At 57.2% G+C, this 108341-nt stretch carries 125 protein-coding genes, 3 tRNA genes and 1 pseudogene (1 of these 129 running past the window's edge); 86 read left to right on the forward strand and 43 right to left on the reverse strand.

Annotated elements, in window-relative coordinates:
• Positions 1-60 precede the first annotated feature (60 nt).
• Positions 61-159: a zinc ribbon domain-containing protein gene (locus QMC91_RS09935; RefSeq protein ID WP_366944345.1), complete on the forward strand. Its 99-nt coding sequence runs from the start codon at positions 61-63 to the stop codon at positions 157-159.
• 270 nt (positions 160-429) lie between these two features.
• On the opposite strand, the gene QMC91_RS00005 is transcribed toward QMC91_RS09935, so the two are convergent.
• Positions 430-639 carry a histone family protein gene (locus QMC91_RS00005; RefSeq protein ID WP_300233583.1) on the reverse strand — a complete coding sequence of 70 codons (210 nt, stop codon included), beginning with the start codon at positions 637-639 and terminating at the stop codon, positions 430-432.
• A gap of 143 nt (positions 640-782) precedes the next feature.
• Entirely contained in the window at positions 783-1664 is an 882-nt protein-coding gene (locus QMC91_RS00010) for a CBS domain-containing protein (protein WP_300233587.1), read from the reverse strand.
• Between the two features lie 48 nt (positions 1665-1712).
• Here QMC91_RS00010 and QMC91_RS00015 point away from each other — a divergent pair, with 48 nt between their 5' ends.
• Positions 1713-2693, forward strand: coding sequence for a GTPase (locus QMC91_RS00015; RefSeq protein ID WP_300233589.1), 981 nt, complete (start codon positions 1713-1715; stop codon positions 2691-2693).
• On the opposite strand, the gene QMC91_RS00020 is transcribed toward QMC91_RS00015, so the two are convergent.
• Positions 2638-3537, reverse strand: a complete 900-nt coding sequence (locus QMC91_RS00020; RefSeq protein WP_300233593.1) for a presenilin family intramembrane aspartyl protease PSH — start codon at positions 3535-3537, stop codon at positions 2638-2640. The genes QMC91_RS00015 and QMC91_RS00020 overlap by 56 nt on opposite strands.
• 57 nt (positions 3538-3594) lie before the next feature.
• On the opposite strand from QMC91_RS00020, the gene QMC91_RS00025 reads away from it, so the two are divergent.
• The 7 genes from QMC91_RS00025 (at position 3595) to QMC91_RS00055 (ending at position 10392) form a co-directional block, all read left to right on the forward strand.
• Positions 3595-3909, forward strand: a complete 315-nt coding sequence (locus QMC91_RS00025) for a hypothetical protein (protein ID WP_300233595.1) — start codon at positions 3595-3597, stop codon at positions 3907-3909.
• Between the two features lie 48 nt (positions 3910-3957).
• Positions 3958-4959 carry a flap endonuclease-1 gene (gene fen / locus QMC91_RS00030; protein WP_300233598.1) on the forward strand — a complete coding sequence of 334 codons (1002 nt, stop codon included), beginning with the start codon at positions 3958-3960 and terminating at the stop codon, positions 4957-4959.
• A 159-nt stretch (positions 4960-5118) separates the two neighbouring features.
• On the forward strand, positions 5119-5523 hold the full coding sequence (locus QMC91_RS00035) for an aquaporin (RefSeq protein WP_366944339.1): 405 nt from the start codon (positions 5119-5121) through the stop codon (positions 5521-5523).
• Between the two features lie 163 nt (positions 5524-5686).
• Complete coding sequence (gene nfi / locus QMC91_RS00040; RefSeq protein ID WP_300233601.1) at positions 5687-6391, forward strand: deoxyribonuclease V; 705 nt, start codon at positions 5687-5689, stop codon at positions 6389-6391.
• A 163-nt stretch (positions 6392-6554) separates the two neighbouring features.
• Entirely contained in the window at positions 6555-7745 is a 1191-nt protein-coding gene (locus QMC91_RS00045; RefSeq protein ID WP_300233604.1) for an FprA family A-type flavoprotein, read from the forward strand.
• 82 nt (positions 7746-7827) lie between these two features.
• Complete coding sequence (locus tag QMC91_RS00050) at positions 7828-8853, forward strand: phosphoribulokinase (protein ID WP_300233607.1); 1026 nt, start codon at positions 7828-7830, stop codon at positions 8851-8853.
• A gap of 81 nt (positions 8854-8934) precedes the next feature.
• Positions 8935-10392 (forward strand): TrkH family potassium uptake protein, encoded by a 1458-nt coding sequence (locus QMC91_RS00055; RefSeq protein ID WP_300233610.1) that lies wholly within the window; start codon positions 8935-8937, stop codon positions 10390-10392.
• A gap of 644 nt (positions 10393-11036) precedes the next feature.
• Here the strand turns inward: QMC91_RS00055 and QMC91_RS00060 are convergent.
• Complete coding sequence (locus QMC91_RS00060; protein WP_300233613.1) at positions 11037-11879, reverse strand: F420-dependent methylenetetrahydromethanopterin dehydrogenase; 843 nt, start codon at positions 11877-11879, stop codon at positions 11037-11039.
• A gap of 139 nt (positions 11880-12018) precedes the next feature.
• On the opposite strand from QMC91_RS00060, the gene QMC91_RS00065 reads away from it, so the two are divergent.
• The 28 genes from QMC91_RS00065 (at position 12019) to cmk (ending at position 27862) form a co-directional block, all read left to right on the forward strand.
• Positions 12019-12423, forward strand: a complete 405-nt coding sequence (locus tag QMC91_RS00065; protein WP_300233616.1) for a Tfx family DNA-binding protein — start codon at positions 12019-12021, stop codon at positions 12421-12423.
• 803 nt (positions 12424-13226) lie between these two features.
• On the forward strand, positions 13227-14240 hold the full coding sequence (gene rpl3p, locus QMC91_RS00070; RefSeq protein WP_300233619.1) for a 50S ribosomal protein L3: 1014 nt from the start codon (positions 13227-13229) through the stop codon (positions 14238-14240).
• A 6-nt stretch (positions 14241-14246) separates the two neighbouring features.
• Complete coding sequence (rpl4p, locus tag QMC91_RS00075) at positions 14247-15002, forward strand: 50S ribosomal protein L4 (protein ID WP_300233622.1); 756 nt, start codon at positions 14247-14249, stop codon at positions 15000-15002.
• Positions 14993-15241 carry a 50S ribosomal protein L23 gene (locus QMC91_RS00080; RefSeq protein WP_300233625.1) on the forward strand — a complete coding sequence of 83 codons (249 nt, stop codon included), beginning with the start codon at positions 14993-14995 and terminating at the stop codon, positions 15239-15241. Before rpl4p ends, QMC91_RS00080 begins: the two co-directional genes overlap by 10 nt.
• A gap of 11 nt (positions 15242-15252) precedes the next feature.
• Entirely contained in the window at positions 15253-15972 is a 720-nt protein-coding gene (locus QMC91_RS00085) for a 50S ribosomal protein L2 (protein WP_300233628.1), read from the forward strand.
• Between the two features lie 10 nt (positions 15973-15982).
• Positions 15983-16396 (forward strand): 30S ribosomal protein S19, encoded by a 414-nt coding sequence (locus tag QMC91_RS00090; RefSeq protein ID WP_300233631.1) that lies wholly within the window; start codon positions 15983-15985, stop codon positions 16394-16396.
• A 5-nt stretch (positions 16397-16401) separates the two neighbouring features.
• Positions 16402-16863 carry a 50S ribosomal protein L22 gene (locus tag QMC91_RS00095; RefSeq protein WP_300233634.1) on the forward strand — a complete coding sequence of 154 codons (462 nt, stop codon included), beginning with the start codon at positions 16402-16404 and terminating at the stop codon, positions 16861-16863.
• Complete coding sequence (locus tag QMC91_RS00100; RefSeq protein ID WP_300233637.1) at positions 16863-17555, forward strand: 30S ribosomal protein S3; 693 nt, start codon at positions 16863-16865, stop codon at positions 17553-17555. The genes QMC91_RS00095 and QMC91_RS00100 overlap by 1 nt, the downstream gene beginning before the upstream one ends.
• Entirely contained in the window at positions 17556-17762 is a 207-nt protein-coding gene (rpmC, locus tag QMC91_RS00105; RefSeq protein ID WP_300233639.1) for a 50S ribosomal protein L29, read from the forward strand.
• Entirely contained in the window at positions 17759-18031 is a 273-nt protein-coding gene (locus QMC91_RS00110; RefSeq protein WP_300233641.1) for a ribonuclease P protein component 1, read from the forward strand. Before rpmC ends, QMC91_RS00110 begins: the two co-directional genes overlap by 4 nt.
• Positions 18032-18044: 13 nt before the next feature.
• Positions 18045-18371: a 30S ribosomal protein S17 gene (locus tag QMC91_RS00115; protein WP_300233644.1), complete on the forward strand. Its 327-nt coding sequence runs from the start codon at positions 18045-18047 to the stop codon at positions 18369-18371.
• Positions 18368-18766 (forward strand): 50S ribosomal protein L14, encoded by a 399-nt coding sequence (gene rpl14p, locus QMC91_RS00120; protein WP_214022239.1) that lies wholly within the window; start codon positions 18368-18370, stop codon positions 18764-18766. The genes QMC91_RS00115 and rpl14p overlap by 4 nt, the downstream gene beginning before the upstream one ends.
• Before the next feature lie 12 nt (positions 18767-18778).
• Entirely contained in the window at positions 18779-19144 is a 366-nt protein-coding gene (gene rplX, locus QMC91_RS00125) for a 50S ribosomal protein L24 (RefSeq protein ID WP_300233649.1), read from the forward strand.
• Positions 19144-19875, forward strand: a complete 732-nt coding sequence (locus tag QMC91_RS00130; protein ID WP_300233651.1) for a 30S ribosomal protein S4e — start codon at positions 19144-19146, stop codon at positions 19873-19875. Before rplX ends, QMC91_RS00130 begins: the two co-directional genes overlap by 1 nt.
• A complete protein-coding gene (locus QMC91_RS00135; RefSeq protein ID WP_300233654.1) occupies positions 19872-20378 on the forward strand; it encodes a 50S ribosomal protein L5 in 507 nt (168 codons plus the stop codon). The genes QMC91_RS00130 and QMC91_RS00135 overlap by 4 nt, the downstream gene beginning before the upstream one ends.
• A 3-nt stretch (positions 20379-20381) precedes the next feature.
• On the forward strand, positions 20382-20561 hold the full coding sequence (locus tag QMC91_RS00140; protein ID WP_300233657.1) for a 30S ribosomal protein S14: 180 nt from the start codon (positions 20382-20384) through the stop codon (positions 20559-20561).
• 11 nt (positions 20562-20572) lie between these two features.
• Positions 20573-20965 (forward strand): 30S ribosomal protein S8, encoded by a 393-nt coding sequence (locus tag QMC91_RS00145; RefSeq protein WP_300233660.1) that lies wholly within the window; start codon positions 20573-20575, stop codon positions 20963-20965.
• A 14-nt stretch (positions 20966-20979) separates the two neighbouring features.
• Positions 20980-21504: a 50S ribosomal protein L6 gene (locus QMC91_RS00150; RefSeq protein ID WP_300233663.1), complete on the forward strand. Its 525-nt coding sequence runs from the start codon at positions 20980-20982 to the stop codon at positions 21502-21504.
• 5 nt (positions 21505-21509) lie between these two features.
• Positions 21510-21941 carry a 50S ribosomal protein L32e gene (locus QMC91_RS00155; protein ID WP_300233665.1) on the forward strand — a complete coding sequence of 144 codons (432 nt, stop codon included), beginning with the start codon at positions 21510-21512 and terminating at the stop codon, positions 21939-21941.
• Positions 21934-22386 carry a 50S ribosomal protein L19e gene (locus QMC91_RS00160; protein WP_300233668.1) on the forward strand — a complete coding sequence of 151 codons (453 nt, stop codon included), beginning with the start codon at positions 21934-21936 and terminating at the stop codon, positions 22384-22386. Before QMC91_RS00155 ends, QMC91_RS00160 begins: the two co-directional genes overlap by 8 nt.
• On the forward strand, positions 22386-22913 hold the full coding sequence (locus tag QMC91_RS00165) for a 50S ribosomal protein L18 (protein WP_300233671.1): 528 nt from the start codon (positions 22386-22388) through the stop codon (positions 22911-22913). Before QMC91_RS00160 ends, QMC91_RS00165 begins: the two co-directional genes overlap by 1 nt.
• A gap of 2 nt (positions 22914-22915) precedes the next feature.
• Positions 22916-23533, forward strand: a complete 618-nt coding sequence (locus QMC91_RS00170) for a 30S ribosomal protein S5 (RefSeq protein ID WP_300233674.1) — start codon at positions 22916-22918, stop codon at positions 23531-23533.
• Complete coding sequence (locus tag QMC91_RS00175) at positions 23533-23994, forward strand: 50S ribosomal protein L30 (RefSeq protein ID WP_300233676.1); 462 nt, start codon at positions 23533-23535, stop codon at positions 23992-23994. The genes QMC91_RS00170 and QMC91_RS00175 overlap by 1 nt, the downstream gene beginning before the upstream one ends.
• 5 nt (positions 23995-23999) lie before the next feature.
• Positions 24000-24425 (forward strand): uL15m family ribosomal protein, encoded by a 426-nt coding sequence (locus QMC91_RS00180; protein ID WP_300233678.1) that lies wholly within the window; start codon positions 24000-24002, stop codon positions 24423-24425.
• A 20-nt stretch (positions 24426-24445) separates the two neighbouring features.
• Positions 24446-25879, forward strand: a complete 1434-nt coding sequence (secY, locus tag QMC91_RS00185; protein ID WP_300233681.1) for a preprotein translocase subunit SecY — start codon at positions 24446-24448, stop codon at positions 25877-25879.
• A 211-nt stretch (positions 25880-26090) separates the two neighbouring features.
• Positions 26091-26681 carry an adenylate kinase gene (locus tag QMC91_RS00190; RefSeq protein ID WP_300233683.1) on the forward strand — a complete coding sequence of 197 codons (591 nt, stop codon included), beginning with the start codon at positions 26091-26093 and terminating at the stop codon, positions 26679-26681.
• A gap of 6 nt (positions 26682-26687) precedes the next feature.
• A complete protein-coding gene (locus QMC91_RS00195) occupies positions 26688-27314 on the forward strand; it encodes a DUF106 domain-containing protein (RefSeq protein ID WP_300233685.1) in 627 nt (208 codons plus the stop codon).
• Positions 27314-27862: a (d)CMP kinase gene (gene cmk, locus QMC91_RS00200; protein ID WP_300233687.1), complete on the forward strand. Its 549-nt coding sequence runs from the start codon at positions 27314-27316 to the stop codon at positions 27860-27862. The genes QMC91_RS00195 and cmk overlap by 1 nt, the downstream gene beginning before the upstream one ends.
• 86 nt (positions 27863-27948) lie before the next feature.
• Here cmk and QMC91_RS00205 read toward each other — a convergent pair.
• The 4 genes and pseudogenes from QMC91_RS00205 to QMC91_RS00220 form a co-directional block, all read right to left on the reverse strand.
• Positions 27949-28491, reverse strand: a pseudogene (locus tag QMC91_RS00205) (DUF6448 family protein).
• A 643-nt stretch (positions 28492-29134) separates the two neighbouring features.
• Complete coding sequence (locus QMC91_RS00210; protein ID WP_300233689.1) at positions 29135-29479, reverse strand: molybdenum cofactor biosynthesis protein MoaE; 345 nt, start codon at positions 29477-29479, stop codon at positions 29135-29137.
• Positions 29480-29933: 454 nt separating this feature from the next.
• Positions 29934-30005: transfer RNA gene (locus tag QMC91_RS00215), tRNA-Cys, on the reverse strand.
• A gap of 116 nt (positions 30006-30121) precedes the next feature.
• Complete coding sequence (locus tag QMC91_RS00220; protein WP_300233691.1) at positions 30122-30691, reverse strand: hypothetical protein; 570 nt, start codon at positions 30689-30691, stop codon at positions 30122-30124.
• Between the two features lie 107 nt (positions 30692-30798).
• Here QMC91_RS00220 and QMC91_RS00225 point away from each other — a divergent pair, with 107 nt between their 5' ends.
• Positions 30799-31095, forward strand: a complete 297-nt coding sequence (locus QMC91_RS00225) for a hypothetical protein (protein ID WP_300233693.1) — start codon at positions 30799-30801, stop codon at positions 31093-31095.
• Here the strand turns inward: QMC91_RS00225 and QMC91_RS00230 are convergent.
• The 3 genes from QMC91_RS00230 to QMC91_RS00240 form a co-directional block, all read right to left on the reverse strand.
• The gene (locus QMC91_RS00230) at positions 31049-31882 is read right to left on the reverse strand and encodes an alpha/beta fold hydrolase (RefSeq protein ID WP_300233695.1); all 834 of its coding nucleotides are present in this window, start codon (positions 31880-31882) and stop codon (positions 31049-31051) included. The genes QMC91_RS00225 and QMC91_RS00230 overlap by 47 nt on opposite strands.
• A gap of 335 nt (positions 31883-32217) precedes the next feature.
• Positions 32218-32559 (reverse strand): hypothetical protein, encoded by a 342-nt coding sequence (locus QMC91_RS00235; protein ID WP_300233696.1) that lies wholly within the window; start codon positions 32557-32559, stop codon positions 32218-32220.
• 458 nt (positions 32560-33017) lie between these two features.
• Positions 33018-34223: an HD domain-containing protein gene (locus QMC91_RS00240; protein ID WP_300233698.1), complete on the reverse strand. Its 1206-nt coding sequence runs from the start codon at positions 34221-34223 to the stop codon at positions 33018-33020.
• 297 nt (positions 34224-34520) lie between these two features.
• Between QMC91_RS00240 and QMC91_RS00245 the strand changes: the two genes are divergently transcribed.
• Positions 34521-35888, forward strand: coding sequence for a radical SAM protein (locus QMC91_RS00245; protein ID WP_300233700.1), 1368 nt, complete (start codon positions 34521-34523; stop codon positions 35886-35888).
• Positions 35889-35975: 87 nt separating this feature from the next.
• Here the strand turns inward: QMC91_RS00245 and QMC91_RS00250 are convergent.
• Both QMC91_RS00250 and QMC91_RS00255 read right to left on the reverse strand, forming a co-directional pair.
• Positions 35976-36047, reverse strand: a tRNA-Thr gene (locus tag QMC91_RS00250).
• A gap of 74 nt (positions 36048-36121) precedes the next feature.
• Positions 36122-36418, reverse strand: coding sequence for a DUF3467 domain-containing protein (locus QMC91_RS00255; RefSeq protein WP_300234111.1), 297 nt, complete (start codon positions 36416-36418; stop codon positions 36122-36124).
• 749 nt (positions 36419-37167) lie between these two features.
• Here QMC91_RS00255 and QMC91_RS00260 point away from each other — a divergent pair.
• Positions 37168-37830, forward strand: a complete 663-nt coding sequence (locus QMC91_RS00260; protein WP_300233702.1) for a Dna2/Cas4 domain-containing protein — start codon at positions 37168-37170, stop codon at positions 37828-37830.
• 76 nt (positions 37831-37906) lie between these two features.
• Here QMC91_RS00260 and QMC91_RS00265 read toward each other — a convergent pair whose 3' ends face one another.
• Genes QMC91_RS00265 through QMC91_RS00275 form a run of 3 tightly spaced genes read right to left on the reverse strand, consistent with a single transcriptional unit; the run spans position 37907 to position 40098 of the window.
• Entirely contained in the window at positions 37907-38839 is a 933-nt protein-coding gene (locus QMC91_RS00265) for a DNA polymerase subunit beta (protein WP_300233704.1), read from the reverse strand.
• A 3-nt stretch (positions 38840-38842) separates the two neighbouring features.
• Positions 38843-39418, reverse strand: a complete 576-nt coding sequence (locus QMC91_RS00270; protein ID WP_300233706.1) for an L-threonylcarbamoyladenylate synthase — start codon at positions 39416-39418, stop codon at positions 38843-38845.
• A complete protein-coding gene (locus QMC91_RS00275; RefSeq protein ID WP_300233708.1) occupies positions 39418-40098 on the reverse strand; it encodes a DUF5612 domain-containing protein in 681 nt (226 codons plus the stop codon). Before QMC91_RS00275 ends, QMC91_RS00270 begins: the two co-directional genes overlap by 1 nt.
• 182 nt (positions 40099-40280) lie before the next feature.
• On the opposite strand from QMC91_RS00275, the gene QMC91_RS00280 reads away from it, so the two are divergent.
• Complete coding sequence (locus QMC91_RS00280) at positions 40281-41486, forward strand: MFS transporter (protein ID WP_300233711.1); 1206 nt, start codon at positions 40281-40283, stop codon at positions 41484-41486.
• A gap of 212 nt (positions 41487-41698) precedes the next feature.
• On the opposite strand, the gene QMC91_RS00285 is transcribed toward QMC91_RS00280, so the two are convergent.
• Positions 41699-42916 (reverse strand): FprA family A-type flavoprotein, encoded by a 1218-nt coding sequence (locus QMC91_RS00285; RefSeq protein ID WP_300233713.1) that lies wholly within the window; start codon positions 42914-42916, stop codon positions 41699-41701.
• Between the two features lie 88 nt (positions 42917-43004).
• Between QMC91_RS00285 and QMC91_RS00290 the strand changes: the two genes are divergently transcribed.
• The 4 genes from QMC91_RS00290 to QMC91_RS00305 all read left to right on the forward strand — a co-directional run bounded on the left by QMC91_RS00290 (position 43005) and on the right by QMC91_RS00305 (position 46968).
• On the forward strand, positions 43005-43796 hold the full coding sequence (locus QMC91_RS00290; RefSeq protein ID WP_300233715.1) for a V4R domain-containing protein: 792 nt from the start codon (positions 43005-43007) through the stop codon (positions 43794-43796).
• A gap of 823 nt (positions 43797-44619) precedes the next feature.
• On the forward strand, positions 44620-45447 hold the full coding sequence (modA, locus tag QMC91_RS00295) for a molybdate ABC transporter substrate-binding protein (protein ID WP_300233717.1): 828 nt from the start codon (positions 44620-44622) through the stop codon (positions 45445-45447).
• 22 nt (positions 45448-45469) lie between these two features.
• Positions 45470-46258: an ABC transporter permease gene (locus QMC91_RS00300; RefSeq protein WP_300233720.1), complete on the forward strand. Its 789-nt coding sequence runs from the start codon at positions 45470-45472 to the stop codon at positions 46256-46258.
• Positions 46258-46968, forward strand: coding sequence for an ABC transporter ATP-binding protein (locus QMC91_RS00305; RefSeq protein ID WP_300233725.1), 711 nt, complete (start codon positions 46258-46260; stop codon positions 46966-46968). The genes QMC91_RS00300 and QMC91_RS00305 overlap by 1 nt, the downstream gene beginning before the upstream one ends.
• On the opposite strand, the gene QMC91_RS00310 is transcribed toward QMC91_RS00305, so the two are convergent.
• The 3 genes from QMC91_RS00310 to QMC91_RS00320 all read right to left on the reverse strand — a co-directional run bounded on the left by QMC91_RS00310 (position 46946) and on the right by QMC91_RS00320 (position 50845).
• Positions 46946-47848, reverse strand: a complete 903-nt coding sequence (locus tag QMC91_RS00310) for a DNA glycosylase (protein ID WP_300233727.1) — start codon at positions 47846-47848, stop codon at positions 46946-46948. The genes QMC91_RS00305 and QMC91_RS00310 overlap by 23 nt on opposite strands.
• Before the next feature lie 23 nt (positions 47849-47871).
• Entirely contained in the window at positions 47872-48783 is a 912-nt protein-coding gene (gene nifB / locus QMC91_RS00315; protein WP_300233730.1) for a nitrogenase cofactor biosynthesis protein NifB, read from the reverse strand.
• Positions 48784-48844: 61 nt separating this feature from the next.
• Positions 48845-50845 carry a methyltransferase domain-containing protein gene (locus QMC91_RS00320; protein WP_300233733.1) on the reverse strand — a complete coding sequence of 667 codons (2001 nt, stop codon included), beginning with the start codon at positions 50843-50845 and terminating at the stop codon, positions 48845-48847.
• 304 nt (positions 50846-51149) lie between these two features.
• On the opposite strand from QMC91_RS00320, the gene QMC91_RS00325 reads away from it, so the two are divergent.
• The gene (locus QMC91_RS00325; RefSeq protein WP_300233736.1) at positions 51150-51326 is read left to right on the forward strand and encodes a CxxC-x17-CxxC domain-containing protein; all 177 of its coding nucleotides are present in this window, start codon (positions 51150-51152) and stop codon (positions 51324-51326) included.
• Positions 51327-51346: 20 nt separating this feature from the next.
• On the opposite strand, the gene QMC91_RS00330 is transcribed toward QMC91_RS00325, so the two are convergent.
• Together QMC91_RS00330 and QMC91_RS00335 are read right to left on the reverse strand one after the other, a co-directional pair.
• Positions 51347-52114 carry an ABC transporter permease gene (locus QMC91_RS00330; RefSeq protein ID WP_300233739.1) on the reverse strand — a complete coding sequence of 256 codons (768 nt, stop codon included), beginning with the start codon at positions 52112-52114 and terminating at the stop codon, positions 51347-51349.
• Positions 52115-52122: 8 nt separating this feature from the next.
• The gene (locus QMC91_RS00335; RefSeq protein WP_300234113.1) at positions 52123-53037 is read right to left on the reverse strand and encodes an ABC transporter ATP-binding protein; all 915 of its coding nucleotides are present in this window, start codon (positions 53035-53037) and stop codon (positions 52123-52125) included.
• A gap of 143 nt (positions 53038-53180) precedes the next feature.
• Here QMC91_RS00335 and QMC91_RS00340 point away from each other — a divergent pair, with 143 nt between their 5' ends.
• Complete coding sequence (locus QMC91_RS00340; RefSeq protein ID WP_300233742.1) at positions 53181-53660, forward strand: SET domain-containing protein; 480 nt, start codon at positions 53181-53183, stop codon at positions 53658-53660.
• 150 nt (positions 53661-53810) lie between these two features.
• On the opposite strand, the gene QMC91_RS00345 is transcribed toward QMC91_RS00340, so the two are convergent.
• A complete protein-coding gene (locus QMC91_RS00345; protein ID WP_300233745.1) occupies positions 53811-54149 on the reverse strand; it encodes a P-II family nitrogen regulator in 339 nt (112 codons plus the stop codon).
• A gap of 13 nt (positions 54150-54162) precedes the next feature.
• Entirely contained in the window at positions 54163-55356 is a 1194-nt protein-coding gene (locus tag QMC91_RS00350) for an ammonium transporter (protein WP_300233748.1), read from the reverse strand.
• Positions 55357-55506: 150 nt separating this feature from the next.
• On the opposite strand from QMC91_RS00350, the gene QMC91_RS00355 reads away from it, so the two are divergent.
• The gene (locus QMC91_RS00355) at positions 55507-56064 is read left to right on the forward strand and encodes a DUF2115 domain-containing protein (protein WP_300233753.1); all 558 of its coding nucleotides are present in this window, start codon (positions 55507-55509) and stop codon (positions 56062-56064) included.
• Positions 56065-56255: 191 nt separating this feature from the next.
• Here the strand turns inward: QMC91_RS00355 and QMC91_RS00360 are convergent, their stop codons facing one another.
• From QMC91_RS00360 to cobT, 5 genes are all read right to left on the reverse strand, one after another.
• Positions 56256-56783, reverse strand: a complete 528-nt coding sequence (locus tag QMC91_RS00360) for a nitroreductase family protein (protein WP_300233756.1) — start codon at positions 56781-56783, stop codon at positions 56256-56258.
• Between the two features lie 76 nt (positions 56784-56859).
• Positions 56860-58059, reverse strand: coding sequence for a TraB/GumN family protein (locus tag QMC91_RS00365; protein WP_300233758.1), 1200 nt, complete (start codon positions 58057-58059; stop codon positions 56860-56862).
• The gene (locus QMC91_RS00370) at positions 58052-58591 is read right to left on the reverse strand and encodes a YkgJ family cysteine cluster protein (RefSeq protein WP_300233759.1); all 540 of its coding nucleotides are present in this window, start codon (positions 58589-58591) and stop codon (positions 58052-58054) included. The genes QMC91_RS00365 and QMC91_RS00370 overlap by 8 nt, the downstream gene beginning before the upstream one ends.
• Positions 58579-59133, reverse strand: a complete 555-nt coding sequence (locus QMC91_RS00375; protein WP_300233762.1) for a GMP synthase subunit A — start codon at positions 59131-59133, stop codon at positions 58579-58581. Before QMC91_RS00375 ends, QMC91_RS00370 begins: the two co-directional genes overlap by 13 nt.
• A 38-nt stretch (positions 59134-59171) precedes the next feature.
• Positions 59172-60188: a nicotinate mononucleotide-dependent phosphoribosyltransferase CobT gene (cobT, locus tag QMC91_RS00380; protein ID WP_300233764.1), complete on the reverse strand. Its 1017-nt coding sequence runs from the start codon at positions 60186-60188 to the stop codon at positions 59172-59174.
• 141 nt (positions 60189-60329) lie between these two features.
• Between cobT and QMC91_RS00385 the strand changes: the two genes are divergently transcribed.
• Genes QMC91_RS00385 through QMC91_RS00395 form a run of 3 tightly spaced genes read left to right on the forward strand, consistent with a single transcriptional unit; the run spans position 60330 to position 62400 of the window.
• Entirely contained in the window at positions 60330-60773 is a 444-nt protein-coding gene (locus QMC91_RS00385; RefSeq protein WP_300233766.1) for a phosphatidylglycerophosphatase A, read from the forward strand.
• Entirely contained in the window at positions 60770-61480 is a 711-nt protein-coding gene (gene cobS, locus QMC91_RS00390) for an adenosylcobinamide-GDP ribazoletransferase (RefSeq protein WP_300233769.1), read from the forward strand. Before QMC91_RS00385 ends, cobS begins: the two co-directional genes overlap by 4 nt.
• A gap of 41 nt (positions 61481-61521) precedes the next feature.
• Positions 61522-62400, forward strand: a complete 879-nt coding sequence (locus tag QMC91_RS00395; protein WP_300234115.1) for a 4Fe-4S binding protein — start codon at positions 61522-61524, stop codon at positions 62398-62400.
• A gap of 59 nt (positions 62401-62459) precedes the next feature.
• Here the strand turns inward: QMC91_RS00395 and QMC91_RS00400 are convergent, their stop codons facing one another.
• Complete coding sequence (locus tag QMC91_RS00400; protein WP_300233770.1) at positions 62460-62762, reverse strand: hypothetical protein; 303 nt, start codon at positions 62760-62762, stop codon at positions 62460-62462.
• A 177-nt stretch (positions 62763-62939) separates the two neighbouring features.
• Between QMC91_RS00400 and tuf the strand changes: the two genes are divergently transcribed.
• The 3 genes from tuf to QMC91_RS00415 are packed head-to-tail and all read left to right on the forward strand — an operon-like array spanning position 62940 to position 66253.
• Positions 62940-64217 (forward strand): translation elongation factor EF-1 subunit alpha, encoded by a 1278-nt coding sequence (gene tuf, locus QMC91_RS00405; protein ID WP_300233772.1) that lies wholly within the window; start codon positions 62940-62942, stop codon positions 64215-64217.
• Between the two features lie 30 nt (positions 64218-64247).
• Positions 64248-64556, forward strand: a complete 309-nt coding sequence (rpsJ, locus tag QMC91_RS00410) for a 30S ribosomal protein S10 (protein WP_300233773.1) — start codon at positions 64248-64250, stop codon at positions 64554-64556.
• Positions 64553-66253 (forward strand): flippase activity-associated protein Agl23, encoded by a 1701-nt coding sequence (locus QMC91_RS00415; RefSeq protein ID WP_366944340.1) that lies wholly within the window; start codon positions 64553-64555, stop codon positions 66251-66253. Before rpsJ ends, QMC91_RS00415 begins: the two co-directional genes overlap by 4 nt.
• Before the next feature lie 64 nt (positions 66254-66317).
• Here QMC91_RS00415 and QMC91_RS00420 read toward each other — a convergent pair whose 3' ends face one another.
• Positions 66318-67409 carry a hypothetical protein gene (locus QMC91_RS00420; RefSeq protein WP_300233775.1) on the reverse strand — a complete coding sequence of 364 codons (1092 nt, stop codon included), beginning with the start codon at positions 67407-67409 and terminating at the stop codon, positions 66318-66320.
• 14 nt (positions 67410-67423) lie between these two features.
• A complete protein-coding gene (locus tag QMC91_RS00425; protein ID WP_300233777.1) occupies positions 67424-68596 on the reverse strand; it encodes a tubulin/FtsZ family protein in 1173 nt (390 codons plus the stop codon).
• Between the two features lie 125 nt (positions 68597-68721).
• On the opposite strand from QMC91_RS00425, the gene QMC91_RS00430 reads away from it, so the two are divergent.
• From QMC91_RS00430 to QMC91_RS00500, 15 genes are all read left to right on the forward strand, one after another.
• On the forward strand, positions 68722-69954 hold the full coding sequence (locus QMC91_RS00430; protein ID WP_300233778.1) for an NAD(P)/FAD-dependent oxidoreductase: 1233 nt from the start codon (positions 68722-68724) through the stop codon (positions 69952-69954).
• Positions 69947-70666, forward strand: a complete 720-nt coding sequence (locus tag QMC91_RS00435; RefSeq protein ID WP_300233780.1) for a dolichyl-phosphate beta-glucosyltransferase — start codon at positions 69947-69949, stop codon at positions 70664-70666. Before QMC91_RS00430 ends, QMC91_RS00435 begins: the two co-directional genes overlap by 8 nt.
• A complete protein-coding gene (locus QMC91_RS00440) occupies positions 70650-71633 on the forward strand; it encodes a lysylphosphatidylglycerol synthase transmembrane domain-containing protein (RefSeq protein ID WP_300233781.1) in 984 nt (327 codons plus the stop codon). The genes QMC91_RS00435 and QMC91_RS00440 overlap by 17 nt, the downstream gene beginning before the upstream one ends.
• The gene (locus QMC91_RS00445; RefSeq protein WP_300233783.1) at positions 71623-73623 is read left to right on the forward strand and encodes a DUF2298 domain-containing protein; all 2001 of its coding nucleotides are present in this window, start codon (positions 71623-71625) and stop codon (positions 73621-73623) included. The genes QMC91_RS00440 and QMC91_RS00445 overlap by 11 nt, the downstream gene beginning before the upstream one ends.
• Positions 73624-74005: 382 nt before the next feature.
• Positions 74006-74374: a 50S ribosomal protein L7Ae gene (rpl7ae, locus tag QMC91_RS00450; RefSeq protein ID WP_300233785.1), complete on the forward strand. Its 369-nt coding sequence runs from the start codon at positions 74006-74008 to the stop codon at positions 74372-74374.
• A gap of 11 nt (positions 74375-74385) precedes the next feature.
• Positions 74386-74595 (forward strand): 30S ribosomal protein S28e, encoded by a 210-nt coding sequence (locus tag QMC91_RS00455; RefSeq protein WP_300233788.1) that lies wholly within the window; start codon positions 74386-74388, stop codon positions 74593-74595.
• 2 nt (positions 74596-74597) lie between these two features.
• Positions 74598-74789: a 50S ribosomal protein L24e gene (locus QMC91_RS00460; protein WP_300233791.1), complete on the forward strand. Its 192-nt coding sequence runs from the start codon at positions 74598-74600 to the stop codon at positions 74787-74789.
• Positions 74790-74794: 5 nt separating this feature from the next.
• The gene (gene ndk / locus QMC91_RS00465) at positions 74795-75244 is read left to right on the forward strand and encodes a nucleoside-diphosphate kinase (protein WP_300233793.1); all 450 of its coding nucleotides are present in this window, start codon (positions 74795-74797) and stop codon (positions 75242-75244) included.
• Positions 75245-75511: 267 nt separating this feature from the next.
• Positions 75512-76165 (forward strand): MarC family protein, encoded by a 654-nt coding sequence (locus QMC91_RS00470; protein WP_300233796.1) that lies wholly within the window; start codon positions 75512-75514, stop codon positions 76163-76165.
• Positions 76162-76365, forward strand: coding sequence for a hypothetical protein (locus tag QMC91_RS00475; RefSeq protein WP_300233798.1), 204 nt, complete (start codon positions 76162-76164; stop codon positions 76363-76365). Before QMC91_RS00470 ends, QMC91_RS00475 begins: the two co-directional genes overlap by 4 nt.
• The gene (locus tag QMC91_RS00480; protein WP_300233801.1) at positions 76362-77165 is read left to right on the forward strand and encodes a nitrilase-related carbon-nitrogen hydrolase; all 804 of its coding nucleotides are present in this window, start codon (positions 76362-76364) and stop codon (positions 77163-77165) included. Before QMC91_RS00475 ends, QMC91_RS00480 begins: the two co-directional genes overlap by 4 nt.
• Positions 77166-77174: 9 nt before the next feature.
• Positions 77175-77921, forward strand: a complete 747-nt coding sequence (locus QMC91_RS00485; protein ID WP_300233804.1) for a metal-dependent hydrolase — start codon at positions 77175-77177, stop codon at positions 77919-77921.
• A 44-nt stretch (positions 77922-77965) separates the two neighbouring features.
• Positions 77966-79171, forward strand: a complete 1206-nt coding sequence (gene thrC, locus QMC91_RS00490) for a threonine synthase (protein ID WP_300233807.1) — start codon at positions 77966-77968, stop codon at positions 79169-79171.
• A complete protein-coding gene (locus tag QMC91_RS00495; RefSeq protein ID WP_300233811.1) occupies positions 79111-79725 on the forward strand; it encodes a DUF5803 family protein in 615 nt (204 codons plus the stop codon). The genes thrC and QMC91_RS00495 overlap by 61 nt, the downstream gene beginning before the upstream one ends.
• Positions 79722-80297 (forward strand): LysE family transporter, encoded by a 576-nt coding sequence (locus QMC91_RS00500; RefSeq protein ID WP_300233814.1) that lies wholly within the window; start codon positions 79722-79724, stop codon positions 80295-80297. Before QMC91_RS00495 ends, QMC91_RS00500 begins: the two co-directional genes overlap by 4 nt.
• Here the strand turns inward: QMC91_RS00500 and QMC91_RS00505 are convergent.
• From QMC91_RS00505 to QMC91_RS00520, 4 genes are read right to left on the reverse strand one after another with little or no spacing between them, the layout of a single operon-like run.
• Complete coding sequence (locus tag QMC91_RS00505) at positions 80272-81180, reverse strand: thiamine pyrophosphate-dependent enzyme (RefSeq protein ID WP_300233818.1); 909 nt, start codon at positions 81178-81180, stop codon at positions 80272-80274. The genes QMC91_RS00500 and QMC91_RS00505 overlap by 26 nt on opposite strands.
• Positions 81181-82335, reverse strand: a complete 1155-nt coding sequence (gene porA / locus QMC91_RS00510) for a pyruvate ferredoxin oxidoreductase (RefSeq protein WP_300233822.1) — start codon at positions 82333-82335, stop codon at positions 81181-81183. It lies immediately after the preceding gene.
• Positions 82335-82595, reverse strand: coding sequence for a 4Fe-4S binding protein (locus QMC91_RS00515; RefSeq protein WP_300233824.1), 261 nt, complete (start codon positions 82593-82595; stop codon positions 82335-82337). Before QMC91_RS00515 ends, porA begins: the two co-directional genes overlap by 1 nt.
• Entirely contained in the window at positions 82595-83140 is a 546-nt protein-coding gene (locus tag QMC91_RS00520; protein ID WP_300233827.1) for a pyruvate ferredoxin oxidoreductase subunit gamma, read from the reverse strand. The genes QMC91_RS00515 and QMC91_RS00520 overlap by 1 nt, the downstream gene beginning before the upstream one ends.
• Positions 83141-83411: 271 nt before the next feature.
• On the opposite strand from QMC91_RS00520, the gene QMC91_RS00525 reads away from it, so the two are divergent.
• Entirely contained in the window at positions 83412-83957 is a 546-nt protein-coding gene (locus QMC91_RS00525) for a transposase (protein WP_300233830.1), read from the forward strand.
• 405 nt (positions 83958-84362) lie between these two features.
• Here QMC91_RS00525 and hxlB read toward each other — a convergent pair whose 3' ends face one another.
• The 3 genes from hxlB to QMC91_RS00540 form a co-directional block, all read right to left on the reverse strand.
• A complete protein-coding gene (gene hxlB, locus QMC91_RS00530) occupies positions 84363-84980 on the reverse strand; it encodes a 6-phospho-3-hexuloisomerase (RefSeq protein WP_300233832.1) in 618 nt (205 codons plus the stop codon).
• 154 nt (positions 84981-85134) lie between these two features.
• On the reverse strand, positions 85135-86007 hold the full coding sequence (locus QMC91_RS00535; RefSeq protein WP_300233834.1) for a methanogenesis marker 12 protein: 873 nt from the start codon (positions 86005-86007) through the stop codon (positions 85135-85137).
• A 68-nt stretch (positions 86008-86075) separates the two neighbouring features.
• Positions 86076-86948, reverse strand: a complete 873-nt coding sequence (locus QMC91_RS00540; protein ID WP_300233836.1) for a DUF368 domain-containing protein — start codon at positions 86946-86948, stop codon at positions 86076-86078.
• Between the two features lie 305 nt (positions 86949-87253).
• On the opposite strand from QMC91_RS00540, the gene QMC91_RS00545 reads away from it, so the two are divergent.
• The 8 genes from QMC91_RS00545 (at position 87254) to QMC91_RS00580 (ending at position 95883) form a co-directional block, all read left to right on the forward strand.
• Complete coding sequence (locus QMC91_RS00545; RefSeq protein WP_300233838.1) at positions 87254-88183, forward strand: NAD-dependent epimerase/dehydratase family protein; 930 nt, start codon at positions 87254-87256, stop codon at positions 88181-88183.
• Between the two features lie 24 nt (positions 88184-88207).
• Positions 88208-89362 carry a cofactor-independent phosphoglycerate mutase gene (locus QMC91_RS00550; protein ID WP_300233840.1) on the forward strand — a complete coding sequence of 385 codons (1155 nt, stop codon included), beginning with the start codon at positions 88208-88210 and terminating at the stop codon, positions 89360-89362.
• Positions 89363-90157: 795 nt separating this feature from the next.
• Positions 90158-91705 (forward strand): beta-ribofuranosylaminobenzene 5'-phosphate synthase, encoded by a 1548-nt coding sequence (locus QMC91_RS00555; protein WP_300233842.1) that lies wholly within the window; start codon positions 90158-90160, stop codon positions 91703-91705.
• Positions 91706-92116: 411 nt separating this feature from the next.
• Positions 92117-92743 (forward strand): hypothetical protein, encoded by a 627-nt coding sequence (locus QMC91_RS00560; RefSeq protein ID WP_300233844.1) that lies wholly within the window; start codon positions 92117-92119, stop codon positions 92741-92743.
• Positions 92744-92816: 73 nt separating this feature from the next.
• On the forward strand, positions 92817-93962 hold the full coding sequence (locus QMC91_RS00565; protein WP_300233846.1) for an ORC1-type DNA replication protein: 1146 nt from the start codon (positions 92817-92819) through the stop codon (positions 93960-93962).
• A 49-nt stretch (positions 93963-94011) separates the two neighbouring features.
• Positions 94012-94959 (forward strand): methenyltetrahydromethanopterin cyclohydrolase, encoded by a 948-nt coding sequence (gene mch, locus QMC91_RS00570; RefSeq protein ID WP_300233848.1) that lies wholly within the window; start codon positions 94012-94014, stop codon positions 94957-94959.
• Positions 94960-95511: 552 nt separating this feature from the next.
• Positions 95512-95585, forward strand: a tRNA-Val gene (locus QMC91_RS00575).
• Between the two features lie 160 nt (positions 95586-95745).
• Complete coding sequence (locus QMC91_RS00580; RefSeq protein WP_300233851.1) at positions 95746-95883, forward strand: TOBE domain-containing protein; 138 nt, start codon at positions 95746-95748, stop codon at positions 95881-95883.
• A 151-nt stretch (positions 95884-96034) separates the two neighbouring features.
• On the opposite strand, the gene purH is transcribed toward QMC91_RS00580, so the two are convergent.
• Positions 96035-97519 (reverse strand): bifunctional phosphoribosylaminoimidazolecarboxamide formyltransferase/IMP cyclohydrolase, encoded by a 1485-nt coding sequence (gene purH / locus QMC91_RS00585; RefSeq protein ID WP_300233853.1) that lies wholly within the window; start codon positions 97517-97519, stop codon positions 96035-96037.
• A gap of 242 nt (positions 97520-97761) precedes the next feature.
• Between purH and QMC91_RS00590 the strand changes: the two genes are divergently transcribed.
• The 5 genes from QMC91_RS00590 to QMC91_RS00610 all read left to right on the forward strand — a co-directional run bounded on the left by QMC91_RS00590 (position 97762) and on the right by QMC91_RS00610 (position 104283).
• Complete coding sequence (locus QMC91_RS00590) at positions 97762-98292, forward strand: nucleotide exchange factor GrpE (RefSeq protein WP_300233855.1); 531 nt, start codon at positions 97762-97764, stop codon at positions 98290-98292.
• Positions 98293-98296: 4 nt separating this feature from the next.
• Complete coding sequence (gene dnaK / locus QMC91_RS00595) at positions 98297-100120, forward strand: molecular chaperone DnaK (RefSeq protein ID WP_300233858.1); 1824 nt, start codon at positions 98297-98299, stop codon at positions 100118-100120.
• A 5-nt stretch (positions 100121-100125) separates the two neighbouring features.
• Positions 100126-101289, forward strand: coding sequence for a molecular chaperone DnaJ (gene dnaJ / locus QMC91_RS00600; protein WP_300233860.1), 1164 nt, complete (start codon positions 100126-100128; stop codon positions 101287-101289).
• 1625 nt (positions 101290-102914) lie between these two features.
• The gene (locus QMC91_RS00605) at positions 102915-103868 is read left to right on the forward strand and encodes a methyltransferase domain-containing protein (protein ID WP_300233862.1); all 954 of its coding nucleotides are present in this window, start codon (positions 102915-102917) and stop codon (positions 103866-103868) included.
• Between the two features lie 46 nt (positions 103869-103914).
• Positions 103915-104283 (forward strand): hypothetical protein, encoded by a 369-nt coding sequence (locus tag QMC91_RS00610; protein WP_300233864.1) that lies wholly within the window; start codon positions 103915-103917, stop codon positions 104281-104283.
• A gap of 147 nt (positions 104284-104430) precedes the next feature.
• Here QMC91_RS00610 and pyrH read toward each other — a convergent pair whose 3' ends face one another.
• Positions 104431-105189 carry a UMP kinase gene (gene pyrH, locus QMC91_RS00615; protein ID WP_300233866.1) on the reverse strand — a complete coding sequence of 253 codons (759 nt, stop codon included), beginning with the start codon at positions 105187-105189 and terminating at the stop codon, positions 104431-104433.
• Positions 105190-105236: 47 nt separating this feature from the next.
• Between pyrH and QMC91_RS00620 the strand changes: the two genes are divergently transcribed.
• Genes QMC91_RS00620 through QMC91_RS00630 form a run of 3 tightly spaced genes read left to right on the forward strand, consistent with a single transcriptional unit; the run spans position 105237 to position 106915 of the window.
• Positions 105237-105386: a hypothetical protein gene (locus QMC91_RS00620; protein WP_300233868.1), complete on the forward strand. Its 150-nt coding sequence runs from the start codon at positions 105237-105239 to the stop codon at positions 105384-105386.
• A gap of 43 nt (positions 105387-105429) precedes the next feature.
• Positions 105430-106443, forward strand: a complete 1014-nt coding sequence (amrS, locus tag QMC91_RS00625; protein WP_300233870.1) for an AmmeMemoRadiSam system radical SAM enzyme — start codon at positions 105430-105432, stop codon at positions 106441-106443.
• Positions 106424-106915: a Mut7-C RNAse domain-containing protein gene (locus QMC91_RS00630; RefSeq protein ID WP_300233872.1), complete on the forward strand. Its 492-nt coding sequence runs from the start codon at positions 106424-106426 to the stop codon at positions 106913-106915. The genes amrS and QMC91_RS00630 overlap by 20 nt, the downstream gene beginning before the upstream one ends.
• Positions 106916-107102: 187 nt before the next feature.
• Here QMC91_RS00630 and hisH read toward each other — a convergent pair whose 3' ends face one another.
• Both hisH and QMC91_RS00640 read right to left on the reverse strand, forming a co-directional pair.
• Positions 107103-107711 (reverse strand): imidazole glycerol phosphate synthase subunit HisH, encoded by a 609-nt coding sequence (gene hisH, locus QMC91_RS00635; RefSeq protein ID WP_300233874.1) that lies wholly within the window; start codon positions 107709-107711, stop codon positions 107103-107105.
• A protein-coding gene (locus tag QMC91_RS00640; protein WP_300233876.1) for a phosphoadenosine phosphosulfate reductase family protein crosses the window boundary here: on the reverse strand, positions 107686-108341 show its final stretch. Its footprint extends 754 nt past the window's final position; only the last 656 of its 1410 coding nucleotides appear in the window; the start codon falls outside the window, past its right edge — the gene reads right to left on this strand; it ends in the stop codon at positions 107686-107688. Before QMC91_RS00640 ends, hisH begins: the two co-directional genes overlap by 26 nt.

A 108341-nucleotide genomic window follows, 5' to 3' on the forward strand; every position in this document is an offset into this window, starting at 1 on the left:
CCCCGGAATACGACACAACTGTGCTCAAATTGCGGGAGTATCGTGACGAAGGATCTCTTCGTGAGAGTTCACAATTGCCCCTACTGCGGGTTTGTTGCCGATCGAGATTACAATGCCGCAGTGAATATTCACTGCGTGGGGATGGAACAAGCCCTTTGAGCCTGTGGAGACGATGCCTTCTACATCACATCTCTGTGATGCAAGTGTTGTCCATGAAGCAGGAAGCCCCGCCCGAGAGGCGCGGGGTAGTTCACAACCACATAAAAACCTGCTTTACGGAGAAAAACCTTCAGACCGATCCCTAACTTCAGGAAGGTCATTCGCTGGTTATTTTGACAGATGCCCCGCTAAACTTGCTCCTCTCCGGCCTGAAGACAGTTTTCGTTTTTCTCTGGCCTGGAAAAGACCGTCAGTCAAAAATTGGATGGTTCACTTCAGAGTTTCGGTAGCCATCCGGATATCGATCGCCTTGACAGTCTTCCTTCCTGCATGACCCGCCAGTTTGATCGCCTCTTTTGCGATCCGCGCAGCGTAATCTTCCATCAGTCTTGCGAGTTCCTCACTGGCATCAGAACTCACCCGTTCCGCACCGGCTTTCTTTATGAGCCTTCCAACAGGTGCAAGAGGTATTTCAGTCATCTTCTTTTCTCTCCCTTCTTTAGTAAGTTCTGGGGTGTGCACCCCTGTTCAGGAATCTCTTAACAGAAAGACCATTGACAGCCGCCTATAAATACTTGTCCCTCACTGGAGGGGCTGGTGCAGTTGCTTTCGCAAAATAGGGATCAAAACGAGGGAAAGACGTTAATTAAGTCGCTTTGAGTAACGATCCCGATTGGTTTGCCGTCTTCGACCACAACCAGCCTCCCGATCTCCCGTTCCTTGAACCTACCCACGAGTTCATAGAGCCGGATTGATGGCGGCGCGATCACCACATCGGTTGTCATGACCTGGGCGATAGGGGCATCCAGCGTCGCTCCCGTGTCCAGTCCCCTGGCGATATCGCTCAATGTTACAATGCCCGCAAGGTTTCCCGCTTCATCAAGTACAGGTGCACCATGGATGCGGTGTTTATTGAAGAGGTGAATAGCATCGCGGAAGGTTGCGGTGATCGGCAGAGTTTGAACCGGCGTGCTCATGTAATGTGATATTGGACGTTTAGGCAGGGATATCATCTCTGAGACGCTGATCAGGAGCGCCTCCTGGTTCTCGTCCATCCCGAATACTTCGCCCCTGACCAGGAGCTTATTCACCGGGGTCGGGCCTATAGTGACCATATCCCCCATCTTGAAGAGTCTCACGCTTCCGATTATCTTGACCACTGCCTGGCAGAGGTCGGGGTGGCAGAGGGTAGTGAACCCGAGTTCAGTGACGCGGACGCCCTTAACCTTCTCACCGTCGCGCACGATCGGTACCTCAAACTGGTGCTCGAGATCCCCCAGATTCAGTTCCGTATACGCTCTGGCGGTTGGACTGTAACCCCCTTTTGGCCCCGGCACCCCGTCGACCAGTCCGAGTGCCTTCAAAGCCTGCATCTGGTTGCGGACGGTGCCGGGATTACGCCTCAGTACCTCCGCGATCTCCTCACCTTTTATAGAGTGGGAAGACTGATGATAAAGGGTAATTAAGGTTATCAGAATGTCCTTCTGAATCGGGGAGAGCTCCATAGTTATCAGTCATTATATGTTGTTTAAATACATTAGGGTGTGTGTAGCGTGGAATTTGAAACCATCCCGACCGTTCCGACGGCTGACGAAGTTCTCGACCGAAGTCTTCGGAGGGCGGCGGCCAGAAAGAAACTGAAGACCAACGTCGACACCGCAAACGAAGAGTTTGTGCGGGCGGTCGGGAGCGCCATACACGACAAATTAAAGAGCGTGGTCGGATCGTTCCCGAGTTTTGAACGTCTCCCCCCCTTCTATCAGGAGATGGCCGATATTCTGGTCTCACTCGATCGGTTGAAACACTCGCTTGGTGCCGTAACGTGGGCGGCCGACCAGGTTCGGGCTATCAGCTCCGGCTACGCCCGGAGTATGCGAAAGTGCGATGACACCGATCAGAAACGCCGGCAGGCTGTTGCCCGCATGGCCTCGGTAGTTCACCAGGTTGGAGACGACCTCCTCTTCCTCAACGAGGCAAGGAACATCTTGCGTAAACTCCCACACGTGAACGAGGATGAGTTTACCGTGGTTGTGGCCGGATTCCCGAATGTGGGTAAATCTTCGTTTATAAGGCTGGTCTCGACGGCGGAACCGGAGATCGCCGCCTACCCCTTCACAACAAAAGGGATCATCGTTGGCCATCGTGATATTGGAGGCCGCGAACGGGTTCAGTTCATCGATACACCCGGCGTCCTCGAACGCCCTGCAGAGGAGAGGAACCCTATCGAGCGGCAGGCGGTGAGTGCCATAATCAACACTGCCGACGCTGTCCTCTTCATACTTGACGCAAGTGAACACTGCGGCTACTCGCTCGAGGACCAGACCCTCCTCCTTGAGGAGGTGCGAAGGGCTGTCGATGTGCCTGTCGTGCCGGTCGTAAACAAGGCGGACATAAGGGGGATTGAGGGCTACCCGGTGATGTCCACCCTCACCGGAGAGGGGGTGAATGAGGTGCTCGATCTCGTGCTCGCACTCAGAACTAAAGCCAGCCAAACGAGCCTGCGAGGGTCGCTCCAATCAGAAACCCGGCAATAGCCCCGCCGTTTAAGGGTGGAAGGCCGGCCTGCGGGTTGCCCCGGTTAACAAAGTAGAGGAGTGCCGCGAGTCCGGCGAGCGATCCGATTATCGCTCCGAGCGTCGGTGCGGATAAGACCCAGAGTACCGGGCGCGCGTCGACGAAGACGTGTGAGGAGACTACAAGGATGGATGGCATGATGAGATCACCCATCCCCATGACGAACGCGCCGCGCTCCTTGCCGTCGGCGACCTGCAGCCCCTCTTTTCGGAAAGAGTAGTCCGTTCTCTTCGGCACCACGACCATGATAGGGGCTTTCGTCTCGAGGACGCCTTCTGCGAGTGTGATCATGTGTTTTGTCCGGTAGACCGAGATGGCATCGTATACCGCGAGCAGCACGAGCAGCACAATAACCGGCAGTATAGCCAGGGATATCCCGAAGATTGACGCGATTCCGGCTGAGATCAGCACCCCGAGTGTATCGATCACGTACCACTCAGGGTAGATATAGAGGAGCGCTGTAGCCGCTCCGGCACCGATTAGCGTCGCGACAACTGCCGCAGCGGTTGCCCCGAGGGTGAGTGTAAAGAGCGCTCCGAAGATGTACATAAACGTCATAAACAGGGCAAACCCGATGAAAGCAGCGATCACCCGCCGCCCGCCCAGGCGGATCAGGATAAGCAGGATTAGCGTGAATGCGAGCAGCAACCCGATAAAGATCAGCGGGTTTGCCACCGATTCCGGGTCTTCAAACGCCACAAGTCCCACCGCCTGCATGGGCATTACAAGGATGATAGCGATGATCTGGACAAAAAGGAGCATCAGGGGCATTCCAAGAAAGGGTAGCCAGTTGCGTATCTGCATCACAAAACTCCATTCATTATAGGTAGATTAATTAATCCATCCCCATCACCATAAATCATGGAGATTCGCGAACTCATCGTCGATATCGTACTCACCCTGGTGATGGTGGTCTCCACCGTTGTTCTGGTGATGCGGTTCTGGCAGGACCTGGTCATAGCGGTTGCTGCGACGTTCATGATGCTCTCTCTGGGGGGGCTTCTCATCTCCCTTGGTCTCAAGATTGTGAACCTGGAGCAGAGCATCGTGCAGCGCGAGCGCACAATGCGCGTGAATATGGAGGAACTTGGCAGGACTATGACTGCCAGATATGACAATACCATAAGCCACATCGAGGAGATCGTGAGCGACCTCTCCCGGCGGATGTACCGCTGACCGGATCGCCACTTTAATGGCATCTCCCTCTCCCATGATCTGGTAAGTATGGGCGTTGCTATCCGTGATATCCTGGTGGATTGTAAGGAACCGGTCTCTTGGGACGACCTCTCCGGAATAGCTGCAGTGGATGCTCATAACGCGCTCTATCAGTTCCTCTCTATAATCCGCCAGCCTGATGGGACGCCTTTGATGAACGATAAAGGTCGGATCACGTCCCACCTCTCCGGGATCTTATTCAGATCAGCCAACTTCCTGGAGAAGGGCATCAGACCGGTCTTTGTCTTCGACGGGACGCCGCCGGAGTTCAAACAGGAGACGATCAACGAACGGCGGAAGCATCGGGCGATGGCCGATGAAGCCTGGAAAGCGGCGCTCCAGGAGGGAGAACTGGAGGAGGCATACCGTCAGGCAAGTGCCTCCGCCCGTATTGATACCCACATACTCGAGTCTTCCCGCGAACTACTCGGCCTGCTCGGCATCCCCTGGCTGGAGGCGCCAAGCGAGGGCGAGGCGCAGGCGGCCTACATGGTGCAGAAGGGGAGCGTCGCATACGTGGTATCCCAGGATTACGACTCGCTCCTCTTTGGCGCCCCGGTGCTGGTGCGTAACCTCACGGTCAGCGGCAGGCGGAAGGCAAGGGGGCGGACGATCACGGTTAACCCCGAGCGGATAATCCTCTCCTCCCTTCTCAACCACCTCGGTCTCACCAGGGAGCAACTTGTCGAGATCGGTATCCTGGCAGGAACAGACTTTAACCCGGGTATCCGGGGCATCGGTGCCAAAAAAGCCCTTAGAATCGTTCAGAAAGGCGAGTTCAAGTCTGTGATAGCCGAGAAGCAACCAGATTTTGACCCCACTCCAATCATGGACTTCTTCCTTAACCCGCCGGTCACAGACGACTACACCCTTGAGTGGAGGGCCCCTGATATCGAGGGCGTTGTTGAGATGCTCTGCGGTCTTTATGACTTCTCCGAGGAGAGGGTCCGAGGTGCGCTCGAAAGGTTCGCTGTTAAGACAACCCAGAAAACACTTGATTCGTGGTTTTAACGCTTATGGGGGACGTTCTGCCCCACTCTCCGTCAGCCCATCCGTCGACTGGTGATTCCCCTCGATACGATCCCCGGGTTGGGGAGCCTCTCAGCAAGTTCCCGGATGTGAACTACCCTGGAAATCTTATCTGCCACATTCTTCACAGACATCTGCGCGGTGTGTCTGGATGATGGCCGGGGTCTCACACCATTCAATCGTCCGGCCTTCATGCCCTTTCTGACCACCAGGACGTTTCCCGGGATAGGCTATCTGCAGGCCATAGTCCTCGAGGCTATCGGGACATTTCTTCTGATGCTTGTCATTATGGGTGCCGCCGTCGACGAACGGGCCACGCCTGGATTTGCCGGTCTCACGGTGGGTCTCGCGGTTGCGGGCATAATCACGACGATCGGGAACCTTACGGGTGCGTCCTTAAACCCTGCCCGTACGTTCGGCCCGTACCTCGGGGGACTGGCTGCTCTGGGGAGAGAGCCTCGGGGTTTCCTCCCGATCTACATCATTGGGCTAATCGTGGGTGCGGTGATTGCGGCGCTACCATATGACTATCTAACAGTCGAGTGAGACAGACTCCAACCTCTCTTTTTCGAAGGAGATGGTTGCCCCAATCCAGCCTTCCGCTTACCCTATTACGAGATCGTTCACGGCAGGCCCCAAACACTCGATTGGCATAAATAGACACCCCTCCTAACAGCGTAGCATCAGGTCCTGGAGTCTCGTGATCTTTATGGAAGTAAAAGAGATCCACCCGTTTGACCTGGAGCCAGCTCGTGCGATACAGATCCAGGAGACCCTCAGGGATCATCTGATCGTCTCAAGCGGCCAGGGAGAAGTCTCGCTCGTTGCCGGTGCTGACGTCTCATACGCAAAGGGCTCGGATGAAATCCACGCTGTTGTTGTCGTCCTCCGATGCCCGGACCTTGGCATCGTCGAGCGGGTCGCCGTGAGCGCCGTGGCATCGTTTCCTTACATCCCCGGTCTCCTGGCCTTCCGAGAGGGCCCGGCTCTGATCGAGGCGTTCAGACGGCTTCGTTCCGAGCCAGATGTTATCTTCTTTGACGGTCATGGGATCGCGCATCCCCGCGGCATCGGCATCGCAAGCCACATGGGGTTACTACTCGATCGCCCCTCGATAGGGGTGGCAAAGAGTCTGCTTGCAGGTTCTGCGGCTGAACCTGGAGTCGAGAGGGGTTCGATGACCCCAATACTCCGTGACGGTGAGACGATCGGGATGGCGGTGCGAACGAAAGATAGGACAAAACCGGTCTATGTATCGGTGGGTCATCGGATCTCGCTTGAAGCGGCGGTTGACCTGGTTCTCGCAACCGCCCGTGGTCACAGGCTTCCTGAACCGACCAGACAGGCCCATCTCCTCTCAAACGCTGTCCGGAAGGATTCGAGAGGAGCCACCCCCTCGCCATATGTGGGGTAGAGCGAAACCGTTATCAGTGTTCGCGCCGGAGAAAGGTTTGCCGACCGGTGGGGCGCGACGTCTTGCCGGCCCGGTCAGTAACCTATGGAGTTGATAAAAGCATGTCGGATAACCTGACACACCGTATACCTGATGGGTTAGAGGATACGGAGGTGATGTGGTAATGGCCGCGCGTGAGATACTGCCGGACGTCTTTGCCGTAGGCGCCATCGACTGGGACCGCCGACTCTTTGACGAACTGATCCCGCTCCCTGACGGCACCACCTACAACAGTTACCTGGTGCGGGGCAGAGAAAAGACGGCGCTGATCGATACAGTCGACCCCACAAAGACCGACGACCTCATCACGAACCTGAAGAGTCTGGGGGTCGATAAGATCGATTACCTCATCGCCAGCCATGCCGAACAGGACCACTCGGGATCTATACCGGCAGTGCTTGAGAGGTTTGGCGACGCAAAGGTTGTGACAAACCAGAAGTGTCGCGACCTCCTGATAGCTCTTCTACATCTCCCGGAGGAGAGGTTCATCGTAATCGACGACGGCGACACCCTCGACCTGGGTGGTAAGACTCTGGAGTTCATCATCGCCCCCTGGGTCCACTGGCCGGAGACGATGCTGACATACCTCGCGGAGGATCGCATCCTCTTTCCCTGTGACCTCTTCGGTTCACACTACGCGACGAGTTCGCTATACGTCCCAGACGAGTTTGCGGTCTACGAGGCCGCAAAACGTTATTACGCAGAGATCATGATGCCGTTCCGCGCGAGCATCAGGGGACACCTTGAGAAAATTGCAACGCGCGAGATCGAGATCATAGCACCGAGCCACGGCCCGGTTCACAGGAGGCCGGCGTTCATAATCGACGCTTACCGTGACTGGACTGGCGATGCCGTGAAGAACATCGTGGTTCTCCCCTACGTCTCCATGCATGGGAGTACCCAGGCCATGGTCGACCATCTTGTCGACGCCCTGATAAACCGGGGTATCCCGGTTCAGCCGTTCAACCTCACAAAGACCGATATAGGCGATCTCGCAAAAGCGCTTGTTGACGCCGCAACGGTCGTGATAGGGGCGCCAACGGTCATATTCGGCCCACACCCCCAGGTGGTCTATGCGACATACCTTGCAAACCTGCTCCGCCCGAAGACTCGCTACGCAACGGTGATCGGATCTTACGGTTGGGGTGGAAAGACGGTCGATACCATAAAAGGTATGCTTGACCGGCTCAAGGTCGAGATCCTGGATCCGGTCTATGTCAGGGGTTATCCAAATGAGAACGATTTTGCCGCGCTAGACCGACTCGCCGATGAGATCGAGAGTAAACACAGGGAAGCGGGGATAATCTCCTCCTGAACCACACCCTTTTTGTGCTGGATGATCCTCGCATCGAAATATTAACAGTCCAGTATACCGATCAATCTCTTTGAGTTGTGTTATGCCCCCATCAGATTTCAAGAGAGTCATCGCAGAGTCTCCATACGTCTTCATCATCGGTGTTGCTGGGGACAGTGGAAGCGGGAAGACGACGTTCACGCAGGCCATCCGGGAGATCTTTGGTGAAGATCTGGTTTCCACAATCACCACCGATGATTACCACAAATATGACCGTCAGCAGCGTAGGGAACTCGGGATCACGCCGCTTGCGCCGGAGGCGAACCGGCTTGACCTGCTGGAGGAGCACCTTGCCGAATTGAAGGCGGGGAGTACGATCCTGAAACCGGTATACAACCACAACACCGGCAAGTTCGATTCACCCGTGCCTTTCAGCCCGACAAAGATCCTGATAGTGGAGGGGCTGCACCCCTTCTTCACTCCGCGACTCCGGGCGCTTATCGATTTCAAACTCTATGTCGACCCTGACCCTGCTGTCAAGCGCGCCTGGAAGATCAAGCGCGACGTGGAGCGGCGAGGTTATTCCGTCGAAGAGGTCGAGAGAGAGATGGAGGAGCGTAAACCGGACTTTGAGCGCTACGTTGCGCCCCAGTGCCAGTATGCGGACGCGGTTATAAGGATCGCCTTCTCGAAGTACGGCCGTGAAGCAAGCGAGAAGCATAACATCTACTGTGTCACCATCACTCAGAGCAAGTTAGAGAGAAGCATCGGGGACGTTGACCTTTCCATAGATCTCTTCCCCCTTCTCTCCCTCTCGGAACGGAACTTCATGGTCGAGTTTACGCTCGAGGAGATTGGGGGGAGAATGATGGGAGCACTAACGTTCGACGGAGAGTTAAACGACGCTGTGGTGCGGAAACTGGAGAGGAATATCGAGATCCAGACACAGGTGGAGCCAATCGACCTGGTCGAGGCCGGCGGTTACCTGACGGCCGGGGAGGTGGCCCAGCTCATCCTTGCCTGGCGGATCATCAACCGGCGCATCTTCATCGAAAGTGGTCTTAAAGCGGTAGAAACTGAGGATGAGGCCGCAAGCGGGAACGGTGCCTGCAGGCCTGCCCGGGACTGAATTTGAAAATTTTTCTCCGTCAAGATGACAAAACTGTCGTCCTGGAGAAAGTAGATATGAACGCCCGGAGAATCTGTATCGATGGACAGGATCGAGTGGTTCTCGATCATAGCGTGGGACATCGGCAACATCTTCAGGTTCGTGAGCGTTGCGACAGCGGCGCCGCTTATTGTGGCAGTGATCTATCGGGAGTGGGATATGATCCTGCCCATGGCCACCGTGCCGGTAGTCCTCTTTCTCCTGGGTACACTTCTGGTCAGGGTCCCCCGCGCGGATCGGGAAGCGCCACTCTCTGCCGCTCTGATGGCGGTCGCCCTGATATGGCTCATCATGGCGATGGTGAGCGGCCTTCCATTTTACCTCGGGATCGGTGTCCCCTACCTCGACGGCGTCTTTGAGGCTATGTCCGGATGGACGGACACAGGCCTGACGGTGATGCGGTCGATCGATGAGATGCCCCGAACGCTCCTTTTCTGGCGCTCGTTGATGCAGTGGCTCGGTGGACTCGGAATTGTTGCGTTCACAGTTGCTATGGCCTCAAGAAGCGGGATGACCCAGTTCCGCCTCTACCGCTCTGAAGGACGTTCGGAGGCACTGATGCCAAGCGTTGTCGCGACAGGGATGGAGATGTGGAAGATATACCTGGTCCTGACCGCCGCATCGGTCGGGCTCATCCTTATCTCCGGGGTATCCGTCTGGGACGCCGTTAACATAGCCCTTGTTGCGATCGCCACAGGCGGGTTCTCCGTCCATGCAGAGGGTATCCCGTTCTATAACAACCAGTTGCTTGAGCTCCTTCTCGTCCCGGTGATGATCGCCGGTGCACTCCCTTTCAAGATATACTACCTCCTCTACCGGAGGAGGGGTGCACGGTTCATCGATGACCAGCAGGCGCGCCTTCTTTTCGTCTTAATCGCCGCCGGAATAGTTGTAATCACCTGGGATCTTGTCACCCTCAGTGCACTCGATCTCCCCACAGCAATACATCAGGCGCTCTTCATGACCACCGCAGCAGCAACCAGTACCGGGTTTCAGATAGTCTCCCCGAACGAGTGGGCAAGCGTGACGGTCCTTTTCCTGACGATGCTGGTGGCGATCGGCGGGTCGTCGGGGAGCACCGCCGGAGGTATCAAACTCTCCAGGGTGGTTCTGGGGTTCCAGAGCCTGGTCTGGTGGTTCCGGCGGATGTTCGTTTCGGGGAAGGTGCTTGTACCGTTCAAGTACGAGGGGCGGGTGATCCCGAAGAACGTCGCGGATCTGGAGATCTCAAGGAATATGCTGATCATCATGCTCTATTTCCTGCTCATCTTTGTATCAACCATACTCGTGATGCACCTCCAGCCAACGCTGTTTGACTCCAGCAACGTGATCTTCGATGTTACCTCTGCGATCTGCAACAACGGTATCTCTACCGGTTTTGTCTCGCCGGATATGGACCCTGCGGCAAAGATCCTCTTCATCTTCGTCATGTGGATCGGACGCCTGGAAGTTATACCGGTGATTATGCTCTTTATGGGTCTCTTCAAGCGGTTCGATTGAGCGGTCTGGGTATCCCCATCTCCTTACTCCGGATGCCGTCAGGACTGGCATAATGGCCGGGATTTCGTTCAGTTTTGGTCAGGATAGATCTCTCAGAGGCCGTTAGACCAGCCCGCTCAGATTGTGTTCAGGTTTGATGAACCCTGCCAGGAACGGAGCCGCCGGGGGATTCTGTATCGCCGCCGACCGCCTCAAACACCATCCGGATCTCGCGGTGACCGGTGTTTCTTCTGAGGCGCTATTCCGGGGAGAGGCTAAATCGTTCTTCGTCGGCTCCATGGCAGTGGAAGCACAGAGATCAGATCTGCACCTTGGAAACGGTTCTCCCTGGCAATCATCACGCAATGCCCACTCTCATGGGCAGGGGGGGTTGGTCGAGGAGAGACGTTCAACGCGAATAACTCGATTGCATCGTAGAACCGGTTTGATCGTCCATCTGGATACCGCCTGGAAAAGGTGGAAAGTTTATAGCCCAGATCGTGGATTTGATGGTTTCCCTCTCTGGGGCGGTTAGAGATCTGGATATCATCGTGGCTCAGATATCCACGGAGCACTTTTCAGGCGGGAATGAGGAAAACGGTCAATACCTTCCTGACGATTGGCCGATGCCAGAACCGATCATAAAAAAATGAGTGGTGTCAGGATTACTCGGGCTTGCTGATGAGAGCGGTCTTTGAGACGATCTCGCCGGTCTTCTTGTGCGGTTTGCGGATGACGCCGTCCACAGCCTTCTCCAGGTTGCGCGCCTCCTCGCAGAGGATCATGGCCTGGCGCATCATCTCGTGGGCGCTTGCGACGATCGGGACGTACTTCTCCCACTCCTTGGTCATGAAGCAGCCCTTGACGTTTACGCCCGCAACCTGCTGGGCGATCTCGTAGGCGGCACGCGCCTTCGCTAGCGCGTAGGGGTTGGAGAACTCGCCCTCGACCGCCTTGTCGGAGGTCATGATAACCTTTGGTAGCACCAGGTCTGCGCCCTTCTTGCCAGCCTTCACCTGGTCTATGACCTTATCAAGCTCCATCTGCATCTTGCGGAACGCACCGGTGATGGCGAGCACCTTGACCAGGTTTCCGTTGTAGTCCGCCATCTCGATCGGGTCCAGGAACTCACGACGGGCGCCGATCATGGCATCGGCCTTCATGATGATGTAGCCGAAGTTGCTTGCCTTGAGTTCTTCGAACTGCTCCTTCTTGGTGGTGACATCGTCGGTGATGACGACACAGGGGATTCCGGCGGCGGCCAGATCCTGACGAGCCTTGGTGGGTCCCGGCAGTACACCGTTTGGTGATACAACAATACAGAAGTCGGGGCCCCATGCCTTCATATTGGTGACTACACGGTCGATATCCTCAGGCTGCAGTTTTGTACCGGAGGTTGCCATGAAGGTAATGATGTCCTCACGGTCGGCACGCTCATCGAGCAGAAGTTCAGCCATCACACCACTGGCGATATTTCCCAGTTTTGCAATTCCAACTTTTACAACCATTTTAACGCCTCTCTATATTTGTGAACACGATAATATTGCCAAGTTCTCATATAAACGTTTTGAAATGCGCTGTTCACCGGAGTGTGGGGGTGGTGTGTTAAGGAAAAGTGTTTAAATTGTGATCCCCTATATTTATTTGATGAAGCAAGGGCTGCTCACCGATCGTCAGAAAGAAGTGCTGCGTTACCGTAAGCAGGGGCTGACGCAGCAGCAGATAGCCGAGATCATCCATACCTCCAAGGCAAACGTTTGTACTATCGAGAAGGCCGCTCTCGAGAACATTGCACGTGCACGTGAGACGCTTGAGTTCCTCTACACTCTTGATGCCAGACATCTCTGTACCCTCAAGAAAGGACTTGATCTGCTCAAAGCGCCTGAGATCATCTATGCCGAGGCCGAGAAGCAGGGTGTGAAGGTTAAATATGATACGATCACGCTCATAAACAAACTAAGGGATGCAAACCCTGAGCGGTTCAAGGCACGGCAGGTCAGGGAGGACGTTGAGGTATATATCAATCAGGACGGCGATCTTTACTTCGGTTGATGTGGATTTTCATCGGAGTTGCGGAGAAGGGTGGTGTCCTGCCCTGAGCGAGAGCATTGTATGGCACCTGCAGGTCTGATCAAACGCGCTGGCTCACGGTAAGGTTGTTTCCCCCTCAAAACGATCACAATCTGACGATCAGGTGCAGATCCTGCGGAAAAGCAGTCATCCAGAAGGGGTTGCAATATACCCCATAACAAGATTTATATCTAATTTTAAAGAAAGATTAAGAAACCGCTCTGCACAACACCACATAGATCCGGGCGCAGCAGGTGAAGTATCTGTCTCCGATTCCCGGAACGCCTCAAAACATTGTATTGTACATGTTCTGGGCGCGCGGTGTGGTGCGGGAGGTATCAGGCACAGTGAATGGTTGAACCCTCCTCACGGAGGGCCGGTGTCGATATGGAGTTGTGCTTTGCACAACGGGATGACAGGAGCTGGATCTGATCGAGACGCTGGGCCAACGCCAGTGCAGCGCGCCCGGTTTCCGGGAGGACTTTCCCGGGAGCGTCAGAGAGTCAGGATCTATTAGCGACGACTGGAATGGACCCGGTGCACACCGGGACTATAACAGGGAGCGGTGGGATATTCAGAGGTCGATCTCATTGGATTCCTCATGCTCCGTTACCTTCCGTCAACTGTTTCCCTTCCACCCCGCAGTTTCTGCGGGGTTTTCGGCCCTGTCCGGGTTCGCCGGAAGGGTTGCCGTGCCGGCAATGTCTGGCAGGGAAGCCCGGCGCAGGCATCACTCTGCAACAGAGTGGTGCATCACGCTATAACCACGAAGGGTTGATTGAAACATGCCCAAGATTAACAGACCACGCAGAGGATCCCTCGCGTATAGCCCGAGAAAGCGGGCAAAAAGTCCGGTTCCCCGATACGGTTCATGGCCCGATTACACGGGAACCCCGGCCGTGCAGGGATTTGCAGGTTACAAAGTGGGAATGACCCATCTCATCATGGTCGATGACCACAAGAGCAGCCCCACCGAAGGCAAGGATGTGATGGTGCCGGTTACCGTGGTTGAGGTCCCGCCCATGCGGGTGGCAGGCGTGCGCGCATACACCGAGGATTCCTATGGTAAGCGTGCGCTGACCGAGGCGTGGGCGACAGACCTCGATGAGAACCTCTCCCGCAGGATCAATGTCCCGAAGAACCACGATACCGCTGCCGCACTTGACGCCATCAAAACCGCTATCAGCGAAGGCAGGGTTGTTGAGCTCTACGCTCTGACCTACACCCGGCCAGCGGAGATCACAGGCGTTCCAAAGAAAGTCCCGGATATTATGGAGATGCGTATCGCCGGCGGGAGTCTTGAAGATCAGATCGCCTATGCAGCTGATATCCTTGGTGGTGAGATCGCGATCTCTGACCATTTCGAGGCCGGTGAGTATGTCGATGTCACTGCCGTCACCACCGGCAAGGGTACGGAAGGCCCCGTCCGACGCTGGGGTGTTCAGGTCAGGAAGCGGAAACACTCTCGCGGTGGCAAGAAGCGTCACATCGGTAACCTTGGCCCATGGAATCCGCATCACGTCAGGTGGCAGGTGCCCCAGATGGGTCAGATGGGCTACCAGCAGCGTACCGAGTTTAACAAGCGGATCTTGAAGATCGGTACAGACAGTAACGAGATCACACCAGCAGGCGGGTTCCTGCAGTATGGTGTCGTGCGCGGCCCATATGTTCTGATCAAGGGATCGGTTCCGGGACCGAGCAAGCGACTCGTCAGGATACGCTCCGCGATACGACAGGGTGAACACGTCGTTCGCACGCCGACGATCGGTCACATCAGCGTGCAGAGCCAGCAGGGGTGATCAGCGATGAAAGCACAGGTTCGAACATTGACAGGTGAGATCGCCCATGAGATGGATCTCCCGGAGGTATTCGGCGAAGAATACAGGCCAGACCTGATAAAGCGGGCGGTTATTGCACTCCAGAGCACCAGGTACCAGCCGCACGGGACGGATCCATACGCCGGTATACGCACATCCGCAGAGTCCTGGGGGAGCGGCCGTGGTGTTGCTCAGATCCCGCGCATAAAGAATGGTAGCAGGGCCGCCAGGGTTCCGCAGGCGACCGGTGGTCGCGAGGCGCACCCGCCGAAGGTCGAGAAGGTTCTTGTCAGGCAGATCAACCGGAAAGAGAAGCGCAAGGCTCTCAGGTCCGCCATCGCCGCCAGTACCAGCCCTGATCTTGTCCGGGCGCGCGGGCACATCTTTGAGGGCGACCTTCCGCTGGTTCTGGAAGACCGGTTTGAGGAGATCACCCGGACCAGTGATGTCATCAGCGCGCTCTCGGCGATTGGTGTCTACGCCGACGTTGAGAGGGCGAAGGGCAGCCGGAAGGTCCGTGCTGGCCGGGGGACGATGCGTGGCCGTCGCTACAAGCAGCGCAAGAGCATTCTCATCGTCACCGGTACTGAACCTCTCCGTGCGGCCAGGAACCTTGCGGGTGTCGACGCCGTGGCCGTAAACCAGCTCAACACCGAGTTGCTGGCGCCGGGCACGCAGGCCGGACGTCTGACGGTCTGGACAGAATCTGCGATCAGGAGACTGGAGGAGTTCCCATGGTATTGAAACGCCCGTTTGTCACAGAAAAAGCGATGCTGATGGTCGAAGGTGGGAAAGAGCTTCAGTTTATCGTGGAGAGGGGTGCCAGCAAGCAGGAGATCAGACGCGCGCTGGAGTCAGCCTTTGGACAGGATGTGAGCAGTGTCCGCACAATGATGACCACAAAAGGCCAGAAGAAGGCCATTGTATCGTTTGCAGACGCGAAAGCGGCTGAAGAGATCCTCAGCCGGCTCGGAATCATTTAAGTTGGTGGACGATGGCACACAGGATTATAACGCAGAACCGTGGAAGAGGCGGTCCAACATATCGTGCACCCTCGCACCGGTATAAGGCGCCTCTGCGACACGCAGGAAAGAATGATTCCTTCATCACGGGACATATCGTCGATATAGAACACGATCCCGCCCGTCACGCCCCGATTGCACTTGCACGGCTCGAGGACGGCGAGAAGATCTACATGCTCGCTACAGAAGGACTGGGCGTGGGGGATACCGTCTCCTGGGGCAGCGGGGGCGCTGTGAAGAACGGTAACACCCTCCCGCTTCGGGAGATTCCGGTCGGCGCATACGTCTGTAACATCGAGGCCCGCCCAAACGACGGGGGCAAGTTTGTCCGCTCAAGTGGCGTTCAGGCGCTTATCATCGGCAAGGCCGATGACGGTAGAGTCGGTGTTCGGATGCCTAGTGGCAAGAACAAGTGGTTTAACGGTGGCTGTATGGCAACCGTCGGTATCGTTGCTGGTGGCGGACGGGGTGAAAAGCCGTTTGTCAAGGCAGGAAAAAAGTACTTCCACGTCAGGTCATCCGCCGAGAGGTGGCCCCGTGTCAAGGGTGTCTGCATGAACGTTATCGACCACCCATTCGGTGGTGGTGGGCACCAGCACTGCGGGCGGCCAAAGACCGTCTCCCGTGGCACACCCCCGGGCAGGAAGGTCGGGCATATTGCCGCCCGTAGAACCGGTAAGTGGAAGAAGTGAGGAGTGAAGCATGGCAAAGAAGACACAGAAGCGGATGCCGCGGCGGCGGGAGGAGTTCACCTATCGCGGCCACACCATTGCGGATCTGCAGCAGATGGCTCTCTCCGAGTTGCTGCCGCTCATGCCGGCCAGGGCACGCCGGAAGTTTAACAGGGGTCTCTCCAGGGAGCAGGAGAAGCTCCTTACCGATATTCGGTCAGGGGAAGCACCTCTCCGCACTCACCTGCGTGACATGGTCATCATGCCTGAGATGGTCGGGAAGACCATCGAGATCCACAACGGGAAAGAGTTTCAGAAGGTTGAGATCCAGCCAGAGGCGGTCTTCCACTATCTTGGGGAGTTTGCATTGACCCGTAAGAAGGTCTCCCATGGCAGCGCCGGTATCGGTGCAACCCGCTCGAGCAAGTACGTCCCGTTGAAGTGATGGAAATGGCAAGAACAGGTTATTCGACAGAGATTGAGGGCGAGAACGTTGCTAGAGCAAAGGCGAACGAAGTTCCTGTCTCTCCAAAGCACTCGATTGAGATTGCCAGGTTCATCCGGAACATGACAACCTCTGAGGCAAAGGCCTACCTAGCAGACGTTGTGGCGCTGAAGAAGCCCATCCCATTCAAGCGATTCAAGAGGAACGTCGCTCACAAGCGGGGTCTTTCAAAATGGCCTGCCGGTCGGTATCCGGTTAAGGCCGCCGAGGCTTACATCCGGCTGATTGAGTCCGTCGAGAAGAATGCTGAGTATATCGGTCTGGATCCCACAAGTCTCCGGATCGAGCACGTAGCGGCCAACCGGGGCCGCGGTTTCAGGGCCTTCTTCCCGCGTGCGATGGGCCGTGCCACCCCGAAGCGCCGTGAGACTGTGAACATCGAGATCGTTGTGACTGAGGTGGCGTAATGGCAATCGAGAAGAGATTTATCGCGGATGGCGTGCGCAATGTTCGGGTTGAGAAGTTTCTCATGAAGGAACTCAAGCGTGCCGGATACGGTGGCATGGATATAACCCGGACACCGCTTGGCACCCAGGTGACCATCTTTGCGGAGAAGCCCGGTATTGTGATCGGGAAGGGCGGCAAACAGGTACGCCAGCTCACTCAGGACCTGGCAGGCGTCTATGGAATAGAGTCGCCACAGGTTGAGGTCCAACAGGTTCAGAATCCCACCTTTAATGCTCAGATCATGGCGGAAAGGCTGGCAAACGCTCTTGAGCGCGGATGGTACTTCAGGAAGGCCGGGCAGAGCACAATCCGGCGTGTTATGGATTCCGGTGCACTCGGTTGTGAGGTTGTAATCGCCGGGAAACTGACCGGCGCTCGCTCAAGAACCCAGAAGTTCATTGAGGGCTACGTCAAGCACTGCGGTGAACCCAGTGAGACGATCGTCGAGAAGGGCTACGCACTCGCCATAAAGAAACTTGGCGTAATCGGTGTTCAGGTAAAAATTGTCCCGCCGGGTGCAAAACTCCCCGACACTTTCGAGATTATCGAGCCCGAGTCCAAGGAAACTCCGGTGCAGCCCCCTGTAGTTGAGGATGCTGATGAAGATGAGTTCGAGGAGATACCTGAGGACGATTACGAGGAGGAGATATAAATGGCAATCTTTCGTGCGCAAGAAGTGAGGCAGCTCTCCGATATCGAACTCCTCGAACAGGAGCAGAAACTCTCCCTGGAACTGATCCAGGAGCGGGGCAAGGTCGGTGCAGGCGGAGCCACCGAGGATCCCGGGAGGATCCGTGAGATCAGGAGGACGATTGCACGGATCAAGACCGAGCAGAACGCAAGACGGAGGAGTGCATGATCTCTCCCCGGAACGTCCTGCGGCATGAGTTGATCGGCCTGGATGTTCTGGTGGCTCGTGCGAGCAACCCGGCTCATGTGGGGCTGTCCGGTCGCATCGTTGGTGAGACCAGGAACACCCTGCTTATCCAGACCGGGCGAGGGGAAAAACGTATACCTAAGCGGTTCAGCGTCTTCCGCCTGCGGCTTCCCGATGGCACGACAGTTGATATTGATGGGTCGAGTATTGAGATGCAGCCTGAACGGCGGATCAGCACGCGCATTAAATAATCGAGGATGAATAATGGCACGAAACATTGGGTTGGGCGTCCCCACTCCGGAAAAGGAGTGTGAGGACGCAAATTGTCCGTTTCACGGCACTTTGCCGGTACGCGGCCAGGTGATTACCGGCAAAGTCGTGAGCGATCGTATGAACGCTACAGTTGTTGTGGAGCGTGAGTATCTCCACTACGTCAAGAAGTACAATCGCTACGAAAAACGCAGGTCGAGGTACCACGCTCACAACACGCCCTGTCTCAACGCCAGGATTGGCGATGTGGTCAGGATCGCGGAATGCCGTCCACTATCAAAGACCAAGAGCTTTGTTGTGGTTGAGGTGATGAAAGAATGAAGGCGATGCAGGCGAAGATCCCGCGTGCCCTTGCCACGGGCTCCAGGATGGTCTGCTCCGATAACACCGGTGCGCGGGTTGTGGAGGTTATCTCTGTCGACGGCTACCACGGTGTTCGGCGGCGGCAGCCCTGCCTGGGTATTGGCGATATAGCGACCGTGAGTGTTAAGAAAGGCACTCCCGATATGCGGCGCAAACTCGAGAAGGCGGTGGTCATCAGGCAGAAGAAGGAGATCCGTCGTCCAAACGGTATTCGGCTCTCGTTCGAGGACAACGCCATGGTGCTCATCAACGAGCGTGGAGAACCGAAGGGTACCGAGATCAAGGGCCCGGTTCCACGCGAGATCGCGGAGCGTTTCCCCAAGATCGCCTCCATGGCAACGATGATAGTGTAAGGTGTGGTAAGGATGGTACGTATAAAAAGCAAACAGCCAAGGAAACAGCGCAAGGCGCGTTACAACGCGCCAAACCACACCAGGGGCAGGTTCCTCAACGCATCTCTCTCTCCTGAACTCCGGGAGAAGTACAACACCCGTCGGGTTCGCGTGGTCACCGGAGACACTGTGAAGGTTTTCCGGGGGGACTTCGCTGGCGATGAGGGTATCGTCGATGCGGTGGATATGAAGGCGTGTCGGCTGGTAGTGCACGGCGTGATGGTGACGAAAGCCGATGGGACCGAGGTTCCAAGACCGATCGATCCCTCAAACGTGCAGATCACGAAGCTCAACCTGAAAGACAGATTGCGTGAAGAGAGACTCGGAGGCCGAGCATAATGTCCAGACATCTCAAGCGGTTGGTGGCGCCTGTTTCATGGCGTGTTCCGGCTAAAACGAAAAAATTTGTCATGAAGACTGCTCCAGGCCCCCACAGCGCCGATGCCCTTCCGGTCGGTGTCTGGCTCCGTGAGCACCTTGGTATCGCCCGGAATGCTAGCGAGGTACGGAAGATCCTGCATCAGCGGGATGTCATCGTCAACGGTCGGGCCTGCAAGGATCCACAGATGGGTCTTGGTGTCTTTGACATAGTCTCGATCCCGAAGATCGGCAAGCATTATCGTATCCAGCTGGACAAGCGGGGCAACTACACCGCTGTTGAGATCTCTGCGGAGTCCGCAAAGACCCGTCTCTGCAGGATCCGGGGTAAGACGACCCTCACTGGAGGGAGGGTGCAGTTGAACCTTGGCTTTGGCGCAAACATTCTGGCCGACGCCACTTACAGGACAACAGACTCCATTGTGGTAACACTCGGAACAGATGGCGAGGAGCGTTTCCGGATCGTCGATCATTTCCCATTTGCAGAAGGGAACGTGGCAATGATCATAGGCGGGAAACACTCTGGCAAGGTGGGCCGGATCGTCGAGATAATTAAAACTGCAAGTTCTGTTCCCAATCGTGTCATCCTGGTAGACGATTCAACCGATGAACGTTTCGAGACGATCGAGGACTACATCTTTATGGTTGGCCGCTCTGCGATTGCGCCTGAACTGGAGGTGGCCTCAGCATGAGTAATCCTATGCAGGATATCTACATCGATAAGGTCGTTGTTCACATGGGTGTTGGCGAGAGCGGAGAGAGGCTGGTCAAGGCAGAGAAGATCATGCAGCAGATCACCGGCCAGAAACCTGTCCGCACCATAGCGAAGCGGACTCAACCGGCGTTTGGTATCCGTAAAGGTGCACCCATAGGTTGCAAAGTTACACTACGCCGGGAGAACGCCGAGAAGTTCATCACGACCGCCCTTGAGATAATCGACCGGCGACTGTCACCCACCCAGTTCGACCGGACCGGGAATGTCTCATTCGGGATAGAGGAGCATACCGATTTTCCTGGCATGTCCTACGATCCGATGGTCGGCATCTATGGGATGGACATAAACGTGGTGCTCGAACACAAGGGTGTGCGGGTTGCACGCAGGCGGGTCGAGCGAAGGAAGTTGTCAGAGACGCAGAAAGTGAGCAGAGATGAAGCAATCGCGTTCATGCGTGAGCGCTACCTGGTGGAGGTTTAAAGTATGGCTGAAGGGTCAGGAGCGCCTGCATCAGGCAAGGGCGTTAAGAAATTCGGTCGTGGAGCGAACGAGTGCCGCATCTGTGGCCGCAAGCAAGGGCTTGTACGCAAGTATGGCATCTACTTCTGCCGTCAGTGCTTCCGTGAGAATGCAAGGAAGATGGGTTTTAAGAAGCTGAACTAGAGGTGGAGAATATGGCACGACTGAATCCAATCGCCGACGCGATGTGTGCGATTAAAAATGCCAGTGACGCTGGAAAGAGCGAGGTCATTGTTGAGCCCGCCAGCAAGTTACTAGGTGCTATGCTCCGCGTCATGCAGGAAAACGGCTTTATCGACGGCTTTGAGTTTATCGATGATGGCCGTGGCGGCCAGTTCCGGGTCCAGATCTCCGGGACGATCAATAAATGTGGTGCGATCACCCCCAGGTTTCCGGTGGCGATGGCCGAGATGGAATACTGGGAGTCGCAGTATCTTCCGGCGAAGAACTTTGGTATCCTGATCATCTCGACCTCAAAAGGTGTAATTTCCCACACGCAGGCGCGGAATGAGGGTATCGGCGGAGAACTGCTTGGATACGTCTACTAACGGAGGGCGAGAGTATGGGAATAACACGAAAGGTCAGGATCCCTTCTGGCGTAAACGTCACGCTCGAAGGCGGTTTGCTCACTGTCTCCGGGCCAAAGGGCAGACTGATCCGCGATATACGCTTCCCGCAGATTGACCTCGGCATCGAGGATGGCTGTATTGTCATCTCGACTGCGTCTGACAAGAAGCGGTTCCTTGCCATGAGCGGCACGCTTGAAGCTCACGCAAAGAACATGATCCGGGGTGTTGTTGAGGGTTACGAGTACCGGATGAAAGTGGTCTACAGTCACTTTCCAATACAGCTCAAGTTACAGGGCGACCGTCTTGAGATCAACAACTTCCTGGGTGAGAAACAACCAAGGGTTGCAAAGATCCTGGAAGGCGTCACAGTCAGGCTCGGGAACGATGAAGTGATCATCTCGGGTATTGACAAGGAGAAGGTTGGCAACACAGCCGCAAACATCGAGCATGCGACCAAGATCACGAAGCGTGATCCGAGGGTGTTCCAGGATGGTATATACATCACCGAGAGGGCGTGAGAATCATGGATGAGAGGAGAAGATTGATCCGCGTCCGCACCAGCCATAATAAGCCAGCCTTCAAGAGGCGTGGCCTTCATCGTAAGGTGAGACTTGCGGATGTCTGGAGGCGCCCACGTGGTCTGCACAACAAACAGAGACGACAGTTCTGGGCAAAAGGTGCTCTTCCAGGGCCGGGATATGGGAGTCCGACTGCGGTCCGTGGGATGCATCCGAGTGGTTATGAGGAGGTTCGTGTATTTTCACCTGCAGATCTTGAGGGATTGAACCCCATGACCCAGGCTGTCAGGATCGCGGCTTCTGTGGGTAACAGAAAGCGTGGTGTGATCCAGGATATGGCCATGGAGATGGGGTTAAAGGTGCTGAACGCAAAGGATCTCACCCCTCAGGTCGGGGAAGCCGTCGCAGCCGAAGAAGAGGTGAGCGAAGATGAGTGATCTTGGTAACCAGAGACGAATGGCGGCCGCCATTCTCAAGTGCGGGGTCAACCGTGTCTGGTTCGATCCCGAACGACAGGCCGATATTGAGGCGGCGATATCCAGGAAGGATCTGCGGGAGCTCATTGGCGAAGGTGCGATCAGGGCAAACCCGGTGAAGGGGAACAGCCGTGGCAGGACAAGAGCCCGTATGGCGAAGCGTTCCTACGGTCATCGGAAAGGGCCAGGCCGACGGAAAGGTGCAGCCGGAGCACGGAATCCCGGTAAACGTGCATGGATTCGAAGGATCCGGGCGCAACGCCGGATTTTGCGTGAGATGCGCGACGAAGGCCGGATCGACCGTAGTGTCTACCGCCTGATGTACCGGCGTGCCTCTGGAGGACAGTTCCGGAGTGTAGCGCACCTGAAATCCCACGTTGATATCACGGCAGGAGGGATGGAATAATGGCAAGCGGTCCACGTTACTTTGTGCCTTTCCGCAGAAGGCACGAGGGAAAGACCGATTACTACAAGCGGATGGCGCTTCTCTCATCCGGGCTGCCCAGGATGGTCGTTCGGAAGACAAACCGGCAGATCATCGTGCAGCTGGTCATCCCCGGGGTTGAGGGTGACCGCACCCTTGTGGCTGCCTACTCTACAGAACTTGCCGGCTACGGTTATGAGGGATATGGAGCGAACACACCAGCAGCCTACCTTACAGGGATGTTGTTTGGGGTCAGGGCGCTGAACGCCGGCTATGACGAGGCGATCCTGGATATCGGGCTTGCCCGGGCGAAGCCAGGCGCGCGCGTCTTTGCCGCTCTCAAGGGGGCAGTTGATGTGGGTCTTAACGTTCCCTACGGGGAATCTATCCTCCCCTCCGACGAACGACTCAGGGGTGCTCACATTGCTGAGCATGATCCCGGCCGGGCCGGTAACCTGGTGGAGAACGTAGAGGCTGTGGCTCTGGCCATCAAGAAGGAGCTGGTGTGAAAATGGCATACGTAGAGGAAGAATGGATTCCGCTCACCGGCCTCGGGCGCAGGGTCGCCGCTGGCGAGATCACCAGTATCGATGAGGTGCTCGCAAGTGGCAGGCCGATCAAGGAGCCCCAGATTGTCGATATCCTCCTACCCGATCTTGAGGACGAGGTGCTGGACATTAACATGGTCCAGCGTATGACGGACTCGGGTCGCCGCGTGAAGTTCCGTACCATCGTGGTGGTCGGCAACCGGAACGGTTACGTGGGTTTTGGCCAGGGTAAGGATGTCCAGGTTGGTAACGCGATCCAGAAGGCAATTGTTGACGCAAAACTGAATCTCATAAAAGTCTCCCGTGGCTGCGGGAGCTGGGAGTGCGGTTGTGAGACTGCCCACTCGATCCCCTTCGAGGTTACCGGGAAGGCGGGCAGCGTCCGTGTTACGTTGAAGCCTGCCCCGCAGGGTATCGGGCTGGTTACGGGGGACATCCCGAAGAAAGTGCTGGCGCTTGCCGGGATCAAGGATGTCTGGGCGTTTAATCGCGGACAGACCAGAACGACCATCAACTATGCGAAGGCAACGTTTGATGCGCTCCGGAAAACGAACATGGTCAGGATTGGGGGTGCGGAGTGATGTACGCGGTAGTACAGGTGCGCGGTGTGGTCAAGACCAACCGCGAGATCAGGGATACCCTGAAGATGCTCCGCCTCCATCACGTCAACCACTGTGTTCTCGTGCCTGAAACGCCTGCGTATCAGGGCATGATCCGTAAGGTGAAGGATTTTGTGGCCTACGGTGAGGTGGATGAGGGGACCCTTGCCACGCTGCTGCGCACCCGTGGCAGGCTGACCGGCAACGAGAGGCTGACGGACGACTACATCCGTGAGCACACGCCCTATGCCGATATCGACGAGTTCGCGGCAGCTTTATGCAACGGCGAGACGAGTTTTGGTGATCTGGTGGAGATCAAGCCGGTTTTGCGGTTGCATCCACCTCGAAAGGGCTTTAAAACCGTCAAGCGAACCTTTCAGGAGGGTGGGGCTCTTGGTTACTACGGCCCCAGGATCAACGATCTCCTCTACAGGATGAGGTGAATCTGATGCCCGTAAACAAGAGATCTAAATACAGGGGTTCACGGACATGTGGCGGCGGTACGCACAAAAATCGGCGTGGCGCCGGTAACAGGGGTGGGCGCGGCAGAGCCGGGCAGCGTGATCATCGCTTCTCTCATTTCTACCTGAGGGGGGAGATATCCAACGGCAAGCATGGTTTTGTAAACAAGACATCCGTGCATGTATCCGCCATTGACGTTGGTGATATCGACCAGATGGCTGAGGCACTGGTTTGTGAAGGGCTTGCCACCCGGGAGGGTGATCTTATCACCATCGATGCCACCAAGATCGGCATCGAGAAGGTTCTTGGCGGGGGACAGGTGACCCACAGGATGAGCATCTCCGCAAGGGCGTTCTCGGAACGGGCCAGGGCAAAGATCGAGGAGATGGGCGGTCAGGCAACGACCGTCTGATCCTCATTTAAGGTGAAACCATGGGAGATCTGCTGGACCGATTTGAACCCATCCTTGCAGCGATGCCTGCAGTCCGTAACCCGGAGGGGCATGTCCACTTTAAGAACAAACTTATGTGGACGGTTGCAATTCTGCTCCTCTACTTCGCGCTGACGAACATTGATATCTTTGGGCTCTCGCCGCAGTCACAGGATCTGTTCGGAATGTACCGTGCCCTGCTTGCCGGTGCGAGCGGTTCGCTTCTGCATCTTGGTATAGGGCCGATCGTCACTGCGTCGATCGTGCTGCAGCTGCTCAAGGGTGCCAATATCCTGCAGATCGATACCAGTGAAGCCCGCGGGCAGGTCATGTACATGGGCCTGCAGAAGATGCTCATCTTCGTGATGATCGTGATCGAGGCACTCCCCATGATTGTAAGCGGGATGATGCTGCCCGACCCAACGGTGGCTGCGGAGTTCTTTGGCGGGAACACGTTCATGGTCTCGGTCCTGATCTTTCTCCAGATCTGCCTTGGGGGATTGCTGGTGGTCTTCATGGACGAGGTCGTCACCAAGTGGGGGATCGGTTCGGGTGTGGGGCTCTTCATCGTTGCAGGAGTCTCGCAGGGTCTCGTGAACGGGTTCCTTAACTGGCAGACGGGAACCGATCCCTTCCCGATAGGGTTCTTCCCGCGTCTGTTTGCGGTGGCGACGTCCGGGGTGAACTTCCTTGAGTATTTCGGGACGGATCTACTTGCCCTCATCACTACGATCGCCATCTTCATGATCATCGTGTATGTTGAGTCGACCCGTATCGAGATCCCGCTCGCGCACACCGCTGTCCGGGGCGCCCGTGCGCGTTTCCCTGTGAAGCTCATTTACGCGAGCGTTCTCCCCATGATCCTTGTCCGGGTGCTGCAGGCGAACATCCAGATGATCGGAATGTTCCTTTCTAACGCTGGGATCACGATACTTGGTGAGTTCCAGGGACAGGTGCCGGTGAACGGTCTGATGTGGTACATCGCTCCAATAAACCAGCCCCAGGACTGGATGTGGTGGATCTCTGACCTGGGTCACGCTCCCTGGGAGATCCTGCTTCGGATGGGAATAGATGTCGGTGTGATGGTCATCGGTGGCGCGATATTCGCGCTCTTCTGGGTCAAGACTGCAGGTCTCGACTCAAAGGCTGTGGCCCGGCAGATCCAGATGAGCGGGATGCAGATCCCGGGTTACCGGAGGAACGTCCAGGTGCTGGAGAAGTACCTGGACCGCTATATTCCCCGGATCACCATTATAGGTGGTGTCTTTATAGGCCTCCTCTCGGTCCTTGCAAACCTCCTGGGTGTGATCGGGGCGGTCGGCGGAACGGGATTGCTGCTTGCGGTGAGTATAACCTACCGTCTGTACGAGGAGATTGCAAGCCAGCAGATCATGGAGATGTATCCGTTCATGCGCGGGTTCTTCGGGAAGGAGTAGTTTTGATGACCCTGTCCAGGGGAGGGGGCGGGGTCGGAAAACTCTCTCCTCCGGAGAGATCCTGAGTGAGTCTCACCCGAACCTGTTCCAACCACCTCTTCAAAACCGTGTAACGACATTTTTTCAGGTAGGCGGTGTGCTGGGGCGGGGGGTGTTCCGAAAGGCATTACTCTTCCGCGCACGGATTTATCTTGAAGCGAATGATACCCGGATGGGAGTGATAACGTTGGGAAAGAAAGTTGTTGTAACCGGCGTCCCCGGTGTCGGGAAGACCACCGTCATCAACGGGGCGATGGAGAGGCTGGCGGCCGAGGGCATCGTGTATGAGGCCGTTAACTTCGGCACGTTCATGTTTGAGGTGGCCAGGAGGGAGAATCTGGTCACGGATCGCGATGAGATGCGAAAACTTGGTAAGGACGTCCAGAAACGCCTGCAGAAAGAGGCTGCCGCCGGTATTGCCGCCATGAGTGGAGATGCAAATATCATCATCGATACCCATAGCAGCGTCAAGACACCGACGGGGTTTCTTGCCGGACTGCCCGAATGGGTTCTCCGCGAACTGATGCCCGATATCGTTGTTCTGGTGGAGACCGATCCTGACCAGATTCTGATGCGTCGTCTGGGCGATCCTTCAAGAACCCGTGACATGGAGGGTTCACGCGCGATTGCTGAACACCAGGAATTTAACCGTTCTGTTGCCGCGGCATACGCGATGTACACCGGTTGTACCATTAAAATTGTCAGGAACGAGGATTTCCTGCTTGAGAAAGGCATCGACGACCTGGTGAGCGTTTTGAGGTAACTCGATATGGTTGACCTGAAGAAGCATGCCCCCACGATCGCACTTCTCTTCACTCTGCTGGTCTTCCTCTCCTACAGTGTCAGCGCGGTACGTCTAACGATCGGTACAGCGATGGACGTGGTGCTTGGCCCCCTAATCGACCCTGAAGGGTTTGCGGTACCGTTTTTTGTCATGATTATCATCCTGTCGTGCCTGACCGGTCTGTATTCGTCGCTCGTCCAGAAGTACACCATCGATTATGAGAGGATGCAGGAGACGCAGGCGAAGGTGCGCGTCTTCCAGAAGGAGTTCCGGGAGGCGCAGTTATCCGGTGACGAGAAACGGATCAAGAAACTTCAGAAGAAACAGGAGCAGATGATGCAGGATCAACTCGAGGTCTCAAGGCAGCAGTTCGTCCCGATGGCGATCATCCTTCTGCTGACGGTGCCGATCTTCTTCTGGATCCTCCTGCGGCTACCGGTGGTTGGGGCAACGGCCGATATTGCAAGCGGGATCGTGATGCCGTTTGTGGGAGCGGTCAGCCTATCGGCCACTGTTCTCTGGTTTATACCTGCCTGGATCATCTGGTATATGCTATGTTCGCTTGCGATGAGCCAGGTGATCCGCAAGTCCCTTAACATCGGGGGGATCTGATGCGTGTCACCATCAGCGGCCCGCCGGGGAGCGGGACAACGTCGCTTGCACGTTACCTTGCCGGAAAACATGGCTTCGCCCTTATATCTGCCGGGGAGGTGTTCCGGCAACTTGCGCGGGAGCATGGTATGGATCTCGCGGCGTTTGGAAAGTACGCAGAGAGTGATCCTGCCGTCGATCGCATGATCGATGCCCGACAGAAGGAGATCGGCGAGGCTGCCGATGATATCATCATCGAGGGTAGACTCTCGGGCTGGATGATAGAGAACGCTGTTCTCCGGATCTGGCTCACGGCGTCGCCTGAATGCCGGGCAAGGCGGATCGCAGAACGTGACGGGATGGATGAAGAGGCGGCCAGGGTCTATACCGAGAACAGGCAACGTTCGGAGGCGACACGCTACAGGAACTACTACAATATAGATATCGATGACCTCTCACCATATGATATCGTTCTATCGTCGGAGACTTTCGGCGTTGAGGCTCTCGGGGCCATTGTGGATACCGCGATCGAGTGTCTTCGGCGGCAAAGAGGCAACGTCGCGGTCTGAGATCTCCTCAGAACCACTTTGCCCGGGAAACTCCTCTATTCGTCTATCTCAGTAACCTTTTTCCCCACAGTGTGGGGCGTGCCTGTTCAATGGGAGTGGTCGCCGCCCCCGGTCGTTCCATGCCCTCCGCCGCTCTTCACGTACTGGTATAAGTGGTGGGAGTAGACTACAAAATCGATAAACGCCTGCACATACGCACGACCCGCGGCGACGTCGTCGGGGTCGTAGTTCTTCTTCTCTATGAGGTGCTGGAAGCGATGCTGGAGGTCGTCTCTCACAGTATCGACGATAAAGTCTATGGCCTCCGTTGCGTCTCCGGTCTCTATGGCCCTCTCGGCACGGGGAACCACAGGTCCTTCGTCGAGGCCTGCAGGTTTCATCCCGGTGTAAGGCGCTCCTTCACCCGCCCGGTGAAGCCTGATTGCGGTCTCGAAGAACCAGTCGTCGGCGAGGTCTTTTGCAGCCCCGCCGCGTTGCCGGACCTTCATCGTCCGCTCGAAGGCAGCGATCAGTTCATCCTAAGACTCTTTCGGCACCCAGATGAGGACGTAGTTCACGTTTCCTTTCCGGAGAGCCTCTTCTGCAGCCCTGACCACAGGGCCGTCCCGTGTATCACAGTGTGGTGGCATCCTTCTACTTTCCTGTAGTTCTCACTTGCCTGCCGTGTGGTAATAATGATTTCTCAGATCGCCGCGAAGGGTTGCCCATAGAGTCATCAGATCCGTTGTCCTGACGGAAAACTGTTTTTTTGGGAGGATTTCACCAAGGTGCTTAGATTAACTCACCGATACTGTGATTGAGGGGGAACCGCCTTCTATGGTGGTGGACGGAAAGGCCGTCCCCTGCTGATCTTCTCTCCGGCTTTCTGAACAGTGTTTTTCTCGTATCATCGCTCACCTCGCCCCTCCTGCCAGTGTGATGGGGGGGGGTGAGTGTGCGTGGCGAATTGTGGTTGGAAGCCGTGTTCAGGGCCTGAAAGCGGACTTTTTACGGATCAGATCTGGAACCTGCAAATGCTCATAGTGGTGTCAGGATGGGAAGGTGCGGTCTGCGGCGATAGAGATACCCGGTTGATATCCGTCGTCATTGAAAAGGATCATCAGAGCGGGCAAAGGGCCACATACTGTGGGAACCGGTTGATGCCCTCCACCATCATGATCTCCGGCAGACTCCTTCAGGTCTGGCGTTCGCCCCTTAGCCGGCCCCCTGGAAATGATGTTTTTTTGTTTGCTGCCAGGAAGGGGACCACCAGGGGTATGGCGCTTGAAGCGTCTACAGCCCTGGTTCTCCAGGCACCCAGCGTTCTTCGCCGTTTTGGCCGATCTCCTTCTTCCAGATCGGAACGGTCTGCTTGATCCGGTCGATGATATACCCACAGGTGTCAAATGCCTCTTTTCTGTGTCCGGCACCGACGATTATGAGGATGATGGTCTCGCCGACCTGCAGGGTTCCGACGCGGTGGAGGATATCCACCGGCTCAATCGCGTAATCCCGCATCGCCTTATCGCAGATGGTCTCCAGTTCGCGGACAGCGACGTCTTCGTAGACCTCCAGTTCTATCCTCTCTACCCCGCCGTCATCCCGGACGACGCCGCAGATAGTGACCAGAGCGCCCATGCCCGATCTCTTTGCTGCTTCGATCGTTGTACCGGCATCGATGAGATATCTCTGGTAATGCAGATCATGTTTCCATACACTCCAGTTTACTCGCGACCACCGGGGAGGTGGTGGCCCACCTCACGCTTGCAGGGGCAAACATCGTTATAGCGCTATTCTTCATGTGTCTCCCTCTTCCTATCTGTATAGTGATACCGTCCCGATCAACCGCTTTCACCCAGGCCCTTGCTGGACCTGGCGACCATTCTGGGCCCTATCCGTGGTAACTCCTCTTTCCACACGCGTGGCAGTCCGGCCGACGTTCGATGGCGTACGTCTCAAACGTGGTTGCCATACCATCCCAGATGAGAAGCCGGTTTGACAGAAGGTCGCCTCTGCCGAGGAGATTCTTCCAGGGTGAATGGTGCCTCAAAAATCTTCTGGATCTGTTCTTTCATGGTTGGTCATCCTGATAAGCCGGGGCCCGGAGTTGAACCGGGATAGAGTTGATCTGCAGTCAACCGCGTAGCCGTTCCGCCACACCCGCAGGAGTGGTTAACAATTGTTAAGTTACCTGAGATAGTTAACAATTGTGAATATTTAGATCTTTCTTCTGCCAGATTGCCGGGAGGTATGCTACACCCGGAGAACGTCCTTGAGGGTTCAGAATACCAGGTTGATAAGCCCCATCGTCGCCGCCATGACCACAACGGTTGCGATCATCCATCCGACAAGCATACAGAGGAGTGATATGACACGAGGGTAATGGAAGACCCAGGCTACGACTGGAGTCCCGTAGAGCGCGATGCCCGGTATCCATATGACCGGGAGAAGCATCAGGGCACCGTAATGCCGGAGTGCATCGATCTCACGCATTTTGCCGTCGATCTTCTGGAGGATAGACTGGACAAACCGGGAACGTTCGGCGAAGAGGTCGCAGACCTCAAGGATCCCGAGCAGGATGGCGGCCGCCACGGATGTCAGGAACGCAAGGACAATTAGCGGGTGCAGCCCCAGCGAGAGGCCCACGACGGCCGCGGCCGCCTGGAAGAGCAGGGTTGATCCGATGAGGGCGAGGACGGTTGCCGGCGGGACACCAGATACCGAACCAAGGAGGAGCGGGACCACAAGGAGGAAAAAGATGACGAACGCGGCGGTTCGCAGAACCCTGAAACGACAGGTGCCCGGTGAGATGGCCCGCGCGCATGCGTCGAGAACTTCAACCCATTTCATCTCTATCTCTGGTAGTCCTCCGGGTAGATGAAACTGTGCACCATCGTCGGTCTAGAAGGAGATTCAAAAAGCCAGGTTTTTATCCCGGCAGGCCTACACCCTCGCATATGAGCGAGAGCAAAGGTCGCTTTGTAAAGGGGCGCTGGGTTACTGACCCGGCCCCTGTAACTGAATCGGCCCCTGAATCGGCATCGGTTGCCCCTACAGTCGAGGAGCATCTGCATGAGGCATCTCAGTCGGTCAGAAAGGCAGTCAACGATGTGGTAAGCGCAGGCCAGCACCTGCTCGGGACGCCGGAAGGTCACGAACATATCCAGCAGGCGGCAAAGAAAGCCGGGGAGGATCTAGAGCGGGCGATTAACTCCTGGGCGGAGTCCGCACGCCAGGCGCTGCAGAGGCGGTGAGGCAGTCCCTGACGCGGGCGACGACCTCGGGGTTTCGTGGTAGCATGATGTGGCAATAGCGCTCAGGGTGCCGGGCCAGGTTGCCAGAGTCTGCCGGGAGGATATCCACATCTGCGCCCGGAAGGTACGAGTCTGAGTGAGGGACGATGCCGTCGCCGGCATATGTCGTCCTCCAACCGCCACCCGGGGCGAACTCCAGGGTCATGCCGCCGAAAGCCGGAAAGAACGTCGGTGTCCGGGTCAGGTTTGCGCCGAGGATGAACCTGTAGACAATGTCGTCGCGTGTGCCTGCCCGGGAGAGCGCCGAGGTGACCCTGCTTCCGGGGCGGAACTCCTGAACGATCAGGTCTTCACCGGGGTCATAGCCGTGCGGCACGAAGATTCCGGCAAGCCGCCGGATCACCTCCGGCCCCAGTTTGGGGTCGTTGAAAGCCTCGGCCATCGCCGAACCTCTGTTCGGAGGCCCGATCCCCACAAGAAACCGGATCTCCTCCTCGCGGTCGCTGCCGTCGATGACCTCGAGGAGGTAGCGTGCGATGCAGGTTCCCATCGAGTGGCAGACGATATCGACGGGGCCGCTGTAGCTGGTCTCCTTCCTGCGCTTATGGATGAACTCCTGCAGCGCCAGAGCTATCGCCTCCGTTCCACTCTCATGGATTGCGGTATGGTCAAACTTCCAGCAGTGAAGTCCGGCATCCTGGAGTGCGGGGGCGAGGTGGTTCCAGATTCCGGGATGGCTTCGCCAACCGTGGACGAGGACAACCGGCCGCCGCTCATCCGTCAACATAACCTTCCATCCCCTTTCTGCTTGCGACGGTCCACTATTAATTGGTTTGACAGCCTGGCACGATGTAGGTTTCGGCAGGGTTGTTGGCCGACAAAAGGCTGGTTTGAGCGGATCTTCAGGAAGGATCCTGAAAAAAACACCTTTATCTGGTGGCCGGACACCAAAAGACGTCACAATAGTCAGAATTTCGATTGACTTTCGTGGCTGTGGGGGGCGGGTTTGGCAGGGGTATAAGATTCAGGCCCTCAACCACAGGTAAGACCTACTGCTCCTGGTGTTACCGGGGTGAAATCCTGCCAGAGGGGGAGAAGCCCCTCCGGTCAGGTAACCATCTATCAACTCACTTCGATGCTGTGCTGGTACTCCCGACCGGGCTCTCCATCAAGCGTCAGGCTGACCTCTCTCGTCTCCCCGGCGGGGATGAAGATCGTTGTCGAGACCTCGTCCCGGACAAAACCCTTCTCTTTGTCGATCAGTTTTGCTGTCACAGTGACGTTACCGTCAGCCCCATCGTTCTGGATTACCGCTTTCACGGTGTAGACAAGTCCTCTGGCAAGACTTATGTCCAGGGTAGCGGAGTCCTCCACGACCCTGGGTTCTGGGCCGCCGAGCCCGGTGCAACCTGCTGCCAAGACAAGGATGGCAGTCAGGCCCAGCAGAAGGATCTTCCTGCTCATAGTTCCATGATCAGGCGCCGGAGTATTTATAATTGTAGGAACCTGTGGGTTAGATCCATGGGGGCCATCAACTCAACGATCCGGGCTATAATCCCTCCACTTATTTTGGCAGCATGACCGGCGACCCCCCACGGGCCGGCGGGGCAGACGGGGAAGGTATGGATTGCCGGTGGAAAGCTATGTCCCGGGATACAGAAAGGAACTCTGTTGGTCTAACCGGGAACCAACGCAGAAAACGCTCTAACCCCCTCTCTGGAATTATTACTTTCCCCTCTTGCAAGGACCCCGCCCTCCCCAGATCCAGATGACGGGATGTTCTGCGGCGAGGTGTATCCCCTCCGGGAAATCAGTCCAGCGGAGTTTCATCAGGTTACGGCACAAACTGTCTGGACAGGTTTGATAGCCCCGCAACCCTCCTAGGGTCAGCGGTCAGATATTCTCGTTACCCCGGGTTTTTCTTACCAACCCCGGTACCTCGATCTGACCCGCTCCGGGAGGATGTAGTCTCGGAAGACCCACTCAAAGTAGCGGTCTGTCATCCCTGCAATGAAATCACGTGCAACCTCTGCTGACCCTGCAGTGGCGGTGTAGGTGCTGGATACCCACGGCGCGTCGATAAAATCCCTGTAAACCGGTGAGTCCTTCCGCTCATCATTTAGATCCTTATCCACGCGCTCAAAGAGGTAACGGAACATGAACCGGATCTTCTCCCGGTTTCTGACAAGTCTCTCGTTCTTGTAGATTTTATGCCTGTTGAACTCCTTGAAGGCCTTAACAGACTCTGATGCCTCATCCGAGAATGCGATGATGTCTGTATCATAGCTGTTTGCGATGATGTCCTTTATGAGAACGTCAAGCACTTTCCGGTTTATCTCAGAGAACTCCTCCCTCCCCGCTCTTTCTATCCCGAAAAGTGCCATGCAGTTCTCCGGGAATACGGCGAGATCGCTTTCATCTATCACCTCAACCTCCAGGGCATCCGCAAGATCGCGGCCTAGGTATGAGATGCTATCGGCGCAGCGGACGACGCACCCCTCGGCGGTAAGAGGGAGTGCGTCGCCTCCGGCCTCGATTCGGTGGAGTTTCTCCTCAAACGAGTCCCAGGTGGCTTCGCCCTCGGGCGCCAGGCACCGGTCGTGGGTCTCCCCATTGTGGCAGAGGATCCCGTCCAGCACCTGCAGCGTGAGGTCGCATTCCTCGATGTTGTCCAGGAACCGGACGCTCTGAACGTTGTGGTGGAACCCCCCGACGCCGTATTCCCGGCAGATCTCGTTGAGGTACTCCTCTCCCTGGTGGCCGTATGGGGTGTGACCGATGTCATGACCTAGCGCGGTCGCCTCGATCAGGTCCTCGTTCAGACCGAGAGCCCTGCCGATCGTCCGCCCGATCTTTGATACGAGCTGGACGTGGAGGACCCGGTGGGTAATATGGTCGTTCTCGATCAGGTAGAATACCTGGGTCTTGTCTATGTAGCGGGCGTAGGCCTTTGAGTGAACGATCCGGTCGGCGTCCCTGGAGAAAGGGGGCCTGATGACAGGTTCTTCAGGCTTGCGGCCAGAGCGTCTGGTGTAATCGGCGTTCCGGGTTGCCCTGGACGAGAGGAGCAACTCACGGTCGTCCATGCTCCTGGCCATTCTCTCATGAATCTGCGGCGGGATCTCCATCGGCCATCCATCCGGTGCGGTCTCTTATCTGATAGAGAGTTCTCGGCCTGGAGAAGGGATATTTCTTTCTCTATCGGGGGCGATGCCATTCATCGCTGCTGGATCCGGGAGGGGGATATCTTCTGGAAGCATACGGCCGGGCCATCGTGCGGAGAGGCGTCGTTTCCAGGCCATGATGTATGTGAGGCATTTTGAGGACTCTTTAGAAGGGGTGCCTGTGGTCTCTGGCCATCGCAACCCCAGGACCTTCCCGGGTGTCAGTCAGTTCTATAATGGAAGATACACCATGTAAGAACAATGACCGCGGATGTACTCCTGATCAACCCGCCGGACACGAAGTCCAAATACAAAAAGTACTTCAATATCAGGATACCGCCACTTGGTATCCTCTACATCGCTGCAGTGCTCGAAGAGAACGGGGTGGACGTCGAGGTGATCGACTGCGCCGCAGGAGATATTGATTATTCCGGGATCGAGAAACGTGTGGAAGAGACCGAACCGTTCCTTGTTGGCATCACCTCCACCACACCCCTTATCCTCGAGGCGCTGCGTTCGGCCGAAGCGGTCAGACGGGTGTCAGATGCATACATCGTGCTGGGCGGCCCGCACGCCACCTTCATGCACGACGAGATCCTGCGGGAGAACACTTCCATCGATATAATCGTGAAAGGTGAGGGGGAATACACCGTTCTGGACATCTACCGAACCCTCAGGATTGGTGGCGACCTTGCAGCGGTGGATGGCATAGTCTACCGTCGGGGTGAGAGGATCGTAGAGAACCCGGACAGACCGCCGGTGGAGGATCTGGACGCGTTGCCATACCCGGCCAGGCACCTTGTCCCCCCAGATAACTACCGGGTCTTTGATGACAACCTCGCGGTCGCAACCATGATCTGCAGCAGGGGCTGTCCGATGCAGTGCTCGTTCTGCGCATCATCCGCCCTCCACGGGAAACGTGTTCGCAGGCGCTCTACTGGAGACGTGGTGGAGGAGATCAGGCAGATCCAGGACAATCTCGGGATCTCGGCTATTGGGTTCATGGACGACACCTTCACGTTATACCCCCGCTGGGTTGAAGAGTTCTGCAGAGAGGTCATAAAACAGGATCTTGGTATCGAGTGGGGCTGTACCGCCAGAGTTGACAGGATCAATAGAAGCCTTATGGATCTTATGAAAAAAGCAGGATGCCACACACTCTTTTTTGGTGTGGAATCTGGAGACCAGGGTATACTCGATAGGGTCAAGAAGGGTACGCATATCGATCAGATCAAACATGTGTTTGCTACTGCACACGATCTCGGCATGAGGACGATAGCCTCGGCGGCGATCGGGCTTCCTGGAGAGACCCGGGAGACGGCAAATAAGACCATAAAGTTTGTAAAAAGTCTGAAGCCGAGTTTTGCCCTCTTCTCGGTTGCAACACCATACCCTGGCACGGATTTTTTCAGCAAGGTTCGTGAAGACGGCAGTCTGCAGATGGATTGGTCGCAGTATGACCTGCTCTCGTCGGTCGTCGAGACCTCGTCCCTCACCAGGGAGGAGATCAAGAAACTCCAGAGGAAGGCGTTCCGGGACTTCTACCTGAGACCGTCATACCTTATCCAGGGTCTGAGGAGGGAGGGGTTTTACTTCTTAAAGATTGTAAAATCGGCTCTCTCCGCCTGAGGAGGTTTTTGTCGGGGATAGTTTCATCTATCCTTTCCCTGGCGGCAGGACAAATTCACGTGATTATAGAAATCTAATCGATAAAAAAGCCGCTGGAGGGATTTGAACCCCCGACCTGCTGATTACGAATCAGCCGCTATACCACTAAGCCACAGCGGCAACTGCCCTAAAACATTCCACCTCTAAAATTAAAAAGGTATCACCTCTTGGTAACCAAACCGCCCCGGCCACCCTCAGGAATAGCCACGGATGGTGACGTTGCCATCCTGCTGCTGGGCGGACGATGGCGCGGAGATCTTGCCAAACTTCTGCTCGTAGTCGGCAATACTCTTTGAAAGCACCTCGACGAGATTTTTCGCGTGGCGGGGACTGATCGAGACGATTGCCTTCGCCCGTGCCTGGTTCGCGCCCGGGATCTCGTGCAGGAAGAGGAAGGTGAACTCATCCTCTTTGTAGGCGATCTGAATCCGGTTCGAGTAGACCGGATCGAGGTTTGAGGGGATGCTGACCGATATCTCGTGGTTGGCCATACTCATCTTCTATGACCCCCATCGGCATAAGGTTTGGTCTCTACATGGTGGAAAGAGCGGTGCCTGTTTGATCGATGGCCATGTGGTCCTCCCGCGATATTTCGGACACAGGTAACCGCGCCCGTTGAGAGGCCATCAGTTCAACGATTCTGATTTACAAACCCGCCACCGTTTTCCGGCAGCATTCGCGGGACACATCAAATCGCCCTGGGTGAAGATCTTTCGCCGACCCCCCTTCCCCGGGGGCGGACAGTGCTGGGCGATGTTCTCACGGAAACTGTGTCCGGGGCAGAAACGGGATTTCAATGAGTGTTCGATGAGACCGCGAATAGGATGGTTTCCTCCGTTGCAGTGTATCGCGGGGGTATCGCCAGTCGGGAAGAGGGAGAGAGGGAGGGGACGGGACGTTCCCTCCCTCTCTCCCTCTCGCGTGGCCACCGAGCAGTCTCTTTACTGGATGATAAGCCCCCCGTCATCCGGTGGCCACCCGGCGCTTTCAGCGCCTCTTCCCGCCCCCCTCAAAGGGCTGCAGCGTGTGGTGATTGGTGGTGGGGAGTCAAAGTTCGGAAGAGGGACTGACGGGTGGGAGGTCTTTGGCGAGGCGTGCCCCCTCAAAATCCATGGGGGGGGAAGGGTTATCAAACCAGGGGGCATCGGATTGATGGCCTCAGTTGAGAGCGAGGGGAACAAAGCCCCGTGTTTTATAGCATTGCCTTGCGTAACCTTTTCCTAACGGTGTTGCTGAGAGAATGAACGAGTATATCCCAATATCCGGCGTCATCGCCTGCCACATCTGCCCCCGGCGCTACTACTTTGAGCGCTCGGATGAACACCATGAGTCACCCGCTTACACCGTCTGCAAACAGGTCTCCATGCACCTCTGGGAACTCCTGGATCCGGAGGAGATCTGGAGCGAGGTTCTCTGCGTCCTCCCGGATGCCCCCGATGACGCCAGAGAACTCTTCGACGGTTGCATCGCCGCCTGTAGCGAGACCTCCTGGCAGCGTCCTGTCCAGACCGATCTCGGGGTTGAGTCCGACCTGCTCGGCATCCGCGGCAGGGTCGACAAGGTTTTTGAGGACGGAACGTTTGCTATAGTCCGTTCGAGCACCGCCCCTAAAGCCGGCGTCTATGCGACTGACAGGATCCGGATCGCCTGTTACACCGCCTGTCTCCGTGAGACGCTCGCCCGTCCCGTAGCCGGGGGATACGTCGAGTATGTCGCCAGCGGTCTCTCTCGCTACGTCGAGCCCCAACCCAGGGATCGGCGGGCAATGCTCAGAGCGATCCTGGCGGCAAAACGGGTTGTCGCGGGCGAGATCCCGCCCCGCCCAATCCGGGCGCCATGCGAGGGCTGTCCCCACTTTGAACGCTGCACTGCAGGACCAAGACGGCTCTCGGACCTATTCTGAGAGATGGTGCTGCAGCGAAAAAGTGGATCATTCGAGTAGGACGGCAGGCAGGAGTGGGGGGTGCTTCCGGTATTCTTCAGTATCCGGCGTTCTCGAGCAGGGTCTTCGAGATGATATACTCGCCCCTCGCCTCCCGGGTCGTGCCGACAATCAGCCACCGCTCATCGCCGTGCTCTTCAACGACACCCCTGGCCTCGATGACTTCTCCCGCCAGCGCCTGCCCGGAGTAGGTGTGGGTGAAGGAGAGCACCCGGCTGATCTCGTCGTGGTCCACCGAGTAGACAGCCGGGCTGTCAAAGGAGAGGGAGGCGTCGGTGACCGTCGCCTCGATCGTCGCCCGGTCAATCACCCTCCCTGCGCCGGTCGGGAGAGCGTCCAGGTTCGCGTAAGAGCGGGTGTAGAGGAGATCGAAGTATGTCCCCTCGAACTCGCCCCGGTTCCACTTCCGCCGCTCGTGCAGGACGAAGGTGTCGAACGATATCTCCGGCATCCTCTTCTCGTAGACTTTCCGCCACATCCCGGTGCTCATAGGCGGGATCAATCCGGTCTCCACCAGATGAGAGAGCTGGCGCTGCGCGGTGAACCAGGCATCGCCGTAGACCACAAGATCTATGTCTGATGAAGCGTTCTCGAGACCACAGAGGAGTGACCCAGTGCAGCCAAACGACCCGGCTGGCAGGTCGAAGTAGGAGAGGAGTCGTGTCACACGAAGGTCACGGGCGACCACGTTCCCGATCTCCTCTTCCGGTTTGTAGACCCTGACCACGTCCTTGCGAGGCACCCGGTGGACGGTGTCCAGGTATTCCGGTTTGTGTTCTCGGATCCAGGCAAACGCCTCGGAAAAATCGTATTTGCGGTAGCGTCGCCCTCTCGGGTCTCTTCGCTCTCCCTCCGGGTCAGGAACGTAGCGGAGTATGCACCCGACCCGCTCGCTGTTGTCGTAGGTCGAGACCGCGTAGAGACAGCCATCGCGATCCTCGATAAAGTCACGGAGTCGTATCGGTCGCATGGATCACCGTATTCTCCCCAGGAACTCTTCCACCGCTTCCCACTCCGCTCCCCGTCTCAGGATTCGTCTGGCAGAGAGGTCGACCACGGTGCTTGGCGTTCCTGGAAGTTTCCCCCCATCGATCAGATAGTCGTGGGGGACGGAGACCTCATCGGGTCGGGTCGGCGCGACGTCGTCCGAGATATTCGCGCTGGTTGACGTGATCGGGGCATCGAGTCGGGCTATGATCTCTATGGCGATCTCGTTGTCGGGCCACCTGATCCCGATAAGACCTGTCCCTCCTGTGAGGATCCGGGGCAGACACGATCTCGCCGGGAGGATCACCGTCACGGGGCCTGGCAGGAACCGCTCGATAAACTCCCTTGCAAGATCATCCACCTCCGCGATGGTTTCGAGCATCTCCATATCCGAGACCGCGACCGAGATCGGTTTGCCGACCGGCCTGTTCTTGGCCTCGTACACCCTCATCACCGCATCCTCCGAGAGCGCATCCGCCCCCAGGCCATAGACAGTCTCGGTTGGGTAGACTACGAGACCGTCACGCCGCAGCACCTGGACAGCCCTGTCTATCTGGTCCATCAGAACTCACGCCCCCGCACGCGGTTGATATCAAAGACCGCTGTTTTGCTGATGTGCATCACGGCAAAAACCCCTGCCTGAATGGGGTCGGTCACGACCAGGTCGGCGTGCTGCGGGACACTCCCGGCCATCTTGAGGGCGATCACCGGAATGCCTGCCGCCCGGACTCTGTCCACAGCGCGCGAGACCTCGCCGCCCATCAGCGACCCGGCGAGCACAAGGATCGACGCCCTGGGGAGTCTCGCTACAGCGTCAACGGCGAGCGCCAGGTTCTGTTCGCCGACGAGGGGAATCGTGTCCACCGATATCCTTTCGCCGCGGATGTTGTGCCGATCCGCCTCGTTCACCGCGCCCATCGCCACCTGTGCCACCTGCGCCCCGCCGCCTATGATGATCACCCTTGACCCGAATATCCGGGAGAACGGTGGGTAGGTGGTGACCTCGATGACAGAGGGCACACGCGCGAGGTCGGCGACCATGTCGCCGTGATTCTTGCATTCGTTGAACTCAAGGTAAATGGAAGCCCTCCCGGTGTTTGGGCCGGAGGCTATGATCGACTGCTGGATCATCTGGATGTTGGCCATATAATCCGCCATAACGGTGGCCACGTCGCGCATCACGCCTGCCCTGTTCTCTGTAATGATGCTCAGGGCATACATGTTGTTGGTATCGCCGCTCATGACCCTCCCCCGCAGGAGTTTGAAACCCCCTCCAATCTCTCCACGAACAGGGAATTTTTCGTCATATTCGCGCTGGTGGATCTAATTGACCCTCATGAGGGTTATAGGTTTTCGGTGGAGGAGCGTCCTGGAAAAGATGCTCTGGACGGGCCCCTCGTGGGAGGTACCCATCAATAAGTCTTATGGCCTATGAACAAAAGATCCACCTTCTCGTGGACGGCAAACACCGCGCAGCATATACAGTAATACTCCTATTTGGTGTTGTCAGCCTCTTTGGCGATATAATCTATGAAGGGGCGCGGAGCGTTGCCGGGCCATACCTCTATCTTCTTGGTGCCGGTGCCCTTGCCGTCGGGGTTGTCTCCGGACTTGGTGAGTTCCTCGGCTATGCCCTCCGTCTGGCCTCGGGTTACCTCGCCGATGCCACCAGGCATTACTGGGCGATCACCTTTATAGGCTACGGGATGCTCGTCGCCGTCCCCCTCCTCGCGCTTGCCGGGTCCTGGGAGATCGCTGGCCTCCTCCTCATCCTTGAGCGGGTTGGGAAAGGTATCCGGGTGCCTGCACGCGATGCCATCCTCTCAAACGCCACCGCAACAGTCGGCAGGGGATGGGGATTTGCCGTGCATGAGGCTCTCGACCAGGTCGGGGCGATCATCGGGCCGCTCCTGTTCGCCGCAATCTTTCTTATGGAGGGGGAATACCAGGGCGGGTTTGCCCTTCTTACAGTCCCGTTTGTGCTGATGATTCTTGCGCTCCTCTTTGCAAGGCGCAGCGTGCCGGAGCCAGCGTCGCTTGAGGAGAGCGCCCCTATCCTTGGTGAAGCGGCATCACTTCCTCGCACCCTGTTACCCTATGGGGTCTTCACCGCGCTCACGATGGCCGGCTTTGCGACGTTCCCGGTCATCGCCTACCACTTCGCTGTCACCGGCACGGTTGCGGAGGCTGAGATCCCGCTCTTCTACGCCGTTGCCATGGGCGTAGATGCCGTTGCGGCGCTTGCTATAGGGCGGGCGTATGATCGGTTCGGGCTTGCTACCCTCCTCTCGGTGCCTCTCCTTGGAATCTGTATCCCGTTCCTGGCCTTCGGGACTGACCACGCTCTTGCCTTTGCCGCAGTGGTGCTCTGGGGTGCGGCGATGGGCGTACAGGAGACGATCCTACGTGCAGCTCTTGCGGACTACACCCACGTCAGCAAGCGCGGGACGGCCTACGGGATATTCAATACGGTCTACGGGGCTGCCTGGTTTGCCGGGAGCGCTGTCATCGGCTGGACCTACACCTTTTCTGTCCCGTACGTCATCGGGTTCCTTGTGTTTATGCAGGTCGGGGCGCTTGGGGCTTTTGTCTGGATGAGGCGTGGGCTTAGCGCCGGGGCAGGGGTATAAAAGAAAAGTTATTTTTCCCCGGAACCTCTATCCGGGGATATCGGGACGAGATCTGTCTGGCTAATTACCATGGCCCGACTGCTGGTGTTGCAAAGCGCCGGCCTGTTTTTTCTGCATAATCAGTATTCATGCTCTGTATTGGAGTTTCTGGCTCATGGTGCGCGCTTTTATAATAGTGGTACAAATTTTTGGGAGAGCGATCCGGGGTGGTATCACCGCGCCCGGATCTCCCGCGCCACCCTGCGCCCAAGTTCGTATGCCCTGGTGAGTTCGTCCTCGTCGGGACGGTAGTTTACCTGGAACCCGCCTTCGATCACCTCGATCCCGGCCTCTTTCAGCGCCTCCTCAATCTGGGCGACCGCGCCGCCCATGCCGCCATGCGATCCGAAGCCGCAACCTATCTTCTTCGCCGTCAGGCGACCGGGCTGGAGACCGCGGAGGTAACTCAGGAACCCGGCAACCGTTGGGAGAACCTCGTCCTGGAGCGTCGGTGACCCCACAAGGACAGCCTTTGAGTCGAGGATCTCCGTGACGATATCGCTCCGGTGCGTCCCCTCGTAGCGGCCGTCGCGCAGGAGACATAGCCGGAGGTCAACGCCCTCGGACATCACGCCCTCGGCGATCGCCTTTGCCAGCATGGTGGTCGAACCGTGCATGGTGTCGTAGACGATCGTAACCTTATCCTTTGAGACGCCATGACTCCAGTCGGTGTAGGCTTTGAGGATCTCCCCTGCGTGCCACCGCCAGATGATGCCATGGCTTGGCGCGATCATCCGGATATCGATCCCGAGCTTTCCAACCTCATCAAGTTTCTTCAGGACCTTTGGTGCAAGCGGGATGATCAGGTTTGCGAAGAACTTCTTCGCATGGGCCATTGCCGCATCGATCCCAAGTTCATCGTCGAACCGCGCAGCACTCGCGACGTGTTGCCCGAAGGCGTCGTTCGGGAAGAGGATTGCGTCCTCGCCAAGGTAGGTGAACATCGAGTCAGGCCAGTGGAGCATCGGCGCCTCCAGGAACGTCAGCGTCTTCCCGCCGAGGTCGAGCGTGTCACCGCTCCTGACAACATGGATCTTCCAGCCTGTCGTGTCATAGTGTCGGGCAAGACCTGCCTTTGCTCTCGCCGTACAGTATATCGGCGTGTCGGGCATCCGGCGCATGAACTCAGGGAGGGTACCCGAGTGGTCCATCTCGATGTGGTTTACGACGATACAGTCTATCTCTGAAGGGTCGCAGACCGACCTGATGCGCGCGATCACCTCCTTCTCAAACCCGTGGTATGCTCCGTCGATTAGTGCTGTCTTCTCACTACCCCGGACGAGGTAGGCGTTGTAGGTCGTTCCCGGCAGGGTGTAGCCGTGGTACTCCCTGAGATTCCAGTCGATTGCTCCAACCCAGTGTACACCGGGTGCAAGCTTTACAGCCTTCATATCCATATTCATCACCTCTTTGTTCGGTATAATGCGAACATTCTATTATATCCGAACAATTGATATATCTTCGTTTCGATCTTACTCTATGGAGCAGGGTATGGACGTCGGTGGGAAAACTGGCCGACATAAGCCCGGGCAGGAGATAGACCTCTACTCGACCCCTGATGGGGCGCAGGCGGTCGAGAACCCTGTGCGGCGCGCGATCTTGGCAGCCCTCCATGAGCGGGAGCGGACGTTCGAGGAGATCGTTGCGCTTGTGGGCCGGGCAAAGTCCACGGTCTCGGTGCACCTCCAGGAGATGGCTGCTGCCGGTATGGTTGGATCCCGCGCCGACCCTGAGGACTCGAGGCGGAAGGTCTTCTACCTCACCGGGGACCTGGTCGCGAGCCTTTCGCCGGAGGGGCGGGTGACCGGCGACCTCGCCGCCTACGCGGGGGCATACCGGAGGGGTATGGCCGATCCATTCGAGTTCTACCGTCTGGCGTTCCGGACGATCCGGGTCGCGCTAATGCAGGAAGGGATCCTGCTTGACCCTCTTCTGACACGGGCGGGGAGGTGCGTGGGTGAGGTACTCTACCCCACGCTTGCCGAACCGGATACTGAACAGTTCTGCACAAATATTGCCCGGTTCTGGGAGGTGCACCATCTCGGACGGGTCGAGATCGAAAGACTGGATCCCCTCACCCTCCTTGTCTATGACTGTTTCGAGTGCGCCGATCTCCCTGTGACCGGTCGGCCCGCGTGCGCATTTGACTCGGGTATCCTGAGTGCTCTCTTCTCCCGCCACTACGCCCGATCTGCAGTGGCGATCGAGACCGGGTGCTATTCAATGGGATTTGATCACTGCAGGTTTGAGATAACTTGGGATGGCTCATGATCTGTGGCCAGGCCCAGGACCTATCTCTCCTTAAAGGTCTTTGAATAAAGTTCTGAATGCTCCTGTCTCAGAAGAGTGACTGGAGGGGGACGATCCTGAATCGTTGACCCCTTCGTTCTTGCCTCGTACGACGTCCATGTTACAAGCGCCCCTCTCTCCTCCGGCGATTCGCCCCATCAGATTGCCCGAAAGATCGCGAGAGATGAATCTCCGTTTTTCCATCTTTTAGGTAGGGTGCAGGTGGTAAAGGCGGTCTTCAGAGAGGGGCATACCTTGAGTCATTGAACTGTTCCATCACCATGGCACAGTATTTCATGATGAATCTCCCCCTCCCCCTGTCTCTCCAGGCAGGGAGTCTACCGTCTCCTCACTTTTTGTCGAGACGATCTCTACCTGCAAATCTTGCAAATCCCGGATGAGTGGGGGCGGTTTTGTGTCGATGCAGACCCCATCCGGAATATGTTCCTGGATGATGCTTATTAAACCGGGGCATCGCCTGAAGAAACTGGTTTGAAAGCCTCTCTTTAGATCCACTGCGGTCTCTACCTCCTGAATCCCTGCCAGTATAACTGGCCTCGCCGCCTGGCCTGTTCTCTCGCTCCCCTTATTCCGTGCTTTTCCGGGGTTTCGTGGCGCGTCGGTCAGGATAAGGTGTAACCACCATTCCCGGTATGATGGTGGTTATGACCCTGCCCTCCGGCCCTGGTCGAGGCACACATTTTTATACCAAACCGGGTAGTAAATCAAATCTCTTTGATATGGTCATAAAATCAGCTAAATTAAATAGAATGGGCCGCAATTCCATATGAACAAGGTGACAGAAATGAAACAATCAAAAACGGCAATCCTTGCCGTCCTGAGTCTCGTGGTCATAGCGAGCCTGATGGTTGCGGGATGCACGAACACCGGGGAGACCCCTGGAGAGACAACATTGACGGTCTTTACGGCCGCATCGCTTACCGGAGCCTTCACTGACATCGCCAGAGCCTACGAAGCGGAGAACCCGGGAATCAAAGTCGACCTGGTCTTCGACGGTTCACAGACGCTCCGCACCCAGATCGAGCAGGGAGCAAACGCCGATATCTTCGTATCCGCAAGTACGAAGCACATGCAGGCCCTTCAGGCCGCCGGGTTCATGGATAATGATACCGTCGTGAACTTCGTCGGGAACAGCATGGCCCTGATAGTCCCGATCGATAACCCGGCGAAGATCACCGGACTTGCAGACCTGGCAAAACCCGGCGTGAAGATCGTCATCGGTACAAAAGATGTTCCCTTTGGTGACTACACCCGTCAGGTGCTCGATAAACTGGCCGCCGACCCTGCCTACGGCGAGGCTTACCGGGAGGCCGTTATGAACAACGTCATCTCCGAGGAGACAGCTGTGAGCAACGTTGTGCCCAAACTGGCGCTTGGCGAGGCAGACGCGGCGTTCGTCTATAAGTCCGATGTCTCGAAGGAGGACCTGACCAAAGTGACACGTATCGATATCCCGGAGGAGTATAACGTGATGGCCACATACCCGCTTGGCATCCTGGCAGACTCGGCGCACAAGGCTGAAGCGAAGTCGTTCGTGGAATTCATCCGCGGCCCGGTCGGCAGTTCCATCCTGCAAGACTATGGATTCGACCCCCTCCCGGCAGGGTCGTGAGGTGTTTCGGCACGCGGGGCGTGTGCGGTTTTCAAGAGGGGTTCTAACCCTCTTCGTCGCCGCCTTTCTTGTGCTATTCACCCTCTTTGTCACCCTGCCGGTCGTATCACTCTTCCTGCGGATATCGCCGGAAGCCTTCTTCCGTTCTCTCGCCGAACCGGTGGTGATCGACGCTCTCTCCCTCTCCCTCACCACCGCTACGGCAAGCACGGCGATCGTCGTCTTATTCGGGACGCCGCTTGCCCTGGTGAACGCCCGACACGAATACCCCGGGAGGGCACTTGTCGATACCCTTACCGATCTCCCTATCGTCCTGCCGCCTGCAGTGGCGGGCATCGCGCTCCTGATGGCGTTTGGACGCCGGGGCGTGGTCGGGCAGTATCTCAATGAGTTTGGTATATCCATTGCCTTCACCACGGTTGCGGTTATCCTGGCACAGGTATTTGTCGCATCGCCGTTCTACATCAGGCAGGCGCGGGCGAGTTTCGAGGCGGTCGACCGCATATATGAGGATGCAGCACGGACGCTTGGCGCCTCCCCGCCTACCGTCGCCATCAGGGTCACCATCCCGCTTGCGTGGGGTGGCCTCGTCTCCGGTGCGATACTCTCGTTTGCCCGTGCACTCGGGGAGTTCGGCGCTACGATCATGTTTGCCGGGAACTTCCAGGGTCGGACGCGGACGATGCCGCTTGCCATCTACACAACGATGCAGGGTGACCTGGATGCGGCAATCAGTCTTGCGATCATCCTGGTCATGATATCGTTCGTGGTTATCGCTGCGGTGAAGGTCATCACCCGGAGGAAGTTCTGATGCTCGCATTTCGTGCAGTCCGACAACTCCGCGATTTCGTCCTTGATCTCGCGCTATCAGTCAGGCCCGGGGAGACCCTTGTCCTGATCGGGGAGAACGGCGCGGGCAAGTCGACGGTGCTGAACCTGATCTCCGGCATCCTCACACCCGATGAGGGGGAGATCACGCTCGGTGATAAAATACTCTTCTCGAGCGAAGAGCGGATCAACGTACCGCCCGAGAGCCGGAACATCGGCCACCTCTTCCAGTCCTACGCCCTCTTCCCGCACATGACCGTTGCTGAGAACGTAGCGTTCGGTCTCCGGTGCAGAAGGCTACCAGAACCGGAGATCAAGCGCGCGGTTGCGGAGCAACTTGCGGTGATGAAGATCTCAGAACTCGCGGATATCAACGTAGGCCGACTCTCCGGTGGACAGCGACAGCGTGTAGCCCTCGCCAGGGCACTGGTGCTCGAACCGGACCTCCTCCTGCTCGACGAACCTCTCGCCGCGGTAGACATGCGTGCCCAGAGTGCAATGCGCCGTGAACTCCGCGAGAGGATCCGGGAGACCGGTATCCCGTGCATCATCGTCACCCACAACCTGCGTGACGCCGTGGAACTCGGTGACCGTCTCTGCCTCATCGAGGATGGAAGGCTGTTTGCTGATGGCAGACCGGAAGAGGTGCTCGGAATGCGGGAAAACGGGTTTATCGCGAGTTTTGTCGGGTAGCAGGGTTCAAGGCGGTGAAACCGTTTCTTGCCGGCAGCCCACTCCGCCGGACGCAGTAGAGATACTCCTGTGCATACCCGGCGTAATCCCCGAAGTATTCCCGTGCAAATTTTCGGATCCGCTCATAGACCGTAGGGGTGCATTCCCTCCCCTCAAGTTCCGGGAGGTACGCCTCTGTCATGATCCGGTGGATCCAGACATCGACCGGAAACGCCTCGAAGAAGCCGAACGCAAAGAGCAGCACGCAGTCAGCCGCCTTCGGGCCGACCCCTCGAAACCGCATCAGCGCTTCTCGGGCCTCCTCGAAAGGGAGGGCGGCGATCCGCTCCGCCCAGTCCTGGTTCTCCGCCACATACAGAGCGGCCTCCCTGACCGCGTCCGCCCGGTAACCGACCTTGCACTCCCGCAGGTCTGTGCAGGAGAGCGTTGCAAGTGCCTCAGGTTCCGGGAACGCATAAGCCCTGCCGGCAGGTCCTTCTATCGGTTTTCCGTAACGCTCTGCCATGAGGGCGATCCGTCGCTTCACCGCCGGGATGTTTGTGTTTGTGGCGCAGATGTAGGAGACCAGGCACTCCCAATGGGGTTGCCTGACCAGCCTGAGACCCATGCACTCCCTGATGGCAGCGCCGATCACGGGATCGCGATCGATCGAGGCGAGGATGGACTGGATGTCCTGATCGAGCCTGAAGTAGTCGCTGATGAACCGCGCATCCGCTCCGGTAAAGATAAGAAGGTCACCCTCCTGCCGTATCCGGATCGCCCTCCCGGCCACGACACCATACCACCAGCCGTCCACCTCCTCCCAGCGGAACGCCTGCCCGCAGGATAGCGTCCGGTCGAGGTCAAACGGTTGGTCAGGCCGGAGCACCATCGTTCTCATAGCCGGCTGGGAAAAAGAGTCGGTTATTCGCTCTTCTCATCCTTCGTCTGCTGGTAGACACAGGACTGGACGTCCTGGCCGAGTTTCCCGATCGCGTCCGCCCTGCAGCGGGCACAGTGGCGCATCTGTTTGATGTAGGGAGCACACCGGTCCTGCATCTCTCGTTTCTCTGTCGGTGTTGGAGGATTGATATTGGCGAACTTATACTGCGGGATGAGCGGTATGACGTTGAAGGTGAACGCTCCCATCTCCCCGACCTTCTTTGCTATCTCCGGGATATGCTCGTCATTAATCCCCGGGATGTAGACGGTGTTGATCTTTACAAACATCTTCCTTGCAACAGCCATCTCGATTCCGCGGAGTTGCCGGGAAAGCAGGAGTTCAGCCGCCTCGCGGCCGTGATACCTCTTACCCTCATACTCTACCCAGGAGTAGATCTTCTCCCCGATCTCCGGATCGACGGCGTTGAGCGTCACCGTAACGTTCCCGACATCGTATCTCTCCAGGTCATCGATCGAGTCGGGGAGCAGGAGCCCGTTCGTGCTGATGCACATGATCAGGTGTGGGAACTCCTCGTGGACAAGCCGCAACGTCTCAAAAGTCTCGGGGTTTGCCAGCGGTTCGCCGGGTCCCGCGATGCCGATCACCTTGACATAGGGGTAGTCTCTGATGACTTTTCTGACCAGGTCAAGCCCCTCCTGTGGGCTGAGGACTCTGCTCGTCACCCCCGGCCGGCTCTCGTTAACGCAATCGTAGTTCCGCACGCAGTAGTTACACTGGATGTTGCATCTCGGAGCGACGGGGAGGTGACACCGCCCGAAGGCGTGGCATGCTTTATCGGAATAACAGGGATGTTCGCTGATCTTTCGCAGTTGCTCCGGATCGTAAGGAACTTCCCTGCCCTCAACCGTCGCGGTCCGGTATTCGTCGGCCATATGATATGATCTCTGTGGCCGTGGGTTATATACTGATGGTTGCTGTCACTCTGGACCCGGGTCAGGCCGCCTCCCCGGCATCAAGTGGCAACCGTTCTGCACCATCTCCCCGTGTTCTGTTTTCCATCTCCATCCCAAACCGCTCCTCTGCGGTTTTGAGGATCCGACCGAGCATCGCGGTGTATGAGAGGCCCGCATACTTTGCCATCTTTGCAAGATGACCATCCCAGCACCACCCCGGGTTCGGGTTGACCTCCAGGAGTTTCGGGTTGCCCTGAGCATCGAGACGCCAGTCGAACCGGCAGTAGTCGCGGCACTCAAGACGCTCGAAGAGTGCGATGCAACACCTCACGATCAGTTTCTCGGTGTCCTCCGGTAGATCCGCGGGTTTCGATGTGATCTTCCAGTAAGGTGAGTCCGGTAGCCATTTTGCCTCGTAGCCGCATATTCGTGGAAGTTCGGGTGGCAGCGCGGAGTAGTCCTCTTCGATGATGGGAAGCACCGTGCATGGTCCTGGCGGGTTCCCGATGATCCCGACGCTTATATCCTTACCGGTGAGGAACTCCTCGAGAAGGAGCGAGCGGTCGTAGCCGAGCGTTGCTCGCATGGAGTTAATGATATTGGAGATCTCTTCGATGGTGTGGGCGATACTCTTTGCGGTAATGCCGTATGAGGAGTCACCCGTGTTCGGTTTGACGATCACCGGGAAATTCACCCCAACCTCGTAGGTGCGGTCACCCGGTGCGATAAAACAGGCCTCCGGCACCGGTATTCCCATCTCCTTTGCGATCCCGCGGACGAGCGATTTATCGTAGCAGAAGGCGAGCGACTGCGGCCCTGCTCCCGTATAGGGGAGGTCCAGCATCTCAAGAAGCGCCGGCACGTGGAGTTCCCGGCGAGGGTCGTTGTTGAAACCCTCGTCGCAGAGGTTGAGGACATAGTCCACCCGTCCTTTCAGCCTCAGGAGATCACGGATAAGCGTATCGTGCTTGCATAGGTAGGTGAACCGGTACCCGGGCAGTTCGCGGAGGGCCGCCTTCATGCGTTCGATGGTGTAGATGTCATCGTCGTCAAAGACGCAGGCAGGTTTCAGCGGATCGGGTTTGTCCGGGTCGCCGAGTAGCACCGCTATGTGTTTTGTCCTTCCCTGCCCTCTCCCCCTCGTCGTCGACCTAGTCGTCGACCATTCTTTCCTGATCTGAGCGGTGACGATGTATCGGCGCTCCATCATGCCGAGATCCTGGTTGCGCTCTGACTCGGTGGCGATCTCGTGGAAGGCGATCTCGGAGAAACCTGCCCGTTCCAGGAGTCTCTGGAGTGCATCCGGGGTGTAGAGACGTTCAGCGTAAAACTGGTCGGCCACAACGCCCTTCTCGACATCGGTGATAACCTCGCGGGATATCAGGCGCTGTTCATCCAGCGAGAGCGACCGTTCGCGGCAGACAAACATCCCCGTGTCGATCCACTCCCACGACCTTGGTTGAAAGTGCGCTTTGAGATACCCGCCGTCGGCAATATCCAGCAGTAGCCGTCCCCAGGGCTTCAGAACGCGCCGGAGCTCGTTGAGGATCTGCATATCCTCATCAACGGAATCGAAGTAGCCGAAGCTGTTCCCGAGGACGAGGGCCACGTCGTAGGTGTCGTTGCGGTATGGGAGCCTCCTTGCATCCCCCTCCCGGAACCTGACCGCAAGTCCTTCCTTCTTTGCGGTCGAGCGCGCGCGCTGGATCAGGTAATGCGACCGATCAAGCCCCTCGACGTTATATCCCCTGCGCGCAAGTTCCAGGGTATGTCTGCCCTGGCCGCAGCAGAGATCAAGGATCTTATCATCGGGTTGGAGGTGCAGGATCCGGATGATCCGGTCGATCTCATTCCTGGTGATCCGGGGATCTTCGACAACGTCGCCATCGGTCTTGAGATAGAGGTTGTTGAAGATACCTCTCCACCAGTCAGGCTTTACGTAATTCTCCAGATTTGGGACAGGGCCTAGTGACCTCCTCTCCTGGTGTTTGCCCCGGCGCCTGCTATCTGGGGGTTCATCAGTGTTTGCTTCGCCGTTCATGCCGGTCAGCATCCCCTGGTTTCTTTTCCGGAATCGGACATGTATCCTCCCGGTTTACAAAATAGAACGGTTGTAGTCTGCATACCTGGATGATCATTCGATAGGATGGTATCGATAAAAGTGTTGTGTCATGACTCCCCCTCTCCATGGAAAGAACCCCGTAAGTGCGAGATCTCCCGCATTGTATACCCGTCAGATGCCGGGCGGCGCAGGATGGATGCGATGCCATGAATTGCCCGGGTCACATCTATATATGCAGGCGGGTCATCAGGGTATGTGCAGATTGTCTGCATGGTTGAAGTATATGAATGAGAGATACCCCCGCAGGGGCCCAAGTTCGTTCCAGGACCGCCCTCGCGAGTTCCATAAAGCGGTCTGTTCCGACTGCGGCAAAGAGTGTGAAGTTCCTTTCAAGCCCACGGAAGGTAGGCCGGTCTACTGTCGCGACTGCCTTCCCAGGCACAGAAAACCCAGATTTTAACTTTTTTTGACCTGACCCCCTTAGACTACAAGTCGCCTCTTCATAAGCCTGATGGCCAGGCTGCAGAAGACCGCCGTGGCCACTGCTATCCAGGCGAGGTTAAGCAGGTTTGCCGCTGAAACCGCCTCGAGCGTGATCGCCCGGTTTATCTCGACAACATGAGTGAGCGGGAGGACAGCCAGGGCAAAGTAGCGGACGACCTCCGGGAGGAGGTCGAGCGGGAAGAACGTCCCGGAGAAGAGGAACATAGGCGTGATGAAGAGGAATGAGGGGTAGTTCAGCGTCTCTATGCTCGGTGTGATCGCTGTGAAACACATCGCTATACCCGCAAAGAGGAGTCCTGCAAGGAACGCAAATGGGATCAGAAGCAGGGAAGAGGGCATGGTGGCAACGCCGAAGAGTATGAGCACCGGGAGCATCAGCCCGGCGTAGATCACTCCTCTCGTGGCGCCCCAGATCATCTCCCCGGCGATCACCTCACCTATGCTGACCGGAGTTGCGATGATGGCGTCAAACGTCTTCTGGTAGTACATACGGACAAACGAGGAGTACGTGCACTCGTAGAAGGCTGAGTTCATCACCGATATCGAGACCAGGGCCGGTGCGATGAATACGGGGTAGGGAACACCGTCGACCGCCTCTATGTATGTCCCGAGCCCGAACCCCAGTGCCAGGAGGTAGAGGAGCGGTTCGATGAATGGGGGAATGAAGTTTACACGGTATGTCCTGAGGAAGGCCTCCAGGTCCCTCTGCCAGACACTTCCCACCCTCCGAATACGCTCAAGCATATCGCCCCTCACTCCCGCAGACTCCTACCCGTGAGACGCAGGAAGACGTCCTCCAGGGTTGCCGGACGGACAGTAACCGCCGCCTCGTGCCGGCAGAGATCGAGCAACTCGCCTACCAGGTCGTCGGCGCGATGATCGGTGAAGACCTGGAGCATATCGCCGGCAAGGTCATATGCCACACCGAGTTCGTCAAGGCAGGCCACTGTATTCTCTGTCCGCTCGACCTCTATGACCTCGTTTCCAGCATAATCGCGGACGATATCCGCCGGAGTGCCCTCGACCAGGATCCTGCCATGATCCATGATCACCAGGCGGTCGCAGAGACGTTCAGCCTCGTCCAGGTAGTGGGTGGTGAGCACAAGGGTGTTCCCTTCGGCACGGAGACCCCGGAGGGTCTCCCAGATCAGGTGCCTTGCCTGCGGGTCAAGCCCGATAGTCGGTTCGTCGAGGATGAGCAGTTCAGGCTCGTTTACGAGCGCCCGGGCGATGATCAGACGGCGTTTCATCCCGCCTGAGAGTTTCTCGATCAGGATATCCCGCTTCTCCTCAAGGCGCATGAACCTGAGGAGCCTATCCGCCCTCTCTTCTGCTAACCGCCCCGTTATGCCGAAGTAACGCGAGTAGATCAGCAGGTTCCGGTATGCCGTAAAATCCGGGTCGAGATTGTTCTCCTGTGGCACCACACCGATGCGTTTCTTGATCTCGCGCGGGTGGGTATCTACATCCATGCCAAAGACCTCCAGACTGCCGCCGCTCTTTGGGGAGATGCACTGGATCATCTTCATGGTCGTCGTCTTCCCTGCACCGTTCGGTCCGAGGAATCCGAAGACCTCCCCTTCCCTGACCCGGAACGAGACACGGTCAACCGCGACCAGGTCGCCAAACAGTTTCTCCAGGTCTTGCGCTGCGATGATCTCCTCTATCCTCTATTCCTCCATTAAGAGGTGGGGTTTTGTGGATACAACATCCTTTCGCTCTCCAACCCCGCTGGCAATGAGGGGTGCGCGGGGCCACACCCCCTCTTACTGCCGGTTGGTAGAGTAGCCTGTCGGCATCGTGATCCGCCATGGCAGGGATGCATATCCCTTTTACCGGAGAGATCGCACCACTACGCTGCAGCGATACCATGAGAGATAGTGCTGTTGAGAGGGGGAGCATAATCTATCCTCCAGACACGGTGTACGTCGCTACATCGAAATGCCACGGGCGGGGAGTCTTCGCCCGCAGGGATCTCCTGGCCGGAGAGTTGATCGAGGTCTGCCCGGTGATCGTGCTCGGCGGAGCAGATGAGCAGGAACTCCTGGATAAGACGCACCTCTTTGATTACTACTTTGAGTGGGGAGAGTTTGCTGCCGTGGCGCTTGGCTACGGTTCGTTATACAACCACTCAACTCACGCGAACGCGAGACATGTCTGCGACGTTTATCGAGGTGAGATCCGTATATACGCTCACCGTTCCATCCGGCAGGGCGAGGAGATCACGATCAACTACGGTGGTCGGCCAGACTGCTCCGACCCGGTCTGGTTCGATGCGGTGGAGGAGTGAGTCCGTGCGGCACAGCGCCCGGGCGATGCCGGTCTAATTGCTGGCTGTTCTGTTCTCTTGCGGAAGAACCTCAATTCTGAGGCAAAAATGGCCCCTTACGCGCGCACACGCGGTGTTACCGGGTAAAACCACTCAAAACGGTGGGAGGGATCAGGATTCGGGCGGATCCTCCTCGTCTGTTCGTACCCTGCAGATCCGCTCAATCGGCAGGACAAAGATCCTGCCATCGCCCGGCCGACCGGTCCTGGCGTGTGCCCGGACGATCCTGATGATCCGCTCAACATCGGCATCCTTTACGACCATCTCGATCTTTAACTTCGGGATCAGGTCGACCGGCACTGCCTTTCCCCTGAACTGGAGGGCGATACCCTTCTGCGCCCCCCGACCCATAACCTCGCTCACGGTCATTCCGTAGATGCCTTCGCCTTCAAGCGCTGTTCTAACAGCGTTAAACATCTCGGGTCTGATGATTGCAGTGACCATCTTCATCTATGTCGTCCTCCTATACCCTCGCAGACTCGCCATGCTGGGCGATGTCCAGTCCGACATACTCTTCCTCCTCGGTGACGCGAAGCCCCATCACCGCGTCGATAACCTTTGCGATAAGACAGGTCATGCCAAACGAATAACCCACGGCTATGGTCACATCCACGGCCTGGATGAGTAAAAGCCCCGGATTTCCGTACAAAAGCCCGTTCACGCCACCGATTGCTGCAACCGCAAAAATGCCGGTGGCGAGAGCGCCAAATATGCCACCCATACCGTGGATCGCCCAGGCATCGAGACTCTCATCCAGACCTCTCCGGATGCGGAAGACAAGGGCAGCGTAGCAGACGATACCGGCGCATGCACCTATCGGGATGGCAGCAATGGGCGCGACAAAACCGGCCGCCGGCGTGATAGCGACCAGACCCGCGATGGCTCCGCTGATTATCCCGACTGAACCGGGTCGGCCGCGAACCCAGGCGAGAGCGAACCAGGCAAGAGCCCCTGTCGCAGCTGCGATGTTTGTTGCAACGAAAGCGTTCACCGCAAGTCCGTCCGCTGCGAGGGCACTCCCGGCGTTGAACCCGAACCATCCAAACCAGAGGAGCGCCCCGCCCAGGAGAACCATCGGGATGTTGTTGGGTTCCATGCCGTGACCGCCGAACCCGAGACGTCTCCCGATGATCAGGGCAAGCGCCAGTGCAGAGAACCCCGAGGAGATATGGACGACCGTGCCTCCGGCAAAGTCGATAGCACCGAGTTGTGTCGCCCATCCACCGCCCCAGGCCCAGTGAGCGAGCGGGTCGTAGACCAGCGTCGTCCAGAGCAGGCCGAATACTATGAAAGAACTGATCTTTATCCGCTCTGCAACCCCTGAGGTCACGATTGCAAGCGCCAGGCCCGCGAAGACCATCTGGAAGACCATGAATAGGAGGTCGGGTATACCGTCACCCTCCATCCCTACACCCTGCAGGAAGATATGATCCAGTCCCCCGATCAATCCGCAGATATCGGTGCCAAAAGCGAGGCTGTAGCCGCAGACGACCCACTGGATGCTGACCAGGGCAAACGCAATGAATGCGAGGGCTATCATCGAGATGAAGTTCTTCCTTCTGACAAGTCCGCCGTAGAAGAGTCCCACTGCGGGTGTCATCAGCATGACCATTGCCGTGCATATGAGGACAAAGGCCGTGGCGCCGGAGTCGATCATCCGGCTACCTCCAGAACCAGAACGGTTACTCTTTCGCAATACACGGAAAGAAGTTTCCTTCTTATGGTAATAAATATTACTATGCGGTGTGTTGTGGTGTCGGGAGGAAGGACTGATACGCTTCGACGATCAAAGTGTATTTGTGGCGCAATGAGCGTGGAGAGGGGAAAAGAGAACGTACGCCGGGTCTGCGCCCATCTGAGGTCGGCAAAGACCCGCGCGGAACTTGCAGAGATCCTGTATCTGGAGGTATCTCGCTACTCGCTCTCCGACCTGCAGGCGGTGCGGGGGAGGGTTGAGCGTGACCTCAGGTTCGTCCCACGTGCCTACCGGCAGCGTCTGTATCCAAGGCTCGTGGAACAGATCTTTGATACCCACCATGCCCTCATCTCCACCATACGTCAGGGGAGGCTTCAGGTCAGTGGAGAACCGCTTCCCCCGGAATACGAGGTGTTCTGCGATATGGTCGAGAGGACATGTCTTGCTGGAGAAGAGGATGAACAGCACCTCGAACTCCTCTACTTCCTCCTTGCCGCCTTTAACCTCTTCGCCCTCGATCTCCCTGCTCACCCTGTAGGGACGCCGTTTCCCGGCGGGCTCAAGGTCGAGGTAAGGAACGGAGAGTACCTCTGCCCCGTCAGGGAGAAGGCCAACGATGTCGAGAACGCCCTCTGCCCCTACTGCCCGGCAAAACAGAGCGAGATCTGAGTTTTGCATCGCCGGGGTCTATCCACCCCTCCTTCGCAAAATCGGTTTTGTATGAAAAATTCCGGCCACTCCGATAGAGGGATGGAGGGCGGGGTGGTCCAGTCGAGATGCACATCCTGTCGGAATCCGGCCGGAGAGAGGTTCATCAAATCAGGACAGAGCCTGAAGGTACTGGTTTAACACCCCCCGACTTACTCCTCCTCGTAGCGATCGAAGAACGTAACCTCGTCGAGGGGTTTCTTCTTTGCGATCGATATCTCCTCCGGGTATCCCGCTGGCACCAGTGAGACGAGGGTATACTCTTCCGGAACGTTCAGGAGTTTCCGGACTTCCTCGGCGTAGTCTTTCTTTGCCCCCGCGACCCAGCATGACCCGACCCCCCAACCCTGGAGCGCCAGGATGAGCTGCATCGTTGCTGCGCAGCAGTCCTCAAGGTAGTACTTAGCGTCCTTCTTCCCGAAGACCGCAAAACAGATGGGAGCATTAGCGATGAACCGGCCGTTATCTGACAGGTCTGCGATTGCTTTCAGCGTGTCACGGTCGCGGATCGCCCCGAACAGCCAGGGTTGCTCGTTCCTCGCGGTTGGGGCAAGATGCGCGCAGTCAAGGGCGTCTTTCACGATCTTATCGTCTATGGGCGTGTCTTTGTACTTCCGCACGCTGTGCCTGCTCCGGATCACCGTGACGGCAAGGTTAACCGATCCACCAATCGAGCTCATGTAACGATTGTGGGCATTCCAGGCCTAAATACCTTGGGGAACGGGAGTCGATGCCGCTCTCCAGAAAGAGCGGGGATTAAAAGAGACCTGCTATTGCCTGCATCATGTTCGAGAATCCCTCTCCGATGACCACTGCGGGATCGACCCCAAGGACAGGGAATATGAAGAGGAAGTAGGCAATCGTCCCGATCGTGCTTCCAACGTTCGCGAGAGCCGCGACAAGCACGACCCGGAATAGCGGTATCCGTCGCATCTCGGAGAAGGTCTCGGCCTCCATGATCTGCCTGACCTCTCCAGTGGCAGGTTTCCTGATCTTTGCCTCAACGATGGCCGCAAACCATCCCGCCGCAAGAAGCGGGTTGAGCGAGGTCATCCAGGAGACGGCAAACGCCGTGACGGCCGAGAGTGGGTGCCCCCCGGCGAGAACTGTGAATGCGGCGCTCAGGAGACCGTTGATCAGGAACCAGTAGACGACAGCAGTCAGCAGGATGTCCAGTCCCAGACCGGAGAAGGCTATCGCGGCGATAAGGAGAGCGAAGAGGATGGTGACCACTGCTCCAAAGATCTTTGCCCACGGCAGCCCTTTTTTCACCGCCGCGGTCAGGTCAGAAAGTGGCGGCAGGGTCTCCCGGGCGTCAAGGTAGCGCTGCACCCCCCTGATGTGTCCGGCACCGATGACCGCCAGCACACGATCGTAGCGCTCGGCAAGCATCAGGATCTGGTGGGCGAGGTAGGCGTCCCGCTCGTCGATCAGCGCCTGAGCGCCCCGCGGCGAGAACTTCCTGAACTCCTCCATTGCGACACTCACAACATCCTGATCCGTGAGTTCGTCGATCTCAAGTTCTTGTTTATCGACGCTCACAAGCGAGTAGAGGAGCGCCCATATGAGCCTGACCCTCTCCCTGATCCCCATCAGACCCCAGAACCGGGAGAGCGTGATCCGGATATCGCGGTCGATGAATGCCACAGGTTTCTGGTGGGCGCGTGCCTCCTCGATAGCTGCGAGCATCTCGGCACCGGGTTTCACACCGGTCTCAGCGCCGATCCGTTGCTGGATGTATGTGAGTATCCACTGGATCAGGATCTGGCCGAAGTTCCCGGCCTTCAGGATCTCCGTCACCGAGGGTTCAGCCGTCTCCTCGGTGAGTGAGATGAACCTGCCCCGGTCAAGTTCGACACCCACGATATCGGGCTGGAACTCCTCGATGGTCGACCTGACCTCCTCGACACTCTTCTGTGAGACGTGCGCCGTCCCGACGAGACGGATCTCAGCCATCGAGCACCTTCATGCCCTCACTATCGATCACGACCCTTTTCCCCGGTGGAATCTTCGTTTCCTGAAAGATTGAGCGGATCTCTGCCTCCTCTTCGGCCTCGGCGGCCTGACGCCTGTGGAGATCGGCCGCAGCATCGCGTACAGCGCAAGATATGGGGGCGCCGAGACCCGGACATTCCGAGACCATCAGTTCGTCGTCGAGCAGCATGAAAGGGTAGGTGCGGCAGATCCAGGGCCGGTGCTCATAGATGGAGCACCGGCCATCCTTGAGGAAGATACACGCATCGGCCGTTCGCCGGAGGCACCAGGCGAGGGTGTACTCACCGCCGTTTCCCCCACTGATGAACTCGGGGTAGGGCTCAACAACCTCTTCCCTGCTCATCCCGGTAGCAGTCATGATCTCACGGAGTTCAGCGGCACCCACCAGCACAAGGTTTGAGTCTTCCCCGACCCTCCGGCAACAGTTGCCGCACTCTCTGCAGCAGAAGCCTATCGACCTGAGTTGTTCTGCGATCTCATCTATTCCAAGCATATCCTGTCAAAATTCTCAAACAGAAGTCGGCCGTTAAAGGTATGGCTGACTTCCGGGTGCCACTGGACCCCGTATAGGCGTTCTTCTGTGGAGACCATGGCCTCCACATCGCAGATGGCCGATCTTGCAAGCCGGACAAAACCCTTCGGCACCACCGAGACCTCGTCTGCGTGCGATGCCCATACCTGCATCCTCTCCGGGTAGCCCTGCAAGAGGGGATCCTGCTCCAGGATCTCCACCTCGACCGCACCAAAACCCCCGCTTGCACCCCGGCGGATCGCGCCTCCACGGGCTGTTGCGATGATGTGCAGACCGAGGCAGATCCCGAGGACCGGGAGATCGAGGTCGAGGTAGTCACCGGCGAGACCGGCGCGTTCCAGGGTGGGTCCCCCGCCAAGGATGATGCCACGGCAACCGCTGGCGACCTCGTCGGGCGGCGTCATGTTCGAGATCATCCTGGCCTCTATATCCATATCACGGAGTGTCCGGTGGATCAGGTGGTTAAACTGTCCATGGTTGTTGACCACATAGAGTGGAAGCATTGCTTAATTACTGGACGTAAAAGGGTAATAGTCCTTCCTCAGGCATACTCCCGGACGAAATCGAATACTTTTCGGGAGATCTCCTCCGGGCTGTGACCCATGAGGTATGCGAGCATCAGGGCTCCGCCGGCACCCGTCCCTTCCTTCACCTCGCCGATACAGTATCTGGCGAGTCCTGGATGGCCGATCTTATCGAAGTTCGGGTCGACGTAGTAGGCGGTGGTGCCGACCTCTGCAACGGAACGACCGAACCCTGCAGAGGGGTCATCCCTTACATAGACCGTTGTCGCAAGGGGCGGCACCCTTATCCCGAGGGCTTTCATGATGGCCGCAACGGCCAGCATCTGGGTTCCGCCGGCAAATATTATCTCACCGGAGTATGTGCTCGCGATCCCCGCAGCGACGGGCATCATGGGGTCGCCAGCGGTGCGGAGGATATCCATGGGCTCCTCCGCCCCTGTCTCTTGAATCCTGGCGAGAACCTCACGACAGACGGCCTCTTTCAGGTCAATAGGGTTTTTTGGAAAGGCGCTGCTGACCGATGCGTCGTATCCGAGCGCCCGCAGGACGCATAGGGCGGTGGTCGTCCCGCCGGGGACGCATTCGCCGAGCATCAGGAGGTCGCTGTAGTGCGAGAGAAGCCGGCCGATCCTCTCTCCCCGCTCAAAGAGTAGCGCTGCATCCGGCACCGCATCTTCACGGCGGGGATCGCCACCTGGTCTCCCGTAGACGTCCAGACAAGGGACTGTGGGTGTGTGCACAAGCCCGGCGTTGATGAAGATGGGGGAAAGCCCGGTCAGCTCCATCATCGACCTGGTTATGGAGGCTGGTGTCGGGCACCCGGTTGGGGTGTTAGGTCTGGCCGGCATGCTTGTGATCGCGCCGTTCGTAATGAGTTCTGCATCCAGGATCGGCGTTAACAGCGTCTTCTCCGGTGTTGGCCCTGCACCAGAGATACCGGGAACGGTTGATAGAACAGTATTCCCAAGTACCACCGCCATCATTGGGTGGCGAGGCCGGATCCCGGGGTCTTCGGAGAGGAAGTAATGAGACATTGTGTAGAGAATATGTGCTGCTGGATAGAAGAGGTTGCTGTCGCTCTCGACCATCTGGAGAAGGCTGAAAGGCTGGTAGCCTCAAGGATATGCCGGTTTGATACCAACTGACAAATACTTTCCAGCCCCAATACCTCAACAATGTTTGAGATAGAGCAGAGACTGGAAGGGAAGGGTATCCTGCGCGGGGATATCGTCGCTGCGGCGATGGAACTCTATATTCCCCACGGCATAGATAAGGATGAAGCCACACGCAGGCTTGATGCGAAGATCGGGCAGGCTTTCGATGACCCAAACGTATCCTCACTCCTCCTCGGCGCCCTCCTGCTCGAGGACGAACTTTATACCCGGCGGGAGAACTCGGAGATCGCTGACGACCCCGTCTTTTTGCTCTCGGACGAAATAATCGGGATGGCCATCGCCGAGGTGATTGGAGGAACTTACGCGCGGTTTGAGTTCACACGCTACGACCAGAAGAAACCGGGGATCTTACGTGAACTTGGGCCGTTCCTCGACGACGCCGTCGCAGGACTGATCGCGGGTTGCACATCGCGCCTCTACAGCGAGTCGATGGGATCGGTGTGAGATCGGTTCTTGCCCTGCTGCAGTTCTGTACCTCCCTCCCTCTCGGGAGACCGGTCGAGTTCGAGCACTTCGCTCGCCGCTCATACCTCTACCCCCTTGCCGGTTATCTCATCGGTGGGATAGCGGCCATTGTCACGTGCTGGATAACTTCGCCCACTGTGGGAGCGGCCGTCGCCATTGCCGCGGTGCTCCTCCTCTCCGGTTGCAACCACTTCGACGGACTGCTCGATCTCGGGGACGGGCTTATGGCTCACGGCGGGCGGGAGAAGAGGATCGCAGCCATGACCGATCGGACGACCGGGACGGGCGCCGTTGCTGCAGGGATTATGGTCACCCTCCTTGCATTTTCCGGACTCCAGGTCGTTGCGAACATTCCTCTAACCATACTTGCCGCCGAGGTCTGTGCAAAGACCGCGATGTCCTGGCTCACCACTCTCGGTGCACCCTTCCGGGAGGGCATCCATTCTTATCTTCACGGGTTTGCAAAACCCTGGTTTCTGGTTCCGGCATTCCTGCTCACCTTGCCCCTCTTCCTGATGCCGTTGCCACGTGCGGCTCTTGTGCTTGCCCTTGCATCAACCGCCATAATCACTGCACTTATGCTTCTGCTCTCACGGCGGGTCTTTGGCGGGGTAAATGGAGATGTCGTCGGGGCATCAAACGAGATAGTCCGGGCTGTTGTTATACTCCTCATTGCTCTCGCGTGACCATCTTTTTTTATCCTGGCGTCATCTACTACTTTAGAATGATGCAGGAACAGACCCTATACTCCCGGGGAGGGATCATCACCGAACGGGATGCAGACTATGCAACGGTGCGGGTTCGGATTCCGGCAGGTGTTCTCTCCGCGGCGCAGGTCAGGCAACTAGGAAAGATCAGTGAGAAGTATGGCGATGGCACGCTCCACCTCACCATGCGCCAGACGTTGGAGATCCCGCACGTAAAACCCGAGAATTTTGAAAAGATTGCAAAAGCCCTTGAGAAGAACGGGACACCGCTCGGTGCGGAGCAGAACGAGGTTGTCAACATCATGGCCTGCCCTGGTACGGAACGATGTAAGTATGCTAACTGCGAGACTATCGACCTTGCCCGAAAGATCGACGAGCGGGTCTTTGGGAAGGTGCTCGCGATCAGGCTTCGTATTGCCATATCCGGTTGTCCCTACATGTGCAACAGCCCACTGTTAAATGACATCGGAGTTATCGGCAGGATCCGGCCTCTGCGAATTCCCGGTCTCTGCACTGGCTGCGGTACCTGTGTGGAGTACTGCAAACAGCACGCCATCGCTCTTAAAAACGGTGTCTCGGTTCTTGATGAGAGCAAATGTGTCCAGTGTGGCGTTTGTATCCATTCCTGCCCGTACCAACTCCTGAAATCAGAGTATGATCATTACCAGATCACGGTCGGCGGTCGACGCGGGGCCTCTCCAGCTGTTGGGCGGGAACTGGTTACAGTCGAGACCGCTGAGGAGGTGGTCGAGGTGGTCGAGCGGATCGTTTACTGGGTCTATCGGAGTGCCTGGAGTGGCAGGCCGCTGGCCGATCAGATGGACGAGATCGGCTACGATGCGTTTGCAGAGGGGATCCGAAAAGAGTTCGGGCCGAAACCCGCAGAAGAGAAGCAGTAACAGCAGAAACCGATAGATGTACCGATATGGAAAGGAGCGGCCGTGGGCGCTAACTCCTCCTATCGGTAATACATCGAGGCGAATCCCTCTCCAGCGTCGTCCTCACATTCGATCTCGGTGCCGTCCCGAACGAGGGAGTTAAACATCATGGCCGCGTTTAATAGGTTTTCGTCCGGGTTTGAGCCATGTCGGACACCACTCAGCGCCTGACGCTGCGGTGTCGGGATCGTCCGTTTACCCACCCGGACACCGGCACAGTAGCGACAGTAAGCACAGTGCGAGTAGACCGAGACCTCTCGCCCCGCGCAGGTTACCGTCACCCTGTCCTTTGCCTCATCACGATGAAACTCAAGTAACTTCATGGTATGAGAAACATGGACTCTCCAGAAATAAGATTCTGTCGACTGTCATGGTTTTTGAAGGATGGGCGCTACTGGCGCGCATAGAAATGCTTTATATGGTATACGTCACACGTATAGGTTACTCGCATAAGCAGGCTGTTTGAGCTGACAGGCCTATATGAGTGGAGGATATAATCTATGGCAGTTGAAAAGCCCCACATAAACTTAGCAGTTATTGGACACATCGACCACGGAAAGTCTACCACCGTAGGTCGGTTGCTCTTTGAGACCGGAACCGTACCGCCCCACATCATTGAGACCTACAGGAAAGAGGCCGAGGCCAAAGGCAAGGGCTCGTTTGAGTTTGCCTGGGTTATGGACAGCCTCAAGGAAGAGCGTGAGCGTGGCATCACCATCGATATCGCTCACAGGCGGTTCGACACAGACAAGTACTACTTTACTGTCGTGGACTGTCCGGGTCACCGTGACTTCGTCAAGAACATGATCACGGGCGCATCTCAGGCGGACGCCGCCCTTCTGGTAGTCGCCGCACCAGACGGTGTGATGGAACAGACCAAAGAGCACGTCTTCCTGGCCCGTACACTCGGGATCAACCAGTTAATCGTTGGTATCAACAAGATGGATGCCGTCAATTACGACGAGAAGCGTTTCAACGAGGTCAAAGCGGAGCTCTCCCAGCTGCTCAAGATCGTTGGCTACAAACCCGACAATGTCATCTTCATCCCGATGAGCGCGTTCAAGGGCGACAACATCTCAAAACCCAGCCCGAACACTCCCTGGTATAAGGGCCCGACGCTTCTTGATGCGCTTAACATGCTCAGCGAACCCGAGAAGCCCACAAACCTTCCTCTGCGCCTTCCCATCCAGGATGTCTACTCCATCTCCGGTATCGGGACCGTGCCCGTCGGCCGTGTCGAGACCGGTGTCATGAAGAAAGGCATGAAGGTCAGTTTCATGCCTGCTAACAAAGAGGGAGAGGTAAAGTCGATCGAGATGCACCACGAGGAGATCCCCGAGGCGCTTCCAGGTGACAACGTAGGGTTCAACGTCCGCGGTATCGGCAAGGGTGATATCCGCCGTGGTGATGTCTGTGGCCCTGCTGACGCACCGCCGACCGTTGCAGAGGAGTTTGTCGCACAGGTTGTTGTGCTTCACCACCCCAGTGCTCTGACCGTCGGTTATACGCCGGTCTTCCACTGTCACACCGCCCAGATCGCATGTACATTTGTCGAGCTCCAGAAGAAACTCGATCCCCGTACCGGTCAGGTCAAGGAAACGAACCCCACCTTCCTCAAGACCGGCGATGCTGCAATCGTCAAGATCAGGCCTACCCGTCCAATGGTCATCGAGAAGGTCAAGGAGATCCCGCAGCTCGGGCGGTTTGCGGTCCGTGATATGGGCTCGACCATCGCGGCAGGCATGTGCATCGACATTACGCCGAAACAGATGAGATAAGAAGATTCCTACATTTTTTGGTGGTTGTAGATGCAGAAGGCCAGAATACGTCTTTCAGGAACCGACTTTGAGAAGATCGAGATGGTCTGTGATAGGATCAAAGAGATTGCAGAGCGTACCGGCGTCAATCTGGCAGGTCCAATCCCATTGCCCACAAAGAAACTTGTGGTACCCACCAGGAAGAGTCCTGATGGTGAGGGTACTGAAACCTGGGACCGCTGGCAGATGCGGGTGCATAAGAGACTCATAGACATCGATGCCGACGAGCGTGCGCTGCGTCAGTTGATGCGCATACAGGTTCCAAAAGATATCGGTATTGAGATCGTTCTGGAGAGTTGAGGGGGCGCGGTGTGAAAGCCGCTGCGTTCACGGCGAAGGTCCGTGAACAACTCTCATTCGAGGTGGTCTTCCTCCTCATATTTCTGGCCACAGTTGCCCTTCGTTTTTACTCGCTTGATTTAAAGCTTTTTCACCACGACGAGGCTGTCCACGCGTGGTTTGCCTACAAACTCCTGACAGACGGGACGTATCTATACGATCCCATGTATCATGGGCCGTTCCTCTACTACGCGACGGCCGGGGTCTTCTCAATCCTCGGTGACTCCGATCTCACAGGAAGGCTCCTACCTGCGCTTTTTGGGTGCCTGGTTGTCCTCCTGGTTTACCCCATATACTGGCTCGGCTACCTGGACAAGAAACAGACCCTGGTAGCAGCGCTTTTTCTCGCGTTATCGCCGAACATGGTCTACTTCTCGCGGTTCCTGCGAAACGATATCTTTATAGTCTTCTTTACGATGCTGCTCCTTGTCGCTCTACTCTACTACTTTGAGCGGGGGCAGACCAGGTATGCCCTGCTCGCCGGAACAGCGATCGGTCTTGGGATGTCTGCCAAGGAGAACATGCCCATCGTTATCCTGATCTTCGGGGTATATCTCATCTACCTTATCTGGACCGGGAAGGTCCGGTTCCCGGCCCACTGGATCAGGGACTTTGTGCTCGGGGTTTTCGTCGCGGTCGCGATTGCGACGGTTTTCTACTCCTCGTTTGGCGCTCATCCTGAGATGGCACTGGACTGGTGGCTTCGGGCCATCGAGCACTGGACGGCGATGCACGAGATGCAGCGTCTTGGCGGCCCACCATACTTCTATCTCCTCCTCTTTATCCTCTACGAGGTACCGATCCTGATCCTTGCCATCGTGGGGGTTCTGCAGTTTGTCGATGTTGCGGGCATGATCTCCAGGTGGAGAGAGCGGAGAGGGTGGAGAGGTATGGAGAGACCAGGTGAGACGGGGATAACCGATCCTGACGAAGAAGAGATCCCCGAATCTATGCCCCCGCCACCGGAAGTGGCGCCTCCGGGGTTGAGGGGACGGTTTCGCGAGATAATCTCCGGGGTCGGGGAGATCCGGCCGATAGATCGGCAGAAGGAGTTTGCAAGGTTTGCCATATTCTGGATGCTTCTATCGCTTGCAGCATACGCCTATATTGGGGAGAAGGTACCCTGGCTGATCCTCCACCAGCTTCTGCCCATGATCTTCGTTGCGGTCTATCAGATGACAACTAAGAAGGCGATAATTGCTGTCGTAGCGAGCATCTTGCTGGTCGCGATGACTTTTCACGTGGCGTTCACACCGGCGGACATAAACGAACCCATAGTCCAGGTCCAGAACTCAGAGGACCTCCGGTGGCTCTTTGCAAAGATCGATGCCGCTGACCGTGTGGCGGTCGCGACCGACTCATACTGGCCGCTGCCCTGGTACTACCGGGGCGATCGGAGCTCAAAACTTGCTTACTACAGCCAGAAGGTTAGCGAGGAGACGATATACAACGGCGACTTTGACCTTGTTATCACCCACGACGCTGATACCTATCCGGCGCTCGAGGGTTACGTGAAAGAAACATGCCGGTTGAACTACTGGTTCTCGTACGATGAGAATAAAGACAGGTTGCTTGCCTACTACTTCTTCAGGGACGGAAATGTTGGAAGCAGAATACTGGAGGTCTTCTCGAAGGTTCCAGCAGGGACAACCACCTGATGCACTTCCTCCTTAGGGACATTTTGCAAAGGATGTGAGAAGAAGGTGTGCCTGGTCAGGCGTATTATCCAAGTTCGTCCCAGCGCCTTCTCTTCCGGAGTAGCACCACACCAACTACGACAAGAACTACAACAACAACACCGATGCCGATGTAGAGGAGGAAGTCTCCACTGAGACTGAACCCCTCACCGATCTTCTGCCGTAGCGCGGTTGCATCTGCCAGTGCCTCATTTGCTTTTTTCAGGCCGTCAGTTGCCTTTGAGCGCGCCATTTGGTAGTTCCCGGCATTCAGGTAGTCCTGGGCCTGGGTATAGAACTGGACAGCGCTCTCACGCTTGGTTATGATGGCAACCACCTGCGGGTCGCTGCCCATGGATCGGTTCTCGACAAAGTAGTTTATCATCCCATCAAGCGATTCGATTGCCGCACCGGTATCGGCGACCGACTTCTCCGCCCATGCTTTGTCCAGGAGTTCACTTGCCTCGTCGATATTCGACTTCGCCGTGTTGATGTAATTCATGGCCTGTGCCGGCCCTGCCGAGGCGGCGCTGGTGAGCGCACTGCTGGCGGCACTGTACTTTGCCTGAACTGCAGATATGTCCACACCCTCTGCAGCCTTCGCATCCATATCGGCCTTCAGGTCTTTGAGGCGCTGCTGCTGTAAAGCAAGCGCACCCTCGATATCGGCTGCACTCACGACCTCGCGTGTCACTGTGTGGGTGTCTCTCACCTCGGTGCCACGCAGGTGCTCGATCTTGATTACCAGAACCTGCCCGGTTGTGCTCGAGGGGACGGTGCCGCGCAACTGGATATCTAGTTCGGTATTGCCTTCACCGTATGAGATCTCAAACTCCGTCAGTACGGGGTAGTAGCCGGTTTTTTTGGTGGTGTAAACGGCAATCCCATCGCGATATACGGCGATGTCCCAGCTTGGATTCTGCAGTCCGGTGCTCAACTCGAATGTCTCATCGCTCAGGTCCGTGGTGACCATATCATAGGTAAGCACGTAGCGTGCGGTCACCTGCTGTCCTGGCTCGAGTGGCCCGGTTGCAGGGTTGATTGTCTCAGTTTTGATGGTAAACGCCGATGCCGCCTGCACGACAAAGAGTAGTGCCAGCAGCAGGATAAACCACCTGACGATCTTTGCGATCTTCATAACACCCCTTCTCCTTACTCAAACAATGGCTCAATGCCGTCATCAAACATGGTCGTACGCTTCTCCTTTGATTTCAGGACTTCTTCCTTTGTGGATTTTGCAGTCTCAAGCAGTTCTGTGATCCGTGGAGCATTCCCGATCGTTGCGAGGACAACCACCGCAGCGATGTAGTCGCTCTGCACCGGGTAATCCCCACCACGCACCTCGACGCCGGCGATGTTCTCCTCGACCCAGCTCTTTGACTTCTCCACACCCTTGCGGTCCATCTCCTCTGGTGGGCCGGCGAGAAGGACAAGAGCCCGCTCGGCCGTAGAGTAGTCGCAGGGAAGGGTGAGACGCCCGAGCATGGCACGTCTGACAAGAGCTATGATCTTTGCTGACTTGTCCTCACCCGTCAACACCTGCTCGCTCTTCTCCTTCTTGTTGCGCGTCAGACCGGCGAAGAGACCCTTGCTCTGCTGCTTGGCGCGCGGATTGACCTTTTCGCTGATGGCGTAACCGACAGAGCTGATACCCCCGCCCCGGAGGGTATTGATGATCTCGCTTGAGTCCACGACCATCTCCCCGACGCCCGCTTTGCCGACCTCACCTGCCCGGAAGAGCACGCCAAACCGCCGGACGATCTCGTCATTCAGCCTGGAATAGGCGTCCTTGACGCTCTCACCCTCGTTTTTCCAGGCGCTGTTATCAAAGATGAATGTATTGTCCGCTTCGTTCACCAGGGTGCTCAGGGAACGGGCAGCGTTATACGAGTATAGTCGGCCTTCTTCGGGGGCGGGCAGGATGCCGATCGCGTAGACCGGTTCCCGGTATATGCGCTTTAAGTGGCGGGCCAGGACAGGCGAACCACCGGAACCGGTTCCGCCGCCAAGACCGGCTACAATGACAAAGGCGTCTATATCGTGGGTGCCGCGTGAATCTATGGCATTTATTATTGAATCGATCTCATCGGCGGTCACCCGCGCGCCGGTCACGTTGTCGGTACCTACACCGTGACCTTTCACAACCGTTTGACCGATAAGCAGCCGGTCTTTGAGCTCGATATTCTTGAGCCCCATCAGGTCGGTCCGCGCTGTGTTTACCGCGATGCCCCTGAAACTCTGGGTCTGAGATCGTTTGTCCTGTTCTATGAACATATCGACGATCTTGCCCCCGGCCTGGCCGAATCCTATGAAGAAGACCCTCATTCTACTTTCACACCCTCATATTGCCTGATTAAATATATCCATGCTTATGTATAAAGACCATGCATACAGAGTTAGAAGTAATTATTAAAAACAACACTTATATCTTTCACGTACAGGGGTGATCAATGAAGATCTGCGTTGTAGGGGGAGGTTTATCCGGTCTGGTCTCGACACTTGAACTCGCGGGGGAGCATGAGGTAGATCTCTTCGAGAGAAGGCCTGTTCCGGGAGGATGCCTTGGATCCTACCGGATTGGCAACTACTGGATCGAGGAGTATTACCATCATTGTTTTGCCGGGGATTCTGCGCTGCTCGCCCTCTTCAAGAACCTCGGGGTTATCGACAGACTGGTATGGCTCAAAGGAACCACCGGTTACTACGTTGATGGGGTAATCCATCCCCTCACCACCCCCACCGAGATCCTGCGCTACCCCCACCTCACGCTTATCGAGAAGGCCCGCCTCGGGCTGCTGACGCTGCGCTCTCGCCGGTTTGACGTGGCCACGCTTGACGAGCTCACAGCCCGGGACTTTGTCCTTGAAAAACTCGGGCCCGGGGTCTATGCTTCGTTCTTTGAGCCTCTCCTGAAGAGCAAGTTCGGAGACCGGGCGGGAGAGGTCTCCGCAGCCTGGCTGATCTCCCGCATTGCCATCAGGTCTGACCGTGGTCCTGGAGGGGAGCGGCTTGGCTACCTGAAGGGAGGGTTCCACCACTTTATCACGCGACTTGAGGAGGAGGCGGAGCGACGGGGTGCATCAATAGTGCCCGGGACGCCTGTTGAGGAGATCCGGCGGGATGGCGAAGCATGGCTTGTAAACGGTGAAGCCTACGACGCTGTCATATCCACCCTCCCTCCCCAGGTGACCGCAACACTTGCCGGTCTGGATATATCCCCCGTTCCATACCAGGGCGCCGCCTGCATGACCTTGGCGCTCGATCGTGACGTGACCGATGGGATATACTGGCTGAACATGAAGGATAAGGCCCCCTACGGTGCGGTTGTCTCGCACACCAACTTTGCCCCCTTTGAGTGGTATGGCGAGCAGATCGTTTACCTTGCATCTTACTTCGCAGATCGACTCCCGGAGGGGTTTGAGAAGAAGATGCTCGCCGATTTCTGCAGGCGTTTCTCCGTCGAAGAAGGTGAGGTACACTGGCACCATCTGGCCGTCGACCCCTATGCCGGCCCGGTTTACACGACGGGGCTCCGGAAGCGACTGCCGCACTACGAAGAGCACGGTCTCTTTATGGCCGGGATGTTCAGCCCGCCGAACTACCCCGAGCGGAGCATGAATGGTTCGGTCATCGCCGGGCAGGAGGTGGCAAAAAAGGTTCTTGAGAGGTTTGCGTATGGTTGAGATCGAGGTGAGCGCCGTTCTGCCGGTCTACAACGATCTTGCGGCGCTCAGGACCGCCATACCGCGGTCGCTTGAGACGCTCGAAGAGATTGCACCCGGCAGGTTCGAACTGATAGTTGCCGAAGACGGGAGCACCGATGGGAGCGCCGAATTTGTCAGGGAGTATGAAACCCGGGACCCGCGGGTACGGCTGCTCCATGCAGATGATAGACTCGGACGGGGCCGCGCTCTCAACCGGGCGTTTGCCGAGGCGAAGGGGTCGATCGTCTGTTACTACGACGTAGATCTCGCAACCGATATGCAGCACCTTGACGAACTGATAGGTTCTATCCGGGAGGGCTACGATATTGCAACAGGCTCCCGTCTCCTCCCCGATAGCACCATCACCCGGAGCGGGGGTCGTGAGATCGCGAGCAGGGGTTACAACATGCTGGTACGCCTCCTCCTCCGGAGCAGGTTCCATGATCATCAGTGCGGGTTCAAAGCGTTCCGGCGTGACCGTCTGCTCTCTCTGCTCCCTTCCGTCACGGCGGACCACTGGTTCTGGGACACAGAGGTGCTGGTGCGTGCGCAGAGAAATGGTTACCGGATAAGGGAATTCCCTGTGCGCTGGCAGCAGGGCGAGGGGACAACCGTGCGTGGAAAAGATGTTGTCGAGATGGGATCGGCAATTGTGCATCTCTGGTGGCGACTTCATGTGGAAAAAAGTTAGCGCCATCATCATACCCACCCTGATCGCAGTAGGGATCATCGGGTATATGCTATACCGCGTGTGGGACGATCTCGTCCTGACGCTCGAGCATGCGGTTCTGCCACTCCTGGTTGTGGCTGTGGGGATCTGCGGCGTTTCCTGGATACTTCGTGGTTTCCGTTACAGGTTCATCCTGCATGGACTCGGTGTCGAGAAAGGTGTCTGGTTCTCGACAGCATGTATCCTTGTCTCCCAGACAGCGAACCTCATCGTCCCGGCACGTCTCGGCGACCTTGTGCGCTTGCTAATTCTCAAACACGATGATGATGCCACCTATTCCGAGGGGTTCTCCTCCCTTGTTGTCGAACGTGTATTTGATGTCATGATGGTCGCAGTGCTCGGCGTCGTTGCGCTCCTGCTGGTTCTCACCATTCTCGATGTCCCTGATTGGTTTATCATCGCTATTGCGCTGCCTCTCGGGGCAGGCTGCCTCTTCTTCGCCGTGATCTTCTGGTCAGGCAGGATGAAATCCTCTGAGAACCGGATCCTCATAGCCGTCCAGCAGATGCTCGACGAGGTTAGACAGGTCTCCCTTCATTCTCGTGCGCTCGCGACGCTCAGTCTCTCATCGATTTTTATATGGGTCGTCGACGTGCTGGTCTGTTACGCGGTTGTCCTTATGTTTCAGGAGTCAATGCCGTTTGCTGTGGTTATCCTTGCGATCGTGATCGGCAACCTTGTAAAAGCGGTGCCCATCACCCCTGGCGGCGTTGGGACGTATGAGGTCGCGGTCGCACTCACCTTTGGGCTGGCCGGGATGGCGGCGGCCACGGCGACCCTGATCGCGGTCATAGATCACCTGATGAAAAACCTGGTCACGCTCGTCGGTGGCGTCGGTTCGATATACTATTTCGGCGACTGGTCGATCGAGGTTTTGAAGAAGGCTATCAACCGGGAGATCGAGAGGGAGGATACGTTTGGCGGGTGAGTTTCTCGTTCCGGTTCTGATCTGGCTTGTGGTTATCAAGGCGCTCCAGTTAGCAGTCTGGCCGGTGCTCGACCGTACCCTCGACCACCTCGCGCCAGCCGCCGCCTACCCGGCATCGATCCTCCTGTTCACACTCGTCTCCTGGTATTGCGCTCTTGTTGGTCTCCCGATCCCGCTTGCTCTTCTTCCGTTTGTTGCTGCGATAATCTATGCCGGTTCAGGCCGGTTTTACACGAAGGAACGAGTGCGATCGTCGCTGAAGTGGGATCTTGCCTTCCTGATCCCTTTCCTCTTCATGCTCGAGGTGCGCTGGATCAATCCGGCCATCTCCTCCGGGGAGAAGTTCATGGACCACGCCATCCTGGCCTCGATCATGCGCCAGCCCATCGTTCCGCCTCTCGATCCCTGGTATGCCGGGGGAACTCTTGACGTCTACTACTACATGGGTTACTGGATGAACGGGGCGCTCGGCCTCGTATCCGGTGCACCGTCGACGGTCACGTTCAACCTCGCCCTGCCGACGGTGCTAGGCCTCTCAGTCGTCTCGTTCTACGCTCTGGGGCACCTGATCCTTGACCGCCATCGGTGGCTCCCGGTGCTTGCACTCTTCATCCCGAACCCCTCTGTGATCTACCATATCCTGATCGGGAGTTCCTGGTTTGACGCCTTCTGGGGAAGCACCAGGACGATTGAGAACACCATCAACGAGTATCCAATCTTCTCCATGCTCTGGGGCGACGTTCACCCTCATGTCACGAGTTTCTTCAACCAGGGGTTCCTGCTCTTTCTACTGGTTTTTGCCTATCTTCGGTGGGGCGATCTCTCGAAGAGGGGGAGGGCGATTCTCTGCGGGCTTACCGCCCTTTCCCTCGGGTCAATGCCCGCTTTCAACTCCTGGGACGTCCTGATCTACGCTCCGATCACGCTTCTATTCGGTCTAATGGTCTGGCGCCGCTACGGGAACTTCGGGCGCGACGAAAAGATGTCCTGGATGATGCTCGGAGTGGTGCCGCCGGTTGCTGTTCTTGCATACCTCCCCTTCTACCTCCACCTCAATACCCCCGGTATCGGGGGAATCGGTATCGTCGCTGAACCCTCTGTGCCTTTTGAGTTCCTCCTGGTTCACGGATTCTTCCTGGCGATCCTTATCGCGTACTGTGTTCCAGATATCAGAAAGCGCCCCTACCTGCTGCTTCTTGCGCTGGTGCCTGCGCTTGCCGGATACCCGGCTGCGGCGATCGCTTCCATACCGCTGATATACCTGATCGCTCGTCGCCGGTTCTCGGTCGTCGATACGCTCGCTATCCTGGGACTCCTGATCGTCATCGGCACGGAATTTGTCTACCTGGTGGACAACATGGGGGAGACCTACTTCCGGATGAACACCGTCTTCAAGTTCTACCTCCCGGCGTGGTTCATGATGGCGACCGCAAGCCTTGCCATAATCGGGGGGTGGAGCCAGCGCTCCGGGATCGACCGACGCATGCCTCCCCGCGTCGGGAAAGCCCTTCCTGCCTTGGCTATCGTTCTACTCCTGATTGCGCCCTTCGCCATCGGCGTTGACTTCGGTTACGGGAGTCGCACTCTCGACGGGGCGGCATACCTTGCGGCCTCACACCCCGGCGACGCTGCGGCGATAGCCTTCCTTCGGGATCTTGCCGGCGATCAGATCCTCGTCGAGGCAGAGGGCGGCGATTACACCTACTACTCCAGGGTATCAACTTTCACCGGGCTCCCGACCATCATTGGAATGCCCTTTCACGAGTACATGTGGCGGGGAGATTATGGCCGGATAAGCGAGCGGAGCGGTGATGTAAGGACGATCTACGAGCAGCCGGACCGTACAATCGACCTTGCGCGCGCCTACAATGCCACCCTCCTCTACGTGGGTGAACCAGAACGTGAACGCTACAATGTTTCTATCCCCGTCGGGGCGCTTGAACTCATCTATGATGAGGAAGGAGTCCAGATATACCGGATCCCTGTTTGAAAGTTTGATTGGCCCGGTGACGCTAGACGCTATGAGAAGGACACCGGTCCCTGGAGAAGGCAGAGAATGGGGAGGAGCCGTCTCCTCCCTCATCTTTCTGCGCTTCCGGCACTGCCAGGTGTGTTTAACGAGAGACGTTCAGCGCGAGTAACTCTCTTGACATCAGCGAACCCGGTTTGAAGTGCCCCCTGTGCATACCCCTGGGGGATGGTGGCGAGTTTGTAATTTCAGAATCGTCGATTTGATTGCCTCCGCTCTTCCCGGCGCAGAGTGACAAACCTTTATCACTACTCCTATTGACATAATACAGCGCATTCGATCAGCTACGCTACTGATGAATGATGATGGAGCAGCAGAGGGCTGCCCCTGAAAGAGGTGAGTTATGGCAACGACTTATGTAAAATTTGAGGTTCCGGAAGAGATCCAGAACAAGGCCCTTGAGGCCCTTGAGATCGCAAGGGATACCGGGAAGGTGAAGAAAGGGTCCAACGAAACGACAAAAGCCGTCGAACGGAACATTGCCCAGCTGGTTCTTATCGGTTCTGACGTTGAGCCGCAGGAGATCGTGATGCACCTCCCGCCGCTCTGCGACGAGAAGCGGATCCCGTACGTCTACATCTCGAAGCAGAACGAGATCGGTTCCGCGAGCGGTCTGGAGGTAGGTTCCGCAGCCGCAGCGATAGTCAAAGCCGGCAAGGCAAAAGACCTGGTCGATGAGATCGCAAAGCAGATTGCTGCACTGAGAGCGTGAGGGATTAAATCATGGCAGACGAGGGAACGCCAGCAGAAGTCATCGAGATCATCGGTTTAACCGGGATGCATGGTGAGGCCCGGCAGGTGAAGTGCCGGGTTCTCGACGGCCCGAACAAAGGCCGGATCATCACCCGCAACACGGTAGGCCCGATCAGGGAGGGAGACATTCTCTCGCTGCTCGAGACCGAGCGTGAGGCGAAGAAACTCTCGAGGCGGTAACCATGGTCGAGAAGTACGTCTGCAGTTTCTGTGGAGAGGTTCTGGAACCCGGCACGGGCAAGATGTTTGTGCGCAGGGACGGGACAATCTACTACTTCTGCAGCACCAAGTGCCAGAACAACTACAGGCTCGGCCGGGTACCGCGCCGTGTTGAGTGGACTGCCGCCGGACGCAAGGCCCGCGGTAAAGAGTGATCTCCATGGAGCGCACCTTCGTGATGGTCAAACCTGATGGCGTCCAGCGCGGACTCGTCGGGGAGATCATCTCCAGGTTCGAAGCGAAGGGGCTCAAACTCGCAGCGGCGAGGATCGAGGCTCTACCCGCGGAGCGGGTTGTCGAGCAGTATAGTGAGCACATGGAGAAACCCTTCTTCCAAGGTCTTAAGGCCTACATCATGAGCGGACCCTGTTTCCTGATGGCCTGGGAAGGGAAGGACGCGGTCGCGGTCGTACGGAGGATGGTTGGCGCCACCAATCCAGCCGAGGCCGCACCCGGATCCATCCGCGGTGATTTCGGGCTTGATATCGGCCGGAACGTTATCCACGCATCAGACTCCCGGGAGAGCGCGGCGAGAGAGCTCGGGATCCACTTTGCGCCTGGGGAACTGGTAGAGTATTCCCGGATCGATGAACCGGTAATTTACGAGTGAATACTGTGCCGCCGAATTCCGGCGGCAGCTATTTTTTGGGTCTCGATATTGGCTGGAAGTTCTGGGTTGCTACCTGTAACCTGCGCGGAGATCTCACACATCTGCTACTTGCGTCTGCGTTCGTGACCCGGTCGAATCTGGCCTTTCATCGTTTGCTATCTCCCTTCGTGCCTTTACTGCAATAGGTCTCCAGGGGAACGGATTGACCATCCACTCCACGAACCACAAGTGCTATTATCGGCCTTATTGCATATCTGATGACGGCACATGGCGGATCTCCTGAGTTTCACGCTGCTGAGTCTCTCCTCCATCATCATCGTAGTGAACCCGCTTGCAGCCACCCTGATCTTTGTCTCCCTGACCGGTAGTATGGATCAGGCCGCAAGACTCAAGATCGCGCGCGAGGCAAGTCAGTTTGCTCTGGCTGTTCTGCTCATATTCACCTTTGGAGGCGGCTGGATACTCCAGATCTTCGGTATATCCGTCGAGGCTTTCCGAATTGCAGGTGGTATCCTGCTCTTCGGGATAGGTATGGACATGGTCTATGCAAAGACATCCCGGACGAAGATGACCGCAACCGAGAAGTACGAAGGGCAGGATGCAGATGACATCGCCATCATGCCGCTTGCAATCCCGATGATCTCGGGGCCCGGGGCGATCACCTCGGTCATCGTGCTGATGAACGAGGCGATTGAGATGGGAGTTGTTGCAATTGCCGTTGTGCCGATCGCATCTGTTACAGCCATCGGGATCACCTACTACATGATGAAGAACGCTGACGTCATCGTCCGGCGCATCGGTCAGCGTGAGTATCGTGCTGTTAACCGCCTGATGGGAATGCTCCTAATCGCGATTGCCGTCCAGTTTATTATTGTAGGAATCAAAGCTGCCTTCCCCCTACTCGCTGGAGGTTCCACATGACACCCACCTTTGCTCAGATCGGCGCGATCCTTATCAGCACCTGCATCGTTCTCGGTGGGATTCTAATTGTAGCACAGATGTTTGCTTTGACGGTCCCGTTTGCTCCTCAGATCATGGTGGCTCTATCGATCCTCATCGTCATCGGTGCTGCCATGCTGATTCACACCGCCAGAAGCCTGGAGACGACTGTATCCCGATGATGACAGCGATAGCGCTTGCTCAGGTTGCCACCGATGCCAGGGGTGGTCGGGCAGGTATGCTCGATGTAGCTGCCAGGATGGCGGATGAGGCCGCAGGGGCGGGTGCATCGCTCATATGCTTTCCAGAACAGTTCGTGATCGGCTGGTCGCCGGACGTTTCCCCCGGGGCAGGCGAGCCCCTGGACGGTCCGCTTGCAAAGGCGTTTGGCCGTATAGCAGAGCGGTGCGGGATTGCGGTTGCAGGATCTATCATCCAGTCCAGCGGGGGATGCCGCCCTAAAAACACCGTGGTGGTGCTCGGTGCAGATGGGGAACTCATGGCATCATACGCAAAGATCCATCTCTTCTCGCCGGATGGAGAGGACCGGGCCTACGAAGCAGGTGACCGGATCGATACTTTTATCCTTGATGGTATGGTCTTTGGGCTTGCTGTCTGCTATGACCTGCGGTTTCCGGAACTATTTCGAATCTATGCTCTCGCTGGGGCAGAGTGTGTTCTGGTGCCTGCGGCATGGCCGTCTTCCAGGCTCTCGCACTGGGAGACGCTCCTCCCCGCGAGGGCTCTTGAGAACCGTTACTACGTTGCGGGGGTCAACACGGCCGGCATGCCAGGCGGCGCTTACTCCGGTGGTTCGCTTGCCGCCGACCCGGATGGCGCCATAATCGGCAGATGTGGGGCAGGGGAACGTCTCATCGTGGTCGAGGTCGATCCTGCGGCGGTCCATGTCGCCCGATCCAGGCTCCCTTCACTTTCAGACCGCAGAAGTGACCTTTATCTGCGGTTGCTCTCCAGATTGTAGAGATATCTCATGAGGGGTGACCAGCACGTATCGCTCAGTCTTGCCACAACAGCGCTCTTTATCGCTCCCTATCTCAGCATCATCGACCCCTTTACAGCCGTTGTCCTCCTGTTTGGCACATTTGTCGGATCGGTTGCTCCGGACGCTGATGCCGCCGATGCAGCGATATTCAACGGCCGTGTCAGCGGGGCGAAAGGAAAACGAGGCCAGATCCTAAACGGCCTTGCAGTGGTGCTTCCGATCTTTGGCTATACCATCAGGTACCTCATCTACTACCCGATCTCGCTGGTGTTCATGCTCCTCCTCCGGAAGAACTACCGCCACCGCCACCGTGGGCTGCTCCACTCGCTCCCGGGTGTCGGTCTGACCGCGCTCATTCTCTCTGCGTACCTGGCCATACTTATGGCCTGGCTCGGAGTATCCCTCGCACTCCTTCCAGCATTCGGCTGTGGGTTCTTCGGTGGGTGTGTCCTCCACCTGCTTGAAGATGCCTGTACCCCCTCAGGCGTCGCCTGGCTCTACCCCCTCTCCCGCCGACGGGTCTCCGGACGGGTCAGGGCGGAGAGGTTCTTTGAGGTGCGCCCGGCAATCTTTGCCGCTGTTCTTGTGATAGCGGCGACAGGGGTGCTAATCGCGCCGTTCGTGACCGGTTTGACTTCGGATGAACTCCGGTTTATCGCGCTTGCTGCGGTCCTCATCCTCTGGCTGCTCTTCCTGCTCGCCTCTGGTGTAAGGCGCGAACGACGCTGGAGGTGAGGTGAAACCATATCTATACGTATCTATGCGGACAACAGTCTTGCATGTACCGTCTCGTCTGCGTTCATTGCGGCGCAGCCTATTCCCATGACCAGATCATATACACGTGCAGTCGCTGTGGACACCTGCTGAGCGTCGAGTATGACCTTGATGAGATCGAAGTCTCGCGGGAAGAGTGGAACCGTCGCCCCCTCTCGGTCTGGCGCTACCGCGAGATCCTTCCCGTCCGCGGGGACCCGGTCACCCTACAGGAAGGTGGCACCCCCCTCTACCACCTGGAGAAAATCGGAAAGGAGCTGGGTCTTCCTGAACTCTATGCCAAACATGAGGGGATGAACCCGACCGGTTCGTTCAAGGACCGCGGCATGACCGTGGGTGTCAGCATGGCGCTTGAACTCGGTATGAAGAGCGTTGCCTGTGCAAGCACCGGGAACACCTCTGCAAGCCTTGCCGCCTATGCTGCAAAGGCCGGGGTCCCCTGTGTAGTCCTCCTCCCTGCCGGGAAGGTTGCCCTGGGCAAGGTTGCCCAGGCGCTGATGCACGGCGCCCGGGTCATCTCCATACGCGGCAACTTCGATCGCGCGCTCGAGATGGTACATGAACTCTGCGTCAGCCACGGCCTCTACCTCTTAAACTCGGTCAACCCCTATCGTCTCGAGGGGCAGAAGACGATCGGGTTTGAGTCGATCGACCAGCTCGATGGCGAGGTTCCGGACAGGTTGGTTCTCCCGGTAGGGAACGCCGGGAACATATCCGCGGTCTACAAGGGGCTCAGAGAGCTCGAGGCTCTCGGGTTCATAGACCGGTTACCCATGATGACCGGTATCCAGGCGGCCGGTTCACAACCGGTTGTGAGGGCAATCGAGCAGAACCTCGATGTTCTGGTCTCTGAACCCAACCCTGAGACTGTAGCCACCGCGATCAGGATAGGCGCCCCCGTGAACGCGGAGAAGGCGCTTGTTGCCATCCGCGCCACCGGTGGGACGGCGGCGGCCGTTACCGATGACGAGATCCTTGCGATGCAGAGGGATCTGGCGCGGAAAGAAGGGATTGGGGTTGAACCCGCCTCGGCAGCCTCGGTCGCGGGTGTCCGGAGACTTGCTGAGGAGGGTCTGATCGACAGGGATGAACGGATCGTATGCGTTGTGACCGGTCATCTATTGAAAGATCCAGAAACTGTGGTACGTCAATGCGAACCTCCAATCGAGATCGACGCGGAGCTATCCTCACTGCTCTCTGTCTTGCGCTGATCCTGGTCAGCGCACCGGCGGCGGCAGAGGAGGCCGTATTTCGGGTTCTGCCGGATGGCACCGCTTACGAAGCCATGATAGAGGTTTCGGGAGATACATACGCCCTCTGGACACCGGGGCTGCTGGGTGAGCGCGTCCCGCTCCAGGTTGAGGACCTTGAGGTGTTCGGCCAGAATGGCGCGGTCGAATACCGTGAGGAAAGAAGGGGTGTCATCACCTTCCCGGAGGGGAACTACACCATCTCCTACAGGGTTCCGGTAAAGAACAATCAGTTCGTCGCCGCCTTTGACGAGCCGTATAACGTGACCGTTCTCCTGCCATCGGGTTTTGAGGTCGATAACCCGCTAATTGGTATGGTCAGTACTGGCGGGGTAGTCTCTCAGCGCCCGAACGGGACCACTGAAATTACCTGGGAGGGGGCAATGGTCGTGGAGGTCAGGTTTTACACACTCGAACGCGAGATTTTGCTTACCACCTTCGGCACCATGTGGCTTGTGGTCGCGTTTATCCTGATCTTCCCCTTCTTCTTCTCGCGCAGGAGGGGTGGCAGATGATCGAGGTTCTCGCCGCATCCTTCCTGATCGGGTTCTCGGGGGCCGCATCCCCCGGCCCGCTTACCGCATCGGTTCTTGGCATCGGCTCGCGACGGCCAGCGCGTTTCGTCACTGGGCTTGTGCTGGGTCACGGTGTTCCTGAAGCGGCCATGGTCGCTGCCATAGCTTACGGTGTGCGTGACGTCCCGCACATAGATCTCGTCGCCCTCCTTGGTTCATGTGTTCTTATCGCACTGGGCGTCACTCAGTTTCTCCGTGCTGGAGAGGCCGTTGTCGTGAGCGAGGAGACCCGGATGCCGGTTGCCTTTGGACTGGCCTGCACCCTGGGTAACCCCTACTGGTGGGTCTGGTGGCTCACCTTTGGCGTCGGGTTTCTTGCGCTCCATCCATCATTTACCGCGTTCTATATCGGGCACATAGGCGCGGATATCGTCTGGCTCGGACTGCTTGCCGTTGCGGTCTCACGGGGGGCAAACTTCCTTGGCCCTCATTACAAAAAAGTGGTGCAGGCGAGTGGACTCGCCATGATGCTCTTTGGGCTCTACTTTATTCTATTGGTTCTTTCGACCTGATATCTATCCCGAACCGCTCAGCGTTTGCATCTGCGATCTTCTGAATCTCCGCGATCAGGTCATCCCTATGGCTGGGTTTGAAGAGGTGCTGGAACCGTTTCTGCCTGGAGAGATATTCCTCAACCGGCTTGCGCTTCACCTTCTTCGCCTTCTCCACCACACCGTTGACCATCTCGTAGTTCACCCATAGACCGGTCTCGATGGCGAGTTTGGCCATGTTGATCGTCTCGCCTGACTCAAAGCCCCACCCGGTGCAGCAGGGGGTGTGAACCTGAATGTAGCAGGGGCCGGGTGTATTGATCGCACGCCGGACCTTCTTTTCGAAGTCGGCGGGATATGCGATCGAGGCGGTTGCTACGTATGGTGCCCCGTGGGCTGCCAGGATCCCGGGCATATCCTTCTTTTGGCGGACGTTCCCCGGGGAGCATGCCCCTGCTGGACTTGTTGTGGTGCTTGCGGCATACGGCGTTGCGCCTGAGCGCTGGATGCCTGTGTTCATGTAGGCCTCGTTGTCGTAACAGATGTAGGTGATATCGTGGCCCCGCTCGAAAGCGCCGCTGATGCAGAGCATACCGATATCGAACGTGGCGCCGTCACCGCAGATACAGACAACCTTCTCGCTCCGCCCCTGCTTCTTCAGCGCCGCCTCAATCCCGGATGCAACCGCCGCGGCGTTCTCGAAGAGTGAGTGTATCCAGGGAACCCCCCACGCGGTCTCGGGGTAGGGTGTTGAGAAGACCTCCATGCACCCGGTCGAGTTGACAACTATCACATTCTCTCCGGTTGCTTTCAGGAGCAGTCTGGCCGCAAGTGCCGGGCCGCACCCGCCGCACGCCCGGTGTCCTGGGGTAAAGAGGTCGCACCCTTCCGGTAACCCGGTCATTCAGAGCACCTCCGTCCGCAGTCCATAAAACATATCTCCTCTCCCTTCCTCTGCGAGATCGACGATCCCTGCGATATCCTTCTTGCGTATATCACGCCCGCCGAGAGCGACGATGTAGTCGTATACGGCCGTGCCGGAACCAGAGAGCGCCGCTTTCACCTCGGTCCCGACCGCTCCGCCGCTCCCTAGTGAGATGTTCCTGTCAAGCACTGCCACGGTCGAGACACCTTTGAGTGCATCTGCGATCTCATCTGCCGGGAACGGCCGGAACATCCGGATCTTCAGGAGCCCTACTTTCTTTCCGGCATCGCGCATCTCGTCGATGGCGTCCTTTACGGTGCCGCAGATGGAACCCATTGCAAGAATCGCGGTATCGGCATCCTCCAACCGGTAGCCCTCGACAGGAGCGGAGTAGTCTCTCTCAAACTGCTCGGCAAACTCACGTCCGGCTTTCGCGAAGACCTCCTTTGCACGATGCTGTGCCTGATCGATCTCATAGCGGAACTCCATGTAATAGTCGGGGGTTGCGTACATCCCGAAACTCAGCGGGTTATTGGCATCAAGCCGCTGGTATGGGTTAAACGCGGGCAGGTAGGCGTCCACCTCCTCCTGCGTCGGGATGGAGACCGGTTCGTAGGTGTGAGTAAGGACGTATCCGTCGAAACATACAAACGCTGGCAGGAGGACATCGTGGTCTTCACAGACCCTGTAGGCGATCATGTGGAGATCGACGGCTTCCTGGTTGTCCTCTGCGTATAACTGGAGCCATCCGGAGTCGCGCAGCGATATCGAGTCCTGCTGGTCGTTCCAGATCGAGAGCGGCGCGCCCAGAGACCTGTTTGCGATAGTCATCACCACTGGCTGGCGCAGACCTGCAACGTTGAAGCAGACCTCAAACATCAGGGCAAGCCCCTGTGATGTCGTTGCCGAGTATACTCTGGAACCCGCTGCACTTGCACCGAGACAGGCTGAGAGGGCTGAGAACTCACTTTCGACGGTGATGTAGTCTGCATCGAGTTCGCAGTCCGCCACCATCTGGGCAAGGGCCTCGACGATGTGCGTCTGCGGTGTGATGGGATAGGCCGCGATCACCTGCGGGCGACAGCGTTTCACAATCTCGGCCACCGCGTGTGATCCTTCCATAATCTCCAGCATTATTTCTCCTCCTTCTCCATCCTTATGGATTCTTTAGGGCAGACCTCTTCGCAGATCCCACAACCCTTACAGTAGTCGAGATCTGGCTCGAAGATCCCCTCATCGGTCTCGCGGATGCAACCCTCGGGGCAGAACTGGGCACATATACCACACCTGTTGCAGGTCTCTGGGTCAAAGACCGGTTTGAAGACCCGCCAGGTGCCGGTCTTGTTCTCAAGTGCTTTGCCCGGAGGCGCGGCACAGCCAACCCGGAGTGCCATTACGCAGCACCCCCGACCTGTTTGTAGGCACGCTCTGCTGCACGGGCGTTCTTCTCGGCCATGCTCCCGCTGAAGCGGTTCCGCAACGCGCCCTTGAGCGGTTCAAGCCCGATCTCACCGGTGGCTGCCGCGAAAGCTCCCATCAGCGTTGTGTTGGTGATGGGCACGCCAAGTTCTTCCAGCGCGATGGTGGTTGCGTCTATGGTGTAGACGGTTACACCTTCCGGAACGCGGAAATCACTGGCTGTCTTCTCGGTGTTGATGATAGCAATTCCACCCTGTTTTATGCCCTTGAATACGTCAACATCCCGGATCAGTGTCGGGTCCTGGACAATGATGTAATCGGGGTCGTAGATCTGGCTGCGCAGCCGGATCTTTCTATCACTGAACCTGACGAACGCCTGCACCGGGGCGCCCCGGCGTTCCACGCCAAAAGCAGGGAACGCCTGGGAAAAAACACCGCCCTCGAATGCAGCACAGGCGATGAGTTCGGCGGCGGTCACAGAACCCTGGCCGCCCCTGCCGTGAATGCGTAACTCTCTCAATCAATAACCCCCAATAAATCTTAATGATCAATAATATAAAAATCTGGCACTTCGGCTGTGCCCAGGGTGAGCTTCTCTCTGTGGAAGCGCGCTCTTTGTGTCTGTCACTCATGTGGGGTCCAGCGCATCGGATGTAGCAGATCGCCAAATCTGCTCTCAGCGCCCCCAACAGGTCAAAACAATAACCTCTTAATGGAGCAGACGCAGATCACATTTTGTAAATGATGTATACTTGACTTAAGTGAGATGTAAGCGTGAGGTTTAGCTGATTATGAAGGGTATCTTGACAGTCTCGATGGATGCGATCGGTGTACTTCCCGCGTTCAAAGGGATCATCGTCCATGACTGCTGGTCGCCGTACTTCGGGTATGCATGCGAGCATGCGGTCTGTAATGCCCATATCCTCCGCGATCTCAAAGGGATATCGGAGAATACCGACCAGCATTGGTCTGATGAGGTGCATGATCTCCTCCTTGAGATCTACGCCGCTGTTGATGGAGCCCCGGAATCAGCGGTTTCTCTCACACCGGTTGAGATCGAGGAGTTTCAAAGACGATTTGATCTGATCCTCGATAACGGGAAGGCAGAGAACCCGCCATCTCCCCTGCCGGTTCAAGAAGGGAGACGCGGTCGGAAGAGACGAACTCCTGCTGAAAACCTCATTGACCGGTGTCAGAAATATCGTGTAGAGATCCTCCGGTTCATGACCGATTTCAGGGTGCCGTTTACGAACAACCTTGCTGAGCGCGATATCAGGATGGTGAAGGTTCAGCAGAAGATCTCAGGGACGTCTCAGTTGTGTGGAGGGGGCATCTAACTTCTGCAGGGTTCGGGGGTATATCTGGTGAGGAAGAATGGGGAGTCGGTCATCACGGCCATCCGGAGAGCATTCGAGAGAGAACCCTTCATACCAACTGCGGCTTACAGGTATACCTGACCTGTTACGATCTACTTTACTTCATCCCTGAGAAATATCTTGTCATTTACTTTTCAATTAAGTTTACTTAACTGCATAAATTTGTGGAGCAGTGCCAGGCGATCGCCCGGATGGCGATCCCAATCAAATGTGGTACGAGATTACAGAAGAAGTGACTGTGGATTGCCAGTCAGTAACAGTATTGAGCAATCTCAGGGAGGCTCTCTTGTAGGGGCTGCTCGGCGTTTGTGACACTCAGCAGTGGTGATGAGAATCCCATCCCCACACTCCGGGAGGTGTGTTTCGTCATTGGACGTTTGCAAGCCGACTTTTGAGGTCTTCGGGCGTGCACTGACGTATCTCCATCAGGGCTGAGACAACGGCGTCGGAGAAGACCAGCGCTGCGGTCTCAAAGAGTGTCCCGAGAGGGGCAAAAGACGCGGAGATCGATCGGTACTGGCCGGTGAGCTGACGGATCTCAAAGTCGCTTGGAAGCCCCTGGTCTTTGAGCGGGTTGTTCCCGATCTCTACAATGCAGTCAGCGATACGGCCTATGCTCGAGTTGGGCGTTGAGGTGATAAGACAGACGATCCCCCCGAGTTCCCTGGCGGTCTCGCAGGCGTCCACGACCGAACGTGTCTCGCCTGAACCCGAGAACGCGACAAGCACGTCGCCCGGCCTGAATCCCGGCGTAATTGTCTCACCAATGACATAACTCTCAAACCCCAGATGCATCAGCCGCTGGGCGAATGCTCGTGCGACAAGCCCGGAACGCCCGGCTCCGGCGAGATAGATCCGTTTTGCGTTGAGGATCTCCTCGAGAAATCGGTTTGCGCTCTCCTTGTCGATGCTGCGCGCCACTTTTTCGAGGCTAGATGTCATCTGGAGCATGAGATCGGTGATACTGGGAAATTCCTGTGGCATGGTTGGTATCTCCAACTTTTAGTCTCTATACAACATGACACAGTTAATAGATATTCCTGCCTGGAAAAAGTTGTTTCAGATCCCATATGCAGGGAAATCGGTGTAGACCTCTCAAGCCAGAGGCTACCGACCGGAAAGAACTGGATCGCCCCCATCAGCGTTCCACCGCAAGTCCGAGGATCTCGCTCGCTCCGGAGAAGACATCGCGAGCGATCCGGACGAGGCCTCGCGCCGCGCACCACTCGTCGTAGACAGCGACTTTTCGGGAGAGGAGCGCCTCCACTTCAGGGGCGATGATAGGGGCCATGCTCCCGGCGAGGGCGACCTTCGCACCTGGGTTGAGGAGGAGCATTGCAGCAGATTCCATCGCCGCAAACATTGCCATCGTCCCCATCCGGAGGTCGGCGTCCATCGTGTAGTCCACACCGGCGTGGAGGAAAGCGTCGTTTGCTGTTGTCTCCCTGCGGTCGATCCTTCGGATGGCGTTCACATCAAGAGCCCCTTGCTGTGTCCCGGGTGCGAAGATGCAGGCGTCAAACGCCCCGGTGATCCTGCCGCCTGTTACCAGGAGGGTGACGGTGTTTGAACTGGCGTCGCAGACCACGACGTCATCTCCCAGGTCGTGCACGGCCTGGTAGGCGATCCCGATCTTCTCCGGGCTTGTCTGGTGGGAGTAAGCCTTGAACCGCGGGTCGGTCGGTGATCTGCGGTGCAGCCCCGGGATGACTATGGCGGGAAGACCGCTCTCCCTGATCGCATCGTAGACTCTGGTCCCGCCGCCGATGTGTTTGCCGGCACCCTCCTGTGAGACTACACCCCGGTTCTCGACCCTCCTTATATCGGTGATGGCGATTATACCGTCGCCCATCGAGTAGCAGACGGCGATGCCCTCGATCTCGTTGAGTGGGCAGAGGCGGGCAAGGTCGTCCGCCGAGAAATACCGGGCCTCTTCGCGAGAGATCTTGAACTCCGCCTCGCCGCATGAGAAGCGCATCGCTGTGGTGCCGTGGTCGATACCGATGAACATTAAGGATCACCTTTGTATCTCAATGTGATAGTAAGTTTCTGGATCGCACCGTGCGAAAGGCGATAAACTCAGGCCATGTTTGCCTGATAGCGCCTCTTTGTGTACTCCACCGCGCTGACAACGACGATACCTGCAATCAAGAAGATCCAGCCTCCAGATACCATGTCACCGGCTGCTGTTCCTCTCTCCCAGAGCATCCGGGCCGAACCGAGCATCAGACCGGTGAGCAGGGCGAGCATCAGACCGTGGTAGGTCGAAAGGAGATACTTGAGGGCTTTTGCAAAGAGGAGGAGTCCTGCAATACCGCCGGTTATGTATGCAAGGAGTTCTGGTATCGATAGCGCCTGGAGCGCCGCAAGCATGAACTCGTACTGGTTCAGGACCAGGGTGATGTATGCTCCAGATATCCCGGGCAGGATCATCGCGCATAGTGCTACCATCCCTGTGAGGAAGAGAACCGGCAGTGAGTGCCCAATATCCAGGTAGCAAAGACCCCCTATGATGTAGCCGGCAACCGCCCCTATGACGAGGAAGACAGCGGTTGCATGGCTATGGGAGCGGATATCGACGAATATGGCGACCGCGGAGGCAACGATTAGCCCGAGGAAGAAGGAGTATGTCTCGACTGCGTAGTCGGTCAGGAGTGTAAGGATCACCCCTGACATCAGGAGGAATGAGGTGCCTATCCCGGCGAGGAGGGCGATAAGGAACGGTATATCTATCCTCTTGAGATCCGCCCGCAACGCTACAGTGTCGGCACGAAACAGGTCTTTTACAAGGTTCAGGTCGATGCTCCCGATCGCCCCGACCAGTCGCTCGTAGATCCCGGTGATCAGGGCGATCGTCCCTCCTGAGACTCCCGGGATTATATCACAGGCCCCCATCATAAGACCGCGCAGGTAGATCCCGGCGTACCCCTGGAGGTCCCTACGCAGATTCATGGCCTAACTCCACGACAGATCTCGACCCGATAGTTTCCAGCCGCAGGCAGGTTGCAGACCTGCAGGGCGGGATATGGGCGTGCGGGACGCGCTCTCTTCCAGGTGGGTAAAATGACAGTCTCAATCGGACAACTCCTGTATCCTATACTGGATGGAGCCTCTTACGAAAAAGATGTGCCGTTCTTCTAACGCAGGGGTGGGCGGTGGTTATGACCTCATCGCGTGACCACAGCGATCCTTTCGAATTTCTCGTGCCCGCAAGCCCATCCAGTAATCCTATAGCATCGGAGGGACATTACTGTACAATGTTCTGTATCGTAACGGGCGGTGCCGGTTTCATAGGTTCGCATATAGTCGACGCCCTGGTTGCGGCAGGGGATGAGGTGCTGGTCATCGATGATTTCAGTGCTGGTAGCGAGAAGAACCTGGCGCACCACAAGGCTGGCGGCAGGGTAAGTCTCCTCCGGCAGAACCTGCTCGACAACGGGTGGCAGGAGCGGGTTTCAGGTGCAGACCGGGTCTATCACATCGCGGCTGACCCCGATGTCCGGCAGAGTGCCTTAAACCCGGATTCGCAGATCAGGAACAATATCATAGCCACCCATCGGGTTCTCGAGGCGATGCGGGCCAATGGCGTGTCTGAACTGGTCTTTACCTCAACCTCAACAGTCTACGGCGATGCCACCGTCATACCCACGCCCGAGACATACTCCCCGCTTGAACCGATATCCGTATACGGCGCGACGAAACTTGCCTGCGAGGCGATCATATCGTCCTACTGCCACTCGTTTGGTATGACGTCCTGGATCTACCGGTTTGCAAACATCATCGGCGAACGGAGTGGTCATGGTGTCATATCTGACTTCATCAGGAAACTTCGCGAGAACCCGGGCGAGCTCGAGATCCTTGGCGACGGCCGGCAGACAAAGTCCTACCTTGAGGTCAGGGAGTGTGTCCGGGCGGTGCAGTTCGGGATCGAGCATTCCCACGACCCTGTGAACATCTTCAACATAGGTTCCGAGGACTGGATCGACGTCGTAAAGATCGCTGATATAGTCGCGGGAGAGATGGGTCTCTCCGGTGTCCGTTACAGGTTTACCGGCGGTGAGCGCGGCTGGATCGGTGATGTGCCAAGGATGCAACTCTCGGTTGAAAAACTTAAGAACCTCGGCTGGCAGTGTCGGATGACCTCGGAAGAGAGCGTGCGTAGCGCCGTCCGCGCCATGCTGGGATGAAGTGGCACGGTGCAGGGATTTTCCATGAAGTACATCGTCATTCTTGGAGACGGCATGGCCGATGAGCCGCTTGCCGAACTTGGGGGCAGGACACCCCTTGAGTACGCAGAGACGCCGAACATGGACAGGATCGCGTGCGAAGGCCGTTGTGGGATGCTCCGGACGGTGCCTGAAGGATTCGAGCCAGGGAGCGATATCGCAAACCTCTCCGTCCTGGGCTACGACCCGCGTCTCTCCTATACCGGGAGAGGACCGCTCGAAGCGGCCAGCATGGGCATAGACCTCGGGGAGGGGGAGATGGCATACCGCTGCAACCTGGTCACGATCAGGGACGGGTTGATGGAAGATTTCAACGCCGGGCACATCTCGAGCCCCGAGGGGGCAGCCCTCCTGCGAGATTTGGATGCTGTGCTCGGGGATGTCAGGGTATATCCTGGTATCAGTTACCGCAACCTCCTCGTACTCCCGGATGGACGCGGATCTCTTACCACCCCTCCACACGACATTGTCGGCCGCCAGATCCAGGAGTATCTCCCGCGTGGGGAGGATGCCGCTCTACTCATTGAGTGCATGGAGCGGTCGTGTGAGGTCTTTTCCGATCACCCGGTCAACCGTCGCCGCGTCCAGGAGGGGAAGATCCCGGCGACCGGGATCTGGCCCTGGAGCGCTGGGAAGAGACCATCGCTTGAGCCTTTCAGCGCGAAGTACGGCCTTGCCGGCGGCGTGATCTCGGGGGTCGATCTCCTGCGCGGCATCGCCCGCCTTGCCGGGATGGAGGTGATCCGTGTTCCGGGCGCCACAGGATTCATCGATACTGACTATCAGGCGAAGGCCCGATATGCGCTCGACGCCCTCGACCGTCTGGACTTCGTCTACATGCACGTCGAGGCCCCTGATGAGGCCGGGCATATGGGTAGCGTCGAGGAGAAGGTGCGGGCGATCGAGCGACTGGATGAAGCGATCGGGATAATTCTCGAGCGCCCGGGGACGATCGTCGCTGTTCTCCCTGACCACCCCACCCCGATACGCTGCAGAACCCATACCGGTGAGCCGGTACCTTTTGCGGTGCTCGGGAAGGGGAAGGACGAAGTCAGGGCGTTCTCTGAACGGGAGGCGAGGAAAGGCTCGTTTGGGCTCATGGAGGCGAACGGGTTTCTTTCGATGCTCTTCTCACCGTAACCGCGCCAGAGAGCGGAAACCTGATTTTTCAGGAGGGTCTCACCGTAACTGGAGATGCGCCCCCGTGGCACTGTATCGATGGAGAATCCCCCTCTGGGGGGGCTTACAGAGAGGGGGGGACGTCCCCTTCCCCTGTCTTGACGTGTTACCGGGCACTCTTTTCCGGGATTCAGATCACCCCCACCTTCCGGCGCTTTCAGCGCCTCCTCCCGCCCTCCTAGAGGGGGCTGGCAGTGATCGTCGCTAGACCCGGATGGCCGTGTCAGGGGAGTGAACGAGACGATCCGGATAGATACCCTCCAGAACACGGCACCCATGGATAATCGCCCCTGTCTCCTGCATCTCAGGTCGAACGGTATTCGCTGACCATCCCCCCACCACCCGGCCGCGATAGGTGGGATGGCCGTGCATGGGTCTTCTCCAGAGTCTCTCCCGTGTTTCCGGTTTTAAACTACCTGGATCTAATATCAGGCCTTAGAGCGAGTGTAGTTTTGCAAGGGAAGCGATCTTTAAGCCTTGGTGTGCGGATCTAACGGCAAAATAAGGCCTGAAGATCCAGGTAGTTTTGGGGTGTGGGCTACTGGAATATTATCTCACAAAAACCCCGGCTACCCCGGGGTACGGATAAAGGGGTGGTCTGTGGCGCTGTGGATGTACCTGGAATTCGTCCCCGGCGAGGTTCATTAGAGCAAGGGCGCAGCCTGATGAGACCTGGTTTGATGGCCTCGCAGGGTCAGGTGTTGATGATGGGCCACCAACCTTTTTGTGCTCTACATCTAAAATGCCTACATCGATATGGAACCCCTCACGACAGAAGAGATCGTCGAGAAGATCCGCAAGATCGAGGAGGGCGTGGGCAGGCTCTCTCCGATGCAGAAAGTCCTCATCGGGACCGACGGTTCGGTGACCGGGCTGCTCGAGATGGCGACAGGCCACCCGGTCAGCATAACCACCCTTGTCCAGGACGTTATCAGTGCTGATGTAGGGGCAGCGGATGAACTTGGTATAGAGCCCGGAGAAGAGATCAACTACCGCATTGTGGAGTTGAGGGACAGCGTAACCGGCGATGTGCTCATCTACGCGGTCTCCATCACCCCGCTTCGGCGTCTCGCCCCGGAGTTCCGGCATGACCTGATGCGGGCGGATATCCCCATAGGCAGGATACTCAGGCGTCACAGGATTGAGTCACGTCGGGAGATCACCGATGCAAAGATCATCCGGGCCGGCACAGATCTTGCGAGGTCGTTCAAAGTCAACCGCTGCGAGCCGATGGTCTCGCGGAGATACCGGATCATCCATCAGGAGGAGCCGCTGATAGTAATCGAGGAGATCTTCCCCTGCACCGCTTTTACGGACGAGATCCGGGTGGTGGTCGACGCACCGTCCCGCATCCATATTACCCTGATCGAGATGAACGGTGCCTCCGGCCGGGTGGATGGCAGTGTGGGGGTCACGCTCGATGAACCGGGCTGCGTTCTGGACGCGCGCAAAGCCACCGGAATAGATGTTCGTGGTGGCAACGATGAGGCGCGACGCAGGGTTGCCGATGCGGCCCGGGCAACGAGGGAGGCATTTGGTCTTCCCGGGGGTGCGGAGATTGTCCTCCACTCCACCGCAAGGCAACATGCCGGACTCGGGAGCGGGACTCAGATCGCACTTGCCACGGCCGCAGCCATCTGCCGCCTATACGAGCGGGATGTTTCAGTCGCTGACATCGCAAGGGTTGTTGGTCGCGGCGGCACGTCAGGGATCGGCACGGCGGCGTTCGAGCAGGGCGGTTTCATACTGGATGGGGGACACCGGTTCGGGTCCCCGGGCGGGAAACAGGATTTCCGCCCGTCGTCTGCATCAAAAGGGATTGCACCGCCGCCTGTTCTCGCACGCCACCGTTTTCCTGAGGATTGGGAGATCCTGCTGGTTACGCCAGAAGTCAGTACTGGGGCGCACGGGACAGCGGAGGTCGATATCTTCCGCACCCACTGCCCTGTGCCGATAGAGGAGGTTCGAGAAGTCTGCCACGAGGTGCTCATGCGGATGATCCCGGGGGTCGTCGAGCACGATCTCGACCTCTTCGGTTCGGCGATAAACCGAACGCAGCACCTCGGGTTCAAGAAGGTTGAGGTCGGCCTGCAGCACCCCGTTGTCCCGGCACTCCTGGAGGGTCTGGTTCAGGCCGGTGCTGCCGGGGCAGGACTGAGTTCGTTCGGGCCGACGGTCTATGCCATAGGTGATTCCGGTATGGGGGAGGTTGCCCGGGCGGCAGAAGAGGTGCTCGGCGAGATGGGCGGGTCGGTGACCCTGACAAAGGCGAGGAACTGTGGTGCAAACCTGCGTGCGGGGTAAGGCCCCTTCCTATAACCTCAGTGGTCGTGATACCCGGAGGGGAGTGGCAGGATCGCTTCCAAAGGACCGGGGTGGTGCATCAGCCCCGTGCATCATCATCGCTCAGTGGGGGTAACTCTCATCATCTGCACCTCCTCCTGTCCAGGTACGGATTACAGGGCCGGGATATTAAAGCTCCCCGGCTAGTTCAACTCCCGATCTTATGGCGAACCCCCATGCCTCTCTCTCTGCGACCTCCAGGGCGTGCTTGCTGATCGACCGGTGGGGGATCGATTAATGCATGGCCGCAGCCTGCTCACACCGGTTTTGCAGGGCCGCGATGGCCATTTTGTAAGTATTTCATCCTGTTCCGCTGCTACATGAGGCTCACCGGTGGAACTGTATATATTGGAGTCCAATATTTATTTAGATATGTCCAGCAAGAAGGAAGTCACCATCGGGGTCACCATCAACCTCGACAACTATGAGAACCTACGGATCGAGGTGGAGGGTGATGCAGAGAAGCGGGAGGATGTGGAGAGCCTCATCCTCTTTCTGGACGGGATCCTTGCCAGACTCGGGCGAGGAGATCCCGCGACCGCAGAGCGTGTGGATGCGTATCGGCGGCGGGTTCTCTCGACAGGGCCGGCGGTACCAGAAGAGACAGTCCGGAAGGAGGAAGGTTCCATCACACCTCCAGAACCCGAAGACCGTGAACCGATCCCGATTGCAGAGACTCCGGCGAAGTCGCTGGCCAGGAAGGGGTCGATCCCCGACCGGGCAGAACCCTCTCCCCGCCCCCAACCGGAACGCCAGGACCCGTTCCTGACCCTTAGAAAGACTCCAGAAAAACCGGAAGAAAACCCACTGGTTCCGTCTGCATCTGTCCCGCTGGGAGCAGAGTCCCCGGCGCAGAAGACGGTGCCGGCAAAGCCCTCCCAGGTGCAGGGAGAAGATGTCTGTGAGGTCTGTGGAGCACCGGTCCAAAAGTCGCAGGCGAAACTCTCGCAGCTCTTCATGAACCGGACGCTCTGCAAGAGATGCATGGAACAGCCCTGAACCCAATCGGGGTGTCCTGCGCAGACACGTCGACCTGGAGAATATAAATACTACGGTGGATGAGGAGTGTATAATGAAGAAGAACCTGCTCATGTGGGACGAGACGCTATTTCGCGATCCTGAGGTATTCGAGATCGATTACGTCCCCGAGCAGTTCAACCATCGTGAAGCCCAGATACAGGAACTGGCCTTCCAGGTCAGGCCGGGGCTGCGCGGTGGCCGACCGTTGAACACCATCTGTCGGGGTATTCCGGGAACCGGGAAGACTACCAGTGTCAAGAAGGTGTTTTCAGAGATTGAGGAGGCAACCCGGAAAATAGTCCCCGTATACATAAATTGCCAGATCGACAACACAAGGTTCGCCATCTTCTCGCAGATCTACCAGCGCGTCACCGGCAGGTCGCCACCACCCTCTGGCACCTCCTTCAAGCGGGTCTTTGAAACCCTGGCCCGTTTCCTGCAGGAAAAAGACCTTGTACTGCTTGTGGCGCTCGATGACGCGAACTACCTTATCGCAGAGAACGAGATCAACCAGGTCCTCTACACCCTCCTGCGCTCGTACGAGGCATACCCCCATGTTCGGACAGGTGTTATTGCTATAGTCAGCGATATGTCGGTCACGCTGCAGAATGAGGTCGACGTCAGGGTTGCGTCAGTATTCCGGCCTACTGAGATATACTTTCCCCCTTACTCGGCGGCGGAGGTCCATGATATCCTCAAGGAACGGGTTATTCAGGGATTTTATCCGAACGTCCTCAGTCAGGAGATGCTGGATCTCGTTGTCGAGCAGACGCTGAAGAGTGGTGACCTCCGTGTCGGGATCGATCTACTCAAGCGTGCTGCACTGAACGCCGAGCGGGATGCGCGCAGGTCGATCGAGGAGGAAGATATCTGCAAGGCATACGAGGTTTCGAGGTATCTCCACCTTGCATTCTCGCTTCGGGCGCTCAATTCCGAGGAGCGTGAGGTCCTTGCCGGTATCGCGGAGATGTCGGCCCTTGTGGATACGGAGATAAGAACCGGAGACGTCTACAGCTTCGTAAAGGAGAGGGCTGGCGTCAGTTACACCAGGTTCTACGGGATTATTCAGAAGTTCGATACCATGCGGCTCCTGAACCTTCACTATTATCGTCATGGGCGGGGGCAGACACGGCTGATCAGCCTGAGATACGACCCTGATCGCGTGCTTGAACACCTGGGACGGGTGCAGTCGATTTAATAACTCTTATCTGTTTCACCACCGTTTGTACTCTGATGAGGTTTTCCACATGCTTAGCGTGAACGAACTTGCACTGGATATTTTTGAGGAACTTTTCGAATATGCGGAGGAGTTCTGTGCTGTCCCGCACGAACTCGATAACGGCGCACGCATCGTCGACTGCGGGGTAAGCACTTCCGGCGGCTACCGGGCAGGGCGAAGTTTTACCGAGATCTGTATGGGCGGGCTCGGTGAGGTCGACATTACGATGGGCCGGATCAGGGATGTTCCCATCCCCTTCATAGAAGTCAGCACCGATTTCCCGGCGATTGCGTGCCTTGGGGCACAGAAGGCTGGCTGGACGATCAATGTCAATAAGTACTTCGCCATGGGTAGCGGTCCTGCACGGGCTCTCTCTCTCAAGCCACGCCACACCTATGAGGTCATAAACTACGAGGATGAGTTCGACTACGCGGTCATCTGCCTTGAGAGCGACCATCTTCCGAACGGCGGCGTTATGGAGCATATCGCCGATGCCTGCAATGTGGATGTGGCAAACACCTGTGCGGTTGTTGCTCCAACAGCATCGCTCGTCGGTTCGATCCAGGTTGCGGGCCGGTGCGTCGAGACGGCGGTCTACAAGTTGAACGAACTCGGGTTCGATACAAAGAAGATCTCGGCGGCTATCGGGCATGCACCCATCGCGCCCATAAAGAAGGATGGCACAAAGGCGATGGGCAGCACCAACGACGCAACGATCTACCATGGCAGCATCATGCTGACGATGAAGGCACCGGAGATCAAGGATTACCTCGAGAAGATCCCGAGCAACAGATCGAAGGGTTACGGAAAACCGTTCTACGACATCTTCAAAGAGGCTAACTTCGATTTCTACCAGATCGATACCTCGCTCTTCTCGCCGGCAGAGGTGGTAATCAATGAACTCTCCGAGGGTGCTGTCTACCATGTTGGGGCTGTCAATCCCGAGGTTACCCTGAAGTCTTTTGGCTTCCTTTAAACACTTTTCGTATGAAAATGACCCACGATTTTCATCCGGTATGCCTGTAGCCCTGACGGGCATTATGTGGTTTTTCTACAGGGCCCTCTCTTGAGGCTGTCAAACCGAGACCTCCCGGCTGTGCCGGGTTTGGATGAACCTTTTGATGGGCGATGCGCCCCCCCCAGCATCGGGGTGTACATCGCCGCAGGCTGCCCCTCATCTTTAACTCCGCGTAGCCCGGGGTTTTGCGAGAGAAACTATTAATGAGTGAGATGGAGGCGGACGCTCCTTGCCACTCCCCCATTGATGATTGGCCCGGGATACGGTGCCCGGCAGGAGGTCTTCCGTGGTTTTTCGCTGAAACTTCCATGAGATCTAACCAGCGTCCCTGGCATGGCTATCAGCGTGGGTCGCCACGAAGTTCTCTCTCGCATTGTTGATGACGGTCTCTCCTATGCGGTTTTCTGGTCGCTCACGCCCGGGTTATTACAAAACCATGCCTGCACCACGGAAATCACGGCGGGCAACACGTTTATCCGTCGCGGTGCAAAATACTCTAAGGCATTAATTGGGCCTGTGGTCTAGCTGGTCATGACGTCGCCCTTACACGGCGAAGATCTCCGGTTCGAATCCGGACAGGCCCATGATTCTTTTTTCAGGTTCTTTTTGGGCGTATCAGCGCTATCGATACCTATATACGGGAGAATTAGCACATCCTGTGCTGTGAGAACCATGAAGTTGAGTGCGCGAAACCAGATTCCAGGAACGGTGAAGTCCATCACCTAGGGGTTTGTCACCGCAGAGGTGGTCATCGAGCTGGACGGTGTCGGCGAGCTGGTCTCTGTCATCACCAGAAAGTCCGTTGAAAGCCTTGGGCTTGCTGTCGGCAAGAGAGTATATGCGGTGGTAAAGTCAACCGAGGTCATGGTCGCCATAGACTGATAACTGGCCTTTAATACGGTTGGTGGAGACCCCGGACAGATCCGGTGAGAGTCCTGACAAATCCTCCCATTGTGTCAGGCATATGGCAGTTCTTCAGCCCCAGACGCGGTAAATGGATGTAAATGACCTGCTGAAAACAAAAAAGAGGTTTTTAGTGCCGGAAGTGGCGCACCCCGGTGAAGACCATCGCGACGTTGAGTAGGTTTGCGGCATCTATAACCTCCTGGTCGCGGATGGACCCTCCGGGCTGGACGAGCGCGGTCGCTCCCGCCGCAGCCGCGACCTCCAGCGTATCCGGGAAGGGAAGGAAAGCATCTGATGCCACTGCCGAGCCTGCAAGAGGTTTTCGGGCCTTCCTGACCGCGATCTCTGCCGACTCTACCCGGTTCATCTGCCCGGCCCCGATTCCGATTACCGCTTTTTCGTCGGCAAATATGATAGCATTGCTCTTTGTGTGTTTGCAAACCTTCCAGGCTAACTCCAGTGCCCTCATCTCGTGGGCATCGGGTTCCCGCTCCGTCACGACGCGCCAGTTTTCCCGGTAAGGTTCTGTGCGCTGGACCAGGACACCGCCATCGATGCTCCGGATCTCGTCCTGGACAACCGGTGCGGGAAGCCGGAGCACCCGCATGTTCTCCTTGGCCTTCACGATCTCCAGCGCACTCGTGCTGTATGAGGGAGCGATCACCACTTCAACGAACGTCTTTGTGATCTCGCGGGCAACGTCCTCCGTCACCTCACGGTTCATTGCGACGATCGAACCGTAGGCTGAGACCGGATCAACTTCCCGCGCGGCAATATACGTCTCCAGGAGTTTGTCGCCGGTGGCCACACCGCAGGGGTTGTTATGCTTGACTATGACGGCAGCACACTCCTCAAACTCCCGGAGCAACCCGACCGCTGCATGGACGTCCAGGTAGTTGTTGTAGGACATCTGCCTCCCCTGGAGCGGTTCTTCGCCGGCAATGCCCGCCTCCCCGTAGACCGCTGCTGCCTGATGGGGGTTCTCGCCGTAACGTAGCGTTCTTCCTCCCCTGTACTGGACGGTGAGGATCGTCGGGAACGGCCGGCCTATGCCGTTGAAGTAGTTTGCGATCGCGCCATCATAGGCTGCAGTTCGGGCGAACGCCTTTGCAGCGAGGTTCAGGCGCTCTTCGGCTGTGAACCCGCCTCTCTGGATGGCCTCTACAACTTTGTCGTAATCTGCGGGATCCACCACCACGGCAACGTGTCTATGGTTTTTTGCCGCCGCCCGCACCATCGCCGGGCCGCCGATATCGATGTACTCGATCACCTCATCGATCGAGAGACCCTTCCCGCTCATAGCCTCGAAGGGGTAGAGGTTCACCACGACGAGGTCGATAGGCTCGATGCCGTGTTCTTGCATCACACCTTCGTCAATACCCCTGCGGCCCAGGATCCCTCCGTGAATCTTTGGATGGAGGGTCTTGACCCTGCCGTCCATCATCTCGGGAGAACCGGTATAGGTGGATACATCTGTGAATGGGACACCCGCCTTATACAGCGCTGCCCCGGTGCCCCCGGAACTCAGGATACGGTAATCGTGCTCAATGAGCACCTTTGCGAGATCGACGAGGCCCGTCTTGTCCCAGACAGACAGCAGTGCCCACTTCATGGTTACACGTAAGTGAGTTAGAGAGATATATCTGGCGCTCGCCGCAAAACCGGTTGGCGGAGAAGGGGATCCAGCCCCGATAGGTTTTATCTCAATAAATGGATATTAGTGGAATTACGTCTGATCGTAAATCTGACAGAGGACGATGGGTAAATGTCTGCAGCGACAGTTAGTAATATATAGAACCCCATTACAATAAATAGTAAAAGAGGCATGAAACCTTTTAAGAGCAGGTTAGGCGTATGAAGGAGAATACATCCGAACCAAGCGGGGAGCAACAGACTCTTGCAGAAGAGGCGGATGCGGCATCTCCAGCGCTAGAAGAGTTGCAAAAGTCATACGATGAACTGAAATTGGCATACGATGACCTTAACGACCGGTATCTCCGGCTTGCAGCAGATTTCGAGAACTACCGTAAAAGGATGGCCCGAGAACTTGAGAACCTGACGAGGCTTGCCATCGAGGATCTTGCTGTCGAGTTGCTCGAAGTTGTGGACAACTTCGAGCGGGCGGATAGGGCCGAGTCTGGCGGTCTCGGAGAGGGTATGCAGCAGATACAAAAACTCCTTATGGGCATCCTGGAGCGGCACGGTATCAGGCCCATCGAGTGCCTTAACAGACCTTTCGACCCTGAATGCCAGGATGCTATCGCCTACGTCCCGTCGGAGGCAAAGGAGGGTACCGTGATCGAGGAGGCCGTTCGTGGTTACTGCATGCAGGATAAGGTCATCAGATGCGCAAAAGTTGTAGTCTCTAAAGGAAAGGAGGAATAACCACATGGTTTCAGAGAAGGTCATTGGTATCGATCTTGGAACAACCAACTCATGCATGGCGATCATGGAGGGTGGGCGGCCGACGGTCATTCCCAACGCCGAGGGTGGCAGGACCACCCCCTCAGTTGTGGCGTTCACAAAAGACGGTGAGAGGTTGGTCGGCAGCGCAGCAAAACGGCAGGCGATCACGAACCCGGAACGCACCATCCAGTCGATCAAGCGCAAGATGGGCACAAATGAGAAGGTCACCGTCGGGGACAAAACCTATACCCCTCAGGAGATCTCCGCGATGATCCTCCAGAAGTTGAAGATGGATGCGGAACAGTATCTGGGGGAGAAGATCACAAAAGCGGTCATTACGGTGCCCGCCTACTTCAACGATGCCCAGCGGCAGGCGACCAAGGACGCAGGGACGATCGCAGGCCTTGAGGTGCTCCGGATCATCAACGAACCAACCGCAAGTGCGCTCGCGTACGGCATCGATAAAGAAGACGAGGCCACGGTGCTCGTCTACGACCTGGGTGGCGGCACTTTTGATGTATCTATCCTGCAGCTCGGGGATGGCGTCTTCGAAGTCAAGGCGACCGCCGGTATAAACCATCTCGGCGGCGATGATTTTGACAAAAGGATCGTAGACTACCTTGTCGAGGAGTTCCTGAAGAAGGAGGGTGTCGATCTCCGCAAAGACCGGGTTGCCATGCAGCGTCTGCGTGATGCGGCCGAGAACGCAAAGATCGAGCTCTCAACAGTCCAGAAGACCAACATCAATCTCCCATATATCACCACCACGGAGAGCGGGCCCAAGTTCCTGGATATTGATCTAACCCGCGCGAAGTTTGAAAGCCTCATCGCTGACCTGGTGGAATCTACAATTGGACCTGTGAAACAGGCGCTGGCCGATGCCAAACTGAGTCCAGAAGATATCGATCATGTCCTCCTTGTAGGGGGGTCGACCAGGGTTCCACTTGTTCAGGAGACTGTGAAAAAGATACTCAAGAAGGAGCCCGACAAAGGTATCAATCCTGACGAGTGTGTCGCCCTTGGTGCTGCTATCCAGGCAGGCGTGCTCACCGGTGAGACGAAGGATGTCTTGCTTCTGGATGTGACCCCGCTCTCGCTCGGTATCGAGACGCTTGGCGGTATCGCGACGAAACTGATCGAGCGCAACACCACCATCCCGACGCGGAAGAGCCAGATCTTCTCGACCGCCGCCGATGGGCAGACATCGGTTGAGATTCACGTGGTGCAGGGTGAGCGGGCGCTCGCGAAGGATAACTTCACCCTCGGTCGGTTCCAGTTGACAGGGATTCCACCTGCCCCTCGTGGCATCCCGCAGATCGAGGTGACCTTCGATATCGATGCAAATGGTATTGTCCATGTGTCGGCAAAGGATCTCGGTACCGGGAACGAGCAGTCTATCACCATCAAGCCGCAGGACTCCCGTCCATCCGAAGCGGAGATCCGGCGGATGATGGATGAGGCCAGGAAGTTCGAGGAGGAAGACCGGAAGAAGCGTGAGGAGATTGAGCTACGTAATGCCGCCGATACCGCGATCTTCACTGCGGAACGGGCGATAAAGGATGCAAAGGATAATATCGAGGCCTCAGACAGAGAGAAGATAGAGAGTGCGATCGCCGATCTCAAGAAGGCGCTCGAGGGTGAAGACACCGATGTGATCCGGCAGAAGATGGATGCCCTGACCGAAGCGGTATATGCGGTCACGACAAAAGTGTACCAGCATGCGCAGGCGGCTGCTCAGCAGCATGGGAAGACCGCCGCAGGGAAGGATGACGACGTCGTCGATGCCGATTACGAAGTCAAAGAGTGAGATGGATGGGTCCGGAAAGCTACTATGATATCCTCGGCGTTTCACGCGACGCCGACGATAAGGAGATCAAGAAAGCCTACCGGAACCTTGCACGAAAGTACCATCCTGACGTCTGCAAAGAACCGGGGGCCGAGGAACGTTTCAAGAAGATCAATGAGGCTTACAGTGTTCTCTCCGACCCCGAGAAACGCGCCCAGTACGACCGCATGGGACATGAGGCCTACAGCAGTGCCTCCCGCGGTTCATACTCCGGTGGTGGGTATTCCAGCGGGTTCAGCGCTGACTTCTCCGGGTTCGGGGATATCTTTGAAACGTTCTTCGGCGGTGGGTTCGCAGGCGGGGGAAGACAGCATGCTGGCCCACGGCCCGGTGCGGACATCCTGGTGAAGTTGCGGATCACACTTGAGGAGGCGGTTTTCGGGACTGAGAAGGAGGTCGAAGTAGAGCACGTCGAGCCCTGCCTTGAGTGCGATGGAACCGGAAGTGAGACGAAGAAGACCATCATCTGTCCAACCTGCGGCGGCACCGGCCAGATGCGGCAGATGAGTCAGTCTCTCTTCGGGAACTTCGTAAGGTTGAGCACCTGCACCAACTGCAATGGTCGGGGGAGGATCCCGGAGACCCGGTGCAGGGCATGCAATGGCAGCGGCCACCGACGTGCCCGTCGGACTGTGAAGGTCCGGATCCCGCCGGGCGTGGATACGGGTATGCGTCTCCGGATGGAGGGCTACGGCGACTTTGGTGACTACGGTGTGCCGCCTGGCGACCTATATGTGGAGATCACCGTCACACCGCACAGGGCGTTTGTCCGTCGTGGCGATGACCTGGAGACCGCTATCGATATCACACCGGCACAGGCGGCGCTTGGCTCCGAGGTTGAGGTGCAGACGATCGACGGTCGCACCGTCATCCTCAACGTTCCGGCCGGAGTGCAGCACGATACGCGACTCAGGATACCTCGTGAGGGTGTGCGCTGGCAGACAAAGCCCGGGGATATGCTGGTGCGGGTGCGGATAGTCATCCCCGAACGCCTGACGGACGAGGAGCGGGAGTTGTATGAGCGTCTGCTCGAGGTGGAGGGGCACAAACCCTCTTCGACGAAAGGCACGAAGAAGGGCAAGGGTTTCTTCCACGACGTTGTCGACCGGATGAAAGAGACGGTAAAATGAGAGCGGTCTCTCTATTGAACGTTCGGGACCAGCTGAAGAATTTCTCTTGCCATCTCGGGTGGCATTGGCCGTAGGCTCAAAGACCAGCACGTGTAAGATCCTCTTCTGTGCCTCATCCGCCGTCGTGATCCGATCTTTTGTGGGAAAACGCCTCATTTATGAGGCCATCAGTTCAACGTTCTGAGATATAGACTTGCCACCTATCTTCCTGTATTTAGCTCCATCCGAAACTACCTGGATCTTCAGCCTTATTTTGTCGTTAGATCCGCACTTCAAGGCTCAAAGATCGCTCCCCCTGCAAAAGTACACTTGTTCTGTGGCCTGATATTAGGGTAGCTTAAAACTGCGAAAAATGTGTATCCTCTGCATTGTTGGCGGGCAATTGCCAGAAACACGGGGGAGACTCTGGAGAAGACCTATGCACGGCCATCCCTGGTTGGTGGGGTTGGTCAGCGAAAGGCCGTATCCCTGGAGACGTGTAGAGACGGGGGAAGGGGCGTTCTGCCCACTCCCCGGTCAGCCCCACCTCTGAGGGGCGATTCCCCATAGATACAGTGCCATAGAGGGGGGACTTATTCACCCGGTTTTCCTGTGAGAAACGTCCTGGAGAGTTTACTACTGTCCCCGTGCACGGCCTTCCCTGCTATCGCCATACAATGCCCGCCTCTCCCGAGGGGGCGGGATGAGGCCGCAGCGGTCTGGTGGTTGGTGTCTGTGTGACACGAGGAGACGGGGGAAGGGGGTGTTCCATCCCCCTCCCCGTCAGCCCCTCTCCAGGGGCAGCGATTCTCCATCGATACACTGCCCTGGAGATATCTGCTTGGTCAACACAACACCATCATCGAAATCTGTCTCTACCCCCTGGTACGGCCTTCCCTGGCAATCACCCTGCACTGCCCCCTCCACGAGGGGTGGAGAAAGCGAACCTTCGCTTTATGTGGAGTTACTGAACCGTGGTGTTCCGGGAGCAGAACATCTGTCGCAATGCCCGTGTAGGGGAGGGTGAGGTCTCGCAAAGTGAGTTTAAACGGCCTATCTACGAGAATCGTGCTACTATTTCTGATAATTGTAAAAATACCGCTGTTGTGAGTGTACTTCTGGTAGGGGTGATCATTACACCTGGCGTTAACCAGAAGACAAAGATCCAGAAGGTGGCTGAATGGTGAAATCTGGAGGAGGCTATCCTGTATTATGCGGGGGTCACCGGATTAACTATGACTTTCAGGCTGGGACATAATTCGAGAATGGGGCGGTTGTTTATATGTGCCAGGTGAAAATAACCCCCGTTTGGGGTTTTATTGCGGTACTCGTGGGGTTGTGTCCCGGCCTGCTTTGTGTCACTAGTGTTGAACACCTTTCTTCGACCACTCTACGGTGGAGCGTGGGCCGTTGTTGGAGATCCTTCCCTGAAAGGCCGTGTTCTGGACGCAGGAGGGTTTCTGCGGGTCTAACGGTGAGCTGACGGGCGTCCTACCCCTCCCAACACCGGACTGCAGCGGGGAAGAGATGATGTGTGACCTGAGCCTCCCTATCCTGTGCACAAACCATGGGGTTAATGATTGGTCGCATGCCGGAGTTACGTGCGTCTACTCCCATTTTATCCCCCTCCAGCCAATATCCTTAAGATGAAGTTGCTCTTCGAACTCTCCGGTGAGCACCCGGATCTGCCGGTAGCGGAACTCGAGTGCGTGGGCCGGGTGCTCTCCAGGGGAACACAGGTTGCGGTCGCTGAGTGCCCTGACCCGAAAGCCGCAAGAAGACTTGCCCTGACACACGTGGTTATGGAGTATCTTGGGGAGTGCGAACCTGCAGGTGCGGATTTTGCAGATCTGCTTCGTGACCTTGCCCTCACAACCACACGGCCTTTTGCCGGCAGGGTGAAGACCGTTCAGGGGGCGCGGATGGATATATCGAGCCTTGAGGCCGAGCGGATGATCGGGAGCCTGATCACCGGCCCCGTCTCGCTGCGTAACCCCGTGGAAGAATACCGCGCCCTAATCTCCGATAATCGCTGTTACTTTGGTCGCGTAATTCTCCGGATCGACCGTGGGGCTTTTGAGGCCCGAAATCCAATGCGTCGGCCTTTCTTCCATCCCGGTGTGATGATGCCCCGGCTAGCAAGGGCGCTCGTCAACATATCTCTTGTGGCACCGGGTGAACGTCTCTTTGACCCCTTCTGCGGCACAGGCGGGATCCTACTTGAGGCGAGGGAGATCGGTGCCAGGATCCTTGGGAGTGATTTCGATCCCGAGATTGTCGCTGGTTACAGGCGTAACCTCCCTGGCCAGGACGTTATGGTTGCAGATGCAGCGGCGGTTCCGGTTCGTGACGGTGTCATCGACGCCGTTGTGACAGATCTACCTTACGGCCAGTCAGTCAGGATCCGCGCAGAGAGCATGGGCCATCTATACGACGGGTCGCTTGCAGAGATCCGGCGCATCCTGCGCCCCGGGAGGCGCGCGGTCGTTGTGACGAACCGTGACATAAAGTCTATCGCCGCCCGCCATTTCACCGTTCTCCAGAGACACGAGCAGCGGGTGCACAGGAGTCTGACCCGCCAGGTACTGGTGCTTGCCTGAGGTCGTCCCCGCCCGGTTTTATGACTCCTGGGGTTGAATATTATTTGTGGAAATAAATTTTAAGCGATACGGCCTGTATCTCGTCCGATGGCAACTCTCGACGCCGATCCTGGCAGGGGTGCTCGCGTTGCTCGGCAGCCTTGGGGCGCTTGTCGCGACGGTAATCGCCAACCTGGTGGGAGGTCTCATCTTCTTCTGGGTCGATCGGTTTATCTTCACCTCCGAGACCTTCGCCGCGCAGTGGGAGGTGAGAGACGATGTCAGGTGCGTGGACTGCGGCAGGGTTGCCCGGGGTTACCGCCTGGTCAGGGCAAAGAACTACGACAGAACCAGCGATCCGGCCCCAGAGTTTCGATGTGAGGCATGTTCGAAGAAGAAGTCTGAAGAACTCAAAAAACTGGGTGTCGAACATTAAGAGGGTGTCGAGCCTGGAAAGGTAGCCTGTTCTTGCGTTGCAGGCCCTTCTCCGGGGAGATGGGCCCACTTCATCATCTGGCTGTCAAAGTTTGAGTTCTTTCTAACGGCCAGGTAGACCATCTCTCCCTTTTTGGTGTAGTTATGTTCAGGGTTCTTTTTGTTGCCATCTGATCCCCGGGATGGTTGCGTTTCCTGTCAATCCAGGCCGACCGGGGTTCTGCCCCTCTTCGGAGACTATGGTGCCGACGAATGTACCTTCCACGATCGCCCTGTAGAGATTATCCGGTTCACGGCCGTCGATCACCAGGAGAGGGATCCCGGAGCGTTCAATAACTTTTCCGGCCACGATATCGAGGACTGTGTTGGCGCCCGCGTTCATTCTGTTTGCTGTGAGGATCTCCAGGAGTTCTCGCGGTGTAAGGTGGTCATGCCTAACCGCACTGGCATCTTTCTTCGGGTCAGCGCTGTATATCCCGTCGATCGACGTGGCGTTTATGAGGAGGTCGGCACCAACGCTCTCGGCAAGTACCGCCGATACGGCGTCAGTTGTCTGTGCGGGAGTGATTCCACCCATGACTACGATCTTTTTGCTCAGCGCGAACTCAAGTGCCTCTGTGTAGTTTTCAGCAACACGCGGGTAGGCCGCCTCGCCGAGACCGGCGATTAGAAGACGTGCGTTCAGTCTGGTCACCATGATACCAAGTTCGTCCGCCGCTGCCTCTCCGCCGCCAAGACTACGAGCGACCCCGATATACCTGCGGGCCTCCCCGCCACCGCCGACAACAACAAAAAGCCGGCATTTCTCGGAGATCTTCTTCAGAACAGATACGTATCGAGCGATATTGTTCGATTCAAGCGAGGGTACCAGAATCGAGCCGCCCAGAGAGATAACAATCTTCTTCATCCCACCCTATTATTACCTGTATATCACTCATATACCTGTTTGCGAAGATGCTGCACTGTCCGGTCTGCAACTCAACCGACATATGGGTGGTTACCGGAGGATACATCGGTTTTCTCTACCGCTGTAAGCGTTGCGGGTATCGCGGCGCGCTGGTTCTTGAGTATGATGAGGATGATGGGAAGGAGAATGGGCGGTAGTCCGCCGCAATAACTATAATGATTCCAGACATGCGGTGATCATATGCACGAGGCGCGACTCTACCAGAAAAAGGAGGACAATTCCGTTCGTTGCTCGCTCTGCGCCCACAGGTGCACCATAAAGGATGGCATGCATGGCATCTGTGGCGTCCGCATCAACCGCGGCGGCACGCTCTACGCTGCCACCTTCGGCAAGGTGATCGCTGAAGCAGTCGATCCCATCGAGAAGAAACCGCTCTATCATTTCCTGCCGGGAAGTCTCTCTTACTCGCTTGGTAGCGTTGGCTGTAACTTTCACTGCGCGCACTGTCAGAACTGGCAGATCTCCCAGCAGACGCTGGAGGTGGGTGGTTTCAGGGATATCAGCCCTGAGATGGGGGTGGAGCGGGCGATAGCGTCTGGCTCTTCGAGCATCGCCTGGACATACAACGAGCCCACTATCTGGCATGAGTACCCACTCGAGATGGGAACGCTTGCACGCCGGAAGGGTCTTGGAACGGTATATGTCACGAACGGCTACATCACGGAGGAGGGGTTGCGCGACCTCGCTGGCATGCTCAACGCATTCCGTGTTGACCTCAAATCGTTCTCGGATGCCTTTTATAGGAAGGTGTGCGGCGGGAGGTTGCAGCCAGTCCTGGACGCAACTGCGCTTGCAAAGGAACTCGGTATGCACATTGAGACGGTTACACTCGTCATCCCCGGTCAGAACGACTCTATGGACGAGATGGAGGGGCTCATCCGCTGGGTGCTTGAGAACCTTGGACCCGACACGCCGATGCACTTTACCAGATTCCACCCCGAATACAGGATGCTGGATGCTGTGCCGACACCGGTCAGGACGCTTGAGAAAATTTACGAACGTGCAAAAGAACTCGGGATCAACTACCCTTACCTCGGGAACGTCGCAGGCCACCCTTACGAGAGCACCTACTGCCCATCATGCGGAAACCTCATCATCGAGCGGTCGGGCTACGTCACCCGTATAAGAGGGCTTGAAGGGCATTCCTGCACGAGATGCGGCGGGCATATCGAGTATGTCTCAGAGATCAGGTGAACGCCGTTTCCTGACCGACAGGATGCTCGGGACGCTGACGCGCTACCTCCGGTTCATGGGCTACGACACCATGAGTGCAAACAGTCTCTCCCCGGGCAACACCCGGGAAGACACGCTCCTCCTCGAGATCGCAACCCGGGAAGATCGGATCCTGCTTACACGTGACCGTGAACTCGCGCGCCGTGGCGTGGAGCGGGTGGTCTACATAACCTCTGAAGATATCATGTCACAGATCCGACAACTTGCTGACTCTGGCCTGATCGAGCCTGAGGTCAGGATGAGTCGCTGTTCGCTCTGCAACACGCGCCTTCGACCGGCCACGCGGCGGGAGATCCGGGAAACCCCCTACGCCCCGCGTTCGCCGCTGGAGAGAGAGTTCTGGTGGTGCCCCGTCTGCAAGAAACTCTACTGGATGGGGTCGCATGGGGCTCGTCTTGAGCGACGGTTGAGAGAGATACGCTTGCTCTCCTGAACCGGGTTGCACATTGTTTCGCGTTCCACCGCGGAACTATTGAGGGGGGGTCAAAAGTCAATACGAAGGAGTAATCTCTTTTGTAAAGCCTTAATTGCCCTCCCACCCACACTACAGTCTCTCCTGGCTGGAGCCCTGTTGCGAAGCAAAATAGGGAGATCCGGCAGAGAAGCGGAGTATACCTGGCCTAACAGATCTGCTCGATAAAGTTCTCCAGGATCTTAATCCCGACCTCACCGCTCTTCTCAGGGTGGAACTGGACGCCGTAGGTGCGTCCGCACCTGACCGCGGATGCAAATGGGTGGATGTAGGTGGTGTTCGCGATGGTGTTGTCCGGTGCGGCCGCCGCGTAGTAGGAGTGGACAAAGTAGACATACTCCTCCTCGCGGAGCCCCCCAAATAGAGGCGTCTCCGTCTTGATGCGTATGGTGTTCCAGCCCATATGAGGTATCTTCTCCTTGCCTATCGGCACAAACCGTCTCACGTCTCCTGGTATCAGTCCGAGCCCGTGGTGGAGCCCATGCTCTTCGCTGGATTCCATAAGCATCTGCATACCAAGACAGATCCCGAGGAGCGGTGTCTCGCAAGCGGCGTTGACGACGGTCGCCTGGAGATCACCGAGCATCTCCATCCCCTCCCGGAACGCCCCGACACCCGGGAGGATGATGCCGTCTGCCGTCGTGATCTCCTCAGGGTCTGCCGTTATCTTCGGCGCCGCACCCGCCCGTTCCAGGCCGCGAAAAACGCTGCGCAGGTTGCCCAGACCGTAATCAATTATAACTATCCTCTTCTTCATCGGAATTACCATGTCTCCGCCAGAGTCCGGACTCGATCCAGTCAGGATCGAGCCCCTGCTTTTCCTGCCACCGGGCGAGTTTCTCGTGCCAGATCTCCATTAGTTCCGGGTGTGTCTCCCCGATGATCGCAAACGTCGAGAGATCGCTCGAAGGGCACATGAAACAGCCGATGCGGTCGAGTCCTCGTTCGTAAAGACGGTTGTATGGTGCTTTCTCGCGGAAGATGTAGAGCCAGACGTGCATCGCCGTCCACTGCTGGATGGGAGCTGCCGAGACCTGTTGCGGGACATGCGGGTTCCGCCAGACCCGTCTGCTCCGCATCCGACGCACCGACTCGTACTTCCGCTGTCCGATGAACGAGAGGCACTCGCCCCAGTTCTCCTCGATCAGGCGACCGACGGGATGGAGTTTGCAGATACGGCAGCACCAGCGGTTATCGACGGCCGGCGGGCCGTTATCCTCGAACGTCTCCCAGAACGTCTCTTCGTCACAGACGCTGAAGACCTCAAGCCCGTATCGTCTCGCCACCACATCGACGTTCTCATAGGTCTCCGGGAACTCAAGTCCCGTGTCGGCAAAGAGGATCGGTACCGCCCCGATTGCCTTTAAGACGATCAGGAGGGTTGCAA

It is taken from the genome of Methanoculleus sp., from assembly GCF_030019085.1.
In the GTDB taxonomy this organism is placed as follows: Archaea; Halobacteriota; Methanomicrobia; order Methanomicrobiales; family Methanoculleaceae; genus Methanoculleus.

Coding starts and splice junctions, on each gene's coding strand:
- QMC91_RS00005 (WP_300233583.1), bottom strand. CDS start 639: ATGACTGAAATACCTCTTGCACCTGTTGGAAGGCTCATAAAGAAAGCC.
- QMC91_RS00010 (WP_300233587.1), bottom strand. CDS start 1,664: ATGGAGCTCTCCCCGATTCAGAAGGACATTCTGATAACCTTAATTACC.
- QMC91_RS00020 (WP_300233593.1), bottom strand. CDS start 3,537: ATGCAGATACGCAACTGGCTACCCTTTCTTGGAATGCCCCTGATGCTC.
- QMC91_RS00025 (WP_300233595.1), top strand. CDS start 3,595: ATGGAGATTCGCGAACTCATCGTCGATATCGTACTCACCCTGGTGATG.
- fen (WP_300233598.1), top strand. CDS start 3,958: ATGGGCGTTGCTATCCGTGATATCCTGGTGGATTGTAAGGAACCGGTC.
- nfi (WP_300233601.1), top strand. CDS start 5,687: ATGGAAGTAAAAGAGATCCACCCGTTTGACCTGGAGCCAGCTCGTGCG.
- QMC91_RS00045 (WP_300233604.1), top strand. CDS start 6,555: ATGGCCGCGCGTGAGATACTGCCGGACGTCTTTGCCGTAGGCGCCATC.
- QMC91_RS00050 (WP_300233607.1), top strand. CDS start 7,828: ATGCCCCCATCAGATTTCAAGAGAGTCATCGCAGAGTCTCCATACGTC.
- QMC91_RS00055 (WP_300233610.1), top strand. CDS start 8,935: ATGGACAGGATCGAGTGGTTCTCGATCATAGCGTGGGACATCGGCAAC.
- QMC91_RS00060 (WP_300233613.1), bottom strand. CDS start 11,879: ATGGTTGTAAAAGTTGGAATTGCAAAACTGGGAAATATCGCCAGTGGT.
- QMC91_RS00065 (WP_300233616.1), top strand. CDS start 12,019: ATGAAGCAAGGGCTGCTCACCGATCGTCAGAAAGAAGTGCTGCGTTAC.
- rpl3p (WP_300233619.1), top strand. CDS start 13,227: ATGCCCAAGATTAACAGACCACGCAGAGGATCCCTCGCGTATAGCCCG.
- rpl4p (WP_300233622.1), top strand. CDS start 14,247: ATGAAAGCACAGGTTCGAACATTGACAGGTGAGATCGCCCATGAGATG.
- QMC91_RS00080 (WP_300233625.1), top strand. CDS start 14,993: ATGGTATTGAAACGCCCGTTTGTCACAGAAAAAGCGATGCTGATGGTC.
- QMC91_RS00085 (WP_300233628.1), top strand. CDS start 15,253: ATGGCACACAGGATTATAACGCAGAACCGTGGAAGAGGCGGTCCAACA.
- QMC91_RS00090 (WP_300233631.1), top strand. CDS start 15,983: ATGGCAAAGAAGACACAGAAGCGGATGCCGCGGCGGCGGGAGGAGTTC.
- QMC91_RS00095 (WP_300233634.1), top strand. CDS start 16,402: ATGGCAAGAACAGGTTATTCGACAGAGATTGAGGGCGAGAACGTTGCT.
- QMC91_RS00100 (WP_300233637.1), top strand. CDS start 16,863: ATGGCAATCGAGAAGAGATTTATCGCGGATGGCGTGCGCAATGTTCGG.
- rpmC (WP_300233639.1), top strand. CDS start 17,556: ATGGCAATCTTTCGTGCGCAAGAAGTGAGGCAGCTCTCCGATATCGAA.
- QMC91_RS00110 (WP_300233641.1), top strand. CDS start 17,759: ATGATCTCTCCCCGGAACGTCCTGCGGCATGAGTTGATCGGCCTGGAT.
- QMC91_RS00115 (WP_300233644.1), top strand. CDS start 18,045: ATGGCACGAAACATTGGGTTGGGCGTCCCCACTCCGGAAAAGGAGTGT.
- rpl14p (WP_214022239.1), top strand. CDS start 18,368: ATGAAGGCGATGCAGGCGAAGATCCCGCGTGCCCTTGCCACGGGCTCC.
- rplX (WP_300233649.1), top strand. CDS start 18,779: ATGGTACGTATAAAAAGCAAACAGCCAAGGAAACAGCGCAAGGCGCGT.
- QMC91_RS00130 (WP_300233651.1), top strand. CDS start 19,144: ATGTCCAGACATCTCAAGCGGTTGGTGGCGCCTGTTTCATGGCGTGTT.
- QMC91_RS00135 (WP_300233654.1), top strand. CDS start 19,872: ATGAGTAATCCTATGCAGGATATCTACATCGATAAGGTCGTTGTTCAC.
- QMC91_RS00140 (WP_300233657.1), top strand. CDS start 20,382: ATGGCTGAAGGGTCAGGAGCGCCTGCATCAGGCAAGGGCGTTAAGAAA.
- QMC91_RS00145 (WP_300233660.1), top strand. CDS start 20,573: ATGGCACGACTGAATCCAATCGCCGACGCGATGTGTGCGATTAAAAAT.
- QMC91_RS00150 (WP_300233663.1), top strand. CDS start 20,980: ATGGGAATAACACGAAAGGTCAGGATCCCTTCTGGCGTAAACGTCACG.
- QMC91_RS00155 (WP_300233665.1), top strand. CDS start 21,510: ATGGATGAGAGGAGAAGATTGATCCGCGTCCGCACCAGCCATAATAAG.
- QMC91_RS00160 (WP_300233668.1), top strand. CDS start 21,934: ATGAGTGATCTTGGTAACCAGAGACGAATGGCGGCCGCCATTCTCAAG.
- QMC91_RS00165 (WP_300233671.1), top strand. CDS start 22,386: ATGGCAAGCGGTCCACGTTACTTTGTGCCTTTCCGCAGAAGGCACGAG.
- QMC91_RS00170 (WP_300233674.1), top strand. CDS start 22,916: ATGGCATACGTAGAGGAAGAATGGATTCCGCTCACCGGCCTCGGGCGC.
- QMC91_RS00175 (WP_300233676.1), top strand. CDS start 23,533: ATGTACGCGGTAGTACAGGTGCGCGGTGTGGTCAAGACCAACCGCGAG.
- QMC91_RS00180 (WP_300233678.1), top strand. CDS start 24,000: ATGCCCGTAAACAAGAGATCTAAATACAGGGGTTCACGGACATGTGGC.
- secY (WP_300233681.1), top strand. CDS start 24,446: ATGGGAGATCTGCTGGACCGATTTGAACCCATCCTTGCAGCGATGCCT.
- QMC91_RS00190 (WP_300233683.1), top strand. CDS start 26,091: ATGGGAGTGATAACGTTGGGAAAGAAAGTTGTTGTAACCGGCGTCCCC.
- QMC91_RS00195 (WP_300233685.1), top strand. CDS start 26,688: ATGGTTGACCTGAAGAAGCATGCCCCCACGATCGCACTTCTCTTCACT.
- cmk (WP_300233687.1), top strand. CDS start 27,314: ATGCGTGTCACCATCAGCGGCCCGCCGGGGAGCGGGACAACGTCGCTT.
- QMC91_RS00210 (WP_300233689.1), bottom strand. CDS start 29,479: ATGGGCGCTCTGGTCACTATCTGCGGCGTCGTCCGGGATGACGGCGGG.
- QMC91_RS00220 (WP_300233691.1), bottom strand. CDS start 30,691: ATGAAATGGGTTGAAGTTCTCGACGCATGCGCGCGGGCCATCTCACCG.
- QMC91_RS00225 (WP_300233693.1), top strand. CDS start 30,799: ATGAGCGAGAGCAAAGGTCGCTTTGTAAAGGGGCGCTGGGTTACTGAC.
- QMC91_RS00230 (WP_300233695.1), bottom strand. CDS start 31,882: ATGTTGACGGATGAGCGGCGGCCGGTTGTCCTCGTCCACGGTTGGCGA.
- QMC91_RS00235 (WP_300233696.1), bottom strand. CDS start 32,559: ATGAGCAGGAAGATCCTTCTGCTGGGCCTGACTGCCATCCTTGTCTTG.
- QMC91_RS00240 (WP_300233698.1), bottom strand. CDS start 34,223: ATGGAGATCCCGCCGCAGATTCATGAGAGAATGGCCAGGAGCATGGAC.
- QMC91_RS00245 (WP_300233700.1), top strand. CDS start 34,521: ATGACCGCGGATGTACTCCTGATCAACCCGCCGGACACGAAGTCCAAA.
- QMC91_RS00255 (WP_300234111.1), bottom strand. CDS start 36,418: ATGGCCAACCACGAGATATCGGTCAGCATCCCCTCAAACCTCGATCCG.
- QMC91_RS00260 (WP_300233702.1), top strand. CDS start 37,168: ATGAACGAGTATATCCCAATATCCGGCGTCATCGCCTGCCACATCTGC.
- QMC91_RS00265 (WP_300233704.1), bottom strand. CDS start 38,839: ATGCGACCGATACGACTCCGTGACTTTATCGAGGATCGCGATGGCTGT.
- QMC91_RS00270 (WP_300233706.1), bottom strand. CDS start 39,418: ATGGACCAGATAGACAGGGCTGTCCAGGTGCTGCGGCGTGACGGTCTC.
- QMC91_RS00275 (WP_300233708.1), bottom strand. CDS start 40,098: ATGAGCGGCGATACCAACAACATGTATGCCCTGAGCATCATTACAGAG.
- QMC91_RS00280 (WP_300233711.1), top strand. CDS start 40,281: ATGGCCTATGAACAAAAGATCCACCTTCTCGTGGACGGCAAACACCGC.
- QMC91_RS00285 (WP_300233713.1), bottom strand. CDS start 42,916: ATGAAGGCTGTAAAGCTTGCACCCGGTGTACACTGGGTTGGAGCAATC.
- QMC91_RS00290 (WP_300233715.1), top strand. CDS start 43,005: ATGGAGCAGGGTATGGACGTCGGTGGGAAAACTGGCCGACATAAGCCC.
- modA (WP_300233717.1), top strand. CDS start 44,620: ATGAAACAATCAAAAACGGCAATCCTTGCCGTCCTGAGTCTCGTGGTC.
- QMC91_RS00305 (WP_300233725.1), top strand. CDS start 46,258: ATGCTCGCATTTCGTGCAGTCCGACAACTCCGCGATTTCGTCCTTGAT.
- QMC91_RS00310 (WP_300233727.1), bottom strand. CDS start 47,848: ATGAGAACGATGGTGCTCCGGCCTGACCAACCGTTTGACCTCGACCGG.
- nifB (WP_300233730.1), bottom strand. CDS start 48,783: ATGGCCGACGAATACCGGACCGCGACGGTTGAGGGCAGGGAAGTTCCT.
- QMC91_RS00320 (WP_300233733.1), bottom strand. CDS start 50,845: ATGAACGGCGAAGCAAACACTGATGAACCCCCAGATAGCAGGCGCCGG.
- QMC91_RS00325 (WP_300233736.1), top strand. CDS start 51,150: ATGAATGAGAGATACCCCCGCAGGGGCCCAAGTTCGTTCCAGGACCGC.
- QMC91_RS00330 (WP_300233739.1), bottom strand. CDS start 52,114: ATGCTTGAGCGTATTCGGAGGGTGGGAAGTGTCTGGCAGAGGGACCTG.
- QMC91_RS00340 (WP_300233742.1), top strand. CDS start 53,181: ATGGCAGGGATGCATATCCCTTTTACCGGAGAGATCGCACCACTACGC.
- QMC91_RS00345 (WP_300233745.1), bottom strand. CDS start 54,149: ATGAAGATGGTCACTGCAATCATCAGACCCGAGATGTTTAACGCTGTT.
- QMC91_RS00350 (WP_300233748.1), bottom strand. CDS start 55,356: ATGATCGACTCCGGCGCCACGGCCTTTGTCCTCATATGCACGGCAATG.
- QMC91_RS00355 (WP_300233753.1), top strand. CDS start 55,507: ATGAGCGTGGAGAGGGGAAAAGAGAACGTACGCCGGGTCTGCGCCCAT.
- QMC91_RS00360 (WP_300233756.1), bottom strand. CDS start 56,783: ATGAGCTCGATTGGTGGATCGGTTAACCTTGCCGTCACGGTGATCCGG.
- QMC91_RS00365 (WP_300233758.1), bottom strand. CDS start 58,059: ATGGCTGAGATCCGTCTCGTCGGGACGGCGCACGTCTCACAGAAGAGT.
- QMC91_RS00370 (WP_300233759.1), bottom strand. CDS start 58,591: ATGCTTGGAATAGATGAGATCGCAGAACAACTCAGGTCGATAGGCTTC.
- QMC91_RS00375 (WP_300233762.1), bottom strand. CDS start 59,133: ATGCTTCCACTCTATGTGGTCAACAACCATGGACAGTTTAACCACCTG.
- cobT (WP_300233764.1), bottom strand. CDS start 60,188: ATGTCTCATTACTTCCTCTCCGAAGACCCCGGGATCCGGCCTCGCCAC.
- QMC91_RS00385 (WP_300233766.1), top strand. CDS start 60,330: ATGTTTGAGATAGAGCAGAGACTGGAAGGGAAGGGTATCCTGCGCGGG.
- QMC91_RS00395 (WP_300234115.1), top strand. CDS start 61,522: ATGCAGGAACAGACCCTATACTCCCGGGGAGGGATCATCACCGAACGG.
- QMC91_RS00400 (WP_300233770.1), bottom strand. CDS start 62,762: ATGAAGTTACTTGAGTTTCATCGTGATGAGGCAAAGGACAGGGTGACG.
- tuf (WP_300233772.1), top strand. CDS start 62,940: ATGGCAGTTGAAAAGCCCCACATAAACTTAGCAGTTATTGGACACATC.
- rpsJ (WP_300233773.1), top strand. CDS start 64,248: ATGCAGAAGGCCAGAATACGTCTTTCAGGAACCGACTTTGAGAAGATC.
- QMC91_RS00420 (WP_300233775.1), bottom strand. CDS start 67,409: ATGAAGATCGCAAAGATCGTCAGGTGGTTTATCCTGCTGCTGGCACTA.
- QMC91_RS00425 (WP_300233777.1), bottom strand. CDS start 68,596: ATGAGGGTCTTCTTCATAGGATTCGGCCAGGCCGGGGGCAAGATCGTC.
- QMC91_RS00430 (WP_300233778.1), top strand. CDS start 68,722: ATGAAGATCTGCGTTGTAGGGGGAGGTTTATCCGGTCTGGTCTCGACA.
- QMC91_RS00435 (WP_300233780.1), top strand. CDS start 69,947: ATGGTTGAGATCGAGGTGAGCGCCGTTCTGCCGGTCTACAACGATCTT.
- QMC91_RS00440 (WP_300233781.1), top strand. CDS start 70,650: ATGTGGAAAAAAGTTAGCGCCATCATCATACCCACCCTGATCGCAGTA.
- rpl7ae (WP_300233785.1), top strand. CDS start 74,006: ATGGCAACGACTTATGTAAAATTTGAGGTTCCGGAAGAGATCCAGAAC.
- QMC91_RS00455 (WP_300233788.1), top strand. CDS start 74,386: ATGGCAGACGAGGGAACGCCAGCAGAAGTCATCGAGATCATCGGTTTA.
- QMC91_RS00460 (WP_300233791.1), top strand. CDS start 74,598: ATGGTCGAGAAGTACGTCTGCAGTTTCTGTGGAGAGGTTCTGGAACCC.
- ndk (WP_300233793.1), top strand. CDS start 74,795: ATGGAGCGCACCTTCGTGATGGTCAAACCTGATGGCGTCCAGCGCGGA.
- QMC91_RS00470 (WP_300233796.1), top strand. CDS start 75,512: ATGGCGGATCTCCTGAGTTTCACGCTGCTGAGTCTCTCCTCCATCATC.
- QMC91_RS00475 (WP_300233798.1), top strand. CDS start 76,162: ATGACACCCACCTTTGCTCAGATCGGCGCGATCCTTATCAGCACCTGC.
- QMC91_RS00480 (WP_300233801.1), top strand. CDS start 76,362: ATGATGACAGCGATAGCGCTTGCTCAGGTTGCCACCGATGCCAGGGGT.
- QMC91_RS00485 (WP_300233804.1), top strand. CDS start 77,175: ATGAGGGGTGACCAGCACGTATCGCTCAGTCTTGCCACAACAGCGCTC.
- thrC (WP_300233807.1), top strand. CDS start 77,966: ATGTACCGTCTCGTCTGCGTTCATTGCGGCGCAGCCTATTCCCATGAC.
- QMC91_RS00495 (WP_300233811.1), top strand. CDS start 79,111: ATGCGAACCTCCAATCGAGATCGACGCGGAGCTATCCTCACTGCTCTC.
- QMC91_RS00500 (WP_300233814.1), top strand. CDS start 79,722: ATGATCGAGGTTCTCGCCGCATCCTTCCTGATCGGGTTCTCGGGGGCC.
- QMC91_RS00505 (WP_300233818.1), bottom strand. CDS start 81,180: ATGACCGGGTTACCGGAAGGGTGCGACCTCTTTACCCCAGGACACCGG.
- porA (WP_300233822.1), bottom strand. CDS start 82,335: ATGCTGGAGATTATGGAAGGATCACACGCGGTGGCCGAGATTGTGAAA.
- QMC91_RS00515 (WP_300233824.1), bottom strand. CDS start 82,595: ATGGCACTCCGGGTTGGCTGTGCCGCGCCTCCGGGCAAAGCACTTGAG.
- QMC91_RS00525 (WP_300233830.1), top strand. CDS start 83,412: ATGAAGGGTATCTTGACAGTCTCGATGGATGCGATCGGTGTACTTCCC.
- hxlB (WP_300233832.1), bottom strand. CDS start 84,980: ATGCCACAGGAATTTCCCAGTATCACCGATCTCATGCTCCAGATGACA.
- QMC91_RS00535 (WP_300233834.1), bottom strand. CDS start 86,007: ATGTTCATCGGTATCGACCACGGCACCACAGCGATGCGCTTCTCATGC.
- QMC91_RS00540 (WP_300233836.1), bottom strand. CDS start 86,948: ATGAATCTGCGTAGGGACCTCCAGGGGTACGCCGGGATCTACCTGCGC.
- QMC91_RS00545 (WP_300233838.1), top strand. CDS start 87,254: ATGTTCTGTATCGTAACGGGCGGTGCCGGTTTCATAGGTTCGCATATA.
- QMC91_RS00550 (WP_300233840.1), top strand. CDS start 88,208: ATGAAGTACATCGTCATTCTTGGAGACGGCATGGCCGATGAGCCGCTT.
- QMC91_RS00555 (WP_300233842.1), top strand. CDS start 90,158: ATGGAACCCCTCACGACAGAAGAGATCGTCGAGAAGATCCGCAAGATC.
- QMC91_RS00560 (WP_300233844.1), top strand. CDS start 92,117: ATGTCCAGCAAGAAGGAAGTCACCATCGGGGTCACCATCAACCTCGAC.
- QMC91_RS00565 (WP_300233846.1), top strand. CDS start 92,817: ATGAAGAAGAACCTGCTCATGTGGGACGAGACGCTATTTCGCGATCCT.
- mch (WP_300233848.1), top strand. CDS start 94,012: ATGCTTAGCGTGAACGAACTTGCACTGGATATTTTTGAGGAACTTTTC.
- purH (WP_300233853.1), bottom strand. CDS start 97,519: ATGAAGTGGGCACTGCTGTCTGTCTGGGACAAGACGGGCCTCGTCGAT.
- QMC91_RS00590 (WP_300233855.1), top strand. CDS start 97,762: ATGAAGGAGAATACATCCGAACCAAGCGGGGAGCAACAGACTCTTGCA.
- dnaK (WP_300233858.1), top strand. CDS start 98,297: ATGGTTTCAGAGAAGGTCATTGGTATCGATCTTGGAACAACCAACTCA.
- dnaJ (WP_300233860.1), top strand. CDS start 100,126: ATGGGTCCGGAAAGCTACTATGATATCCTCGGCGTTTCACGCGACGCC.
- QMC91_RS00605 (WP_300233862.1), top strand. CDS start 102,915: ATGAAGTTGCTCTTCGAACTCTCCGGTGAGCACCCGGATCTGCCGGTA.
- pyrH (WP_300233866.1), bottom strand. CDS start 105,189: ATGAAGAAGATTGTTATCTCTCTGGGCGGCTCGATTCTGGTACCCTCG.
- QMC91_RS00620 (WP_300233868.1), top strand. CDS start 105,237: ATGCTGCACTGTCCGGTCTGCAACTCAACCGACATATGGGTGGTTACC.
- amrS (WP_300233870.1), top strand. CDS start 105,430: ATGCACGAGGCGCGACTCTACCAGAAAAAGGAGGACAATTCCGTTCGT.
- QMC91_RS00630 (WP_300233872.1), top strand. CDS start 106,424: ATGTCTCAGAGATCAGGTGAACGCCGTTTCCTGACCGACAGGATGCTC.
- hisH (WP_300233874.1), bottom strand. CDS start 107,711: ATGAAGAAGAGGATAGTTATAATTGATTACGGTCTGGGCAACCTGCGC.